This window comes from Falsiroseomonas oleicola (genome assembly GCF_019029495.1).
Lineage (GTDB): Bacteria > Pseudomonadota > Alphaproteobacteria > Acetobacterales > Acetobacteraceae > Falsiroseomonas > Falsiroseomonas oleicola.
Genome location: NZ_JAERQM010000004.1, coordinates 462,479 through 561,974, shown reverse-complemented (window position 1 = coordinate 561,974; position 99,496 = coordinate 462,479). Strand labels below are relative to the sequence as shown.

Here is a 99,496-nt window from a genome sequence, read left to right as displayed (position 1 = left end):
TGGTGTCCGGAAACGGCAGGGTTCAGGTGTCGCAGCCGAATCCTATTGCCGTTCAACGGCTTGCACCATGTCCGCCAACCCTGATGAATTTTCCGGGCTAGCAGGCCAATCGCTGAGGTGAGCCAGTTGAAGGCTCGCGACGGGTCCACCGTTTGCTTCGTCTGCTTCTGCTACCAATGAACCCAGGTAGCGAGTGCACTGCGACGCATACTGCACGGAATGAGTCGCCAGGAGACCCGTAAGAAGCGTTACCGCCGAGCGGTGGCAATCGCTCAAACCGCAGCTCCATGTGAATTCGAAAAGGTGATCGCCCGTATCGGTGGGTACGATAGTGCGCCCCATCACGTCGATCTCGAAACGCCTACCATCAAGGAGCGTCACCCATTCAACACTGCGCTCAGGGGATACGGCCAGATTACTCATTGGCTGCCTCCGGCAATTTGGTTGCAATCTCCTTCGCCAGCTGCTCGCCCAGCTGATCCGCCTTCCGGCGGAGATGCCGCACCGCATAGCGCGCGCCCATAGCCGAGTTCTTACTCCAGCCCTGAAGGATGTTTCTTGCTTGCATCTCCTGTTCGACCGGCATCCGCTTTTCAGGCGACTGGCGGTCAATCAACTCGCTGAAGCGATCATTCCAATGTCTGCGGACCGAATGAGGGGTGAGGTTTTTGGACACACCGGGGATGGAGACTCTGATGGTTTCGAAGACACGGTTGACTGCGCGGCAGCTGAGCTGGGTTCCATTCTCCGCCGTGAACAGGAAACCGCGACGCCGAGCTGCCTGAGGTAGCCCCGCCCAGTGCTCAGCAATGAAGCGATCGAAGAGTTCTGCGGCCTGTGCGCTGATCGGGACCTCTCGCAGCAGGGTTTTTGATTTGCTGATGAACAACCGGCGTGATGCGAACGTGACATGCTTGACCTGGACCGTGACGATCTCCTCCCGTCGCCCGCCGGTCGAAAGGTAGAGGTGCCACATCAACTGGTTGCGGGCCCGAATGAATTTGGACTTGAATGGGTTCTGAGGCGCCTCAGGCAGTAGCGCCGCAGACACGAGGTCAACGACGTTTTGCGGGACCCCTTCCAGTGCCTCGTCGGGATTAGACTCTGACTTCAGGCCTTTCCGCCGCTGCCGGAGCTGTGCGACGACCTTCCTTCCAGTCTCCTGGAGACTCTGGATCTCGGGTCGGTTGCGGTCGCTGTAGCTAAGACGATGCTCAAGGAGCCATTCGACGTAGTCGGCGACGTACCCGATGCGGGCCGCCACCTCCGCGGCAGAGGCGCTGCGCGCCTGTACGTCACGCTTGGCTGGGCGTGGCCGAAACTGCTCAAGCCCAACAACCTTCCTGGATGGCTTCGCGGCCTCAGACGCCAGATGGTTCGCCCTGACTTGAGCTCCAACGTCCAAAGTCAGGTGATCAGCGATGGCTTCGGCGTCGGCAGGCGTAATGAACGCCCCGTGGCGGATATCGGCGTCGAGGTCGCGCGCCTTCGCGCTGGCCCAAGCACGGGCCATCCCAATGGCCTTGAGCGCATGGAACCGGGTGCTTGCCGCCTTGCCGGTCTTCATATAGCGACAGGTGATGAAGACTGCGGGATAGAAAGCTGGTCCACCCCCCTCGTCAATCAGGAGGACCTGCTCGCTACCTGATCGCCCGAGGAAGCGACGAGCCTGGAAGGGCAAAGGGCTTCGCCCCCCGACCCATGGCATCAATGCCACGTCGCCAGAGGCTAGAACTGGAGCTCCAAAGTTCGACATCAGTTGACACCGTCAAAAATATACCAGTCTATCACACTATACGAAGATTACGAAATCGCAAGCGTGAATCGCACTGATGTGGCTGGCTCAGATTTGGATTATTACGGGGCGTGGGCTTAGCTCTGGCTTAATGGGCGCTCCATCGTGATCCGTCTGTGGGTCGGGTCGCGCTCGCTCCGGGCATGACAAGGGCCGTGTTGCGGAGGTCAGTGGTCGAGACCACAGCGCGTGTTTTCGCAGCGTGCGGTTCGTGCAGGGGCTGGCCGTCAAGCTGCCTATCGCGACATCAGGCTGTCGCAGAAGGTGGTGCGGAAGCTTCTGCGGTCCGGCACGACGGCATTCAGCGATGAATGGCCAGCGGTCGATGCCAGAGTTCGGCAGGTGGCAAGCCGCGCTGAAACGTCTGCCGGAACAAGATGCCGGGCCTGCCAGCCGAGGCTGACGCTGAGGCGGCTGTCCGAGGCGCAGAGCTTTGGCTAGGCGGACGGCTCAAACGTCGTGCGGCGGGATGCGGGGATATGGTTGCATTCCCGCACCGGGACAGCAGTCAAAGGCCCTTTGTGCTCAGATCCGCGCCGGGCGCTGCCTGGCCGCTCGGTGGGAGCCCCGAGGAACTACTGACCGCCAGCACCACAGTGTCGGCGAACAGCCGGACGTGTTGGGCGGGCCCAGCCGACCACATCAATGCGCGTCCGCCTCATGCGCAACAGCGGCAACGGTGATTCCGGCGACGGGAGCTTGCAGTTCAGGAACTGCGCCTACACCGAGCAGCGAGCCGTCGCCGCGCCGTGGTCGTGCTCCCCGCAGCCGTAGGCGGAGGGGAGCACGACCACGGCTTGCATCAGGGCGAACAACTGGCGGAACTGATCAGGCCAGTTCAACGGCCATCTTGCGTGCAGGATCAAGGGTTTGGCCTGCACAACGGAAAGTTTCCGATTTCGGCTACGTCTCTACATAGCCGTTTTCACCGCAACCGTCGGTTTCCGCTTAGAAGCCGCATAAAGCTCTGTAAATACGTGATAAATCGCGGGGAAGTTTCCGGATTCCCATAGGGTCCCACTACTCCACCGTCACGCTCTTCGCCAGGTTGCGCGGCTGGTCCACATCCGTACCCTTCAGCACGGCCACGTGATAGGCCAGCACCTGCACCGGGATGGCGTGCAGGATCGGCGCGGCGAAGGGGTGCACCGTCGGAAGCACGATCACCCTTTCGGCAAAGCGCCTCAGCGCCTTGGCGCCCACTGCATCGGTGAAGGCCATGATCCGCCCACCCCGCGCCGCCGCTTCCTGAAGGTTCGAGGCCGTCTTCTCGAATAGCGGGCCGGAGGGACACAGCGCGATCACCGGCACGTCCTTGTCGATCAGCGCGATGGGGCCGTGCTTCATCTCCCCGGCCGCATAACCCTCCGCATGGATGTAGGAGAGTTCCTTCAGCTTCAGCGCGCCTTCCATGGCGATGGGCATCATCGCGCCACGGCCCAGGAACAGCACGTCCCGCGCCTGCGCCACCTCCGCCGCCATGGCGCGGATTTCCGCGTCCTGTTCCAGGATCAAGGCGGCATGGCCCGGCACCTCGGTCAGGGTATTGGCCAGCAGCCGCGCCGTCGCCTCATCCAATGTGCCGCGCGCCCGGCCGAAACCGATCGCCAGGCAGGCCAGCAAGGCGAGCTGCGCGGTGAAGGCCTTGGTCGAGGCGACGCCGATCTCCGGCCCCGCGACGGTCAACAGCGCGCCGTCACTCTCCCGCGCCATGCTGCTTTCCGGCACGTTCACCACGGACAGCACCTTCTGGCCGCCCTGTTGCAGCAGCCGCAGCGCCGCCATGGTGTCCGCCGTCTCGCCGGACTGGGAGACGAGGATGGCGCCGCCACCCTCGGAGAAGGGCGGTTCGCGGTAGCGCAATTCGCTGGCGACATCGGCATCCACCGGAATGCGGGCCAGTTGCTCGATCCAGTAGCGGCCGACCTGCGCCGCCAGGAAGGCACTGCCGCAGGCGGACATGGTCAGGCGCGGCACCACCGCCGGGTCGAAGGGCAACGGCGGCAGGGCCACGGCGCGGGTGCCGGGGTCGAGATACTGCTGCAAGGTGTCACCCAGCACCGCCGGATGCTCATGCAGCTCCTTTTCCATGAAATGCCGAAAATTGCCCTTTCCGACGGCGGCGCCGGAGATGGCGGTCAGCCGCACCTGGCGCTGCACCGGACGATCCTCGGAATCGAAGAAATCCGCGCCGGTGTCGGAGACGACCGCCCAGTCGCCCTCCTCCAGATAGGCGATGCGCCGCGTCATCGGCGCGAGCGCCAGGGCGTCGGAGCCCACGAACATCTCGTTGTCGCCAAAGCCGATGGCCAAAGGCGCGCCCTGCCGGGCCGCGATCAGCTTGCGCGGATGCCCGGCGAACATCATGGCCAGCGCGAAGGCGCCATGCACACGCTTGAGGGCGCGCGAGGCCGCCTGCTCCGGCGTCGCGCCCTGTTGCAGATGCCAGTCGACCAGCCGGGCAAACGTCTCGGTATCGGTCTCGGTCTCGAAATCCTGGCCCTGCGCCTCCAGCTCCAGGCGCAGTTCGGCGTGGTTCTCGATGATGCCGTTATGCACCACGCTGACCCGCGCCGTGCCATGCGGATGCGCGTTGCGCTCCACCGGGGCGCCATGCGTCGCCCAGCGGGTGTGGCCGATGCCGGTGGTGCCGGGCAGCGGCATCTGGTCCAGCACGATGGCCAGGTTGGCCAGCTTGCCCTCGGCCCGGCGGCGCTCGATATGGCCATTCACCAGCGTCGCCACGCCGGCGCTGTCATAGCCGCGATATTCCAGGCGGCGCAGCGCCTCCAGCAGCCTTGGCGCGGCGTCTTCCCGCCCGACGACTCCGACGATCCCGCACATCAGGCCTTCCCTCCCTTGCCGCGAAAGCCGCGTCCCGGCTTGTTGGCCTGGCGGCCACGCGCGATGGCCAGGGCATCGTCCGGCACATCCTCGGTAATCACGCTGCCGGCCGCGACCAGCGCCCGCGCGCCGACCCGCACCGGCGCGACAAGGGCGGAGTCGGAGCCGATGAAGGCCCCGGCGCCGATCTCGGTCCGATGCTTGTTCACGCCATCATAATTGCAGGTGATGGTACCCGCGCCGATATTCGCGCCCGCGCCGATGGTGGCATCGCCCAGATAGCTGAGGTGGTTGGCCTTGGCCCCCTCCCCCAGCACGGTGGCCTTCAGCTCCACGAAATTGCCGACATGGGCGGCGCGTTCCACCAGCGTGCCGGGCCGCAGCCGGGCGAAGGGGCCAATCACCGCGCCGTTGCGCACGATGCAGCCTTCCAGATGGCTGAAGGCGCGGATCTCGACCTCATCCTCCACCACCACGCCGGGGCCGAAGACGACATTCGGGCCGATGGTGACGTCCTGGCCGAGCTGGGTGTCGAAGGCGAAGGTCACGCTGTCCGGCTGGATCAGCGTCGCGCCCCCTGCCATCGCCGCCGCCCGCAGCCGCGCCTGGACGGAGGCCTCCGCCGCCGCAAGCTCCGCACGGCTGTTGATGCCGCGAAGCTCGGCTTCCGGCGCCTCGATGGCGACCACGCGCTGGCCATCCTGGCGGGCCAGGGCGACCGCATCGGTCAGGTAGTATTCGCCCTTGGCGTTGTCGTTGCGGATCGCCCGCAGCCAGCCGAACAGTTTTGACGCGGGTGCGCAGATCACGCCGGCATTGCAGAGGCCGACCTCGCGCTCCGCCGGCGTCGCATCCGCCCATTCGACCACGCGCTGCACATCGCCGGTCGCGTCCGTCAGCACCCGGCCATAGCGGCCCGGATCGACCGGCCGCATCGCCACCAGCGCCAGACCTGCCTCGCCACGCGCCGCGGCCAGGCGGCGCAGCGTCTCCGGCGTGATGAGCGGATTGTCGGCGTAGAGCACCGCCACATCGCCCGCGAAATCCTCCAGCAGCGCGGCCGCCTGCAGGGCCGCATGGCCGGTGCCCAGCCGGTCCACCTGCACCACCACCGGATGCGGCGCGGCGATGCGCTCCAGCTCCGGCATATCGGGGCCGATGACCACCACGGCGCGGTCGAAGACCTCGGTGGCGGCGGCGAGGATGTGCCGCAGCATCGGCCGGGCGGCGATCGGGTGCAGGGCCTTGGGCTGGCGGGACCGCATGCGGGTACCGAGGCCTGCGGCAAGAATCACGGCGGCTGTGCTCATGCCCCCGGGTAGTCCGAGCGCCCGTCGCGCCGCAAGGTGCCATCGGTCAACTCGCATTGCCGCAGGTAACGAGGCCGGCTTGCCGCGCAGGCCGGCCCGGCTTATCGGGGGCCATGCAACCGATCGCCGTCTTCGACCTCGATGGCACGCTGGTGGACAGCGCGCCCGATCTCCACGCCGCGCTGGACCGCCTGATGGCGCAGCGCGACCTGCCCGGCTTCACCCGGCCGGAGGTCGTGGCGATGATCGGCGATGGCGCCAAGGCCCTGGTGGAAAAGGCCCTGGCCGCGCGTGGCCAGGCCTTCGACCCGGCGGCGCTGGACTCCTTCCTGGTCGATTACGGCGCGCATGCCGTGGTGGAGACCGCGCCCTTCGAGGGCATCCGCCAGGTCGTGGAGAGCCTCGCCGCCGATGGCTGGCGGCTGGCGGTCTGCACCAACAAGCCGGTCGTGCCCGCCGTGACGCTGCTGCGGGAACTCGGGCTGGAATCGGCCTTCGCCACCATCGGCGGCGGCGACACCTATCCCACCCGCAAGCCCGATCCGGGCCATCTGCTCGGCACCCTGCGCGATGCCGGCGGCACGCCCGAAAGCGCGGTGATGATCGGCGACCACCATAACGACATGGCCGCCGCCCAGGGCGCCGGGGTGCGGGCGATCTTCGCCGGCTGGGGCTATGGCCCGCGCGCCATGGCCGGCACAGCGCCGATCGCGGAACGCCCCTCCGACCTTCCTGCGCTACTGGCTGCGCTGCGCCACGGTTGAGGATTCCGCCGTCAGCAGCACGGCGGTCGCACTTCCGAACCAGCGGCTTTCCATCTCGATCCGCACCGGAATCGGCGGCGCGCCGGCATAGGGCGCCGCGATCCAGGCCGTGCCGCGCTGCGGCGCCGCCGCCTGGTCCCGCCGCTGGTCGCGCATGAAGCCGGAAACCAGTCGTCCCTCGAAGCCGCAGCGCAGCGCCTGGCCGTGCCAGGCGGCGCGCCAGGGGCGAATCACCTCCTGCCCCCCATTCCGGCTGATGAAGTCGCTGCGCCGCCTTCCGTCGAAGACCGGCGCCTGCCCCTCGCAGCTTCCCGTGGTGGCCACGGCGCGGGAAAGGAGCGCCATGGCGGAGAGCGAGTCGATGGTGCCCAGGCGGTCAGCCTCCGGCACCGCCTCCCTTTCCTCGTCATTGGGCGGCACCAGCGCCTGGATGACCGGATTGCCGCCCTCCCACCCCAGGTCGATCAGCCGCGGGCGTCCGCGCCAGACGCCTTCCGCGCGGAAACTGCTGGGCCGCGCCGCATCCCCCCGCCAGGTGCCGACGGCGCGGGAGGTCTGCTCGCCGGGCACGAAGGCGGCGGCGATGCCGCGGGTGCGCAGCCGCGTTTCCACGCGATAGCCCTGCGGCGAGATGTCGAAGATGGCTTCGAGCTGCAGGATCGTCATGCCCGCCGCATAGACATCATAGGTCGCGCGGATCGGCTGTGCCTGCGCCGGGGCGGCCAGCGGGGCCAGGGCCAGAAGGCCGGCCAGGATCACGGGGCTTGCTTGCATGGCGGTGGATATCGTGTGGCACGCGCCACTTCCAAGACATCCCTCGCTTGACACTCCACCTGCCCCGATCTAATTCCGCGCTCCCGGGATGGGCGCGTAGCTCAGCGGTAGAGCATTCGCTTCACACGCGAAGGGTCACAGGTTCAATCCCTGTCGCGCCCACCATCCCGGGCTCTCCTCCAGTCGATTTCGCACGATGCGCCGGAGGAGCCTTCGCCCCTCCGACACCTCATGTCTGTCCGACTGGCTCAGTTCGCCGGTGCGGCCGGCGGCGGGCCGCCGCGCTCACCCGGGCCGCGATGCTCGCCCGGGCCACGGTGCTGGTGCTGGCCATGGCGCGGACCGCGATGGCGCGGGCGCACTTCCTCCCGCGTCAGCGCGCCGTCGCTGTTCACGTCGCGGGCGCGGAACATCGCCTCGGCGAAGGGCCGGATTTCCTCCAGCGTCACCTTGCCATCGGCATTCGCATCCAGCGCCCGGAACATGGTGGCACCGTGCTGCTGCGCGCCGCGACGCTGGCCGCGGTTGCCCATGCGGGCCTGGGCATAGGCCTGCATCTCCTCCACCGTCACGCCGCCATCGCGGTCGGCATCGACCTCCTGGAAGCGGGCCTGCAGCCAGGCCCAGCCCTCGTCGCGGCTGACGCGGCCGTCATTGTTCGCATCGGCCCGGGCGAAGGCCTCCCCCATCGCGAAGCCGCGGGCGGGCGGGCCGCCCGGGCCAGCGCCGGGGGCCGGCTGGGCGAGCGCCGGCAGCGCGACCGCTGCGAGGGTCATGGCGGCACCGGCGAACAGGGCGATCCTCATCGACGTCATCTTGCTTCTCCTCGTGGCCGAACCAATCGCCGGCCGCAGGAGGAAGATGGGCACCCCATGCAACAGGGGCGTGTCGAAGCACGCCACTTCGCGTGAGGAAGCGTAACGCGCCGTAGCAGGAGTTGATCAGCCGCGCGGCGGTGTCCCCGCCTCGCCCAGGTCCCACCAGATGCCGGCGAAACTGGCGATGCCTTCCCGCGCCGCGGAGATCAGCATGTGCTCATCCGGCCCATGCTGCTTGCAGCCATTGTAGCTGTGCGGAATCCAGACCAGCGGCACGCCGAGATGATCGACGAAGACATCGCCGGGCAGCCCGCCCGAGCTCGCCGGGATGATCTGCACCCGCTTGCCGAGGGTCCGCGCCATGGAGTCCTGCGTCCATCCCACCCAGGGGTGGTCCGGCGCGGTCCGGCTGGCGGGCATGCGGATGCCGGGGTTCACGATCTGCACATCCGCCAGCCCATGGGCATCCAGATGCGCGCGCAGGGCCGGTTCGAAGACCGTCGGCGCGGTGTCCACCGTGTAGCGGATCTGGCAAAAGGCCGTGGCTTCCGGCGCCACGGCATTCACCGGGTTCTCCGGACGGCCGGACAGCATGGCCAGCACGATGAAGCTGTTCCAGCCATAGATCTTCTCGGCCGAGGTCAGGCCGGGCTCGCCCCAATGCGCGTCGATCGTCGCCGCGCCGTCGCCGCCGCCCACCGGGCAGCCTTCCAGCACCTTCTTCACCGGCGCCGGCACGCCACCCGCCGGCAGCCAGCCGCGCACCAGGATCTTGCCGTCATGATCCATGATGGTGGCCAGCGCATGCGACAGGCGGATCGCGGGGTCGGTCGTCAGCCCGCCCCAATGGCCGGAATGCACGCCACCCTCGCGCAGCTTCACCCGCAGTTCGAAATGGAAGGTGCCGCGCGTGCCGGTGGCGATGGTCGGCACACCGGGCTCCACCCGCGGCCCGTCGGAGGCGATCAGCGCATCCGCCGCCAGTTCCTGCGCATGGCCGGCGATGAATTCGCGCAGGCCCTTGGAGCCACGCTCCTCCGCCGTCTCGATCACCAGCTTCACATTGGCGCCGAGCTTGCCGCCGCGCTCCGCCAGCACCGCCTCCAGCGCCGCCAGGTTCAGGGCGTGCTGGCCCTTGTTGTCGGCGGTGCCGCGGCCGTACCAGCGGCCATCCTCCCGCGTCAGCTTCCAGGGCGAGAGGCCGGCGCGCCACTGGTCCTCCAGCCCGCGCACCGTGTCGCCATGGCCGTAGAGAAGCACGGTCGGGCGGGCCGGGTCCTCGATCCGCTGGGCGGTCAGGATGGGGCCGAAGCCGGGCAGCGGGTTGGGCGAGATGGTGACCGCGAAGCCCATCCGCTCCAGCCAGGGGCGCATCGCGGTGTCGAGATAGGCCACCAGCCCCGGGGCGCCGGACTCCTCCTGCGAGGTGGAGGGGATGGCGACGAGCTCCGCCAGCAGTCCCTCGAACCCACCCTCATCGAAGAAGGTCAAGGCGCGTCCAACCGCGCCGTCCCGTGTCGCCATCAGCCCAGCTTCCCTATCCAAAGGCGGCGCAAGATGGCGGAGCAGCCGGGCTCTGTCCAACCGCCTATCGTGTTGTCGCCGGTGCCGCGCCGACCGGACCGGCGCCGGGTGTGGCGCCGCCGAGCAGCGCGGCGGCGACCAACGGCAGAAGCGCCGGAAGAATCGCGGCGAGACCGGCCGCCGATGCGGCCACCGGAGCCGGCGCAAGCGCCGGCAATGGCGCAGGCTCGGCGCCGGGGGCCAGGGAACGCGGCGCCACTGCGACCGCCTCCCCTGCGCCCACCGTCTGGCGCTGCAGGGTCTGGCCCGGCAGGGCACCGGGGGCCGCGCAGAACAGCAAGGCCAGAAGCAGGGCGCGGCGCATCCTTACCTCCTCAGCGCCCGAGCATGTGGCGCGCGATGATGACCCGCATGATCTCGTTGGTGCCTTCCAGGATCCGGTGCACGCGCAGGTCCCGCACGATCTTCTCGACGCCGTATTCCGCGAGGTAGCCATAGCCGCCGAGCAGTTGCAGCGCCTCATCCGCCACGCGCGATCCGGTATCGGTGGCGAAGCGCTTGGCCATGGCGCAGAAGGCGGGGGCGTCCGCCGCGCCGGCATCCAGCTTGGCGCAGGCGCGCCACAGCAGCGTGCGCGCGGCCTCCAGCTCCGTCGCCATGTCGGCCAGGCGGAACTGCGTCGCCTGGAATTTCGCCACGGCCTGGCCGAAGGCGTGGCGTTCCTTCACATGCGCGATGGCGATATCGAGCGCCCGCTGCGCGCCGCCCAGGCTGCAGGCGCCGATATTCAGCCGCCCGCCATCCAGCCCGCCCATGGCGATGCGAAAGCCCTCACCCTCCGCGCCCAGCAGCGCCTCCGCCGGCACATGGGCGCCCGCGAAAATCACCTGGCGGGTGGGCTGGGCATTCCAGCCCATCTTCTTCTCATTCGGGCCGAAGGACAGGCCCTCGATCCCCTTCGGCACCAGCAGGGCCGAAACGCCACCCGCACCCGGCCCGCCGGTCCGCACCATGGTGAGATAGAGGTCGGAGGTGCCGGCGCCGCTGATGAACTGTTTTGTTCCTTCCAGCACATAGCCGGCATTGTCGCGTGTCGCGCGCGTGGCCAGCGCCGCCGCGTCGCTGCCGGCATCGGGCTCGGTCAGGCAATAGCTGGCGATGGCCTGCATCGGGATGAGGCGCGGCAGCCAGGCCTCCCGCTGCGCCGGCGTGCCGTGGCGATCGACCATCCAGGCGACCATGTTGTGGATGGACAGGAAGGCGGAGATGGTCGGGCAGCCGGTTGCCAGCGCCTCGAACACCACCGCCGCATCCAGCCGCGTCAGCCCGGCGCCGCCGCTTTCCTCCCGCACGTAGAGCGCCGCCATGCCGAGCGCCGCGGCCTCCCGCAGCACATCGACCGGGAAATGCCGCTGCTGGTCCCAGTCCAGGGCGTTCGGCGCCAGCCTGTCGCGGGCGAAGGCGAGCGCCGTGTCGCGCAGGGCGCGCGTTGCCTCGGGCAGTTCAAAGACCGCCGTTTCATCGGCCATGTGATATCCTCCCCGCCGCGACTATAGGCCCGCGCTGATCTCCTGCCAGCGCTGCCGCACCCGCGCCAGGTTGCGCGCCTTGACCGGCCCGAAGCCCTTGATCCCTTCCGCCGCCTCCGCCCATTCACAGGCGGCCGCGTGGTTGTCGGCCGAGAGGCGCGGCAGCAGCGCCAGGATGGTGTCGCGATACTCTGCGAACAGCGCCCGCTCCATCCGCCGCTCCTCGCTGCGTCCGAAGGGATCGAGGGGCGTGAAGCGCAGCGCCTTGCCGTGCCGCAGCAGCCCCATGGCGCGCAGCATCCAGGGACCGAAGCGGCGCTTGCGCGGCAGGCCGGTATTGGGGTCCTCGGCCGAGAGCAAAGGCGGCGCCAGGTTCATCTCGATGCGGGGCGTGCCGACGAAGGTGGAGGCCAGGGTGGCGCGCCATTCCGGCAGGCTGTGCAGGCGCGCGACCTCATATTCGTCCTTGAAGGCCATCAGCCGGTGCAACTGTCGCGCCACCGCGCCGGCAAGCCGCGTCTCGCCCGGCAGCACCGCGCTCTCCGCCGCCCGCACCTGCGCCACCACATTCGCATAGCGCCGGGCATAGGCGGCATTCTGGTAGTCGGTGAGATCGGCCACGCAGCGCGCGATCATCCCATCCAGCGTTTCCACGACCGGCGCATGCGCATTGCGCGTTTCCAAAGCCGCCTGCCGGCCCAGCGTGAAGGCGCTGAGGTTCCGCTCCACCTGCGCGCCATTCAGCGTGATCGCCTGGCGCAGCGCGGCCTCACTGACCGGCACCAGGCCGCGCTGGAAGGCCAGACCCAGCAGCCAGACATTGAGGAAGATGGCATCGCCAAGTTCCGCCACGACCTCGGAGGCCGCGGGCAGTGCCGTCATGTCGCGGCAGACCGCGGCGAGGTTGGCCAGCATCGCCTCCGGCGCATAGCGCGTCGCGGTGTCGCGCACGAATTGCGCGGTGGGCGACAGGTCGGCATTGACCACGGCGGCCGTCCGCCCCGGCCCCAGCATCGGCCGCGCACTGCGCCCATGCGCCACCACCATGTCGGAGGCCAGCAGCAGATCCGCCTGGCCAGCACCGATCCGCGGCGCCGGAATGCTCTCCTCCGTCGTGCCGACCTCACCGATGCGCAGTTGCACGAAGACGCCGCCGCCCTTCTGCGCGAAGCCGAGCGTATCGACGGAGCGCGAGGGCCGGCCATCCAGATGCGCGGCCATGGCGAGGATGGCGCCCAGCGCCGTCACCCCCTGCCCGCCGACGCCCGCCACCAGCACGTTCCAGGCCACGCCATCGACCAGCGCCGGCAGCACCGGGTCCGGCAGCGCGCCCGCCGGCGCCGCCACCGGCTTCGGCCGCGCCAGCTCCGCACCGACCAGGGTGACGAAGGAGGGGCAGAAGGCCTGGACGCAGGACAGGTCCTGGTTGCAGGCGGATTGGTCGATGCGGCGCTTGCGGCCCCAGGGCGTCGCCAGCGGCTCCACCGCGATGCAGTTGGAAACCCGCGAACATTCGCCGCAGTCCTCGCAGACCCGCGGATTGATGACGGCGCGACGCTCGGCCAGCGCCGCCGTGCCGCGCTTGCGCTTGCGGCGGCGCTCGGTGGCGCATTCCTGGTCGTAGATCAGCGCGGTGACGCCGGGCTGTTCGCGCAGGCTGCGCTGCACGGCGTCCAGCTCGCTGCGATGATGGAAGCCGATGCCGGCGGGCAGCATGGGGTCGCCGCGATGCCGGTCGGGGTCGTCGGCAACGATCTCGATCCGCTCCACACCCTCCGCGCGCAGCTGGGCGGCGATGCGGGGCACGGTGAACTCGCCCTCCACATGCTGGCCGCCGGTCATAGCGACGGCGGAATTCACCAGCACCTTGAAGGTGATGTTCGCCTTCGCCGCGACCACCGCGCGCAAGGCGAGGCTGCCGGAATGCGCCCAGGTGCCGTCGCCGATATTCGCGAAGATGTGCGGCGTGTCGGTGAAGCCCATCTGGCCGAGCCAGGGCACGCCCTCCCCGCCCATCTGGGTGAAGGGCAGGCTTTCGCGCTCCGGCATCTTGGTGACCAGCCAGTGGCAGCCGATGCCGGCCAGGCCCTGCGAGCCCTCCGGCAGGCGGGTCGAGGTATTGTGCGGGCAGCCGGGGCAGAAGAAGGGATCGCGGGCGGAAAGCGGTTCCGTCGCCTGGCGGTCCAGCGCCTCCAATTCCCGCAGCCGGGCCGCCATCGCCTCCGTCCGCAGATCCTCCGGCAGGATCGGCGCCAGGGCACGGAGGATCTGGGCGCTGTCAAGCTCGGCCAAATCCGACAGCAGCGGCGCGCCCTGCTCGTCGCGCTTGCCGAGGATGCGGGGCGGCTGCGCCACGCCATACAGCGCATCACGAAGCTGGGTTTCCAGGAAGGCGCGGCGGTCCTCGATGACCAGGATCTGCTCCAGCCCCCGGGCGAAGGCGCGCGCGCCCTCGGCATCCAGCGGCCAGGCGAGGCCCACCTTCCAGATCCGCAGCCCGTGCCGCCGCGCCATCTCCGGGGTGATGCCGCATTCCGCCAGCACCTGGCGCAGCGTGGCGAAGGCCTTGCCGCGCACCGCGATGCCAAGCCGCGCCTGCGGGCTGTCCATGACGATGCGGTCGAGGCCATTGGCGCGGGCAAAGGCCAGCGCCGCCGGCAGCTTGTACTGCCGCAGCCGCCTTTCCTGCATCAGCGCCGGATCGGGCAGGCGGATGGAGAGGCCATCCGCCGGCCGCAGGAAGTCGCCCGGTTCCTGCGTCGCGTAGCGGGCGAGGTCGATGCGCAGGGTCTGGCTGGCATCCATGGTCTCGGCGACGCATTTCAGCCCGGTCCAGAGGCCGGCATAGCGGGACAGGGCGATGCCCTTCAGCCCGAATTCCAGCACCTCCGCCACCTCGCCGGGGTCGAGCAGGGGGATTTCCAGGTCCTGGAAGGTGAATTCGCAGCCCGAGGTGACCGTGGAGGATTTGGCGGAAGGATCGTCGCCGGACAGCGCCAGTACCCCGCCGCGCGGCGCGGTGCCGGCGGAATTGGCGTGGCGCATCACATCACCGCTGCGGTCGAGCCCCGGCCCCTTGCCGTACCAGATGCCGAAGACGCCGTCATAGCGCGCGCCCGCCGCCAGCCCGACCTGCTGCGTGCCCCAAACGGCAGTCGCCGCCAGATCCTCATTCAGCCCGGGCTGGAAGACGGTATGCGCCTGCTTCAGCCGCGCCGCCTGCCGCCCGAGTTCCAGGTCGTAGCCGCCCAGCGGGGAGCCACGATAGCCGCTGATGAAGCCGGCGGTGTTCCAGCCCATGGCGAGGTCGATCTCGCGCCGCAGCATCGGCAGCCGGACCAGCGCCTGGATGCCGGTGAGCAGCACCGGCTCCCCGGCCAGGTTCCAGCGGTCTTCCAGCGTCACTTCGGGACGTTGCAGGCTGCCCATCCGCATTTCCCCATCAGGTTCCAGACCGTGGAAAGGATGGACCGATTGCACAAGGGAGCATTTTTCGAATTCTGTTGTGCAGCGCCGAAGAAACAGCAGAAGCTGCCGCCATGGACGCCATCGACAAACGAATCCTCCGCGCCCTGTCCCGCAAGGGCCGGCTGACCAATGCCGAGCTGGCGGAGGAGGTGGGGCTCTCCGCCTCCCCCTGCTGGACCCGGGTGCGACGGTTGGAACAGGCCGGGGTGATCCGCGGCTATGCCGCCATCCTGGACCAGGCGGCGCTCGGCCTGCCGGACACGGTGTTCATCGAGGTGATGATGGAACGCCATGACGAGGACAGCCTGCGCCGCTTCGAGGAGGCGGTGCAGGCGATTCCGGAGGTGCTGGAATGCCACCTCGTCACCGGCGAATACGACTTCATGATCAAGGCGGCGGTCGGCGGCACCGTGGGCTATGAGCGGTTGCTGCGCGACCGCCTGTACCGCCTGCCCGGCATCCGCCACACCCGCAGCAGCTTCACGCTGCGCTGCCTGAAGCAGGAGCTGTCGCCGATGCCTTGATGGGCAACATCAAGTCGGCGGACCGGTCACTTGACCGGTCCGAGCGGCCGCCCGGCGTCTGATGGCAGCCCAGAAAATCAATGCTGCCCGGCATCCTTGGCGTCGAAATGCTGCTTCAGCAGCATCAGCCCGAACAGTACCCCGAAGGCGAACAGCGCCAGGCCGAAATAGGACAGGCTGGCTTCCTGCGCCGCCGCGGCCGCGGCCAGGCCGGTGAGCGAGATGAGGGCGGAGAGAATCATGAAGTAGATCACGGCTTGGAGTCCTTCCTGGGAAGATCGTCGAACAGGATGCGGGCGGCGGCACCATCCAGATCCTCGTATTGGCGGCTGCGCAGCGTCCAGAGGAACAGCGCCAGCCCCAAAAGGCCGAGGAGGAGGGCGATGGGTACGAGCACGACGAGGGCGTTCATCAGACCGGCTCCTTCCCCGCGCGCAGGGCGTTGCAGATGACGATGATGGAGCTGCTCGCCATCACCAGCGCCGCGATCAGCGGGGTGACGAAACCAAGCACGGCGGCCGGCACCGCCACCACGTTATAGATCAAGCTGAAGGCGATATTCTGCCGCGCCAGCCGCTGCGCCCGGCGCGCGACGCGAATGGCATAGGGCAGCGCGCCCAGGCCCTCGCCACGCAGCACCAGGTCGGAGGCCGCCTGGGCGATGTCGGTGCCATTGGCGGGGCTGACCGAGACATGCGCCATGGCCAGCGCCGCCGCGTCATTGATGCCGTCGCCCACCATCAGCGGGCGGGCACCGGCGCCGCGCAGCGCCTCGATCCGCGCCGCCTTGTCGGCCGGCGTCGCCCGGGCCTGCCAGGGGCCGATGCCGGTCACCTCGGCGGCGTCCTCCACCGTGGCGGGGGCGTCGCCGGAGAGCAGCTCCGTCCGCAGGCCCAGGGCCTGGATCGCGGCGACGACGCGGCCCGAATCCTCGCGCAGTTGGTCCTGAAAGCGGAAGGCGATGGGCGGCTGGCCGGGCAGGCTGAGCCAGAGGCTCATCCCGGAATCCGGCGCCTCCACCACGCCGCAGAAGGCGGCGCTGCCGAGGCGGACATCGCCGCGCCGCAGGCCGCTGCCGGGCACTTCCACCACCTGATCCAGCGCCGGCGCCTCCGGACAGGCACGGACCACGGCCTGGGCCAGCGGATGGCGGCTGCTGCGCGCCAGGGAGGCGGCGAGCCGCAGCATCGCCGGGTCCAGCGTCGCATCGGGCAGCAGGTCCGGATGGCCCTCCGACAGGGTGCCGGTCTTGTCCAGCACCGCATGGTCGGCACTCGCCAGCCGTTCCAGCGCGGTGGGCGAGGCAACCAGCACGCCGCGCCGGAACAGGGCGCCCACGGCCGCGACCTGCACCGCCGGCACAGCGATGGCGAGGCCGCAGGGGCAGGTGACGATCAGCGCCGCGACCGCCGGCACCAGCGCCGCCTGCCAGCTGACGCCCACCCCCAGCCACCAGCCGAGGAAGGTGGCGAAGGCGACCGTGTGGATGATCGGCACGTAGAAGCGCGCGGCGCGATCGGCGATGGAGACGAAGCGCCCCCTGCCCTGCTCCGCGCGTTCCAGAAGCCGACCGAGGGCGGCGAGCGAACCGTCCTTCAGCGCCGCCGTCACCCGCATCCGGAAGCCGGCGCCCATATTCACGGAACCGGCGGCCAGGATCTCCCCGGCCGGAAGTCGGCGCGGCACGGATTCGCCCGTGGTGGCGCCGAGATCGAGCACCACCTCCTCCACCGCCACGCCATCCAGCCGCAGCCGGTCGCCGCTGGCGACCAGAAGCCAGTCCCCGGCATGGATGCTCTCCGCCGGCACGGATCGGGTGGTGCCATCGGCGCAGAGCAGCGCGACCGTGCCGTCCTGCAAGGCCAGCAACTCCGCCACCGCCTGCCGCGCCCGGCGCCGCATGCCGCGATCCAGCACCCGCCCCGCCAGCAGCAGGGCCAGCAGCGCCGTGGCACCGTCGAACCAGGTATAGGGGCCGTTCCGGAACGCCTCGCTGAGGCTCATCAGCGTGGTGGCGATGACGCCCAGCGACACCGCGAGGTCCATATTGCCACGCCTGGCGCGCAGCGAATCCCAGGCCGAGCGGTAGAAGGGCATGCCGGCGACCAGCACGGTGGGCAGGCCGATCAGCGCCGCCAGCCAGTGCATCAGCGCCCGCGTCTGCTCCCCCATATCGCCGCCGACCCAGACGGCGATGGAGACCAGCATGACGTTCATCGAGCCGAAGGCGGCGATGCCGAGTGCGCGCAGCAGCGCCTGCCCCTCCGCATCCTCCGTCGCCCGCAGGCAGGCCGGCGACCAGGGCGCAACGCGAAAGCCCAGCCGCGCCACCAGCGCCACCAGGTCCCGCGCGCGTTCGGCCGGGCCGCGCCAGACCACCGTCAGGCGCCGCGCGCTGAGACTGGCCCGCGCGCGCAACACATCCGGCTCCGCCGCCAGCGCCTGTTCCACCAGCCAGACGCAGGCACCGCAGGTCAGGCCGCTGACCATCAGCTCCAGCCGCTGCGTGCCATCGGCCTGGGCGACGGCCAGCGTCGCCGCATCGAAGGCGGGCGGTGCCTCCGGCGGGCGCAGCGTGCCCGCGGCGGTGTCCTGGCGACGATAGAAGGCGTCGAGCCCCAGGCCGCGCACCAGGGCATGCGCCCCGTTGCAGCCGGCGCAGCAGAAGGCGCCCTGGCCGGGTGCCAGCGGCGTGCCGCAATGCGCGCAATGCGCCCGGGACAGGCCGATCGGCGCCGGCTGAAACCGTTCCCGGATCGCCGGTTCGCTGCTCATGGCGCGATCAGCCGCTGGCGGATGTCGAACGTCTCGCCGCCCTCGGCCCGCAGCAGCAGGCGGGCTTCCCATTGGCCCGGCAGCGCGGGTGCGGCCGGGGCCTCGAAGCGACCCGCGCTACGCTGCTGGAAGGTCAGCGGTTCCTCGATTCCCTGCAGCGGCCGCAGCAGCACCCCCTCCAGCGCACCCGCCACCGGCACGCCGGCGCGATCGAGGACGATGACCTTCACCATCCCCTGGGTCAGCGCCACCTCCGCCTGCCACCCCAGCGCCTGCTGCCGCGCCGCTTCCGCCAGCACCTGGTTGTAGGTACGGCCACGATCGAAGGACTTGCCGACGGTGACGCCGGTGAAGGTGGTCAGTGCAGCCCAGACCAGGCCGAAATTGACCACGACGACCAGCAGCATGCCGCCGACAAAGACCCAGGGGATCCAGCGGCCGCGCCGCGGATCGTAATTCATCGTCGTCTCGTTCATGGCCTTGGCCCCAGGAAGACGCTGTGGCTGGAGGCGACGACATGGCCGCGCGCATCCAGCAGGCGGAAGGTGACATCCATGCTCTCCCGCGCCGGCAGGCCCTCGGGCCGCGTGACCAGCACGCGCCATTGGGTGATGCCATCCGGGCGGGTGGTGACACCGAAGCGGTTGTCGCCCATCGCCACACCCTCCTGCACCGCCACCTGCAGGGGCTGGGGGGCGAGGAGTTCGAGCGTCAGGGTCGAGACGTCGCGATCCTTGTTGGCGATCTTCAGCGTATAGCCATTGCGCACGGCGCCATCGGAGAGCGTGACGAACAGCGGCGCACGGTCGCGCAGCACGGACAGGGTGACCGTCTCGCGCAGCAGGAAGGCGCCGAGCATCACCGCCATCACCGCGGCCAGCATCGCCGCATAGAGCATGGTGCGCGGCCGGACGAAACGCGGCACGCGGCGCGCGGCCATGCCGGTGGAACAGCGCGCGGGGCTCGGCGGAATCGCCTTCGCCGCCGCGGTGCTGGCCGCGAGATTGGCCAGCGTCTCGAAGGCCACCAGCCCCCGGGGGCGATCCAGGCGCGTCATGATGTCGTCGCAGGCATCGATGCAGAGGCCGCAGCCGATGCATTCCAACTGCTGCCCGTCGCGGATGTCGATGCCGGTGGGGCAGACATTGACGCAGGCGCGGCAATCGACGCAGTCGCCGGCCCCCGTATCCTTCGCCTTGCCGCGAGGTTCCCCGCGCCAGTCGCGATAGGTCACGACAAGGGAGTTCTCATCCAGCATCGCGGCCTGGAAGCGCGGCCAGGGGCACATATAGGTGCAGACCTGCTCCCGCGCCCAGCCGGCCAGCAGATAGGTGGTGCCGGAGAACAGGGCGAAGAAGAAATAGACCTCCAGCGAGGCGCGGCCGGTCAGCAATTCCCAGGTCACTGTCGGGGCGTCGTTGAAATACATGATCCAGGCGCCACCGGTCGCCGCCGCGATCAGCAGCCAGGCGACATGCGTGCTGGCCTTCTTGCGGAACTTCTCCAGCGACCAGGGCGCCTTGTCGAGGCGCATGCGTTCATTCCGATCGCCCTGGATCAGCCGCTCGACCCACATGAACAGGTCGGTCCAGACCGTTTGCGGGCAGGCGAAGCCGCACCAGACGCGGCCGAACAGGCTGGTCGCCACGAACAGCCCGATGGCGGCGAGCACCAGCAGGCCCGTCAGGAAATACACCTCCTGCGGCCAGATCTCGATGAAGAAGAAGAACAGGCGGCCGTTGCCGATATCGACCAGCACGGCCTGGTCCGGCGCGCCCGGGCCACGGTCCCACCGCAGCCAGGGCACGAGGTAGTAGGCCGCGAGACACAGGATGAGCACCACCCACTTGGCGCGCCGCACCGGACCGCTGACCGCCTTGGGATAGACCTGCTGGCGGCTGGCATAGAGCGACGGCGTAGCCGCCGGGGCTTCGCTTGTGGGACGCAGCCGGTCCTTGGGCTGGATGGTGCTCATGACACGTGATCCGCCTTTCAGTTCTCGCCGCCGCCAAGGGCATGGACATAGACGGCGAGCATGTTGATGACGGCCGCATCCAGCCGGGGACCCCAGGCCGGCATCACGCCGCTGCGGCTATAGGCGATGGACCGCACGATGGACGGCTTGTCGCCGCCATAGAGCCAGATGCGGTCCGACAGGCGCGGCGCGCCGACATCGCGATTGCCCTCGCCGGCTTCGCCATGGCAGGCGGCGCAGTTCTCGGTGAAGAGAGTCGCGCCGCGCTCCGCCGCCGCCGCATCCGTCGCGCGCCCGGTCAGGGACAGGACGAATTCGGCGGTGTCGTTCACCTGCGGCAGCGTCAGCACGCCATCGGCCAGGAAGCGCGGCATCATGCTGATGCGTTCGGAGTCGCTTTCGCCGGCGCGGATGCCATGCGCGATGGTCTCGCGGATCGCGTCGTGGCTGCCGCCCCAGATCCAGTCGTCATCGGCGAGCGAAGGAAAGCCGCCCACCGCGCCCTGGCCACCGGCGCCGTGGCAGCCGGCGCAGTTGTTGGCGAAGGCGATGCGGCCACCGGCGATGGCGAAGTTGCGCAGTTCCGGATCGTCCGCGATCTGCTGCGGCGTCGCGCTGCGGATGCGCGCCATCATCGGCTCGCGCCGCGCCTCCGCCTCCCGCACCGTATCCACCACCGCTTCGCGCGCGATCCAGCCGGACAGGCCGGTGGCGCCCTGGAAGGGGAAGGCCGGATAGATCACCACCCAGACGGCGGCGAAGGCGATGCAGGCGTAGAAGGTATAGAGCCACCACCTCGGCAGCGGCGTGTTCAGCTCCTGGATCCCGTCCCACACATGGCCGGTGGTCTCGGTGCCGGTGAGGCTGTCCTTCTCGATCTTGGTCGGCATGATGGGACTCCTCAGCGCTGGCGGTCGGAGGGATTTTCGCGGAAGGGAATCTGCCCCTGCCGCTCGAAATCCTGCTTCCGGCCAGGCGCCAGGACGCGCAGCAGGATTCCGATGAAAAGAACGAAGAACCAGACCACCCAGAGGGTGGAGAAGATCGGCTGCAGGGCGACGAGGTCCATGATGCTGTTCCTCACTGCTGCCGGACTTGCTCGGGCGTCACGTCGCTGAAGCGGACGAGCGTGCCGAGCATCTGCAGATAGGCGACCAGCGCATCCATCTCCGTCACCACGGCCGCATTGCCGTCGAAGGTGCCCTGGCGGGCGCGGGCGTAGCGGCTGCTGAAGCCGGAGCCATCCAGGTCGGGCCTGGCCTGCGCCTCAAGGTCGGCGCGGGCATTGGCGATCATCTCCGGCGTATAGGGCACGCCCACGGCCGCCTGCGCCCGCAGATGATCGGCGATGTCGCGGGTGTTCAGCGGACGATCGAGGAAGGCATAGGGCGGCATCACACTCTCCGGCACCACCGCGCGCGGGCTGCGCAGATGCGCGGCGTGCCAGTCATCCGAATAGCGGCCGCCGACGCGCGCCAGGTCGGGCCCGGTGCGCTTCGAGCCCCATTGGAACGGGTGGTCGTACATGCTCTCCGCAGCCAGGGAGTAGTTGCCGTAGCGCTCCAGCTCGTCGCGGAAGGGGCGCACCATCTGGCTGTGGCAGAGGTAGCAGCCCTCCCGCACATAGATGTTGCGGCCCGCCAGTTCGAGCGGGGTGTAGGGGCGGATGCCCTCCACACGCTCGATGGTGCTTTCCACCGTGAACAGCGGCACGATCTGGGCCAACCCGCCGATGGACACCGTGATGAGCGTCAGCACGCCCATCAGCAGCAGATTCTTCTCGATGAGTCCGTGATTGAACCAACGCATGACAGGACTCCTCACTCGGCGGGGGCGTGGGTGTAGGTGGCGACGGGCTCGGGCACCGGCGCGGTCTCGGTCAGCTCGTCGCTCGTCACCGTCTTCCACAGGTTGAAGACCATGATGAGCGCGCCGGTCAGGTACATCACGCCGCCCAGCATGCGGATGACGTAGTAGGGGTGCATCGCCGCAACGCTTTCGATGAAGGCGTATTGCAGGAAGCCCAGCTCGTCATAGGCGCGCCACATCAGGCCCTGGAGGATGCCGGAGACCCACATCGCGGTGATGTAGAGAACGATGCCGAGCGTCGCGATCCAGAAGTGCCAGGACACCAGCTTCTGGCTGTACAGCGCCTTCTTGTTCCACAGCTTCGGGAACAGCCAGTACAGCGCGCCGAAGGTGATGAAGCCGACCCAGCCCATGGCGCCGGAATGCACATGGCCGATGGTCCAGTCGGTGTAGTGCGACAGGGCGTTGACCGCCTTGATCGACATCACCGGACCTTCGAAGGTGGACATGCCGTAGAAACCGACGGCTGTGACGGAGAAGCGCAGGCCGGGATCGGTGCGCAGCTTGTCCCAGGCACCGGACAGCGTCATCAGGCCGTTGATCATGCCACCCCAGGACGGCATCCACAGCATGACGGAAAACACCATGCCCAGCGTCTGCGCCCAGTCAGGCAGCGCGGTGTAGTGCAGGTGGTGCGGGCCGGCCCAGATATAGAGGAAGATCAGCGACCAGAAGTGCACGATCGACAGGCGGTAGGAATAGACCGGCCGGTCGGCCTGCTTCGGGATGAAGTAGTACATCATGCCGAGGAAGCCGGCGGTCAGGAAGAAGCCCACCGCGTTGTGGCCATACCACCACTGGATCATCGCATCCTGCACGCCAGCCGCCAGGCCGTAGCTCTTGCCGTGCCCAAGCGTGATCGGCAGCGCCAGGTTGTTGACGATGTGCAGCATGGCAACGGTGACGATGAAGGCGAGGTAGAACCAGTTCGCCACATAGATGTGGGGCTCTTCCCGCTTCACGATCGTGCCGCCGAAGGCGATCAGGTAATGCACCCAGACCACGGTCAGCCAGATGTCCACGAACCACTCGGGTTCGGCATATTCCTTGCCCTGGGTCACGCCGAAGACGTAGCCGAGCGCGGCGGCGACGATGAAGAACTGGTAGCCCCAGAACAGGAACCAGGCCATCGGCTCGCCGCCGAACAGGCGGGCGCGGCAGGTGCGCTGCACGACATAAAGGCTGGTGCAGATCAGCGCATTGCCGCCGAAGGCGAAGATCACCGCGGAGGTATGGACCGGGCGCAGCCGACCGAAGGTCGTCCATTCCAGATCCAGGTTCAGCAGCGGCCAGGCGAGCTGAGAGGCGATCAGCACGCCCATCAGGAAGCCGACCACGCCCCAGAAGACGGTCGCGATTGCGAAGGCCCGTATCGGTGCCTCCACATAAGGCTCGTACCGCGTCACCGCGGCCGATCCTACTGGACTGGCGGCGTAGCCTGCTGCTGCCATGACAAAACTCTCCCCTCCGCACACCGGGGTCGCAATCTGGGCGGTGTGGTGGCGGCAGAAGACGTGATTCGGGACGCCACGTCCTTGATGCGGATCAATGGCGCGACGACGTCGGGTCGCTACCCTGGCCGCAGGGATGACAACCAGGAAAGCCGAGGCCAGCCAGATGGACGAGACCGCCGCATCAATGGCCCAAGCGCCATCGACACCCGCCATCGCCCCGGCAGCACCGGACAGGCCCTGGGCCTGGCTGGCCGCCGGCTGGCACGACCTGATGGCCATGCCGCATATCGGCTTCCTCTACGGTGGCGCCGTGGTGGTTGCCGGCTGGGTGCTGAGCGCGCTGCTGTTGAATATCGGCGTCGCCTGGGCGGTGCTTCCCGCCACCGCCGGCTTCTTCCTGGTGGCGCCGCTGATCGCCGCCGGACTTTATGAGGCCAGCCGGCGGCGCGAACGGGGCGAGCCGGTGTCGCTGGCGCTCTGCCTGCAGGGCTTCCGCCGCAACGGCCCGCAACTGGCCTTCATGGGCGTGGCGCTGCTGCTGCTGCATCTGTTCTGGGTGCGCGTGGCCGGGCTGCTCTTCGCCGTCTTCTTCGGGCTCGGATTCTCCCCGGCCATCGAGACGCTGCCCATGGCGCTGCTGCGGTCGGAAATGCTGCTGCCCTTCCTGATCATCGGCACCGGATTCGGCTTCGTCCTGGCCAGCGTCGCCTTCGCCATCTCCGCCGTCGCCATCCCGATGCTGGTCGATCGCGACATCTCGGCGATGGAGGCGATCGTCGTCTCGGTGCGGGTGACCTTGCTGAACTGGCGCGCCATGGCGCTCTGGGCCGGGTTGATCGTGGTCTTCACCGCCATGGCCCTGGTGCCGTTCTTCCTGGGCCTCGCTTTGGTCATGCCGCTGATCGGGCACGCCACATGGCATGCCTATCGCGATCTGGTGCGCTGATCAGAACAGGTTGATGTCGCTGGCGTGGATCTGCGACGGCGTCAGGCCGAGCATCAGCACGCTGCCCAGACCGATGGACAGCATGACCCCGCCATCGACCCCACGCATCGCCGCCAGGGCGGCGGCGGAGGAGGCATAGCTCGCGGCCGGCAGCAGCAGCCGGTCCTCGCCGGGTGTGAAATCCAGGATGACGTCGGCGCCCGCATTGACGTCCATCATGAAGCGGTCCGCCCCGCTGCCGCCGCCCAGCGTGTCATCGCCCAGCCCACCCCGCAGCGTATCCGCCCCAGCGCCGCCGAGCAGCAGATTGGGCAGCGCATTGCCGGTGACCTGGTTGGCCAGCTCATTGCCCTGGCCCATCAGCGCCGTGCCGAGCAGGACCAGATTCTCCACATTCGGCGGCAGGAGATAGCCCCCGCCGGCGAGCTGCGCCCAGACGGTGTCCGTGCCGCCATTGATCTCCTCGAGGATGACGTCGCCGCGGGAGTCGATGATGTAGAGATCATGGCCGGTGCCGCCGAACAGCCAGGAGTTCAGCCGGTCTCCCGCCGCCGCATCCAGCGTATCGGCCCCCTCTCCGCCCCGCAGCACGGATCCCGATCCGGGGCCGGCCCGCAGCAGGTCGTTGCCGGCCCCGCCCTGAAGGTCATCCGCGCCGAACCCGCCTTCCAGCGTGTCGTCGCCGCTGCCGCCATCCAGGCGGTCATCGCCATCGCCGCCGCGCAGAAGATCCGCGCCATCGCCGCCCATCAGCGTGTCGTTGCCGGCGCCACCCTCCAGCGTATCGGCACCGGCGCCGCCTGACAGCAGGTCGGCGCCCGCATCGCCCTGGAGCAGGTCATTGCCATCGCCGCCCGCGAGGCGGTCATTGCCATTGCCGCCCAGCAGCACGTCCGCACCCGAATGGCCGAACAGCCAGTCCGTGCCCTCGCCGCCGATCAGCGTATCGGCGCCGCCATCGCCGTACAGCACGTCATCGCCCGCCCCGCCATCGATCCAGTCGTCCTGATCGCCACCCCGAGCGGTGTCGGCACCGTCGCCGCCCAGGATGGTATCCGCCCCCGCATCGCCGTGCAGCGAGTCGGCGCCGGCCCCGCCATCCAGGAAGTCATTGCCGGCGCCGCCGATCAGGACGTTGCGTCCCTCATTGCCGTAGAGCGAATCGTTGCCCGCCAGGCCGGTCAGGGCGTGGTCCCCGCTGCCAGCCCGCAGCCGCAGGCGCTCGATCTCCGCGGGCATGGTCATGGACCAGCCCAGGACCAGCTCGTCGATGCCGCCGCCCGGGAGTTCCAGCCAGGTCTCATTCTGGTTGCGCAGCATGTAGACATCGTTGCCCGCGCCGCCGATCAGCCGGTTCGCGCCGGTGCCGCCGCCATCCAGCGTATCGGCGCCATCCCCGCCCACCAGCCGGTCGACCCCCGCGCCGCCCTGCAGCCAGTCATCGCCCGCATCGCCGAACAGGCTGTCGGCGCCGTCGCCGCCGCGGAGGATGTCGTTACCATTGCCGCCGCGCATGGTGTCGGCGCCCCCGCCGCCTTCCAGCGTGTCGTTGCCATCGCCACCGGTCAGGCTGTCGGCGCCGGCACCGGCGCGCATCAGGTCGTTGCCCGCATGGCCGAACATGGCGGTGGGCGCCGCGCCGCCGGTCAGCGTGTCGCCGAAGATGGTGCCGTCCTGGATGATGAAGGGCGACATCGGGCCGGGCTGGAGGATGGTGACGGGAACCAGGTGGCTGGAGATGTTCAGGCCGTCATCGGCCTCGATCATCACCTCGCGTACCGTGCCGCCCTCACGGATCAGGTCGACGCCGGGGCGGAGCCACAATTCATTGCCGATCATCTCGAACCGGGCCGAATCGGGCCAGGCGACGCGGTAAGTGATCGGCCCGCTGCTGTCGGGGTCGGTGGCCGTCAGGGTGCCGATGGGCGCGCCCACATCATTGGCCAGGACCGTGCCGCCGGACAGGAAGCGGACATCCTGCGGCGGCGTGTCGTCCAGATCGAGCAGCCGGACCGTGAAATGGCCCCCGGAGGCGATCCAGCCGGCCGATGTCCTGATGCTCACCGAAAAGCTGAAGCTGGCATTCGCCGGATAGGCCTCGGCATCCAGGGCCTGGAGCGGCGTGATGGTCATCAGCCGCCGGTCGGCATGGAAGGTCGCGGTGAACAGATTCGCATCGGTGCCATAGAGGCCGACCGAGAACACGCCCTCCGGGAACGTCAGATAGGCGACCCAGTCGCCACGTCGCGCATTCTCGTAGATCGTATCCGGTACCGTGCCGCTGAACGACACAGACATGCCTTGGCCCCATCCTGGTGCGGCGGGCAGATAAACACCGGGCTGGTTGAGATGCCGTCAACGCGCCGGCGGATTGGCCATCATCACGCCACCAATCGCACCGCCATGCCTGCCAGCAGCGCCGCATTCACCACGAACAGCAGCCCGCCCACCGCCCGGGTCATCGGCCCGGACCGCCGCAGGAACAGCCGGCCCAGCAGCGCCACGCCGATCAGCGCCGGAATCGTGCCGAGGGTGAAGGCCAGCATGGCCAGCGCCCCCGCCAGGGCACTGCCCGTCGCCGCCGCGGCCGCCAGCGCGGCATAGAGCAGGCCGCAGGGCAGCGCCGAGAGCAGCAGGCCGAGCCCGAAGCCATTCCAGCCCCCCGGCCGTGCCAGAAGCCGGCCGATCGCGCGCTGGAAGGGACCCTCGCTGTCGGCGCTCAATGCCGGGGCGCCGCGCCGCCAGAAGGCCAGCCTGCCCCGCCATGACGCGGGCAGGCGCCCGACGGCCTGGCGCAGCATCAGCACCGCCGCCAGCAGCAGCAGGGCCGCGAGCACCTGTCGCAACCCGGTCACCTGGCTGACCAGCCCCGCGCTCGCCCCGGCCACCGCGCCCAGCGTGGCGTAACCGACCAGGCGCCCCGCGTGATAGGGCAGCAGCGCAGCCCCCGACAGCCGCGCCAGCATCCCATCTCCGCTGGCGCCCACGGCCGCGCCGGACTGCGCGATGACGAAGGGGGCGCACATGCCGGCGCAATGCGTCACCCCGCCCGCCAGCCCGGTCAGAAGCATGGCGACGAGCACCGAGGCCAGGGCGCCGGCGCCCAGCGCGGTCAGGTCATGGAGACAATTGGCAAGCATGGGCGCCATGCTACCCGCCCTTCCCTGCCGGATCCTTGCGCCAGGTCAATTGCCCGGAAGGGTCAAAGGCTGGTCCGCACGGACCACAATTCCGGAAAGAACCGCCGGTCCAGCGCCGTCTGAAGGTAGCTGACCCCGGCACTGCCGCCAGTGCCCTTGCGATGGCCGATGATCCGCTCGACGGTCTTGAGGTGCCGGAAGCGCCAAGTCTGGAAGGCATCTTCCATGTCCACCAGTTCCTCCGCCAGCTCGTACAGGTCGAAATAGGCGGAAGCATCGCGATAGACCGTGGCCCAGACGGCCTCGACCGCCGGGTTCGCCACATGGGCCTCCCGCACATCGCGCATCACCACCTGTTCCGGCACCGGCAGACCGCGGCGGTGCAGCAGGCGCAGCGCCTCGTCATACAGGCTGGGGGCCTCGAAGGCGGCGCTGAGCAGGCCGTGCACCTCCGGCACATGGGCATGCGGGCGCATCATGAAGGCGTTGCGGCTGCCGAGGCGGTATTCCACCAGCCGGTACTGCCAGGACTGGAAGCCGGAGGATGAGCCGAGGCTTTCCCGGAAGGCCAGGTAGTCATGCGGCGTCAGCGTGGTCAGCACATCCCAGGCCTCGACGAGCTGGCGCTGGATGCGGCTGATGCGCGCCATCGCCTTGAAGGCCGGCGCGAGATCGTCGGCCCGGATGCGGTCCATCGCCAGGTCCAGCTCATGGCCCATCAGCTTCAGCCACAGCTCCTGGACCTGATGGATGATGATGAACAGCATCTCGTCATGCTGGCCGCTGCGTGGCATCTGCGCCGACAGCAGGCGGTCCAGGCCCAGATAGTCGCCGTAACTCATCCGGCGGCTGAAATCCGTCTCCGCACCCTCGACCATCCACAGACCTCCATCGGGTAAGGTCCAGTCTAGACGCGGCCCCGGCCGATGCCACATGGAAGCCTGCATGCTCGACCTCCGATCGCATTTTTCCCGCTTTCTCGGCGCCGATCCGCGACGGCTGCACTTTGCCGCGCATAGCCATCACCCCTGGCCTGATGTGACGCGGGCGGCACAGTTGCAGGCCTGGGATGTGGCAGCGCGCCTGCAGGACGGGAAATGGGAGGAGGTGCTGGGACCGGTCCTCGACCGGTGCCGCCGGCAGGTGGCGCATCACCTCGGCCTGCCGGACCCGGCCACGCTGGTCTTCGCCGCCAACACCCATGATTTCCTGCTGCGCATCCTCTCCGCCCTGCCGACCGGGCACACGCCGCGCATCCTGACCACCGATGGCGAGTTCCACAGCCTGTCCCGCCAGCTCGCGCGGCTGGAGGAGGAAGGCCTGGTCGCCGTCACGCGGATCGCCAGCGAGCCCGGCGAAACCTGCCTGGACCGGCTGCTGGAGGCCGCACCGCAGGGCTTCGACCTGATCTGGGTCAGCCAGGTCTTCTTCGCCTCCGGCTTCGCGATGGAGGGTCTGGAAGCCCTGGCGGCGGCGGCCGGCGAGGCGGTGTTCGTGATCGACGGCTACCACGCCTTCATGGCCCGCCCGGTCGATCTGGGGCCGCTGGCCGGCCGCGCCTTCTACACTGCGGGCGGCTACAAATACGCCATGGCCGGCGAGGGCGCCTGCTTCCTGCACTGCCCGCCCGGCTGGCTGCCGCGGCCGCGCGCCACCGGCTGGTACGCCGCCTTCGGCGCGCTGGAACAGGCCGGCGGCGGGGTTGGCTATGCGGCGGATGGCTGGCGCTTCATGGGCGCAACCTTCGACCCCTCCGGCCTGTTCCGGCTGGATGCGGCGCTGGGCTGGGTCGCGGAGATGGGGCTGACCACCGCCGCCATCCGCGACCACGCCCATGCCCTGCAGGCCCGCTTCGTCCATGGACTGGAAGGCACGGGCCTCGATGCCCGCCGGCTGGTGGTGCCGCTGGCCGAGTCGCGCCGTGGCAACTTCCTCACCTTCGACCTGCCGGACGCCGAGACCTGGCAGCAGCGCCTTGCCGCGGCCGGCATCGTCACCGACCGTCGCGGCAACCGGCTGCGCTTCGGCTTCGGCATCTACCAGACCGAAGCGGAGGTGGATGCGCTGCTACTCCGCCTGCGCCGGCTGGCCCCCTAGGCGCCCGGCGGCGAAGGCGCTACGCGGCATCCATGACCCCTCTCCCCCTCGCGCTGACCATGGGCGAACCGGCCGGCATCGGCGGCGAGACCACCGCCAAGGCCTGGCGCGCCCTGCGGGAGTCAGGTCCCGCCTTCTTCCTGATCGGCGACCCGGCGCAATGCCCGGACGTCCCCACCACCATGATCGAGGCGCCGGAACAGGCCGCCGCCGCCTTCGCCACCGCCTTGCCGATCCTGCCGCGCCCCCTCGCCGCCCCCCTGCGGCTCGGTCATCCCGACCCCGCCAACGCCCCCGCCGTCATCGGCGCCATCGAGCAGGCGGTGCAGTTGGCCCTGGCGGGCCGTGTGGGCGCCGTGGTCACCAACCCGATCCAGAAGGCGGTGCTGACCGCCGCCGGCTTCCGGCACCCCGGCCATACCGAATTCCTGGGCGAGCTGGCCGGCGATGGCGGCCCGCCGGTGATGATGCTGGCCTGCCCCGGCCTGCGCGTGGTGCCGGTGACCATCCATGTCGCGCTGGCCGAGGCACTGCGCAGCCTGACGACGGCGATGATCGTGGAGCAGGGCAGGATCGTCGCCGCCGCGCTGCGCCGGGATTTCGGCCTGGCCCAGCCCCGCCTCGTCATCGCCGGCCTCAACCCCCATGCCGGGGAGGCCGGCACCATGGGGCGGGAGGATATCGAGATCGTGGCGCCCGCCATCGCGGCCCTGCGCGCGGCCGGCATCGCCGCCCGCGGCCCCCTGCCCGCCGATACGATGTTCACGCCCCGGGCGCGCGCCGGCTACGACGCCGCGCTGTGCATGTATCACGACCAGGCGCTGATCCCGATCAAGACGCTCGACATGGATGGCGGCGTCAATGTGACGCTCGGGCTGCGCATCATCCGCACCAGCCCGGACCACGGCACCGCGCTCGATATCGCCGGCCAGGGCCTGGCCGATCCCGGCAGCCTGATCGCCGCGCTGCGGCTGGCCGGGGAAATGGCCGCAAGCCGCGCAAGGGAATCCGCGCCATGAACACGATCCTGCTCTCGATCAATGTGGACCACGTCGCGACGCTGCGGAATGCGCGTGGCGGCCAGTTCCCCGATCCGGTCGCCGCCGCGCATCTCTGCCTGGAAGCGGGGGCGGAGGGCATCACCATCCATCTGCGGGAGGATCGCCGGCATATCCGCGACCGCGACGTGGAGCGGATGAAGGCGGAAGTCCCGACCAAGCTGAACCTGGAAATGGCCGCGACGGAGGAGATGGTGGCGATCGCCACGCGGCTGCGGCCTGAGGCCTGCTGCCTGGTGCCGGAGAAGCGCCAGGAACTGACCACCGAGGGCGGCCTGGATATCCTGCGCGCCGGGCCCGACCTGGCCGAGGCGGTGAAGCGCCTGAACGGCGCCGGCATCCGCACCTCCATCTTCATCGAGGCCGATCCGGCGCAGATCGAGGCCGCGGCGCGGATCGGCGCGAACTGCGTGGAGCTGCACACCGGCACCTATGCCGATGCCGCCCCGGCCGACCGCCCGGCGCATCTGGCGCGGCTGGCCCGAGGTGCGGCGGCGGTCGAGGCGGCGGGCCTGCTCTGCCATGCCGGCCATGGGCTGGACTATGACTGCATCGGCGGCATCGCGGCCCTGCCGCAGGTCTCGGAAGTCTCGATCGGCCATTTCCTCATCAGCCAGAGCGTCTTCGAGGGCCTGCCCTCGGCGGTGCGGCGGATGCGGTCGCTGATCGATCAGGCGCGCGGCGGGATCTAGGCTGTCGCAGAATGCATGGCACAGGGTTTGCTGCCAGCCTTCCCAGGTGGCCCGCGCCGAACTGACGGCCGGGCCGGCAATGCAGGATGCGAGACGCCCATGGCCATCCCAGCCAAGGCTCGACAGACGATCCCCCTCTGGTCCCTTCGGACGGGGGCGGCGGGATGCGACAGCGCGCCCCGCAGCGCGCGGATCATTCCGCTGCCGGCCGGCGCCGCGCGGCAGCGCCGCGTGCTGACCTATCCGGCGGCCATCGCGGTGCCGCCCCGCAGCGAGGAGGCGCCGCAGGCGCCGGAACGGCCGCTCGCGCCGCTCACCCTGCTGGCGCTGACCGCGCCCAGCGCGGTGCTGGGCTGCGGCATGCTGCTGGTGCAACTTCTCGCCTGAGAGCGAGGCTCAGGCCGAGACATTCCACTTCTGCCCCAGCTCGGCAAAGAAGCCGCTGGCCAGGCGGATGGTCACCCAGGTGTTCAGGAAGTTGAGGAAGACCGGGTCCTGCAAGGGCGCCATGAAGGCCATCGGGATCGGGTTGCGCGGCTGGTCGCTGAACAGCGCCACCAGGTCGGGATATTCGCGGGTGAGGAAGGCGGCCTCGATCACCGTGGACATGGTGGCATCCACCCGCCCGCCCAGCAGTTCCTGCCAGTCCCGCGCCGGGCTTTCCACGCGGCGCAGCGTCGCGGCCGGCAGCGCCTGTTGCACGAACTGCTCCATGGTGGTGCCGAGATTGGTCGCCACCGTCACGCCCCGCTGGTTCAGCGCCTCCCAATTCGCGAAGCGGGCGGCGTTGCGGCGGGTGGTCAGCGGGATGAAGCCGGTGCGGCCCCAGGGCAGGGTGAAGCTGCCCGCCATGGCGCGGGCGACGGACATCGAGGTGCCGGTGAAGATCACGTCGTACTGGTCGGCCTGCAGCCCGTTGATGAGGGTGCGCCACTCGGTCGCGACGAATTCCGCCCGCACCCCCATGTCCTTCGCCAGCTGTTCCGCCGCCTCGATCTGGTGGCCGCGATAGCTGCGGGTGGCGGGGTCGCGGAAGCTCATCGGGTTGAAGTCGCCCGTGGTGCCGATGCGGATGCGCCCGGCGGACTGGATGGCCTGGAGCCGCCCGCCACCGGCGGGCTGGGCCGAGGCCTGGGCGGGCAGCAGCAGGGCGGCGGCCGCGGCGGCGGCGGGGATATGGCGACGATGCATGGGAAGGCTCCTGTTCGGCTCGGGTCGAGTGTGGGCCGGCCCGGCAAATCCGCAACGGTGCGGCACCGAATCACCCCGCCGATATCGCATGGCGGCGCGAAGCATGGGAGACAGCGGCATGGCCAAGCCCCTTCTCCGCCTTCTTCCCCTGTCGCTGTTGCTGGCCGGCTGCGGCGGCAATTGGGGCTGGCATGTGGTCAATCCGGCGGACAGCCGGGGCCAGGCCAATCTGCTGTTCATGGTGGAGGGGCTCTGGGCCACCGTCTCGCTTTCGCTGGCCGCCATCCTGCTTTCGGTCACGCTGGGCACCGCGGTGGCGCTGCTGGGCTTCGCGCGGTCGCGCGCCCTGCGGCTGGCCAACCGTGCCTGGGTGGAGCTGTTCCGCGCGGTGCCGATCCTGGTGCTGATCCTCTGGGTCTTCTACGGCCTGCCGGTGGTGCTCGGCATCCGGCTGGATGTCTTCACCGCCGCGCTGATCGCCATCGCCCTGTGCGATTCGGCCTTCGAGGCGGAAATCCTGCGCGGCGGCATCCAGAGCATCGAGCAGGGGCAGCGGGAGGGCGCCCATGCGCTCGGCCTGTCGCGCTGGCAGGCCATGCGCTTCGTCATCCTGCCGCAGGCGCTGCGGCGGATCATCCCGCCGGTCGCCAACCAGTTCGTCTATGTGGTGAAGATGAGCAGCCTGGCCAGCGTCATCGGCTACCAGGACCTGACGCGCCGCGCGAATGAGCTGGTGGTCTCGGTCTTCCGGCCGCTCGAGATCTATACCGTGCTGATCCTGGAATACCTGGTGCTGATCCTGCTGATCTCCGCCGGCACGCGCTGGCTGGAACGGCGGCTGGGCGCCGACCAGACGCGGCCGCGTGACGGTTGACGCGCGCCTCCGGCGCGACTGTTGACGCCGGGCGCCCCAGCCGCCAGCGTCCCCTGCATGACCCAAGCGCAGACCGACAGCGTGAACCCCACCCCGGATGAGCAGGCCGCGCGCCACGCTGCCATCCATGCGGCGACCCTGACGCTCGACACCCATGTCGACATCCCCTGGCCGAACACGCCCGACCCGGCGACGCCCACCGCGCGACGGGTGGACTATCCGAAGATGCAGGCTGGCGGGCTGAAATCCGTGGTCTTCATCGCCTATGTCCCGCAGGGCCGGCTGACCGCGGAAGGCCACGCCGCGGCCGGCGCGCGGGCCGAGGCGATGCTGCGCGCCATCGCCGCCACCGCTGGCGAGACGCCGATGCGCCGCCGGCTCTGCACCACGCCGGATGAGCTGGAAGCCTGCGCGGCCGATGGGTCGCTCGCCATCCTGCTCGGTGTCGAGAATGGCTATGCGATGGGCGAGGATCTGTCGCGCCTGGCCCTGTGGCGCCAGCTTGGCGCCATCTACCTGACCGTCACGCATGATGGCCACAACGCCCTGTCGGATGCGGCGCGGCCGCGCGCCGACCTGGGCGATGGGCCGAGCCTGCATGGGGGGCTTTCCGCGCTCGGCCGGCAGGCGATCGCGGAGATGAACCGCGTCGGGCTGATCGTTGATGTCTCGCATGTCGCGCGCAGCGCCATGCTCCAGGCCGCCGAACTGTCCCGCACCCCGGTCGTCGCCACCCATGCCTGTTGCCGTTCCCTGCGGGATCATCCGCGCAACCTGGATGATGAACAGCTCGACGCGCTGCGCGATGTCGGCGGTCTGGTCCAGATCACCGCCGTGCCGGCCTTCCTGGTCAATCCGGGCCCTGACGGCGCCTTCCGGGCCAGCATCGCCGACTATGCCGACCATGTGGACTACGCGGTGCGGCGCATCGGCATCGACCATGTCGGCCTGTCCTCCGACTTCGATGGCGGCGGCGGCGTGGAAGGCTGGCAGGACGCCTCGACCACCGGGGCGCTCAGCGCCGAATTGCTGCGCCGTGGCTATGGGGCGCGGGAGCTGGATCTGCTCTGGTCCGGCAATTTCCGGCGGGTCTGGCGCGCCACCCTGCGGGCCGCGGGTTGAGAGGGTCATCCGCACAATAGCCGCTGCAGTCGTTTCGTACCTGCCGTCTCATTTTTTCTGACAGTCCGGGCTTCACGACAATGCCGGCCGCAGCTCAGTTGGGCGTTCCCAAGACTGGCAGATTCCGGCACATTAGATCGACTACCGGCGCAGTTTGAGACGCCCCAGGATACGACCAGACACGCATGTCGCCCCCTTCCCTGTTTCGCCGCCAAGCGGTTGACGAGGCTGCCGCGCCCGACCGGTATGACGAGGCGCTGCGCGTCATGCGGCCCTGGACCTGGATCGTGGGGGGCGCGCTGCTCGCCCTGGTTCTCATCGGAATCGTCTGGTCATCCCTGGTCGATGTGCCCGTGAAGGTGGCGGGGCGCGGCATCCTGCTTCCGCCTGGCGGCGTCGTCGACATCGTGGCCGATACGGATGGCCGGGTGGAGAACCTGCTGGTCCGCCCTGGCGACCGGGTCGAGGCCGGCCGGCCGATCGCCCATGTCGACCAGTCGGAGGTCCGGCTTCAGCTCTCCCTCGCCGAGGGCCAGGCCGCCGACGCCGCCCGGCACCGCCGCGAGCTGATGGAATTCCACCGCCGGGAGGAAGCCGCCGCCGATGCCTTCCGCGTCGCCCGCGATGCCGCCCTGACCCAGAACCTCCGCCTGCTGGAAGAGCGGCTGAACATGATGATCCAGCGGGAGGACGTGCTGCGTGGCCTCTCGCAGCAGAACCTGGTCAACCGCGACCGCGCCCTGTTCGCACGGGTCGAGGTGTTCCAGGTGCGGGAGCAGATCGCCGCCGCCCGCAATGAGCGCGAACAGCTCGTGCTCGACCAGGCGCTGAAGCGGACGCAGCGGGAACGGGAGACGATGGAGGCTGAGCGCCGCGCCGATGAAACCGGCCGCCAGGCCCAGGCGCTGCGCGACCGGCTGGAACGGCTGGGCGTGGTGCTGGCGCCCTATTCCGGCACGGTCGTCGAATCCAAGGTCAATGAAGGCCAGGTGGTGCAGCGCGGCACCGCCTTGCTGACCATCGAGCGGGACCCGGCCAGCGGTCCCGGCGGCCCCGTCGCCATCATCTATGTCACCGCGCAGGACGGGAAGCGGCTGGCCGAGGGGCTGCGGGTCGAGGTCTCCCCCTCCTCCACGCGGCGGGAGGAGCATGGCTTCGTCTATGGCCGGGTGCTGCGCGTGGCGCATGTGCCGGCCTCCTCCGCCGGCCTGCTGCGCACCCTGCAGAACGACCAACTCGTCCGCAGCTTCACCACCGGCCTGGGCACCCCCTTCGAGGTGGAGGTGGCGCTGGAGCGGGACCCCGCCACCCGCAGCGGCCTGCGCTGGTCCACCGGGTCCGGCCCCGACTTCGCCGTGGAATCCGGCACCCTGGCGGAGGCGGAGTTCACCGTCCGCTCCGTCCGCCTGATCGGCCTCGCCTTCCCTGCCCTGCGCGGCTGGCTGACCCGCACCGCCGAGGCGGCGACACCCGTGACAGCCCCGGCGCCATGAACGCCGGCGCCGCCGCGCCCATGGCGGCCCGGTCCGGACGCCGGGTCCGCACGCCCACCATCCTGCAGATGGAGGCGGTGGAATGCGGTGCCGCCGCGCTGGCGATCATCCTCGGCCATTACGGCCGCTGGGTGCCGCTGGAGGAGTTGCGGGTTGCCTGCGGCGTCTCCCGCGACGGCAGCCGGGCCAGCCATGTCGCGGCGGCCGGCCGGCAATACGGCATGCAGGTGCAGGCCTTCCGGATGGAGCCGAGCCACCTTCCCGGCATGCGGCTGCCGCTGATCGCCCATTGGGGCATGAACCATTTCGTGGTGATCGAGGGCATCGGCCCGCGCCACGCCTTCATCAACGACCCGGCCAGCGGCCCGCGCCGCATCCCGATCGCGGAGCTGGACCGCAACTTCACCGGCGTCGCCCTGGTGCTGGAACCCGGGCCGGAGTTCCGCAAGGGCGGGGAGAAGCCGCGCGCGCTGGGCGGCATCCTGCGTCGGCTGCGCGGCAACGAAGCCAGCTTCGGCTTCCTCTTCGGGGTCAGCCTGCTGCTGATGGTGCCGGCCCTGCTGGTGCCGGCCTTCGCCCAGGTCTTCGTCGACGACGTGCTGGTCGGACGCTTCGATTCCTGGCTTCAGCCGCTTCTGTGGGGCATGGCGGGCGTGGCGGCGGCGATGGCGGTCATCACCTGGCTGCAGCTCGACCTGTTGCTGCGGCTGGAAACGCGGCTTTCCGTCGCCGGCTCGGCGCAGTTCCTGGAACGGCTGACCCAGTTGCCGGTGGCCTTCTTCGCCCAACGGCATCCGGGCGATGTCGCCGGCCGGGTCATCCTGAACGACCGCATCGCGCGGCTGGTCTCCGGCGATGTCGGGCGCGGGCTGCTCGGGCTGATCACCGCCTTTGCCTATGCGGCGGTGATGGTGCTGTACGATCCGCTGCTGACCGGGGTGGTGGTGTTGGCGGCACTCATCAACCTGGCCGCCCTGGCCTGGCTCGGCCGGTCGCTGAGCGACGACAACCAGCGCCTGCTGTCCCGCACCATGCGCTCCGACGGTCTGGCGCGGCAGGGGCTTCAGATGATGGAGACCTACCGCGCCTCCGGCAGCGAGAGCCTGTTGCTGGCGCAGCTCGCCGGCACCCGGGCGGGTGTCGCCAATATCACCCAGCGGCTGGCCCTGCGCCGCGGCATGCTGGAGGGGCTGCCCGCCTTCATCGCCATATTGGCCGCCTCCGCCGTGCTGGTGCTGGGCGGCGGGCGGATCATGGAAGGGGCCATGACGGTGGGCCAGCTCGTCGCCTTCCAGGCCCTGGCCATGGGCTTCATGGGGCCGGTCGCGCAGCTTGTGGGCGTCGCCACGCAGATGCAGGACGCCAAGGCGAACCTGACCCTGCTGGAAGACACCATGCACCACCCGCTGGCGCCGGAATTCGCCGCCGCGCCGGCCCGCAGCGCCGCCGCCCGCTTCGCCGGCCATGTCGAGCTGCGCGATGTGGTCTTCGGCCATAGCCGGCTGGAACCGCCTTTGCTCGACGGCATCTCCCTGACGCTGGAGCCGGGCCGGCGGCTGGGCATCGTCGGCGGCTCCGGCTCCGGCAAATCCACCTTGGCGTTGCTGGTCGCCGGTCTCTACCGCCCCTGGTCGGGCGAGATCCTCATCGATGGCCGCAGGCTGGAGAGCATCCCGCGTGCGGAACTGCGGCGGGAAGTCGCGGTGGTGGACCAGCAGGGCTACCTGTTCGACGGCACCATCCGCGACAACATCGCCATGTGGGACCCGACCCTGGCGGATGAGCGCCTGGTGGAATGCGCCCAGGATGCCGCCATCCATGACGAGGTGCTGGCGCGCCGCGGCGGCTATGCCGGGGTGGTGGCGGAGGAAGGGCGCAACTGGTCCGGCGGGCAGCGCGCCCGGCTGGAACTGGCCCGGGCCATCGCCACCGACCCCGCCATCCTGATGCTGGACGAGGCGACGGCGGCCCTCGACAACCGGTCGGAGGCCACGCTGATGCGCAACCTGCGCCGGCGCGGCTGCACCATGATCATCATCGCCCATCGCCTGGCCCTGGTGCGGGATTGCGACGAGGTGATCGTGATGGAGCGCGGGCGCATCATCCAGCGCGGCCATCCGGACGACCTGGCGCGCGACGAGGGTCCCTTCCGCACCATGCTCGCCAGCGGCTGACCATGCCCGACGACCAGACCGCGACGCCGCCCGCAGCGACCGGCGCAACCCCGGTGGCGCCCGAGCCGCCGCCCAGCTTTCCCCTGCCCGCGCATGCCCCGCTGGTGCTGGACGATCCGGTGGATCGCTGGCTGGTCGCCAGCGGCAGCGTCACCCTCTTCGCCAGCCGCCCGGCCCGGGCGCCGGCGACCGAGGGGCCGCGCCGCTACCTGGGCACGGTGCCGGCGGGCGGCCTGGTCTGCGGCCTGGGCATCGACGATATCGGTGCCCAGCTGATCGCCGTGGGCACCGCGGATACAAGGCTGAGCCCGCTGCCGCCCGCCGCCCCGGACGAGACTCCGGAAGACCAGACCCGGCTGGCCATCGCCGTCACCGCCTGGTGCCGCGCCCTGGCGGAAGGCCTGGCACGGCCGATGGCGCCGCGCCCGCGGGCCGATATCGCCATTTCCGACATCATCGGGCCGGTACGCACGGCTTCCGGCGCGACCATCGCCGCGCGTGGCAATCCCATCTGGGTGCGGCTGCCGCCCGGCTCCTGGCTGCTGCTGGGCCTGGAGCCGGTGGAAGGCCTGGTGCCCCTGCCGCCGGAGGCCTGGCTGACCGGCAGCGGCGGCGTCGTGGAGCCGGTGCCCGTGGCCAAGGCCATGGCGGATGCGGACTGGGTCGCCGGGCTCGCCCGCTTCAATGCGGCCTGTCTCGCGGCGCTGTCCTCCGCCCTGGCGCTGGATGCCGCCGACGAGCTGAACCGCCTGCGCCTGCGGACGGAACGGGACGAGGAGGCCGGCGCGGAACAGCGTTCCGCCTTCGCCGCCATCCTGGGCAATGCGCCGGAGGCCCAGGCCGGCGCGGATGCCGACCCGCTGATGCCCATCTTCCGCATCGTCGCGGCGCATATGGGCGTGCGGGCGAAGCGGCCGATCCGGGTGCGGCGCGCCGATATCGATGCCGTGCCGACGCTGGAGGAACTGGCCCGCGCCTCCGGCCTTCGCCTGCGGCCGGCACATCTGCCGGAGAACTGGTGGCTGGAAGACCATGGGCCGCTGTTCAGCACGCTAGGCAGCCATGCCACGGTGGCGCTGCTGCCGGATGGGCGCGGCTACCGGCTGTTCAGCGCCGACAAGCCGAAGGGCATCCGCCTCGACGCGACGCTGGCCAAGGGCATCGGCCGGGACGCCCTGACCCCGATCGTCCCCCTGCCCCGCAAGGCGCTCGGCCTGCTCGACCTGCTGGGCAGCGGCATGCGCGGCAGTGGCGGCGATGTCACCGCCATCTTCGTCACCATGCTGGTCGGCGCCGCGCTGGGCCAGGCGGTGCCGATGGCCACCGGGGTCGCCTTCTCCCTGCTCATCCCCGGCGGGCATATGGGCGAGCTGGCGCAGCTCGGCATGGCGCTGGTGCTGGTCGCGGCGGTGAGCTGGATGGTGAAGCTGGGCAGCGAGATCGCGCGGGAGCGCATCGAGGCCCAGGCCGGACCGGCGCTGCATGCGGCGATCTGGGACCGTGTGATGCGCCTGCCGCTCGCCACGCTGAATCGCCAGACCGTGGGCGAGACCTCCGGCCGGGCGGTGTCCGCCATATCGCTGGCCGTTCAGCTGCGGGCCTTCGGCTTCGTCATCGTCAGCGCGGTGGCGACCATCCTGTCGTCGATGCTGCTGATGGTGCTGTCGCAGCCTTTGGCCGCGGCCGTCGCGGTCGGCATGCTGGTGCTGCAACTCGCCGCCGCCAATCTGGCGGGCTGGCTTCAGGCGCGCGCCTTCGCGACCGGCGAGGCGCTGTCGGGCCTGGCCGATGCCATGGTCTTCCAGATCGTCTCCGGCCTGGTGAAGCTGCGCCTCGCGGGTGCCGAGGCGCGGGCGCAGACGGTCTGGGCCGGGCGCTTCGCGGAGATGCGCCGGCGGCTGGCCGCGGCGCGGCGTATCAGCAATGGCTATGATGCCTTCGCCGCCGGCTTCGCGGTGCTGTCCACCGCCGCCGCCTTCCTCATCATCGCGCTGATGCAGCGGGTGGAGGTGGGGGAGCCGCCGCCGAGCCTGTCCTCCGTCATGACCTTCATCGCCGCCTATGGGCTGATGGCGGCCTCCGGCACCCAGCTTGCCAAGACCATGTTCGCGCTGTGGTTCCTGATGCCGACCCGCAAATTCGCCCAGCCCCTGCTGGATGCCCTGCCGGAGCCGGATACGGGCAAGGTGGATCCGGGCCGGCTGAGCGGCGCGGTGGAGCTTTCCAACCTCGCCTTCCGCTATGGCCCGACCGAGGCCTGGGTCTTCGCCGGGCTGACGCTGCGGATCGAGCCGGGCGAGTTCATCGCCATCGTCGGCCGCTCCGGCGCCGGGAAATCCACCCTGGTGCGGCTGCTGCTGGGCATGGAGGAGCCGAGCAACGGCGCCATCTACATGGATGGCCACGACATCCGCGGCCTGGACCTGGCGGTGCTGCGCCAGCAGGTGGCGACGGTGCTCCAGGCCGGGCGCATCTCGCCCGGCAGCCTGCGGGATGCGGTGCGCGGCCTGTCCCGGGTTCCGGACGAGGATATCTGGCAGGCGCTGGAACAGGCCGCCCTGGCGGCGGATGTCCGCGCCATGCCGATGGGGCTGGAGACCATGCTGACCGATGCCAGCCGTGTTCTGTCCGGCGGCCAGGTGCAGCGCCTGCTGCTGGCCCGCGCCCTGTTGCAGAAGCCGGCCATCCTGATCCTGGACGAGGCGACCAGCGCGCTGGACAATGTGACCCAGCGGGCGACGATGCGGGCGATCCGCACCATGCCGGCGACGCGCATCGTCATCGCCCATCGCCTGTCCACCATCCGCCATGCCGACCGGATCATCGTGCTGGATGGCGGCCGGATCGTGGAAAGCGGCAGCTTCGAACAGCTTCTGGCGCGCAAGGGCGGCTATTTCGCCCGCCAATATGCCGAGGAAGCGCGCTGGCAGGCGGCGAGCCATACGGCGCCCGCCAGCGGAAAGTCCTGACGCGCCAAGCTTATACCAACGGCCCTATCGCGTGACCGCTCAGGCCCCCCTCAAGCGCCGGGCGGAAACCTCCGGTTTCCTTGGCTTCGCCGCACTTGCGGCGGCGCCCATGCGGGCTCTCGGACCGGTCAAGAGACCGGTCCGCCGGTATTATTCCTCCACGTCCAGCGCGTAGCCGGCGGAGCGGACGGTGCGGATGATGTCGACCTCGTCATCGCCATTCACCGCCTTGCGCAGGCGGCGGATATGCACGTCCACCGTGCGCGGCTCGACATGGATGTCGCGACCCCAGACGGCGTCCAGCAACTGTTCGCGGGTGAAGACCCGGCCGGGGTGCTGGAGGAAGAATTCCAGCAGCCGGTATTCGGTGGGGCCGAGATGCAGCGACCGGCTGCCGCGCGTCACGCGATGCGCGTCCTGGTCCATCACCAGGTCCTTGTAGGTCAGCCGCCCCTTCACCGGCACGGCGCCGGAACGCCGCAGCAGGGCGCGGATGCGCGCCAGCAGCGCATCCATCACGAAGGGCTTGCTGATATAGTCATCCGCGCCCGTATCCAGCGCCCGCACCGCATCCTGGTCCTCGGTGCGGGCGGTGACCATGATGATGGGCAGGTCGCGGGTATTGGGGCGGCGGCGGATCTGCCGGCACACCTCCAGCCCCGAAAGCGCCGGCAGCATCCAGTCGAGCAGGATGAGGTCGGGCTTGCCCTCCGCCACCCGCATCAGGGCTTCCTGGCCATCGCTGGCCTCCTCCACCCGGAAGCCCTGCTTCTCCAGATTGTAGCGCAGCAAAGTCAGCAGCGGCGCCTCGTCCTCCACCACCAGGATGGTCGGCTTCGCGAGGCTGCCAATGGCTTCCGCCATGATATCGGTCCTCACTTACCTATTCGGGCGGCCGCACGACGGCATAGGCGGAGCTGTCCGCCTTGGGCCGGTCGTCGGGCAGGCTGTCACCGCGCACGGCGTAGTGCACCGTCTCGGCGATGTTGGTCGCGTGGTCGCCGATGCGCTCCAGGTTCTTGGCGATGAACAGCAGATGCGTCGCGGCGGTGATGTTGCGCGGATCCTCCATCATGAAGGTCAGCATCTCGCGGAAGATGCCGTTATAGACATCGTCCACCGGCTCATCATTGCCCCAGACGCGTGCCGCGGCCTCGGCATCGTCATTGACCAGCGCGTCGATCGCGCCCTTCAGGTTTTCCTGCACCAGGCGGGTCATGCGCAGGAAGCCGTTCAGGCTGCCCAGCGTCGGCTGCTGCGCCACGATGATGCTGCGCTTGGCGGCATTGCGGGCATAGTCGCCGATGCGTTCCAGATCGTGGCTGACCTTCATCGCCGCGACGATCAGCCGCAGGTCGATGGCCATCGGCTGGCGGGTGGCGAGGATGCGGATGCAGAAGGCCTCGATCTCGCGCTCCAACTGGTCGAGCGCCGCGTCGCGGCCGATCACCTCGGCCGCCAGCGTGGCGTCGCGGCGGGTCAGCGCCACCGTGGCGTCGTTCACCTGGCGCTCCGCCAGGCCGCCCATGCGCGCCAGCATGTCGCGCAGGCGGCGAAGCTGTTCGTCATAGGAGCGCACGATGTGGTCGGATTGGGTTTCCATGGGCATTTTCGTGGTCCTCAGCCGAAGCGGCCGGTGATGTATTCCTGCGTGCGCTTTTCGCGCGGCGCGGTGAAAAGCTGCGCGGCCGGCGCCACTTCCACCAATTCGCCGAGATAGAAGAACGCCACCTGGTCGGCGCAGCGCGCCGCCTGCTGCATGTTGTGCGTCACGATGCAGATGGTGAAGTCGCGCTTCAACTCGTCGATCAGCTCCTCGATCTTCAGCGTGCTGATCGGGTCGAGCGCGCTGGTCGGCTCGTCGAACAGCATCACCTCCGGGCGCACGGCGATGGAGCGCGCGATGCAGAGCCGCTGCTGCTGGCCGCCCGAGAGGCCCATGGCGGAGGCATTCAGCCGGTCCTTCACCTCGCCCCAGATGGCGGCGCGGGTCAGCGCCCATTCGACGCGATCGTCCATCTCGGACTTCGGCAGCTTCTCGTGCAGTTTGATGCCGAAGGCGATGTTGTCGTAGATCGTCATCGGGAAGGGCGTGGGCTTCTGGAAGACCATGCCGATCTTGGAACGCAGCTCGTTCAGATCGACCGAGTCGTCGATCATGTTGCGGCCGTCCATCAGCACCTCACCCTGGGCGCGCTGACCCGGATACAGGCTGTACATCCGGTTCAGCACGCGCAGCAGCGTGGACTTGCCGCAGCCGGAGGGGCCGATCATGCCCGTCACCTGCCGGTCGGGCAGGTCCAGGTTGATGCCTTTCAGCGCCTTGTTCGCACCGTAGAAGAAATCCAGGTTCCGCACGGAGATGCGCGCCGTGGTGTTCAGCGCCTCCGCCGACCGGGCCTGCATGCCGCCGAAGCCGGAGGCTGAGCTGGTAGAGTTGGTCTGTTCGGTCGTCGAGCCCATCGGATCGTCCTCATCTTACGGCCCTGTGGGCCGCCCTTCCTGGCTCAGTGGCGCCCGCGGATCACGAAGCGGGCAATGATGTTGATGGCGAGAACACCCAGCGTCACGATCAGCGCGCCGGACCAGGCGATCTGGATCAGGTCCGGGAAGCCCGAATTGGCCTGCTGGTAGATGGCTATCGGCAGGCTGGCCATGGCGCTCGACAGGTCGAGGCTGGTGACGTTGTTGCCGAAGCTGGTCAGCAGCAGCGGCGCCGTCTCACCGGCGATGCGCGCCACCGCCAGCAGGATTCCGGTCAGGATTCCGGATGCCGCGGCCTTGTAGCAGACCAGCGTGATCATCTTCCACTTCGGCGCGCCGAGGCCGATCACGGCCTCCCGCAGCGTGTTGGGGATGAGCTGGAGCATGTCCTCCGTCGTGCGGACCACGACGGGGATGACGATGATGGCCAGCGCCAGGGCACCGGCGATGCCGGAGAAGCCGCCCATCGGCAGCACTACCAGCTGATAGATGAACAGGCCGATCAGGATCGAGGGCGCCGAGAGCAGCACGTCGGAGACGAAGCGCACCGCATTGCCGAAGGCGGAGCCCCGCGCATATTCGGCCAGGTAGGTGCCCACCAGCAAACCGATCGGCGTGCCGATGACGGTGCCGATCGCGGTCTGGATCAGGCTGCCGATGATGGCGTGCCGAAGCCCGCCGGGGGCCGAGGTATCCTCGCCATAGCTCGTCGGCTTGAACTCGGCGATCAGCGTGTTCAGGCTCAGCGATTCCAGGCCACGCCACAGCAGCGTGCCCATGATCGAGGCCAGGAAGAACAGGCCGGCCACCGTGGCAATGAGGCAGAGCCACTTGATGGTCGAGTCGACCATCTTCCGGCGTCGGCCGAGCGAGCGCGCCGCGCTCTCGTTCCGCGCCTTCAGGAGGGGGGACATGGTCGTGGTGCTCATGGCATCAGGCCTTCAGGCGGGAGCGGAGCAGGTAGCGGGAGGAGGCCAGCACCAGGAAGGAGATGACGAACAGCAGGAAGCCGAGCGCGAACAGCGCCGACTGCTTCATGCTGCCCGAAAGACTCTCCGGGAACTCCATCGCGATGACGGAGGCAATGGTGGTGGAGGGGTCGAAGATGCTCTGCGGCATGCGGTTGGCGTTGCCGATGACGAAGGTCACCGCCATGGTCTCGCCCAGCGCGCGTCCCAGCCCCAGCATGATGCCACCGACCACGGAAATGCGTGTGTAGGGCAGCACCACGCCCTTCACCACTTCCCACCGCGTCGCGCCGAGGCCGTAGGCGCTTTCCTTGTAGACCGGCGGCACCTGCAGGAAGACGTCGCGCATCGTCGCGGCGATGAAGGGCAGGATCATGATGGCCAGGACCAGCGCCGCGGTGAACAGCGAGGTGCCGGCGAAGGAGCGGCTTTCGAAGATGAAGCCGATCAGCGGAATGGTCTCGAGATACTCGCCGAGGCCGAGCTGGATATAGACCTGCACGAAGGGCACGACCACGAACAGGCCCCACATGCCATAGATGATGGAGGGTACCGCGGCCAGCAGCTCGATCGCCGTCCCCACCGGGCGCCGCAACCATTCCGGCGCAAGCTCGGTCAGGAAAAACGAAATGCCGAAGGCGACCGGGACAGCGAATATGATGGCCAGCACGGCGCTGACAATGGTGCCGAAGATGGACACCAGCGCGCCGTATTCCTCGCGGTGGTCTTCCACAGGGTTCCAGGCGTCACTGGTGATGAAGGCCGGACCGTAATGCAGGAAGGCCGGCAGGCCGCCGATCAGCAGCGTCAGGATGATGCCACCCAGGGTGAGCAGCACCAGCACGCCGGCACCACGGCACAGCCCTTCGAACAGCTTGTCGCCGAAACTGCCGGTTCGCCGCTTGGCGCCGCCGGCGGGAATGGCCGAGTCCTCGGCCGTGATGGTCTGCTGCAAGGCGGGGGTCCCGGCGATGGAGGTTGTCAGCAACACAAGCAGCCAGAGCCGGGCGCCACCAGCGCCCGGCCCCGGCCATTCAAGCCAGCCTGATCAGCCAACCGGCCACAGCGCCTGGCCGTTCGGACCCTTCACATTCGCCGTCCAGGCCGCACGAACCAGCTCATGCGCGCTGGCGGGCAGCGGGATGTATTCCAGGCGAGTCGCCGCCTCGGCCCCGTTCTTGAAGGCCCAGTCGAAGAAGCGCATCGCGTTCTGGTTGCCCGCGACCTTCTCGGCCGGCGGGTCCATCGGCAGCAGGATGTAGGTGGGGGAGGTGATCGGCCACACCGTCGCACCGTTCAGGTCGATGGTGTCGGCGGCGAAGTTCGGCACGTTCCAGTTCGCGGCCGCCGCGGTGGCGTTGAAGGCCGGCGGCTGCGCTCGGACGAAGTTGCCGGACTTGTTGCGGATCTGCGTCGTCGGCATGCGGTTCACCACCGCATAGGCGTTCTCGATGTAGCCAATGGTGCCGGGGCTGTTGCGGATGATGTTGGACACACCCTCATTGCCACGCGCGCCATTGCCGACCGGCCAGCGAACGGAGGTGCCGGCACCCGGGCCGTTCTTCCACTCCTCGCTGATGCGGGACAGGTAGGTCGTCCACACCCAGGTCGTGCCCGAGCCATCGGCGCGGTAGGCGACGCTCAGCGGCATGTTCGGGATCGTCACGTCGCGGTTCAGCTCGACGATCTTCGGGTCGCGCCAGCGGGTGATCTTGCCCAGGAAGATGTCGGCGATCACTTCCGGCGTCAGCTTCAGCGCCTGGTCGGCGACGCCCGGCAGGTTGGCGGACAGAACGACCGAACCCATCACCGTCGGGAACTGCAGCAGCTTGCGCTCGGTGAGCTGTTCGGTGGTCAGCGGGGCGTCGGAGGCGCCGAAATCGACCGTGCGCGCGGTGATCTGGTTGATGCCGCCGCCGGAGCCGATCGACTGGTAGTTGAGCTGGGCAACGCCGGCATCACGTGCCTGGACAGACCAGCGCTCATAGAGGGGGCGGGGGAACGTCGCGCCGGCGCCGGTCACGGTCGGAACCGTCTGCGCCATCGCGCCGCGGGCATTGAGAAGCCCGGCGCCGAGTGCCGCGCCAGTGCCGAGCAGAAGGGTGCGCCTGTTCACTGTGTCATTCTCCGGTCCTGTTATGAGGGGCCAAGCATGGAAAGGTGCCCCGCCGGGCGGCTTCTAGGCGCCGGAGGCGACGTGACGATTGCAGTTTTGTGAAGGTTCCGTGACATGGAAACCCACAACAAGGCTTGGTTATCCGGTCGTCCGGCCCATCAGGCGCGGATATCGAGGCTGGTGCGGTTCCCTCCCGCTTCCGTCCGGCCATAGTCCAGCCGCTGCGCCATGCGGCGCACCAAGGCGAGGCCAAGGCCGCCCACCGCCTCCCCTTCCAGGCTTGGCACCGCCGCAGGGGCGTGGCGCGGGTCGAAGGGGGCGGCCGCATCTTCCAGCGCCAGGGACAGCACGCCGTCGCGCCAGACGACCTCCAGCCGCGCCGGGGTGGGCCCGGCCGGCCAGGTGGCGTGCTCGATCAGATTAGCCAGAAGCTCCTCGGTCACCAGCCGCAGCCGCAGCGCCTGGGCCGGTGGGACGTCCTGCGACTCGGCCCAGGCTTCAACCGCCTCCTGCGCCGCCGCGAGTCCGGCCAGCGAAACCGGCACCTCCAGCCGCAAGACCATCAGCCCAGCCGGGCGACGGCCTCGGCCTCGGTGGGCACCAGGGGCAGCACCTCCTCCAGCGCCATGGCTTCCAGCACCTCGGCCACCATGGGCTGGGCGCCGAACAGCACCACCTTGCCGCCGCGCCGCGACACCACCCGGGCCGAGGACAGCAGCAGGCGGATGCCGAGGGAGGACAGGAAGGCCAGTTCGGTCAGGTCCAGCACCGCGCTGCGGCCGGAAGCGGCGACCGCGGCGGTGAAGCCGGTTTCCACCTGCCCCACCGTCGTCGCATCCAGCCGCCCGACCAGGATGACCTTGTTGGCTGCCGGGCTGATCTCAACAACTTCAAAACGCACTGGCCGTCTCCGCGAAAATGGGGCGCGGTTGTCTAGACGGCCGCGGCCGGGTGCTGCGTGACCGTTTTCTGACAGTCGCCGTCGGTGAGAGCCGCCGCCCGCTACCAGACCAGCCGCAGGCCGAGGGTCAGCACATGGTCCGTGCCACGCTCGCTCCGCGCGCCGTCATAGTCCACCATCACGGCGAAGCGGTCGCCGCGGAAGGCGGTCAGGCCGATGCCGCCGGTCAGCACATCGCGCCCGCCACGCGGCGACTCGACCCGGAAGGCCGCGCCACCCAGGCGATGCGTGCCGGCATCCAGCCCGTCCTGCAATTCCCGCGCATAGCCCAGGCGCAACTCGGGTTGCAGCCGCAGGCCGTCGCCCAGGGTGAAGCCCCGGCTGGCGCGCAGCCCGATGCCGGCGCGCAGTGCATCGGCGGTCTGGCCATCGACACTGAGATCCAGCGCACCCGCCCCGGTCTCGGTGAAGCCGCCACGGCTGATGCGGTCCCAGCGCAGGAAGGCGCGGGGTTCCAGGTCGATGCCCTGGAGCGTCGTGGTGAAGCCGAAGCCGGCCTCCGCCGTCAGATCGGTGCCGTCGCTGTCCCCATTGGCGCGGCGCGCCAGGCTGCCGAAGGCGATGTCCCGCCGCGAGTCGTAGCGGCTGAGGCCGGTGCCGAGGGTGGCATCGAGGAAGGGCTTCATCGCCGCCTGGCTGGGCGGCATGTAAACGCCGTAGAGGCTGGCCTGGTAGGTATCCAGCCGCACCTCCCCGGTGCTCTCGTCACCATCGACCGTGCCGCGCAGGAAGCCCAGCGCGATGCCGGCGGTCAGGCCGGGGGCGAGGCGGCGATCGGCGCCCACCAGCGCGCCGCCGGATTGCCGCTCATAGCCCGGCGCATTGCCGTCGCCGCGGACACTGCCCGTGGCGCCCAGCGCGCGGCCCCAGAGCGACCAGCCGGCGAAGGCGCCGTCCCCCGCCCCATCGCCGCCACCATCCCCGGCCGGGACGCCGTCCCATTCCGGGGCGATGCCGGCACCCGGCGCGGCCGTCATCTGCACGCTGCGCGCCGTGTCCAGCGCCACGCGCGGGGCAAGCGCCGCCTGGGCGGTGGTCAGCGCCGGATCGCCGGCACGGATGGCGGCCAGGCGGTGGCCGATGCCGGCGCCGAGGATGCGCCGGTGTTCCAGCGTCGCCGCCAGCGCCTGCGCATGCACCACGCCCGAAATCTGGTCCAGCGCCGCGGGAATGGCCGCGCCCGGCAGGGTATAGAGCGCGCCGAAGACATCCGCCGCATCGCCGGTCATCCGCACCCCCGCCGCGGGGCGGATCGCGTCGACGGCCGTGCCCGCGGCCACCTGATTGCCGCGCTGGCCGATGCCGAGCGGGGCCAGATTGCCGTAGCTGGACGGGGTGGCCACCAGGTCCAGGCTGTTCGGGCCATACAGCGCATCGAAGCGCGCGCCGGCCGGCAGGCCGGAGGCCGGCTGCTCCAGCCCCGCGAAGCTGCCGAGCAGCCCGCCTTCCGCCTGGATCACGCGGAAGGTCTGGCCGAGGGCGGGCGTGAAGTCGTTATTGGCCGCGCCGGTGATGCCGCGCAGCACCGGCTGCAAGCTGCCGCCGGCCGTCAGCGTATTGCCGGCACCCGTGACCAGCACGCGGTCATGCGAACCCGCGCCGCTGCCGGTGCCCGTGCCGTCGATCTCCAGCCGCGTCACCGCGCCGGCATTGAGCGTGACCGGGGCGGTGAAGGTCAGCGTGCCGGGGGAGGCGCCGGGGCTGAGGATGCCGGAGATGGTCGTCGCCCCGCCGATGATGCCGCCGCCGGTGAGCGTGCCGTCCGGACCCACCAGGACGGGGCCACGAAACAGGCCATCCACCACCACCGTGCCGGATTGCGCATCCACGCCACCGGCATTGGCGGCCTCGCCGGAGAACGTCAGCCGGCCGCCACCGATCAACTGGAACTGCCCGTCGCCGGTGATGGTGCCGAGCAGCACGACCGGGCCCTGGGAGGTGTCGATGATGCCATTGGTGCCCTCCACCACCACATTCTGCGCCAGCGCCGTGGCGCCGGTCGGGCGGAAGGTGCCGCCGCGGAAGGTCACGGTGGCGCCCTGGATGGCGCGGTCGGATTCGGTGAAGGCGGGCTGGCTGCCATCAATCACCTGCTCACCGGACAGGCCGCCGATGGGCACGACGGCGTAGCGGATGGTGCCGCCGCCATACATCGAATCGCCATCGGCCGCGCCGTAGAAGGCGACGGTGGTGAAGGTCGCGGAGTCGTTGATGAGCGCGACGAAGGTCAACGATTGGTTGTAGCGGGCCTCCCCGGGGTTATCGCTTTCGGCCTGCGCGCTGCCGACCAGGATGGGCGTGCCACCATCGAAGGAGATGTAGAGCGCGCTGGGGAAGCAGCAGGTCGCCCAGCCTTCCAGTTCCAGGGCGAAGGCGTTGACCGGGCTGTCGAAGGTGAAGACCAGCCCGCTGCCCTGCGAATCCTCCGAGGTGGCGCTCATCCGGATGCCGTCACCGCTGGCGAAGCTGCCGCCCGGCCCGCTGATGGAGGAGAAGCGGCTGCTGCTGACGCTGCGCGTATCGCCATTGCCGGAGGCGATGCTGTAGCCGCTGCGTGCCCAGCTCGTGACGCGACTGGTCAGGCCGGACAGGAGATCGATATTGAGCGTCCCGCCCGCCTCGGCGACGCGCTGGTCGAAGCGCTCACGCCCCTCGAAGATGCTGTCGAAGAAGGTGGCCGTCTCCGCCGCGGTCGGGGTTGGCAGGCCGGCCAGCAGCGCCACGGCGGAGGCCGAGAGAAGCAGCCCCGCCGCCCCCCGGACGAGGCGGGTGGTGAGGTGATGAATCGGGCGCATCTGCGGCCTTCCTGGCTGTTGGGCAGCCCGGAACTACCTCGTTTCGCTGAACGTCCGGTTAAGCGCGCGCCATCCGGATCAGCAGCTCCGCATGCAGCACCTTTTCGGGCAATGCGGCCCTGGCCTGGAGTCGCGCGGGCGCTGCTTCCCGCCGCATCTCGCCCAACCGGACGACGAGATCGGCGCGCACGCCAAACACCGCATCCGTGTCGAGATAGGGATCGTCCTCCAGGAACAGCTCCGTCACCAGCGGCCGGAAGCCGGGTGCCTCGGCGATGACGTGCAGATGCGCCGGCCGCCAGGCATCCCGCGCCAGGCCGCGCAGCATGTCCCCGGCCGGGCCGTCATAGGGCACGGTATAGGGCTGCGGACGCGTGGTGGTGAAGGCGAAGCTGCCATCTGCCGCGCAGCTCAGCATGCCGTGGTAGTTCTTCGCCGGCTGGTCCGCATCCTGCGCCGCGTAGAAGCCGTTATCGGCGTTCTGCCACATGTCGAGCGTGGCGCCGGCCACCCCCCCCTGCCCGCCTGCCGCATCCAGCACCCGGCCGGTGACCACCATCACCTGCCCGGGCTGGCCCTTCCACAGGTCGCCGCCATCGGCCAGCGGCGGCGCGCCGCGCTGGTGGAACGGGCCGAGATTGGAACAGCTCGTCGCCCCCGCCGGCGTGTTCACCATGTCCACCAAAGCGGAGACGCCGAACAGGTCGCTGAACAGGATGAACTCGTTGCGTTCCGGCGTGGTGATCTCCCCGGCCCGGGTCAGGGCCTGCAATCCGGCCGTCCATTCGGCATGGGTCAGCCCGGTCTCCCGCACGAAGCCGTGCAGGTGCCTGGCCAGGCTGCACAGAACCTCGCGCAGCCGGGGGTCCTCGGCCTTGGCGGCATAGGCGGCGAAGGTCTGTGTCAGGGTCTCGGGGGTCACGTCGCGCATGATGGTCGCCTCAATCCGCGGTGGCGCCGGAGGTGCGGATGACCTCGGCCCAGGTGGTGGCCTCGCGCCGCACGAAGCTCGCCGCCGCCTCGCCGGACAGGCCGGGATCGGTCAGTGACAGCGCGGCAAGTCGCGCCTTCAGGTCGGGCGCGGCCATGGCCTTCGGCACCTCCGCCAGCAGCAGGCGCAGCGCCTCCGCCGGCATGCGGGCGGGGGCGAACATGCCGAACCAGGTGGTGGCGGCGAAGCCGGGATAGCCCTGTTCGGCGACGGTCGGCACATCGGGCAGGTTCGGGTCGCGCTCGGCCCCTGCCACGGCGATGGCGCGCACGCGGCCTTCCCGGATCAGCGGCAAGGCCGGCGGCAGGCTGGTGCTGCCGATCGGCGCCTGGTTGCCGACCACGGCCGTTGCGGCCTGGGCGGGGCCGAAGGCCACCGGCGTCGCCTCCACCCTGGCGAGCGTGCGAAACAGCAGCTCCGCCCCCAGATGCGGCGTGGTGCCGGTGCCGGAATGGGCATAGCCGATGCCGGGATTGGCGCGGATATGCGCGATCAGCTCCGCCAGGCTGGTGGCGGGGATGGAGGGATGCACGAACAGGGCATTGGGCGCCGTCGCCACCACGGCGATGGTGGCGAAATCCTCCAGCGTGTAGCCGGCATTGCGATACAGGCTGGGATTCACGCAGAAGGCGGTGGAGTGCATCAGCAGCGTGTGGCCGTCGCTGGAGGCCTTCACCGCCTGGGTGCCGAGATTGCCACCCGCCCCGGCGCGATTCTCCACCACGGCGGCATGGCCGGTGTTCTCGGTGAATTTCTGGGCCAAAGCGCGGGCCACCACATCGGTGGAACTGCCTGGCGGAAAGGCCACCAGGATGCGCAGCGGCCGTTCCGGCCAGGCGGCCAGCGCCAGCCGCGGCGTGGCCAGCAGAACGCCCGCGCCGGCCAGCATGGCGCGGCGCCCCATCTTCGTGTTTTTCATTGGTGTTTCCTCCCTGTCGGCAGCCCGCTTTCAGAAGGCGGGATCATCCTCGATGCTGTTGCGCAGCACGCCCACACCCTCGACCTCGATCTCCACGACCATGCCGGGGGCCAGGAACAGCGGCGGCTTGCGGGCATAGCCGACGCCGGAAGGCGTGCCGGTGGCGATCACGTCGCCCGGTTCCAGCGTCATCACCTCCGACAGGATCGCGATGCAGCGGGCGACGGAGAAGATCATGTCGCCCGTGGTGCTGTCCTGCACCGTCTGGCCACCGACACGGGCGGTGATGCGCAGCGGCGCGGCACCGGGCGGCAGCTCATCGGCCGTGACGATCTCCGGCCCGAAGGCGCCGGTCCGGTCGAAATTCTTGCCCATGGTCCATTGCGTGGACTTGCGCTGGTAGTCGCGGACGGAGCCGTCATTGAACAGCGAATAGCCGGCGACATGGTCCAGCGCCTGCGCCTCCGGCACGTTACGCGCCGTCTTGCCGATGATGATGGCCAGCTCCGCCTCGTAATCCAGCTTCTCCGAGGCGCCCTTGGGGCGCAGCATCGGCTGGTTGGGGCCGGTCAGGCTGGTCTGCACCCGCAGGAAGACGGCCGGATAGTCGGGGATGGGGTTGCCACCCTCCTTCGCATGCAGCGCGTAGTTCAGCCCGATGCAGACCACCTTGCCCGGCCTGGCGATCGGCATGGCCAGAGTCAGCACGGCCAGCGCCTTGTGGGTGGAGGCCGGCGCGGCCTTCGCCGCCGCATCCAGCCGCGCCAGCGTGTCGCCGCCGGCCTGGATCAGCGCCAGCGCATCGTCGGGAAAGCCCGGCAGCGCGGCGACGGGCACGACCTGGTCCCCGATCCGCACCCCGGCGGCGATCCGGCCCTCATCCTGAAAGCTCAGCAGACGCATTTTCTATTCCCGACAAAACTGGCGTGAAGCGGATTTTGTCGATAAAACTCGCCGCATGCAAGAGATGCCTGAAAACACCCTCGCCACCCTGGTGCAGCGCCGCCTGCGCGCCGACCTGCTGCGCGGCGTGCTGCCGCCCGGGGCGAAGCTGAAGGTGCAGGCGCTGGCCGCCAGCTACGGTACCGGCCCCAGCCCGGTGCGGGAGGCGCTGGCCTCCCTGACCAGCGAGGGCCTTGTGGAACGGCTGGACCAGCGCGGCTTCCGCGCCGCCCCCGCCAGCGTGGCCGATTTCGACGAGCTGGTGCGCGCCCGCTGCTGGCTGGAGGAGGTGGTGCTGCGCGAAAGCCTCGCCGCCGGCGACCAGGGGTGGGAGGAGGCGCTGGTGCTCGCCCAGTGGCGGCTCGGCCGGCTGAAGCGGGCGGATGCGGGGTGGGAGGAAGCCCACGCCGCCTTCCACCAGGCGCTGCTCGCCGGCTGCCCCTCCCCCACCTTGTGTGGCATGGCGGAGGCCTTGCGGGAGAAGGCGGAGCGTTTCCGGGCGCTGGCGCGCCGCGTCGCCTATCCCGGCCGGGACGTGGCGGCGGAGCACGCAGCGATCGCGGAGGCGGCGCTGGCGCGGGATGTGGCGCGCGCCGTCCCGCTGCTGCAGGCCCATTACCGCAGCACCGCCAGCTTCGTGCGGGCGGCGCTGGCGGAAGCTTGAGTCGCTAATTCAGGAAGGGATTTCGCCCCCGCGCCGGCGCCTGGGCAGGGCCGTAATGGCGGGCGAGATAGTCCACGATGGTGTCGCGGAACTCACCCTCCAGCGGGTTCATGCCGTGGCGTTCCGTCATCCAGTCCATCAGCCCGTCCCATTGCGGGCGGGTGAAGCGGCTGCGGCGGATCAGCGCGGTGTTGTGGCAGGCGGTGCAGTAGCCGAAGACCTCCGACCGGCCCTCGCCTTCCGTCAGCACCGTCTCCTCCTCCGCGCGCTGTTGCAGGGCCAGCGCCTCATCCGCCTGGCTGGCGCCCTGGCCGAGCGCCAGCGTCGGCACGAGGATCGCGAGCCAGGCCAGGGCCGTGAGCCGCAGCCTCATCCGACGAGGATCGCCGCGCGGCTGATCGCATTGCCGCCATAGCCCTGGGGATTCCAGTTGGCCGGCAGATGCGGCTGCATGCGGCCCTGGCTGTCGGTGGCGCGGTACCAGACCTCGTAATAGCCATCCGCCGGCAGGCTGACGCGCCCGGTCCAGCGTTGCCAGGCATGGGCATTGGCCGGAGCGGCCACCTGCATCTCGGTCCAGGTCGCGCCGAAATCGACGCTGGCATGCACCGCTTGCACCGTCAGGTCCCCGGCCCAGGCGGCGCCGCGCAGATCCAGCGCGCGCGTCCCGGCCGCCAACCGCGACCCATGCGCGTGGGAGGAGAGGATGGAGCGCACCGGCATGCTCTCCAGATCCGCGAAATCGGCACCATTGTTGCTGCTGCCTGGCACGATCGGCCGCACCGGCACGCGGTAGCTGGTGCCGCCCATGCCCGGCCCGTCATGCGGCTTGTCGCGCACCCAGATCCGGTTGAGCCACTTCTGGCTGAGGCTGCCCGGCCAGCCCGGCGTCACCAGGCGCAGCGGCGCGCCGTGCAGATGCGGAATCGCCTCCCCATTCAGGCGGAAGGCCAGCAGCGTGTCCTCCTCCATCGCCTTGGCGATCCGCATGCCGCGTGCGATGGCCGGCCGGCCCGGCTCGCCCGACAGATGCGGGTCGGCGCCGTAATGGCCGGTGGCGACGGCGGAGGGTTTCAGCCCGGCCGCCTGGAGCACGTCCCGCAGCCGCACGCCGGTCCATTCGCCATTGCTGATGGCGCCATTGCCCCATTGGTTGCCGCGGGTCTGGGGGGCGTAGAAGCTGCGGCCATTGCCGCCGCATTCCAGCTGCAACTGCCGGGTGATGACGGGGAAGCGCGACTCCAGCTCCGCCACCGTCAGTTCCAGCTTGGTGTTCACCTCCCCATCCACGGTCAGCTTCCAGCCGCGCGGGTCGGCGGGCACGTCCGGCAGGCCGCCATTGTTGCGGATGAACATGTTCCGGGCGGAGGTCACCGGCTCATCGAGCAAAGTCTCGGGCGTCTCGGCATTCAGCGGGCGCTCGCCTTGCAGGATCAGCGGACCCTTGCCCTCCATGCGCAGGATTTCGGGGCCCGTGCCCTGGGCGGCGGCCGGCCGGCTGAACAGCGCCGGCAAGGTGCCGCCGGGCATGGTACCGGCGAAGGGGATCGCAGCCCCGACCGCGCCCCCCATGGCCGCCAGGGCCGCGCCCTTCAGCGCGCCGCGCCGGCCGAAGGCCAGCGCATCGGCACGTTCCGGATCGTCGCGATACAGTTCCTGCACGGAACGCTCGATCTTGCGCGTCATGGCTGCTTCCTCCGTTGTCGTTGGTGGAAGAATTGACCACGCCCCCCATCGGCACAAGGGACGATCGCGATCAGCCGATCAACAAGCCGCTGCGGCCCAGGGGGTTGGCGGCATAGCCCTGCGGATTCCAGTTCGTCGCATGCAGCGGCTGTGTCCGGCCTTCGCTGTCCGTGGCGCGATACCAGATCTCGTAATAGCCATCCGCCGGCAGGTCGACCTGGCCCGTCCAGCGCTGCCAGGCATGGCGGTTGGCCGGTTCGGCGAAGTCCATGTCCTGCCAGCTCGCGCCAAAATCCCGGCTGACCTCCATCCGCCGCACCGTCAGGTCACCGGCCCAGGCGGCGCCGCGCAGATCCAGCGTGCGCGTCCCCGCCGGCAGCCTTGCCCCATGGGCATGGGAGGACAGGATGGAGCGCACGGGCATGCTCTCCAGCTCCACGAAATCCGCGCCGTCATGCGCCTGACCCGGCTCGATCGGCCGCGCCGGGATGCGGTAGCTGGTGCCTCCCATCCCTGGCCCGTCATGCGGCCGATCGCGGACCCAGATGCGGGTCAACCACTTCTGGCTTAGGCTGCCGGGCCAGCCCGGCACCACCAGCCGCAGCGGCGCGCCATGCAGATGCGGGATGGGTTCGCCATTCAGCCGGAAGGCCAGCAGCGTCGTCTCATCCATCGCCTTGGCGATACGCATGCCGCGAGAGATCGCGGGCTGGCTCGATCCCGACAGATGCGGATCGGCGCCGTAGTGGCCGGTATAGGCGGCGCTGTCCTTCAGCCCGGCCGCCAGCAGCACATCCCGCAGCCGCACCCCTGTCCATGCGCCATTGCTGATCGCCCCCTGGCGCCAGGGATTGCCCCGCGCGGCGGGCATGTGGAAGGCGCGGCCATTGCCGCCGCATTCCAACTGCAATTGCAGGGTCACCACCCGGAAACGCGCGGCAAGCTCCGCCACCGTCAGCCGCAGCGGTGCCTGCACCTCCCCATCCACGGTGAAGGACCAGGCATCGGGATCGGCGGGCTCCGGCGGGATGCCGCCATTGTTGCGGACGAACATCGCCGCGGCGGAGGTGACCGCCTCATCCAGCAGCGCCTCCGGCGTCTCGGCGCAGAGCGGTGCGCTATCATGCACCGCCAGCGCCTGCTTGCCCGGCCAGTCCAGCGGATGGCTGCCGGGCACGGCGACGGGGCGTTCCAGCAGCGCCGGCACCAGCCCTTCCGGCAGATGCGCCGCGAAGGGGATGGATGCTCCGAGCGCCGCCTGCCAGCGCGCCAACCCCGTTGGCACCATCCCCTTTGGCGTCAAGCGGCGTTACTCCGCGGCCATCGGCAGGCCGGGCGCGGACTTCCAGCCATACTGGCTGTCGAGGCCCAGCGCGCGGACGATGGCGAGGCCCTTGGCCAGATGGTCCGGCTTCAGCCCGGTCAGCGGCCGGCGCAGATCGCCCGCCGGCAGCCCCACCGCCTTCATCAGCGACTTCACCGCCACCGGGTTGATGGCCGAATAGGTGAAGTGCAGCAGCGGCAGCAGCCGCAGATAGGTGTCCCGGAACACCACCGACTGCGCCGGGTCCTTCCAGGGCGTCGACAGCAGCGCGAGGCCGGCCGGGTCGATATTGCCGGTCATGTTCGCGGTGCCATGGCCGCCGAGCGACATGGTGGGCACCACCAGGCCGAGATTGGGGCTGTCGCAGCACATGATGGTCGCATCCGGCAGCGCCGCGCAGACCTGCGCCACCTGGCCGACGCGGGTGGTGCTTTCCTTCAGCACCACGATGTTCGGGTGCTTCATCAGCCGCAGCAGATGGTCCCAATGCAGGTCGGACTTCACCCGCGGCGGGTTGTTATAGATGCCGATCGGCAATTCCACCGCATCGGCGCATTCGGCGAAGAAGGCCTCGATGTCATCCTCCGGCGCGCAGATATAGGCGGGCGCGGCCAGGATCGCGCCATCGGCACCGGCCGCCTTGGCGTGCTTCAGATAGGCGATGGTCGCCGCCGTGCTGGTGCCGGTGCAGCCGTAGAACATCTTCATGTTGCCCGGCTTCATCGCGGCGGTCTTCTCGACGATCTCGCGCCGTTCCTCCGGCGTCAGCATGGAGACCTCCCCGGTCGAGCCCATGATGAGCACGGCGGAGGTGCCCTGCGCCGCCTGCCAGTTCAGCAGGGTGCGGAAGCCGCCGAAATCGACGCTGCCATCGGCATTGAAGGGGGTGATGAGGGCAACGAAGGACCCCTCGATCCGCATCTTGGTCATCGGCCGTTCTCCAGCAGGATGACAGGCAGCCTACAACAGGATTTCGCGCTGCGGTATCGGGCTGTGATGCGGAAGGTGGCGCGGCAAAAGCTTCCGCCATTTGGGACCTGCCCCTTCCGGAACGGCAGCGCACGCGCAATTGTAGCGACAAATCATCGCCCAAGGATCGTCCCATGCCGACACGCCGCAGCCTGATCCAAGCCTCCTCCCTGCTCGGCCTGGCGCCCCTCGCCGCGCCGGCGCTGGCGCAGGCACCCTGGCCGTCGCGGCCGATCACCATCGTGGTGCCCTTCCCGCCCGGCGGTTCGAACGACCTGCTGGCGCGGCCGGTGGCGCTGAAGCTGCAACAGGCGCTGGGCGGCCACCCCGTGGTGGTGGAGAATCGCGGCGGCGCCGGCGGCACGGTGGGCGCCATGGTGGTGGCCCGCGCGCCGGCCGATGGCCACACGCTGATGTGGGGCCATGTCGGCACGCTGGCGGTAAATCCCTGGATCTATCCGAACAACCCCTATGACGTGCTGCGCGACTTCGCGCCCGTCGCCCTGGTCGCCACCCTGCCCTCCATCCTGACCATCCATCCCTCGGTCCAGGCGCGCACGGCGGCGGAATTCATCGCGCTGGCCAAGGCCAATCCGGGCAGCCTGGAATATGGCAGCGCCGGCAATGGCGCGGCGTCCCACATCACCATGGCCGCCTTCTGCGACGCGGCAGGCATCGAGCTGGTGCATGTGCCCTATCGCGGCAATGGCCCGATGCTGGCGGACCTGATGGCCGGGCGGTTGAAGGCGAGCTTCGCGGGCGCCCCGGTGGTGCTGCCCTCGATCCGCGATGGCCGCCTGCTGGGCCTGGGGATGAGCGCGCTGACCCCTTCCGACGCGCTGCCCGGCATTCCCGCCATCGCGGCCAACGCATTGCCGGGCTTCGAGGTGGTGCAGTGGCACGGGCTGGTGGCCCCCGCCGCGACGCCGCCGGAGGTTGTGGCCCGCATCAATACCGCGGTGAACGGGCTGCTGGGCGATGCCGACCTGAAGGCGCGGCTGGTGACGGAGGGCGCCGATGCCGCGCCCCGCACGCCCGAGGCCTTTCGGGCATTGATCGCCAGCGAGCTGGAGCGTTTCCGGGTGCTGATCGGCCGCGCCGGCATCAAGGCGGATTGAGCGCTTGCTGACCCTTACCGTCGCCTGCGCGCCCTATGACCGCGTGCGCGCCCTGTTCGATGGGCGCGTGCGGATCCCGGGCGTGCGGCTGGTGCATGTGCCGATCCATTCGGAGCAGAGCTTTCCGCGCGCCTTTTCCCGCGCGGAATTCGATGTGACGGAGCTGTCGCTCTCCTCCCACCTGTTGCAGGTCTCGCGCGGCGAGGCCGCCTATGCGGCGATCCCCGCCTTCGTCTCCCGCGCCTTCCGCCATGGCTGCATCTATCTCCGCGCCGATGCGGGCATCGCCACGGCGAAGGACCTGGAAGGAAGGCGCGTCGGCATTCCGGAATACCAGATGACGCTCGGCCTCTGGCTGCGCGGCATTCTGGGCGACGACCACGGCGTCGATGTGAACGGCATCGCCTGGCGCACGGCGGGCACCAATGCGGCCGGGCGCAAGGAACGCCTGAAGCTGGAACTGCCGCCGGAGATGGATGTGCGGCCGCTGGGCGAGGGCGCGACGCTGAACGCCGCGCTGCTGGCCGGCGAGATCGACGCCATCCTGTCGCCCACCGAGCCCCTGGCCTTCGCGGCCGGCGACCCCCGCGTGGTGCGCCTGTTCCCCGATCCGCGCGCCGCCGCCCAGGCCTGGCACCGCCGCACCGGCTTCCACCCGATCATGCACCTGATGGGTATCCGGCGTGAGGTTCTGGACCGCGACCCGTCCCTGGCACCGCGCCTGTATGACGCCTTCGCCGAGGCGAAGCGCCTGGCGCTGGCGGATATCGAGGCCGATCTGCGCCATTCCTCTCTGACGCAGATGCTGCCCTTCCATGCGGAGGAATGGGCCGCCACCAAGGCGCTGCTCGGCCCCGACCCCTGGACCTACGGCATCGCCGCCAACCGGAAGGAGCTGGAGGCGATCTGCCGCTGGTCCCACACCCAGCACCTGTCGCGCCGGAAGCTGGAGGTGGCGGAGGTGTTTGCCGAGGGCGTGGGGGGAAGCTGAGCTACCGCGCCTCGATCCCCGCCGCCCGCACGATCGGGGCAAAGCCCGCGATCTCCGACCGCACGAAGGCCGTGTAGCTTTCCGGCGTGCTTTCAGGCGGAGGCGCGCCGGTCAGGTCCTCGAATCGGGTCAGGATGGAGGGGTCGGTCAGCACTTCGCGGATCGCGGTGGCGAGCCGTGCCACGATCGGCGCCGGCAGGCCGGCCGGGCCGGAAATGCCGAACCAGGCGGAATTCACCACATCCACCCCACTCTCCTTCAGCGTCGGCAGATCCGGAAAGCGCCCGGAGCGGGTGGCGGAAGACACCGCGATGGCGCGCACGCTGCCATTGACGATGTGCTGCGCGGCGGAGGGCAGGCTGTCCATCATCGCCGGAACCACGCCCGCGATGGTGTCCGTCATCGCCGGGCCGGCCCCGCGATAGGGCACCGCCGTCACCCGGATGCCCAGCGCCATGCCGAGCCGGACCCCGGTCAGGTGGCTGGAACTGCCGATGCCGGAGACGGCGAAGTCGATCTCCCCGGCGCGCCGGACATGGGCGATGAACTGTTCCAGGTTCTGGGCCGGATGGTTCTTCGTCACCACGAGCACCGAGGGGCTGGCGACGACCAGCGCCACATGGGTGAAGTCCCGCATCGGGTCATAGGACAGGTTGGGATAGAGGCTGGGCGAGACGCCATGCGAACCGCTGTTCGACATCAGCAGCGTCAGCCCATCCGGCTCCGACTGCGCCACCATGGCGGCGCCGATGGTGGCGCCGGCGCCGGGCCGGTTTTCCACCACCATGGGCTGGCCGAGCTTCGGCCCCAACCGTTCCGCGACCAGCCTGGCCATCACATCGGTGGTCCCACCCGGCGCATAGGGCACCACGAGGCGAACGGGGCGCGAGGGCCAGGCGGCTGTCTGGGCCAGGGCAGGTGCGGCGAGGGCCAGGAACGGCAGGCCGAGCGCGGCGCGGCGCGGGATCAGGGTCATCTTGCTTCCTCCGGATTTGGGCCAACGCGGCCCTTGCCCGGCTATGTGCCCTTGATCCCCCCTTATGCCAAGCCGGGATGCAACCGGTGTCTCAGATGCGGCCGAGCAGCAGCAGGATCACGACGATAACCAGCACGGTGCCGAGCAGCCCCATGCTGCCATGGCCATAGCCATAGCCATAGCCGCCGAAACGTCCGCTGACGCCGCCGAGGAGAACCAGGATAAGCACGATGATGAGGATGGTGCCGAGCATGGTGATGCGCCTTCTTGTTATCTTCAAGCGCCAGGCGAAGGCCCGGGCCGGTCGGCTGGGTGATATGGCGGGCGATCAGGCGCCCGCCCGCCTCAGCGCGTCTCGATCGTCAGGCTGCGCCCACCGACGTTCATCTCGACACCGCTGCGATTCTGCTCCTGGTACGCCCAGTAGCCGAGGGCGCCGACCGCGATCAGCAGCACGCCGATGACGGGGTAAAGCAGGTTGCGACTCATCTTCGGCAATTCCGTCTCTGTCTCCCGCCGATTGTCATCGTCGCGGTTGAGAACAGATCGCCCCATGCGCCTGGGAGTTCAGGGCATCACGACGTCGTGATACCCCATTGATGCCCCATTGATGCGGGGCAGGCGCCGAAAAGCGTGGCCTCAGGCGGAAAGCCGCTCCAGCGCCGCCGCATCCACCTCGAAATTCGCATAGACGTTCTGGACGTCGTCATGGTCGTCGAGGATGTCGAGCAGCTTCAGCACCTCCCGCGCCTTCTCCTCGTCCAGGTCGATGGTGGTGCTGGGCCACCATTCCAGCTTGCCGGCCTCGGCGGTGCCGAATTTCTGCTCCAGCGCATCGCGCACGGCGGCGAAATCCTCGACGGCGCAGGAGATTTCGTGGCCGTCCTCGCTGCTGTCCACGTCGCCGGCCCCGGCCTCGATGGCGGCTTCCAGCATGGTGTCGGCATCGGCGGCGGAGGCCGGGTAGCGCAGCACGCCCTTGCGCTCGAACTGGAAGGCCACCGAATTGGTCTCACCGAGCGCGCCGCCATTCTTCGCGAAGATGGAGCGCAGGTCACCGCCGGTGCGGTTGCGGTTGTCGGTCAGCGCCTCGACGATCACGGCGATGCCATAGGGGCCGTAGCCCTCATAGCGCATCTCCACATAATCCTCGCCCACCCCGGCGGTGGCGGCGCGCTTGATGGCACGGTCGATGGTGTCGCGCGTCATGTTCGCCACCAGCGCCGCCTTCACCGCGGCGCGCAGGCGCGGGTTCATCGCCGGGTCGGGCAGGCCCTGCTTCGCGCTGACCGTGATCTCCCGGATCATCTTGCCGAAGGCCGCGGCCTTCTTGGCCCCCTGCGCCGCCTTGCGGTGCATGATGTTCTTCGCGTGCGAATGGCCCGCCATGGCCTCGGTCTCCGTCATCGGGCGGGGCGGGGTTGGGTCCCGGCCACCGGCGCTGGTCTCGGCGCTGCTATAACGGCCGGGGATGGGCGGCGGCAAATGCGGCCCCCGATGCGGCGTGCCGGATGGGGGCAACGCGCCGCGTTTCAATACCGGGTTCATCAATGCGGTGCACAATCCCCGCATGGCCCGGCAAGCGTATACCGCTAACACCCCCACCGACACGGTCCAGCGGCTGCTGCTGTGGCTCAGCCTCGGCGCGCTTCTGCTCACCCTGGCGGGGGTGGGCGTCAACCAGATGCTGCTCGACCGGCTGCTGCACAACGCCGCCCAGGCCTGGAGCGCGCAGCTCGCCCAGGACCTGTTGCGGGCGCATCCCACGCTGCCCGCGGCGCTGCGCGGCGCGCCCGCGACCGCCGATGACGTGGCGCGGCTGCGGGCGGTGCCCTTGCCGCCCGAATTCGCCCGAATCGAGCTGGTCGGCAGTGACGGTGCGCTGGTCACCGATAGCGGCAGTGCCGGCGGCCCGGGGCGCGGCGCGGCGCGGGTGACAGTGGCGGTGACGGATGCCGAGGGTGAGGCCGGCCATCTGGTGGCCGCGCTGCGGGAGACCGGGCGGCGCGCGCAGCTTCGCGAGGCCTTCCGCACCGCCCAGCTCAGCATCGCGCTCTTCGGCGCCATCACCCTCGGCCTGCTGGTCTGGCTCGGCCAGCGCGGCCGGCGCGCCGAGGCGGCCGCCGCCCGCGCCCGCCATCTGCTGCGGCACGATGCACTGACCGGCCTCGCCACCCATGCCGAGCTGCGGGACCGCCTGGCCCTGACGCTGACGGCGGCACGCGCGGCGCATCAACAGGTCGGCGTGCTGGTGCTGAACCTGCGCGGCTTCCGCGACTTCAACGCGCTGCATGGCCGCGCCAACGGCGATGCCGTGCTGGCAGCACTCGCCCGGCGGCTGCGCAGCCTGGTGCGGCGGGACGACACGGTGGCGCGGCTTTCCGCCGACCGATTCGCCGTGGTGCAGACCGCGATCGCCGGGGAAGAGGATGCGCTGAGCCTCGCGGAACGCCTGGCCAATGCCCTGGCGGAGCCCCTCCCCCTGCCCGGCGGCCCCGGCCAGGCGCTGTCGGTGGAACTCGGCCTGGCGATCGCGCCGCAGGATGGGGTGGAGGCGGAGCTGCTGCTGACCCGCGCCGAGGCGGCGCTTTCCGCCGCCCGCAACCAGCCGGGGCCGACGATCCGCGGTTTCGAGCCGGCGATGGATGAGGCGGTGCGCTGGCGGCGGGAGACGGAGGCCGACCTGCGCCAGGCCATCGCCGAGGAAGCCCTGGTCCTGCACTACCAGCCACAACGCCGCCTGCGCGACCAGAAGCTTGTCGGATTCGAGGCGCTGCTGCGCTGGCCGCATCCGACTCGCGGCATGATCCCGCCGGTCGAATTCATCCCGCTGGCGGAGGAGACCGGGCTGATCGTACCGATCGGCGCCTGGGTGATCCGCGCCGCCTGCGCCGAGGCGGCGCAATGGCCGGAGGATCTGCGCATCGCGGTGAACCTCTCCCCCGCCCAGTTCCGGCATGGCGACCTGGTCTGCACCGTGGCCGATGCCCTGGCCCGCACCGGCCTGCCGGCGCATCGGCTGGAGCTGGAGATCACGGAAAGCCTTTTGCAGGAGGATCCGGAGGATGTGGTGAGGCTGCTGCGCGACCTGCGCGGCCTTGGCGTTTCCATCGCGATGGATGATTTCGGCACCGGCTGGTCCAGCCTGGCGCATCTCTGGCGCTTCCCCTTCGGCAAGCTGAAGATCGACCGCGCCTTCATCACGGAGCTTGAGCGCGACCCGAAGCTTTCCGCCATCGTCGCCACCATCGTCGGGCTTGGCCGCATCCTGGACATGACCGTGGTGGCGGAGGGTGTGGAGACGGAGGAACAGGCGCGCATCCTGACGGCGGAAGGCTGCGAGCAGGGCCAGGGCTGGCTGTTCGGCCGGCCGATGCCAGCCGAGGCGGCGCGCCGGCTGATCGCGGAGGATCAGGACAAGCTGTCACGCAGCGCGGCGTGACGGCGGGCGTTGCGCCGGACTATCTCCGCCGCATGCTGATCCGCCCCGCTGCCGAATCGCCCCATCTGCCCGAGGTCGCCGCCTGGCTGCATGCCCAATGGTGGGCCATGGACGGCCATGCGCTGGCCGAGACCGAGGCCTTCCTGCGCGCCGCCACCGGCCCCGCGGCGCCCTGCGTGCTGATCGCGGAGCGGGATGGCCAGCCGCTCGGTACCGCGACGCTGGATCGGGAGGATCTGCCGAGCCGGCCGGAGCTTTCCCCCTGGCTCGCCTCCGTGCTGGTTGCGCCGGCGCATCGGCGCCAGGGCGTGGCGACGGCGCTGGTGGCGGAGGTGCGGCGCCGGGCCGCCGCGCTGGGTCATGCGCGGCTGTGGCTGTTCACCCCGGACCAGGCACCCTTCTACGCGGCGCGGGGCTGGGTTCCGGAAGGGGAAGAGACATGGCGCGACCGCCCTGTGCGGCTGATGTCCTGCCGCCCCTGAGCATCGGCTCCCGGCCCTCCGCCAGCGCGTCCAGAAAACCCTTCGCCTCTGCCCGCATCGCCGCCACCTTCTCCGGCGCCATTTTTGTCAGCGTCCGCAGCGGCATGGCCATGCGCGGGTTCTTCGCAAAACGCGGCGCATGGCGCGCCATGAAATCCCAGTAGAGGAAGTTGAAGGGACAGGCGCCCGGGCCGGTCGGCCGCTTCACGTCATAGGCGCAGCCCCGGCAGTGGTTCGACATGCGGTTGATATAGGCGCCGCTCGCCGCATAGGGCTTGGAGGCCATGATGCCGCCATCGGCATGCAACGCCATGCCATGGGTATTGGGCAGTTCCACCCATTCATAGGCGTCGGCATAGACCACCATGTACCAGTCATTCACCTCCGCCGGGTCGAGCCCGGCCAGAAGGGCGAAGTTGCCGGTCACCATCAGCCGCTGGATGTGATGGGCATAGGCGAGGTCGCGCGTCTGCCCGATCGCGGCCCGCATGCAGGCCATCGCCGTCTCGCCGGACCAGTAGAGCCAGGGCAGTTTCCGATGCGCCTCCAGCGCATTGGTGTCGCGGTAGTCCGGCATCTTCAGCCAGTAGAGACCGCGCACATATTCGCGCCAGCCGAGGATCTGCCGCACGAATCCCTCCACGGCATTCAGCGGCGCATCGCCGCGCTGCCAGGCTTCCTCCGCCGCGCGGCAGGCCCGCATCGGGTCGAGCAGACCGCAATTCATCGCCGCCGAGATCAGCGCGTGGAACAGCATCGCCTCGCCTTCCGCCATGGCGTCCTGGTAGTCGCCGAAGCGCGGCAGGCGATGGGCGATGAAATCCGCCAGCGCCTGCTCCGCCGCCTCCGCCGTCACCGGCCATGCGAATTTTTCGGTCGTCCCGAAATGGTCGGGGAATTCGCGTTCGACCAGGGCGATGACGTCCCGCGTCACCGCATCCGGCGGGAATTGCCGTGGGGCCGGGGGGCGCAGATCGGCGGGCAGCGCCGCGCGATTCTCGGAATCGTAATTCCATTGGCCGCCGGCGGGTTCGTCCGGCGCATGCATCAGCAGGCCGGTCTCCCGCCGCATCTCGCGATAGAAGTATTCCATGCGGAGTTGCTTCCGCCCCGCCGCCCAGGCGCGGAAACGGTCCAGCGTGCAGAGGAAACGTGCGTCGTCACGGATCTCCACCGGCAGTCCGGTGGCTTCCTCCCAGCCCTGCATGTCCTCCAACACGCGGAACTCGCCGGGATGGGTGCAGATGATGCGCCTCGCGCCATGCGCCTTCGCCGCGCGCGCGACCTCCCCCGCCAGGCTCTGCGTATTCCCAGGATCGTCGAGCCGCACATAATCCACGGTGATGCCGCGCGCGCGCAGCAGCTCGGAAAAGTGCCGCATGGCGGACAGGACCAGGGCGATCTTCTGCTTGTGGTGGCGGACATAGGTGCATTCCGCCCGCACCTCCGCCATCAGCACCACGTCGCTTGCGGGGTCGAGTCCCTCCAGCGCCGAAAGCCCCGGCGTGCATTGGTCGCCGAGGACGACGCGCAGGATCATGCGCGCTCGTAGCGCACCGCGCTGCCATCCTCGCCCGTGGTGGCGAAGCCCACCCAGGTGCCGGCGGCGTCGTAGAGGACATCCGCCCCCTCCCCGCCGATCACCACCACGCGGCTGCCGCCGGAGGCCGGGGTGATGCGCAGTTCCGGCGCCACCGCCTCGCCCTTGCGGGGGTCGATCAGCGGCACGCCGGGGCGGAGCGTCGCCATGCGCCACCAGGTCATCGGCGCCGCCTGGGCCGGCAGCCGGGCCTCCCCGCCCGCCGCGCGCAGCAGCACGGCGCCGCCGGTGGCGCGGGCGCTGCATTCGGTGCGGGTGCCGTTCTTGTCGAGCCGGGACTCCAGCGCCTGCAGCCGGTCGCCGCGCCAGGCCTCCAGCGTCTCATGCCGGTAGCGGAAGACGGTGAAGCCCATCAGCTTCACCTCGATCCGCACATCGCTGACCGCCTCCAGCACCCCGGCCTGTTCGCGAAAGCGCACACTGTGGCGGCCGACCTCGCTGCCCGCCCGGATGATCCGGAAGTCCAGCCCCGCCGGTTGCGCCATGGCCGCATCGGCCATCAGCATCGCCGGAATCCCCGCCAGCACCGCGCGCCGCCGCATCACCCGCGCCCCGCGATGGCGCCACGCCCGCCATCGACGCCGATGACCTGGCCGGTGATCCAGCCCGCGGCGTCGGAGAGCAGGAAGTCGGCCAGCGCGGCGCTGTCCTCCGCCTCGCCCAGCCGGGGGATCGGGTGCTGCCTGGCAATGGCTTCGGCCATCTGGGGACTCCGCGTGAGGGGTTCGGCAAGCGCCGTGCGGGTCAGGCTCGGCGCGATGCAGTTGACGCGGATATGTGGCGCCAGTTCGGCGGCGAGCGCCACCGTCACCCCCTCCACCGCCGCCTTGGCCGCGCTGATCGCCACATGGTTCGGAAAGCCCGTGCGCGCGGCGACGGAGGAAAACAGCACCACGGCACCCTTCCCCGCCGCCAGCGCCGGGGCGGCCGCCTGCACCGCCAGCGCCGGCGCCGCGGCATTCAGCCGGAAGGTCTCCAGCAGCTCGGCCTCGGTCAGCCGCGCCAGCGGCTTCAGCAGGATGGAGCCGATGCAGACCGCGAGTCCCGCCAGCGGGCTGCCGGCCGCCGCCACCGCCGCCTGGCGCTGGGCGGCATCCGTCACATCCGCGGCCAGGTGGTCGCAGCCGAGTTCCGCCGCCAGCGCGGCCAGGGGCGCCTCCCGCCGCGCCACCAGGAAGGGGCGCGCGCCGCGGGCCGCCAGGCGCCGCGCCAGCGCCGCCCCGATCCCGCCCGTCGCCCCGAAGACCAGCACCTGACCCGTCATGACCCACATCCAACAAGATTGGCGGCACAGATGGCCCCATCCCCATGAAGGAAAAGGCATCTACGGATGAACGGCGCGGTGGTCGCCAATCCGGCCCCGCCATGCCATGGTGTCCGCATGCGCCAATTGCTGCTGCTGAGGCACGCCAAGTCCTCCTGGGACGACCCGCGCCTTTCCGACCACGCCCGGCCGCTGAATGCGCGCGGGCGGCGCGCGGCGGTGGCCATGGGGGCGGCGATGCGGGAGCTGGGGCTGGCGCCGGATGTGGTGCTGGTCTCCTCAGCCCGCCGCACCCTCCAGACGCTGGAGGCGCTGGGGCCGCTGGAAGGCCCGCCGCTGATCGAGCCGATGGACGACCTCTACCTCGCCGCCTGGCCCAGCCTGATCGACGTGCTGCGCCGGGTGCGGGAGACAGCGCGCAGCGTGCTGGTGATCGGCCACAATCCCGGCCTGCACGACCTGGCGATGGCGCTGTCCGGCCCCACCGCCATGGCCGCCGGCAGTCCGATGACCCGGCGGCTGGCGGAGGGCTATCCCACCGCGACCCTGACCGAATTCGCCCTGGCCCTGCCCTGGGGCCGGGTGGAAGCGGGCGGCGGCCGGCTGCTGCGGGTGCTCTCGCCCGCCGACCTGCCCTCCGCCGATCCCCCTGAAATGACCGCCTGACCCGATGTCCGCCACCCTGCCCCATCTGACGCTGGAAGCCACGCTGGACCCGGCGCTGGCCGCCGGCCTGTTCCGCGACGCCGTGCTGGCCGGGCGGCGCGCCGGGCGCAGCCGGTCCGTCGCCGCCACGCTGACCTGGCTCGACACCGCCAAGGCCGCCCTGGCGGAGCAGGGCCTGGCGTTGGAAGCCTCCAGCCCCCGCAGCCCGCGCCGGCTTCTGCGGGTGCTGCCCGGCGCCGTCTGGCGCCCCGGCAGCCCGCCCGAACTGCTCGCCAGCCTGGCCGCCGATGCCGCGCCCGAGGAAGCCGGCGGCACGCCGCTATTGCCCCTGGCCGCCTTCGTCGGACGGCGGCTGACCGTGCCGCTGGCCGGGGCGGTGGAGGCCAGCCTGCTGCATGGCGCGCTGCGCGCCGGGGCGGCGGAGCAGCCGGTGGCGCGCCTGACCCTCACCGGCCCCGCCGAGGCGGTGCTGGAGACGATCCAGTCCCTGGCCCGCGCTTTGCCCCTGCTGCCGCCGCGCTTCGCCCTGGCGGAGCAGGCGCGCGCCCTGGCGCAAGGCGAGGCACCGCGCCCCCGCCGCCTGGGCGCCCCGCGCCTCGATCCCGATATGGGCGTGGAGGCGGCGCTGAAGCTGCTGATCGGCCATCTGACGGAAGTGCTGCTGTGGCACGCCCCGGTGGCGGAGGCCGGGCAGGACCCTTCGGGCGTGCACCAGATGCGCGTCGCCCTGCGCCGCCTGCGCTCCGCGCTGAAGGCCTTCCGGGCCGCGGCGGATGGGCCGGCGCTGCGTGGTTTCGATGCCGGGCTGAAGGATCTGGCCCGCGGCCTGGGCCCGGCCCGGGATTGGGACGTGTTCCTGGCCGGGCTCGGCGCCGAACTGGCCGAGGCCCTGCCGGAGGAAGCGCGCATCGCCGGATTGCTGGCGGCCGGCCAGGCGCATCGTGCCGCCGCCTATGACGCGCTGCGGGCGCAGCTCGCCGGTGCCGAATTCCGCGTGCTGGTCTGGCAGGCCGTGGCGTTGGACGTGCTCGCGCCCTGGGGCGAGAGCGCCGATGAGGCCGCCGCCGCGCGGCGTGCGGCGCCGCTGGAGGATCTGGCCAGCCACCTGCTGGCCAAGCGCTGGCGCCGGATGCAGGCCGTGGGTGAGGATATTGCGCATTTTCCGGATGCCGAGTTCCACGCCCTGCGGCTGGACGGCAAAAGGCTGCGCTACCTGACGGAGCTGTTCACCCCGCTGTTTGGCCGCAAGCGCGGCCGCCGCTTCCTGGAGCGGCTGGCGGAGATGCAGGAACAGTTCGGCCTGGCGAATGACGCGATCGTGGCGCGCGCCCTGGTTGAGGGCGAGGCGAGGGGCCCGGGGGCCTGGGCGGCCGGTGTCGCGGCCGGCTGGGCGCTGGCCCGGTCGCGCCGCGCGCGGGGCCGCGCGGAGAAGGCCTGGGCCGCCCTGCTGGCGGCGGAACCCTTCTGGAATCAAGGGTGAAGCGGGCCTTTTTCGCCTAAGATTTAATATAAATGAATGGGTTGCGCGGAGCTTGGCGCTTGGGTTACCCGTAGGTGCATGCCGGCGGCCATGCCGGTCCAGAAGCAAAGCATCGCACCCTTCCGTGTTCCGACGCCGCCGTATCTTCCGCCCCGCCCCCACCCCGCGCCGCTGGCGCGCGCCCTTCGTCGCGCTGATCGCCGCGCTGATTGTCGGCGCCCTGTCCGGTATCGGCCTGCCGCCCGACCTGATGGGCTCGGCGCCGCGCGAACAGGACTGGTCGGCGCTGGCCGCCGAGGTGCGGGTGGTGGATGGCGATACGCTGCGCCTGGGCGATCGCACCCTGCGGCTGTCGGGCATTGATGCGCCGGAACGCGGACAGACCTGCTCCGACGGCCAGGGCAATGCCTTCGATTGCGGCGCCGCGGCGGCGGAGGCGCTCTCCCGCCTCGTCAATGGGCGGTCGGTGCTGTGCCGGGTGCATGGGCGCGACCGCTACGGCCGTGGCCTGGGCCGCTGCAGCGCAGCCGGGGTCGAATTGAATGCCGGGCTGGTCGGTGCCGGCTGGGCGCTCGCCTATGGCGAGGATGAGACGGCGATGCTGCTGGTGGAAGCCACCGCGCGGCTGTCCGGGCGCGGCCTCTGGGCTGGCGATTTCACGCGGCCGGACGCCTGGCGCCGCCGCAACTGAGGCGGCCCCGGGGTCGCCCTGGGTGGCCCTGTCACACTCTTCATCCCGCCCCACGTTGCCAAGCAGGCAGAGAGGCTCCTATCTTGCGTTGCACCATAACGGTGGCGCGAGTAAGGCGAGTGCCACCGCCCCCTGCCTGCGAGGAAGCAAGCCATGACCGTCACGGCCAACGGGTCCGTCACCTTTACCCTCGACGGCTCCAACCGCAGTACCAGCCTGCCAATCCTCAAGGGATCGATCGGGCCGGATGTCGTCGACATCCGCAAGCTCTATGCCGACCTCGGCGTCTTCACCTTCGACCCGGGCTATGGCGAGACCGCGAGCTGCGAGAGCCAGATCACCTACATCGATGGCGACGAGGGCGTTCTGCTCTACCGCGGCTATCCGATCGAGCAACTGGCCGAGAATTCCGATTTCATCGAGGTCTGCTACCTGCTGATGAACGGCGATCTGCCGACCGCCGATGAACTGGCGAAGTTCCGCAAGGGTGTGACCTACCACACCATGGTGCATGAGCAGATCCGCAACTTCTTCAACGGGTTCCGCCGCGACGCGCACCCGATGGCGATCATGTGCGGCGTGGTCGGCGCGCTGGCCGCCTTCTACCACGACAACCTGGACATCAACGACGCGCATCAGCGCGAGATCGCCGCCTTCCGCCTGATCGCGAAGGTGCCGACCATCGCCGCCATGGCCTACAAGTACAGCCTCGGCCAGCCCTTCGTGTATCCGCGCAACGACCTGTCCTACGCGGCCAACTTCCTGCACATGCTGAACTCGGTCCCGGCCGAGGAATACAAGGTGTCACCGACGCTCGCCAAGGCGATGGACCAGATCCTGGTCCTGCATGCCGACCATGAGCAGAATGCCAGCACCTCCACCGTGCGACTGGCCGGCTCCACCGGCGCCAACCCCTTCGCCTGCATCGCCGCCGGCATCGCCGCGCTCTGGGGCCCGGCGCATGGCGGCGCGAATGAGGCGGTGCTGAAGATGCTGGCCGAGATCGGCCATGTCGACAACATCCCGGGCTTCATCGAGAAGGTGAAGGACAAGAACTCCGGCGTGAAGCTGATGGGCTTCGGCCACCGCGTGTACAAGAACTTCGACCCGCGCGCGAAGATCATGCAGCAGAGCTGCCACGAGGTGCTGTCCGAGCTCGGCATCAAGGACGAGCCGCTGCTCGACCTCGCCATGGCGCTGGAGAAGGTGGCGCTGGAGGACGAGTATTTCGTCTCCCGCAAGCTGTATCCGAATGTCGACTTCTATTCGGGTATCATCCTGAAGGCGATGGGCATCCCGACCAGCATGTTCACGGTGATCTTCGCCGTGGCGCGCACCGTGGGCTGGGTCAGCCAGTGGAAGGAGATGGTCGAGGATCCGAGCCAGCGCATCGGCCGCCCGCGCCAGATCTACACCGGCCCGACGCAGCGGGACTACGTCACGGTGCCGAAGCGCGGCTGAGGCCAGCGACCTTCCAGGGGTGGCCGGAAAAGGCCACCCATCCGCCTCCCTTCCAGCCCCGCCGGCCCTGCCGCGCGGGGTTTTTTCATGCCGGTTGCGGGCGCCCATCCGGCCACAACCCGGGCCAGCGCGCCCGGCGCGGTCTGCGCGCGAAAAAATCCTTCCGTGCCAAGCCCCCTGCCAGGCCACCGTTGCGCTGCCGCGAAATCCAGGGCGCGGCAATTGCGGCCGCAGGCCAAGCAATTGAATCCCTGTGGAAAAGTCTATTGATGCAGTCGGGTCACAGCTTCGCCATATGGGAGAATATCTCCCGCTCAGCTCTGCCCCTCCGCGAAATTTGGCCCTGGCTGCAACTCGAACGCGTGTTTTCTTAAAAATCCATGCAGTTTCGACTTGATGTCCCCGCGAGTTCAGGGAATCTATCTACGCAGGGTTGATATCCACAGGGGACATAAACCAAATGAGAGAACCACTCCGCCCGGGCTCCGGCAAGGAACTCGATGAACTCGTGCGCAACCGGCTTCGCCTCTGGCCGCAGCGGCCACCCGGAATCACGCGCACCCCGAAACAGCCCGGCACCTGGCTGCGCGGGCGGCCCGGGGAGCTCTCGCTGGTGGCGCAGCCCTTCCTGAAGCTGCCCGGCACCAATACCTACCGGACCATCCCCGACGGCCTTTGGCTGCATTTCAGCCCCGACCCGGCGGACCGCTATGCCGATATCCTCTGCATCGAGGCCTGCGGCTCCATCACCAATCTCCAGGACAAGCGGGCGCGCTTTGCCCCCTCCACCTCCTCGCTCCTGGTGGTCTGCCCGCTGCGCTGGATGCTGGACCGGGTGGGGGCGGAGGATCATACCCCGCGCTGGCGCCTGATCCGCCTGCTGCGGGAAGCCCCGACCGAGCCGCTGGTGCTGCCGGTGCGCGATGTGCGCGTGCTGTATGGGCTGAAGGCGCGCCACTACCTGGGCTTCGCCAAGTCCCAGATGCCGCAGCCGCATGAGTATTTCTGCCCGATGGAGGCGCTGACGGCGGTCGATGGGCATGAGGCGCCCGCCATGCGCTCCCTGATCGGCCGGGCCAGCGCCAGCGCCAATTTCATGACCCCTCCATGACCTTGCATCGCCAGGCACGGGTCGGCGCGGCGCGGTGGGGCGCCGCATCGGCCCGGGCTTGGCGGCCACGGTCGCGGAAAAAGCCACAGGAACTTCACACATACCCCCTGCCCGATCCGCCAAAGCCGCTCTAGATGCGGCAGGACATCCGGTCACGGCGGGGAATCAATGACACTTCACAGGCGCGGTTTCGGTCTGGCCGCGGCGGGTTTCGCCGCCACCGGGATGCTCGGCAGACCCGCTCTGGGTCAGGGGACCTCCTCCGGCGTCTCCGGCCCGCTGGTGCTCTATACCTCCCAGCTGGAGCCCGATGCGGCGCAGACGGTGGAGGCCTTCCGGGCGCGCCATCCGGGCGTCACCGTGGAATGGATCCGCGCCGGCACCGGCCAGATCATGACCCGGCTGCGCGCCGAGATCGCCGCGGGCCAGCCCCGCCCCGACGTGCTGCTGCTGGCCGACAGCCTGACCTTCGAGGGGCTGCGCCGCGAGGGCCGGCTGCGGCCGAGCCCGGAGGTGCAGCTCGGCGGCACGCCGGCGGCGCAGGTGGATGCGGCGCGCGGCTATTTCGCCACCAAGCTCATCACCACCGGCATCGTCCACCACGCCCGCGCACCCTTCGTGCCCAAGGCCTGGACCGACCTTCTGGAGCCCCGCGCGCGGAACCAGGTTGCGATGCCCTCGCCGGCCGTCTCCGGTGCCGCCGCCATCCATCTGACGGCGCTGGCGCAGAATCCGGCGCTCGGCTGGTCCTATGTGGAGCGGCTGGTGGCGCATGGCGTGCAGGCCCGCGGCGGCAATGGCCCGGTGATGCAGGCCGTGGCCGGTGGCGAGCGCGCCTTCGGCATCGCCATCGACTACCTGCCGATCCGTGAAGCCGCCAAGGGCGCACCGGTGCGCTTCGTCTTCCCGGAGGATGGCGTTTCCGCCATCACGGAGCCGGCCGCGATCCTCTCCACCACCCGCAACGCCCCGGCGGCCATTGCCTTCCTCGACTTCCTGCTGTCCCGGCAGGGCCAGGAACTGGCCTCCCGCCAGGGCTTCCTGCCGATCGATCCGGAGGTCGCGCCGCCGGCCGGCTTCCCGGACCCGAAGACCATCCGGATCATGCCGCTGGATGCCGCCCGCGCGGCGGCGGAGCAGCCGGAGTTGCTGCGCCGCTTCGCCGCGCTGGTTGGCGGCTGAGGGCACCGGACGCACCTTGACGCGAGAGGGAGAGGCCGGCCGGGGCCTGGGGCGGGGCATCACGGCCATGGCGCTCGTCTGGCTCCTGCTGATCGGTGCCGTGCCGCTGGCAAGGCTGCTGGCGGAGGCGCTGGCCGGCACCGCTGTGGCGCAGGCCCTGGCGGATGCGGCGATCTGGCGCGCGGCCTGGCGGTCGCTGGCCTTGTCGGTCTCGGCGGCGGCGCTGGCGACGCTGATCGGCGCGGCGCTGGTCTGGGCGCTGCTGCTGCGCGATCTGCCGGGGCGGCGGGTGCTGATCTTCCTGGCGGTGCTGCCCGCGCTGGTGCCCGCGCAGGTGATGGCGCTGGGCTGGATCCAGGCCGGAGGCCCGGCCTCCCCGCTTCTGCTGGCGCTGGGCCTGGCGCCGCCGATCGGCACGCCCAACCCGATCTACTCGCCGTTCGGCATGGCGCTGCTGCTGGCGGTGCAATCCGCGCCGCTGGTGCTGCTGGCCACCGCCGCCCTGCTGCGCCGCGTGCCGGGCGAGGTGGTGCTGGCGGCGCGCGGGCTGGGCGCGACGCCGGAGGCCGCGCTGCGCCGCGCGGTCTGGCCGCTGCTGGCGCCGGGGCTGCTGGCGGGCGCCGGCCTCGCCTATGTCGCGGCGCTGGGCAATTTCGGCGTCGGCGCGCTGATCGGCATTCCGGCGCGGTTTCCGGTGCTGCCGGTGCTGATCTGGCAGCGGCTGTCCTCCGGCGGCACCGCCTCCCTCGCCGAGGCGGCGGCGCTGGCGCTGCTGCTGGCGGCGATGGCGGCGCCGGCGCTGCTGTTGCAGGCGCTGGCGGCGCGGCGGGCGCCGGCCTCCGGGCGGCTTCCCTTCGCTGCGGTGGTGTTGCCGGGCGGGGCCGGGGCGGCGGTTTTCGGCGCGGTCGCGCTGTATCTGTTCGTGGTGCTGGCCGTGCCCATGCTGGCCCTGCTGGCGGCCGCGTTGGTGCCGGCGATGGGGATGGAGCTGAACGCTTCCTCCGCCACGCTGCGGCATTTCGGGGCGGCGGTGGCCGCCGATGCGCAGACCGGGCGGGCCTTCGGCAATTCGCTGCTGCTCTCGGCCGGCGCGGCGCTGCTGCTGGCCGCCGCCGCCCTGCCCATCGCGCTGACGCTGCGCGCCCGGCCGGTGCGGCTGGCCGCGACCTCGACCGACCTGCCCTACGCCCTGCCGGGCGCCTGCACCGGGGTCGCCGCCATCCTGGTCGTGCTGTCGCTGCCGGGCGGCGGGGCGCTGTATGGGACGCTGGGGCTGATCCTGTTCGCCTATCTCACCCGCTTCCAGGCGCTGGCGCTGCGCCCCGCGGCGGCGGCGGCGGCGCGGCTGGACCCGATCCTGGAGGAAGCGGCGCGCGGCATGGGCGCCGGCCCCTGGCGCCGGCTGTGGTCGATCCACCTGCCGCCTCTGGCCCCGGCCCTGGCGGCCGGCGGCATCCTGGTGGCGCTGACGGCGGTGAATGAGGTCACCGTCTCCTCCCTGCTCTACGGGCCAGGGACGCAGACGCTGGGCGTGCTCGTGTTCAGCCTGCAGGAAAGCGGGCAGTCGCCGCTGGCGGCCGCCGTGTCCTGCCTGGCGCTGCTGCTGAGCGCGGCGCTGATGGCGGCGGCGACGCTGGCGGCGCGACGGCTGCCGGCGGGGACGCTGCCCTGGCGGCCTTGATCGTCATGGCGAAGACGCCCTGCCTGCGATATCCTGCCCGCATGAACGAGGTCCTGACCATCCAGCTTCGCGACAGCGCCCTCGCCGATTTCGTGCGGCGGCGGGCGGCGGAGGAACAGCGGACGCCGGAAAGCCTGGTGGAAGACGCGCTGCGCGCGATGGCCGAGGCTGAGCGACTGACGCTGATCGTGGCGCCGGAGCTTGACGGGTGGGAGGGCACCGCCATCCGTGATCAAGATGAGACGGATGAGCAGTTCGCCCGCCGCCAGGAGAGCTTTCGGCTTCTGATGGGGCGGCCCTGACGGACCAGCCGCTGCGCCTCGGGGATTTCGTCTGGACCAGCTTCCCGCTGTCCGAGTCCCCGACACGCCCGGGGCCACGCCACATCGGATACGTCGTTCATGTGGAAGCGGGACGCTCAGGCGGAGCCGCTGCCTTTGTCGCCTATACCACCAGCAGCGGATTGCATTTCAACCCGCCGCTGCCGCTTGGCGTCCACAGCTTCGACGCCGCGCAGGCCCGCGGCCTGGGGCAGGAGCGGGCCTTCCGCCTCGACCTGCGCCGCCTCGCCTTCCTGCCGCTGACGCCTTCCTGGTTTCCCGAATGGAGCCAGCCCGGCCGCGGTATCGTCGGTCGCGCTCCGACGGCATTGCGACGCGCCCTTGATGACAGCTTCGCCACGCTGATCCGGCGAAGCCCCGCGATTATCGAACGGCTCGGGCCCGGCTGGCGCTGATCCGCCTCACACCGCCAGCGAATAAAACATCCGCGCCGCCGTCAGGAACAGGAACAGCGCAAAGGCCCGCTTCAGCAGCAGCGGCGGGATGGTATGCGCCAGGTGCACGCCCCAGGGGGCAGCGATCATGGAACTCGGCACGATCAGCGCAAAGCCGATCAGGTTGACGTAGCCGAGGCTGAGTGGCGGCAGCAGCGGGTCGCCCCAGCCGCCGTAGATGAAGCCGATGGTGGCCGGCACCGCGATGATGATGCCGAAGGCGCTGGCGGTGGCCACCGCGCCGCGGATCGGCGCACCGAACATCGACAGGATCGGCACGCCCACCGTGCCACCGCCGATGCCCATCATGGCGCTGACCGTGCCGATGAAGCCGCCCAGGCCATGGCGCAGCGGGCCGGTCGGGAAACTGTCGCGCAGCTTCCACTCCACGCCGGTGAAGCCCATGTTGAGCGCGACGAGAATGGCGATGACGGCGAAAACCAGCGTCAGCGCCTCCCCCTTCAGCCAGATCGCCAGGAAGGTGCCGAGCAACACGCCGAGGCCGATCGAGGGCGCCAGCGATTTCAGCAGCGGCACATCCATCGTGCCTTTCGCAAAATGCTTGCGCGCCGACTGGATGCTGGTCGGGATGATGGTGGCGAGCGAGGTGCCGACGGCCAGCTTCATCTGCACCGCCTCCGGAATCCCGAACAGCGGAAAGACGTTGAACAGCACGGGCACGATGACGATGCCGCCGCCGACGCCGAGCAGCCCGGCCAGGGTGCCGGAGAACACGCCGGTGATCGCCATGGCGACGGCGAGCCCCGCCAGCCAGTAGGGGTCGGTCATATGCTCCACGGGGACGGCGACTCCTGATGCGGGCGTAGGGAGGGCGTGCCATACACCCGGCCTCCCACCGCGTCATCCCGGGGTCATCCGCTTGCCCATCATCGACGATCCCTGGTTCTGGGCGCTCGCCCTGCCCGCCTTCCTGCTGACCGGGATCAGCAAGGGCGGCTTCGCCTCCGGCGCCGGCAATGTCGCGGTGCCGCTGATGTCGCTGATCGTGCCTGCCCCGCAGGCCGCCGGCATCGCCCTGCCGGTGCTCTGCGCGATGGATATCTCCTCCATCCGCGCCTGGTGGGGGCGGTGGAGCGTCGATCAGCTGCGCATCATCCTGCCGGGCGGATTGCTGGGCATCGCCGCCGGGGCGGCGGTGTTCGGGCTGATGAGCAATGCGGCGGTGAAGCTGATGGTGGGCGGCATAGCGCTCGCCTTCCTGGCGCGCAGCCTGTGGCAGGCGCGCCCCGGCCGCGCCACGCCGGCGCCGGCCACACCCAGCCGGCTGCGCGGCGGCTTCTGGGGCATGGTTTCCGGCCTGACCAGCACGGTGGCCCATGCCGGCGGGCCGCCGCTGGCCGTCTATATGTATCCGCTGCGGCTGGACCGGGCGACGCTCGCGGCGACCACCGTCGTCTTCTTCGCGGTGATGAACTACGTGAAGCTCATCCCCTATGCGCTGCTCGGCCAGCTTTCCGCGACCAACCTGCTCACCAGCCTGCTGCTGCTGCCGATGGCCCCGCTGGGGGTGAAGCTGGGCATCTGGCTGCAATCGCGGATGAGCGACCGGGTCTTCTACCGCATCGTCTATGTGATGCTGGGCGTCACCGGCACGAAGCTGGTCTGGGACGGGTTTTCCGCCATTCTCTGATCAGCCTCCGGCGCGGTAGGCGGCCAGGATCTCCGCCCCGGACGTACCGGCCTTGGCCTCCCAGTCCCGCACCGCCTTGCCGCCGGCCTCCTTCAGCGCGGCCAGCAGGGGCGCGCCGGGGCGGGCGATGGTGACGCCATTTTCGCGCATCCGGGTCTGGTTCGCCGCGTCGCGGGTCTCCAGCAGGGTCCAGAGGCCGGCCTCGGTGCGGGTCGCGGCGCGTTCCAGGGCGGCGCGCTGGCCATCCTCCAGCGCCCGCAGCTTCGCCGGATCGCCGAAGGCGAGGCTGACGGGCATGGCGTAACCGATCTCGGTGAAGTGCGGCAGATGCTCCCACAGCCGCCGGCCGGCGCCGCCATCGCCGGAGGACAGCACGGCATCCAGTGACCCATCGGCCAGCCGTGTCGCCACCGCCTGGAAGCTCAGCAATTCCGCCGCCGCGCCCAGCGCGCGCAGCGTCTCGGTGCCCGTCGCGTCATAGGTCCGCACCTTCAACCCGCGCAGATCGGCCGGGGTGGCGATGGGGCGGCGGGACCAGATGCCGGTGGGCGGCCAGGGCGTGCAATGCAGCAGGGTGACGCCGAGCTTTTCCAGCGCCGCCAGATAGGCCGGGCGGGCGGCGGCCAGCAGCCGCTTGGCTTCCTCCGCCGAGGTGGCCAGGAAGGGCAGCGAGGACAGCAGGAAGACCGGATCGAGCCCGCCCAGCGCGCCGGCAAAGGCATCGCCGATGGCAAACCGCCCCTCCGCCACCGCGCGCGGCATGGCGGCGGAGCGCACGCCGCCCGGCGCGTCGAAGGCCGGCGTGATCTCCAGCGGCTTTGCGGCTTCTGCCAGCCGCACCAGGCCCTCGGCGGGCATGGCGCCGGCCGGATATTCGGTGGCAGCGGTCCAGGCACCGGTCGCCGGCTGGCCGGCGGCTTGTTGGGTCACCGACAGCAGGGGCATGGTGGCGGTCAGGGCGATCAGGTTGCGGCGGCGCATGGGGCGGGACTCCAGGGACGCCATCAGCATAGGACGGGACTCGGGTGATGACGGAACAAAGTCTTGGTGTGCTGGGTGGCATGGGCCCCCTGGCCTCGGCGCAGTTCATGCTGCGGCTGACGCTGCTGACCGATGCGGCGCGCGACCAGGACCATATCCCCGCCGTGCTCTGGTCCGACCCTCGCGTGCCGGACCGCACGGCGGCGCGCATCGCGGGCGGCGAGGACCCCCTGCCCGCCTTGCTGCGCGGCATCCGTGGCCTGGAAGCCGCCGGCTGCGGCGCCATCGCCATCCCCTGCAACACCGCCCATGGCTGGTTCGACGCCATGCAGGCGGCGACCCCCCTGCCGATCCTGCACATCGTCGATGCGGCGGAGGCGGAGCTTTTACGTCTGGGCGTCACCCCCGGCCCGATCGGGTTGATGGGCACCGCCGGCACCCTGGCGATGCGGCTCTATCAGGAAAGGCTGGCGCCGCGTGGCTGGACCTGCCTGGTACCGGATGAGGCGGAGATGACCCGCCTGGTCTCCCCCGGCATCGCCGAGGTGAAGGCCAATCGCGTCGCCGAAGCCTATGCCCCCCTGGCCGAGGCGGCCCAGCTTCTGGTGGCGCGCGGCGCGCGCGCGGTGGTGCTGGGCTGCACCGAAATCCCCCTCGGCATCGCCGCCGGCCCGGCCCTGCCCTTCCCGGTCTGCGACACGATCGACGGGCTGGCACGGGCCGCCATTGGCTGGGCGGGGCGCGCGGCTTCACACCCGATGTGAACGAAGCCAGGCAACTTCGGTTGCGCTGCGGCTTTCAAGAGAGGTCAGCTATCGCACCGCAGCAAAACCGGGGATGCCCTTGGACAATTTCACCCTGGCCACGCGCCGCTTCATCGCCACGCTCTACTGGATACCGGATTGGCTGGTCAGCCTGGCGCTGTTCGCCATCGCCATCGGCCTCGCCCTGCTGGCCAAGCGCTTCATCTTCCGCCTGGCCACCAACATGGTCAGCGAGAAGGATCTGTTCTGGCGCTCCCTGGTGCAGCGGACGGAAGGGCCGATCCGGCTCGCCCTCATCATCATCTGCCTCGGCTTCGCCGTCAGCGTCGCGCCGCTGACCTTCGGCCAGGCCAGCCTGTCCCGGCACCTGCTGCTGGTCTGCTTCATCTTCCTGGTGGGCTGGGTGGCGCGCACCGTGCTGCACATCTGGACCACCATCTACCTCCGCCGCTTCAAGCTGGATTCGGAGGATAACCTCCTCGCCCGCAAGCACACGACCCAGTCCCGCATCCTCCAGCGCGTGGCCGGCTGGCTGATTGTCACGATCACCATCGCGGTGGCGCTGATGACCTTCGAGGGGGTGCGGCAATACGGGGTTTCGCTGCTGGCCTCCGCCGGTGCGGCCGGCCTGGTGCTCGGCCTCGCGCTTCAGCCTTTGCTGAAGAACCTGGTCGCCGGCATTCAGCTCGCCGTGACCCAGCCGATCCGCCTGGAAGATGCGGTGATCGTCGAGGGGGAATGGGGCAATGTGGAGGAGGTGACGGCGACCTATGTCGTCATCCGCCTGTGGGACTGGCGCCGGATGGTGCTGCCGCTGAGCTACTTCCTGGAACACCCCTTCCAGAACTGGACCCGCGAAAGCGCCAGCCTGATCGGCACCGCGATGATCCATGTCGACTACACCGCCCCGGTCGAGGCGATGCGCCGCAAGCTGAACGAGATCGCCGCTGCCTCCCCGCTCTGGGACAAGCGGGTGGTGAACATGCAGGTCACGGAATTGCGGCCGCAGACCATGGAAGTGCGGATGCTGATCAGCTCGACCAATGCCGGCCGCACCTTCGACCTGCGCTGCGAGGTGCGGGAGAAGATGATCGCCTTCCTCCAGCAGGAATATCCGCATGCCCTGCCGCGCAATCGCGCCGAGCTGGAAGGGCACGAGGAACGCCCGATCGCGGTGCGGAGCGAGGTGGCGCGGCGGATACGGGCTGCCTGAGAAAGCGGGATCCGTGTTCGGATCGCCCCTGATTCACCAGCATGGTCCGCCGCTTCAGCGGCCTATTGCGGCATCCCCTCCGGGATCACCGTGGCGACCAGGCTGGAATCCAGCGCCTCGTATTCGTGGTAGCCGATGGTGGCGTAGAGCTCGGCGCGGGTCTGCATGCGGTCCAGCATCTTCATCGTGCCACCGTCGCGGTTGATGGCGGCGTAGAGGTCTTCCATCGCCTTGGCGGCGACGCGCAGATGGCTGACCGGCCAGATCACCATGGCATAGCCCAGCTCCTCGAACTCCTTCGCGGTGAAGAAGGGGGTGCGGCCGAATTCGGTCATGTTCGCCAGCAGCTTCACCCCCGGCATGCGGCGGGCAAACTCGGCGAACATGTCGCGGGTGACCAGGGCTTCGGGGAAGATCGCATCCGCGCCGGCGTCCAGGTAAAGCTGGGCGCGGGCCACGGCGGCATCCATGCCCTCGCTGGCCACGGCGTCGGTCCGGGCGATGATGTACAGGTGCTTCCGCGCCTTGCGGGCGGCGGCGACCTTGGCCGCCATGTCGCGGGCATCGGCCAGCTTCTTGTCGTTCAGATGGCCGCATTTCTTCGGCAGGAGCTGGTCTTCCAGATGCACGGCGCCGGCGCCGGCCTCCTCGAACACCCGCACCATGTGCATGACGTTCAGCGCCTCCCCATAGCCCGTATCGCCATCCACCAGGATCGGCAGGCCGGAGGCGCGGGCGACCTGGCGGATGAAGAAGGCGACCTCGTCCACGGTAATCATGCCGAGGTCGGGCAGGCCCATGGTGGCGGACATGGCGGCGCCGGACATGTAGAGCGATTCGAAGCCGGCCTTCTTCGCCAGCAGCGCGGCGATGCCGAGATGCGCGCCCGGCATCTGCAGGATCTGCGGCCGGTCCAGCAGGGCGCGGAAGCGCACCCCCGCGGGGGCGTCGGGCAGGTCGTCGGCGATCACATAGGGCATGGCAGGCTCCTTCGGTCAGCGCCGCCACGACTAACAGGGTGGTCCGGAGGCGACTAGCCTTCGCCGATATCCTCCGCCCAGACCTCCGGTCTCTCCGCCTGGAAGCGCCGCATCAGCGCGACGCAATCCGGATCGTCCAGCACCGTCACCTCCACCCCGCGCGACCGCAGGAAGTCCTCATTCCCGGCAAAACTGCGGTTTTCCCCGATCACAACTCGTGAAATGCCGAATTGCAGGATGGTGCCGGTGCACATCATGCAGGGGGTCAGGGTGGTGAACAGGATGGTGCCGGCATAGCTCCGCAGGCGTCCCACCTGGCGCAGGCAGTCCATCTCCCCATGCGCGATCGGGTCGCCCTGCTGCACCCGGCGGTTCCGCCCGGCGCCCAGCAGCCGGCCCTCCGCGCCAACGAGTACGGCGCCCACCGGCACCCCGCCCTCGGCAAACCCCGTCCGCGCCTGGTCCAGCGCCAGGGCCATGAACCCCGAAAAATCCATCAGACGGGCCGGAAGAAGATCAGGGTGACCAGCACGAACAGCGGCACCAGGAAGATCATCGCCCAGCCGCAATAGGCGAAGAAGGACGGCATGCGGATGCCGTTCTCCTCGACGATGGCCTTCACCATGAAGTTCGGCGCATTGCCGATATAGGAATTCGCGCCCATGAACACCGCCCCGCAGGAAATCGCCGCCAGCGTCATCGCGCCCTGCCCCATCAGCCAGAGCGGATCGCCGCCCGCCAGTTCGAAGAAGACGATGTAGGTCGGCGCATTGTCCAGGAAGCTCGAAAGCACCCCGGTCAGCCAGAAATACACCCAGGGGATCGGCGCCCCATCCGGGCCGGAGGTCAGCGCCACCAGCCCCGCCGCCGCGCCATCCGCGCCCGCGCGCAGAATGGCCAGCACCGGCGCCATGCAGATGAAGATGGCCGCGAACAGCTTGGCGACTTCCAGGATCGCGCCCCAGGCGAAGCCATTCGCCTCCCGCAGCTCCCGCGTTGTGAAAGCAACGGAGATGCCGGTGATGACCAGGAACAGCAGGATGCCGAGCACGCGCTCCACCTCCATCATCTGGCCCAGCACGCTGACGACGCCGAGCTTCACATAGCCCATGCCGATCACGACAGCGACGGTGGCCACCACCATCCAGACATTCAGCCAGCCCTCGATGCCGACCGCCTGCTTGTCCACCACCGGCGCCACCGGCTTCTCCCGGTTCCAGGCCAGCGTATCGAGCACCCAGTAGATGCCCAGAAGGATCACCGCGCAGGTGGCGAATTCGGCGAACAGGTGCGTGGTCGGCCAGAAGAAGGACACGCCGCGCAGGAAGCCGAGATACAGCGGCGGGTCGCCGACAGGGGAAAGGCTGCCGCCGATATTGGCCACCAGGAAGATGAAGAAGACGAAGGTATGGGTCTTGCGGCGGCGGAAGGCATTGGCGCGCAGCACCGGGCGGATCAGCAGCATCGCCGCGCCGGTGGTGCCCATCAGGCTGGCCAGGATGGTGCCGATGGCCAGCAGCGCGGTGTTCACGCCGGGCGTGCCGACCAGCGACCCCTTCAGCAGCACCCCGCCGCCGGCCGTGTACAGCGCCAGCAGCAGCGTGATGAAGGGGATGTATTCCAGCACCATCACATGGGTCAGCTCGTACCAGGCGGCGCCGGCGCCGAAGGTCGCGGCGAAGGGCAGCAGGAACAGCGCGCCCCAGAGGGCTGCGATCTTGCCGTAGTGGTGGTGCCAGAGATGCGCGGCGACCAGCGGCATCAGCGCGATGGACAGAAGGATGCCGACGAATGGAATGCCCCATGCCAGCGAAAGCTGCGCCCCGGGGACCCCCGCCGCCAGCGCATCCCCCGGCGCCAGCAGTAAACCGCCCGCCATGACCAGGCCGAGCGCACGCATCGCCGTCATCCAAGAACCCCCGTTAAGTCCGTCCCCGGCTGAACCCCTTAATCCCTCCCCGTCCCGGCGTCACGATAGGCGGGGCAAATGGTCCGCTCCGGCAGGATTGCTGTGGCCTGCCCTTTCCGCGAAGGCCCACCCGGCCTACCTTCCGGCCTGACAAAGCGGAGACCCCCTGCATGGAAATGACCGGCGAACGGCGCATCGGCGCCCCCCGCGAGAAGGTCTGGGAGGCATTGAACGACCCGGCCGTGCTCCAGGCCGCGATTCCGGGCTGCGAGAGCGTGGAGCGGATCGGCGACGACCAGTTCCAGGCCAAGGTCTCGATGAAGCTCGGCCCGATGTCGGCCAAGTTCGGCGGCAAGGTGCTGCTGTCCAATATCGTGCCCCCCGCCTCCTACACCATTTCCGGTGAGGGCCAGGGCGGCGCCATGGGCTTCGCCAAGGGCGGTGCCGATGTGGCGCTGGAGGAGCTGGGTCCCTCCGACACGCTGCTGAAGTACAATGTGAAGGCGCAGGTCGGCGGCAAGATGGCGCAGCTCGGCGCGCGGCTGATCGACAGCACCGCCAAGTCCATGGCCGATCAGTTCTTCGACCGCTTCGCCGCCCAGTTGCAGCCCGCCGAGCCGGTGGCGGTCGCCGGCACCGATACCGAATACCTGGCCGAGACCAGCGACGCCGCGCCGATCACCCATCATGGGGCGGAGGGTCTCTCCCCCGGCGGCCCGGTGCAGCGGCCGAACCCGGCGCCGGCCCAGATGCCGCTGCCGCTGCGCCTGCTGACCCAGGACTTCATGGGCTTCCCGGCCCAGGTCTGGATCGGTGGCGCGGCCATGATCGTCGTGCTCGCGCTCATCTTCCTGACGTGAGCCTGCCCGCGGACGTGCCGGCCACGCAGCGCCTGTTGGCGGAAGGCGGCTATGTCGCCGACCGCCAGTTGGCCACCACCGTCCATCTGGCGCTGCGCATGGGCCGGCCGCTGTTCCTGGAAGGCGAGCCCGGCACCGGCAAGACGGAAATCGCCAAGGTCCTGGCCGCCCAATTGCCGCGCCGGCTGGTGCGGCTGCAATGCTATGACGGCATGGATCTGGCCTCCGCCGCCTATGAGTGGAACCACGCCCGGCAGTTGATGGCGATCCGCCTGGCGGAGGCCAGCGGCGAGGCCGGCGACCGCGCGGCGCTGGAGGCCGGCATCTATGACCGCCGCTTCCTGCAGGCCCGCCCGCTGCTGGACGCGCTGGAAGGCGCGCCGGCCGTGCTGCTGATCGATGAGCTGGACCGCGCCGACGAACCCTTCGAGGCGTTTCTTCTCGAGATCCTGGCCGATTTCCAGATCAGCATCCCCGAACTCGGCCCGGTGAAGGCCGCCACCCCCCCGGTGGTCATCATCACCAGCAACCGGACGCGGGAGGTGCATGACGCCATCCGCCGCCGCTGCCTGTATCACTGGGTGGACTACCCCGACGCCGCCCGCGAACGCGCCATCCTGAAGCTGCGCGCCCCGCAGGTGAGCGAGGCGCTCTCGGCCCAGGTGGTGTCCTTCGTCCAGGCGGTGCGCAATGCCGACACCTTCAAGCCGCCCGGCGTCGCCGAGACCATCGACTGGGCCGCCGCCCTCTCGGCCCTTGATGCGCGGGAGCTGGAGCCGGCCTTGGTGGATGAAACCCTGGGCGCCCTGCTGAAATACCAGGACGATATTGCCAAGATCCGGGGCGCCGAGGCGGCGCGGCTGGTGGCCGAGGCGAAGCAGGCGACGGCGGCGTGATCCCCCCCAAGGCGGCGCTCGCCCTGCCGCCGGCGGGTCCGGGCGGCGCGCTGGCGGGCAATCTGCTCGCCTTCGGCCGGCTGCTGCGCCGCGCCGGGGTGCCGGTCGGGCCGACCGAAATGCTGGCCGGCGCCGCGGCGCTGGTCGAGATCGACCTCGGCACGCGCGGCGAGGTGCATGCGGCGCTGCGCGCCACCATGGTCCATCGCCACGAACATTTCTTCATCTTCGACCAGGCCTTCGGGATGTTCTGGCGCGACCCCGAGGCCGCGCGCCATGCCTCCGCCATGGCGATGATGGAGGGGATGCAGGAGCAGCAGAAGCCGCCGCCCGCCGCCCGACGCCTGGCGGAAGCCATGCAGGGCGACCGGCCGAAGCCGCCGAAACCCGCCGAGGAACCGCCCGAGGAACGCGTCGACATGACCTTCACGGTCAGCGAGCGCGAACGCCTCCAAAACATGGATTTCGAGGCGATGTCGGCCGCCGAGCTGGCCGCCGCCAAGCGCGAGATTTCCAGACTCGTGCTGCCGCTGGATGCCCGCCCCACCCGCCGCTTCCGCGCCGATCCCGGCGGCCCCTTCACCGACCTGCGCGCGACCGTGCGGAACAGCCTGCGCACGGGTGGCGAAATCCTGGACATTTCCCGCCGCCGCCGTGTGGTGCGGCCACCGCCGCTGGTGGCGCTGTGTGACATCTCGGGCTCCATGGCCCGCTATGCGCAGATCCTGATCCATTTCCTGCACGCCGTGGCGAATGACCGGGACCGGGTGCACAGCTTCCTGTTCGGCACGCGCCTGACCAATATCACCCGCCCGCTGCGCCATCGCGACGCCGAGGTGGCCTTCGAGGCCGTGGCCAAGGCGGTGCCAGACTGGTCCGGCGGCACCCGCATCGGCGATTCGCTCGATCTGTTCAACCGGCTCTGGTCGCGCCGGGTGCTCGGCCAGGGGGCGGTGGTGCTGCTCATCACCGATGGGCTGGACCGGGAGGGGGCGCGCGGCCTGTCGGAGGCGACGGAACGGCTTCAGAAAAGCTGCCGCCGGCTGATCTGGCTGAACCCGCTGTTGCGTTACGCCGCCTTCCAGCCCAAATCGCAGGGCATCCGGGCGATGCTGCCTTATGTGGACGAGTTCCGCCCGGTCCATAATCTGGCAAGCCTGCGCGAACTGGTCTCCGCTCTGTCGGGACCCCAAGCCGGGCGGATGAGGAGCGCGGCATGAGCGCTGATTCGGAAGACATTCTGGCGACTGCCGCCGCCTGGCGCGCGGCCGGGGAGGATGTGGCCATCGCCACGGTGGTGGAGACCTGGGGGTCCTCCCCGCGCCCCGCCGGGTCGCGGCTGGTGGTCACCGCCTCCGGCCGCATGGAGGGCAGCGTCTCCGGCGGCTGCATCGAGGGGGCCGTCGCCGATGCGGCGCGGCAGACCATGCAGTCCGGCGTCCCGCAATTGCTGGATTTCGGCATTTCGGACGACCGCGCCTGGGAAGTCGGGCTGGCCTGCGGCGGCAAGCTCAAGGTCTTCGTCGAGAAGCTCGGATGACCCCGGACCTTCTCGCCCGCCTCGCCGCCGCCCGCGCGGCGAAGCACCCCGTCGCCCTGCTGACCCGCCTGCCGGATGGCGCGCAGATGCTGCACCCCGGGGATGCGGTGCCGGAGGCGCTGGCCACGGAAGCGGAGGCCGCGCTGCGCGCCGATGCGGCGCGCAATGTGACGCTCGGCGCGGAAAGCTGGTTCATCCAGCCGCAGAACCCGCCGCTGCGGCTGATCGTGGTCGGCGCGGTGCATATCGCGCAGGCGCTGGTGCCGATGGCGGCCCGGCTCGGCTATGCCGTCACCGTCGTCGATCCGCGCCGCGCCTTCGCCACGGAGGAACGGCTGGGGGCGGAGGTCGCCATCTCCGGCGACTGGCCGGATGAGGCGATGACGGCCCTCGCCCCGGATACCCGGACGGCGGTGGTCACCCTGACCCACGACCCCAAGCTGGACGACCCGGCGCTGGAAGTCGCCCTGCGCAGCCCCGCCTTCTACATCGGCTGCCTCGGCAGCCGCCGCACCCATGCCAAGCGGCTCGACCGGCTGCGTGAAGCCGGGCTGGGCGAGGCGGAACTGGCCAAAATCCATGCGCCCGTGGGCCTCGATATCGGCGCGGTGACGGCGCCCGAGATCGCCGTCTCCATCCTCGCCCAGATCGTCGCATCCCGCCGCGGGCCAAAATCGGAAAAGAAATGAACTTCGGACCCACCCCGCTGGAGGAGGCGCGCGGCGCCATCCTCGCCCATACCGTTCGACTGACGGGCAAGGTCCTGAAGAAGGGCACGGTGCTGGACGAGGCGGCGATCGCCGCGCTGCGCGAGGCGGGGCGGCGCGATGTCATCACCGCCCGCCTCGATTCCGGCGATGTGCCGGAGGATGAGGCGGCGGATCGCATCGCCGATGCGCTGATGGCGCCGCTGATCGCCCGTTCCCGCGCCGCCACCGGGCGGGTGAACCTGTTCGCCGAAAGCCCGGGGCTGTTCTCCCTCGACGCCGCGCTGATCGAGCGGATCAATGCGGTGGATGAAAGCGTCACCATCGCCACGCTGCCCAATCACAGCGTGGTCGAGACGAAGGAGATGCTGGCCACCATCAAGATCATCCCCTTCGCGGTGCCCGGCCGGGTGCTGGCGGTGGTGGAGGCGATTGCCCGCGGCCGCCGTGGCGGCCCGGCGCTGGCGGTGCAGCCCTTCCAGCCGCTCAGCGTCGGGCTGGTGCTGACGGAACTGCCCGGCATCAAGGAAAGCGTCATGGAAGGCGCGGTGGAGGCGACCGAGACCCGCATCCGCGCCTTGCTCGGCACCATGCTGCCGGTGGAACGCGTGCGGCATGAGGAAGGGCCGGTGGCGGATGCGCTGACCCGCCTCAAGCGCGCCGGGGCCGAGCTGCTGCTGATCGCCGGCGCCTCCGCCGTGGTCGACCGCCGCGATGTCGGCCCGGCCGCGATCATCCGCGCCGGCGGCACGATCGAGCATTTCGGCATGCCGGTGGACCCGGGCAACCTGATCTGCCTCGGCCGTGTCGGGGACGTGCCGGCCCTGGTGCTGCCCGGCTGCGCCCGCAGCCCGAAGCTGAACGGCTTCGACTGGGTGCTTGCCCGCGTCTTCGCCGGCCGCAAGGTGACGGCGCGGGAGGTGATGGGCATGGGCGTTGGCGGGCTGCTGAAGGAAATCGAGCAGCGCCCCCTGCCCCGCGCCGAGGCACCACGTACCCCGCCGCTGAATTCCGCGCCGCGCCGCGCCCGCAATGTCTGCGCCCTGGTGCTGGCCGCCGGCCGGTCCCGCCGCATGGCACCGCTGAACAAGCTGCTGGTGCCGGACAGCAAGGGCGTGCCGATGATTCTGCGTGTTGTCGACAATGTCCTGGCCTCGCACGCCTCGCCGGTCATCGTCGTGACGGGGCATGAGCGGGAACGTGTGGAGGAGGCGCTGGCTGGCCGCCCGGTGCTGTTCGCCCATGCGGAGAACTACGCCGATGGCCTCTCGGCCTCGCTGAAGGCCGGGCTGGCGGCGGTACCGGCGGAGGCGGAGGGCATCATGGTCTGCCTCGGCGACATGCCGCTGGTGACAGCCGCCATGTTCGACCGGCTGCTATCCGCCTTCGACCCGGAGGAAAGCCGCGCCATCGTGCAGCCCACCTTCCGCGGCAAGCAGGGCAATCCGATGCTCTGGTCGCGTGAATTCCTGCCGCAGATGCTGGCCATCACCGGTGACATCGGCGCCCGCCACCTGGCCGCCCAGCATGCCGACCGCATGGTGGAGGTGGAGATGGCGAGCGACGCGGTGCTGCGCGACTTCGACACGACGGAAAGCCTGAAGGGCCTGCCGGATGCGGCGACACCGCGCCGCTGAGCTCCACAGCGGATCGGCCGGTCGATGTCTGCCGTCTGATCGCGGAAGTGCCCCTGGCCGAACATGCGCGGCGCGCCGATGCCTCGCATGACGACCTGACGCCCGAGCTTTGGAGCTTCCGCAAGCCCTTCGCCCCGCGCGCCAAGATTGCGACGCGATGCGCAGGGGCTGCACCTCGCGCTGCGGCTTGAGAACCAGGGCAGCGCCACCTGGCTGCCCTCCGGCGCGCAGCGCGGCGCGGTCGATCTCGGCCTGCTGCTGCTGAAGCCGGATGGGACGCTGGCCGACCGCAACTGGCGCCGCCACCCACTGCCCAAGGCACGCTGCCGCCGGGCGGGGGCGACTTCTCCTCGCCCTGCCCGCTGGCGCGGCGCTGTCGATGGACCTGGTGGCGGAACATGTGCGCTGGTTCGGGAAGCCGGGGCTCGGCCAGCGTCTCAGCCTGCCGGGATAGCCTCGCCCGGCACCATCGCCGCCCGCACCATGGCGCTGTCCACATACTGCGTCATCCGGGCGATTTGCCCGTCGCGCAGTTCATACAGATGCGCGAAGCTGGCCCGCATCGCCCGACCGGTGGCGCGGTAGGTGCCGGAATAGACGCCGAAGGCGGCGACACGGTCGCCATCCTCCAGGAAGGTATGGACCTCGGCGCGGTAGCCGATCCACGCGCGGCCCAGCCGTCGGAACACGCCGGCCAGGATCGCCTCCGGCCCGACATAGCTGCCGGCATAGGGGAAGCCCTCCGCCTCCGTTCATTCGGCATCCGGCGCGAGGGGCCGCGAGCAGGTTGCGGCCATTCTCCCCCGAACTGCCCTCATAGGTGGCGCGGATCAGGTCGAGGTTGGCGGACATGCTCAGCCCCACGGCATCTCGCCGGTCGCGACCCGGGCACCGATGTCGATCGCCACTTCCATGCCGAGGCCCGGGAAGCGCGCCTTCATCGCCGCATTCAGCGCCGCGCCATTGGCGGCGCGGCCCAGCTCCTCCTCGAAGGCAGTGAGATAGGCCAGGGTATGCGTCACGGCTGAGAGGTCGGTCGGTGCCTGCGGCGTCATGTGGCCCGGCACCACCACGGCCGGCCGGCGCGCCGCGATGCGCTCCAGATTGGCGCGCCAGGCAGCCCGCAGCGCGGGCGTCTGGGTATCGGCGGTCCAGACATGCACGCCGGCGAAGATCAGCACGCCGCCGACCACGGCCCGAAGCTCCGGCACATAAAGATAGCGGCGGTTTTCCATGCCCTCGGCGGCGACGATCTCGACGGTGGCGCCATCCACGGTCAGGGCGCTGCCGGTGAAGGGCGCGGGGATCACCACCTCCGCCAGGCTGGCCGGACCGTTGTCGCGCAGCTGCGGGCTCCAGGTGGCGAGCTTCTTCTCCACATTGCCCTGGATCGCGGCAATGGTCTCGGGCGCGGCGAGGATGCGGGCCTCCGGGAAGGCATCGCGCAGCGGGCGCAGGCCGAAGTAGTAATCGGGATCGCTCTGGCTGATGTAGATGGTGGTCAGGCGGCGACCGCTGGCGCGCACCGCCTCCACGGTCGCGCGGCCATCGGAGAGGGTGAAGCCGCCATCGACGAGCACGGCTTCCGTCGCGCCGGAAATCAGCACCGGGGCGCGGAAGAAGCCGGTCGGGCCGGCCGGCAGGTGGCGCAGGGTCAGGCTGGCGGCCGCGGCGGGCATTGCGGTGGCGGCGAGGGCGGCGGTCATCAGGGTTCTCCTCGTGGTCATGGCCCAGGTCTCCTTCGAAAAATGTCAGGCGGCGGCCAGGCTGCCGAGCAGCGCATCCGCGCCCCCGAACAGCACGCTCGCCGGCAGCAGGCGGCAGGAGGGGCCGGTGCCGACGACCAGCGCCGGCACACCCTCCGCGCCCATCTCCTGCATCAGGGCCTGGCTGGCGGTGATGTGCTGGCCCAGCGCCGCGCGCAGCGCCGCATCGGGCGCGGCGAGGCGGGCGGCGGCGTCCGGCAGGCCGGCCTCCGTCAGGATGCGCGCCAGGAGGGCGGTGTCGGTGATGTCCTCGCCGGCCACGTAGCGTGCGTGCTGGATCGCCCGCAGCGCCGGCCGCATCCGGTCCGGGTCGGTGAGCACAACGGCGGTCAGCGCCAGCGTCGCCGGGCCGGAATCGAACAGCCGGGCGGTGTCGGCCAACACCCTGTGGCGATAGGCCTCGCTGAAGACCTGGCCGGTCAGCCGCGCGATGCGCTGGTCGTTGGACCAGGCATAGGCGGCGAAACGCGGCTCCATGGGCCGCGCGCCCGCGCCGGCGAACAAGCCGGTCGGGGCGAGCTCCAGCGCCAGGCCGGGCAGGCTGGCGAGCTGGTCCAGCACCGGCGCGGCGCCGTAGCACCAGCCGCAGAGCGGGTCGAAGAGGTAGGTGATCGGCGTCCCTGTCGTCATGGCGGTGCTCCTGCCGCCGAGAAATGGCATGCGGGGACTGGTGCGATAAGGCCGACGGATCGGACATATCGTCTGCATTAACTTGACAACTGAGGTCCCGCCCTGCCCCTGTGGCGCGGCATGAACCTCAACCGCCTCGCCTATTTCGCCGCCGTCGTGGACACCGGCTCCTTCACCCGCGCGGCTGCCCGGCTCGGCATCACCAAGGCGGTGGTCAGCCAGCAGGTCCAGCTTCTGGAGCGGGAGACCGGCACCACCCTGCTGGTCCGCACCACCCGCCGCGTGAACCCCACCGAGGCCGGCCGCCTGTTCCATGCCCGCTGCACCCTGCTGCTGCGGGAGGCCGAGGACGCCTATGCCGAGCTCGCCCAGGCGGTCGCGGCGCCCACCGGCACGCTGCGGCTGACGGCGCCGAACGATTATGGCGTGGCGCGGCTGGTGCCGGTGGTCACCGCCTATCTGGCGCGCCACCCGGCGATGCGGGTGGAGCTGACGCTGGGCGATGCGGCGCTGGACCTGGTCTCCGGCGCGCTGGACCTCGCCATCCGCGTCGGCTGGCTGACCGATTCCAGCCTTCAGGCACGGCGCATCGGCGGCTTTCAGCAGCTTCTGGTGGGCAGCCCCACCTTCGCCGAGGCCATCGCGGCCCTGCGGGCGCCGGAGGATGTCGCCCGCCTGCCCTTCATTGCCAATGCCGCGCTGCGCGACCCGCTGCTGTGGCAGTTCTCCCAGGGCGCGCTGGAGCGCCGCGCCGTGCGGCTGGGCGCGTCGCTGTCCATCGACACCACGCCGGGCGCGCTGGCGGCGGTGCGGGCCGGTGCCGGGCTGTCGGTGCTGCCGGACTTCCTGGTGAGCGGACTGCTCGCATCCGGACAGTTGGTGCGGGCGCTGCCGGATTGGCAATTGCCTTCGGGCGGCATCCACGCCGTTCTGCCGGCCGCGCGCTTCCGGCCGGCCAAGGTCACCAGCTTCCTGGCGCTGCTGATGGAGGCCGAGAAGCACGCGGCCGCGCCCGGTTGAGGTTCAGTCGGTGGCGAAGGCCACCAGCTCCGCCGCCAGCCGCTCCGGATCGCTGACGATCAGCCCGTGCGGCGCGCCCCGAAATGCCAGCAGGCGGGCGCCGGGCACCAGCGCCGCGGTGGCCGCGCCGGTCAGCTCGATCGGGCAGGTCGCATCGGCATCGCCCTGGACGACCAGCACCGGCAGGTCCAGCGCGCGGAGCTCGGCGCGAAAATCCGTCTCCGTCAGGCTGCGATGGAATGCCAGCAGCCCCGGCAGGCTGGCCTGGCGGGCCAGCGCGCAGATCCAGCCCAGCATGGCATCCGAGGCTCTGGGGCCGCCAAAGGCCCGCGCATTGCGTTCAAGCCATGCCGGAAAATCCTGCCGCAGCTCCTCCCGCAACGCATCCAGCGCCGCCGCCGGAATACCGTCCGGGTTGTCCGGGCGCTGCACCAGCAGCGGCGTGGTCGGGCCGATCAGCGCCAGCCGGGCGATGCGGTTGCGGCCGTGGCGGGTCAGGTAGCGCACCGCCTCCCCGGCCGCGCCGGACATCGCCACCAGCGTGACCCCGCGTAGATCGAGCGCCGCCAGCACATCGGCGAGGTCATCGGCCAGCGTGTCGTAGTCCCAGCCGCGGCCGGGGTCGTCGGATCGCCCATGGCCCCGCCGGTCATAGGCCACGGCGCGCAGCCCGGCGGCGGCCATGGCGTGCATCTGCTGGAACCAGCTATCGCTCGGCAGCGACCAGCTTGCCAGGAAGACCACGGCCGCGCCCTGGCCGGCCTCGCGGTGGAAAAGCCCGACGCCGTCGCGGGTGCGGATCATGCCGGCACCTGTCGCGCCGGCAGCGCCAGCACCTGCAGTGCGGTGAAGCCCGCGGCCATGGCCGCCTGGGCCATGACGCAAGCTTGGCCGAGGTGGCTCGGCACGAAGCCAAAGGCGCCACCGGCAAGCAGCAGACTGTCCAGCACCCACAGCGCGTTCACCGCGATGATGGCCAGCACCGCACCACGCGAGGGCTGTGTGCTGCGGCCGACCAGCGCGACGAATCCGGCCCAGGGCAGCAGGAAAAAGCCGGCCCCGCGCAGCAACGCCTCCGGCAGGCCGAGCGGGGCGGCCAGCACGCCGGCAACGCCCGCCAGCAACAGGCCGGAGGCGGCGCAGGCGGCGGCATCGCCGAGCAGCGCCCATTTCAGCATCGTCATCGGGGATCTCCTTCGGGTTCCGAGGACCCCACCCAACACCCGCCGGCCGCCGCCGCGCGATAACCTCACAGGTCATGGGAAGCCGGCCGCGGAGCGGCGTAGGATCGCCGGCATGTCCAGCTCCCATCCCCCCATCGGCACCCTGCTGCGCGCATGGCGCCAGCGCCGGCGCCGCAGCCAGCTCGACCTCGCGCTCGATGCCGAAATCTCGACTCGGCATCTCAGCTACGTCGAATCCGGCCGCGCCCGGCCGAGCCGGGAGATGGTGCTGCGCCTCGCCGGCCAGCTCGACGTGCCGCTGCGCGCCCGCAACACCCTGCTGCTCGCCGCAGGCTACGCGCCCGCCTATCGGGAGGATGTGGCGATGGCGGGCGTGCGGGAGGCGGTGCAGCTGATCCTGGACGCGCAGGCGCCGAACCCGGCGCTGGCGGTGGACCGGCATTGGCATCTGGTCGCGGCCAATGCGGTGCTGCCGAAACTGCTCACCGGCATTGCCGAGCCCGCGCTGCTCGCGCCGCCCGCGAATGTGCTGCGGCTCAGCCTGCACCCCGGCGGCCTGGCGCCCCGCATCGGCAACTTTTTCGAATGGCGCGCCCATGTGCTGGAACGGCTGCACCGGCAGGTGGAAGCGAGCGGTGATGCGGTGCTGGCCGATCTGCTGGCCGAACTGCGCGCCCTGCCCGCCCCGGCGCCGGCCGCGCCGACCACGCCGGGGCTGGCGCCCGGCGGCGTGGTGGTGCCGCTGGTGCTGGACAGCCCGGCCGGGCGGCTCACGCTGCTTTCCACCACCGCGGTCTTCGGCACGCCGGTGGAGGTGACGCTGTCGGAACTGGCGATCGAGGCCTTCTACCCGGCGGATGCCGGGACGGCCGAACGCCTGCGCCGGCTCGCCTGAGGCCCCTGGGTCAGCGCGCCAGGGCCTGCGCCGCCTCCATGGTCTTGCGCATGGCGGTGGAGACGCTGCCCACCGCCGCCTCCATCTCGGTGACGCTGCCCAGCACGGCGCTGACCGCGTCGGCGGCATTCTGCGCGCTGCCGGACATGCCCTGGGTGACGCTCGCCTGCTCCTGCACAGCCTCCGCCGCATGGGTCACCTGGTCACGCACCGTTGTGGCCTGTTCGCGGATGCTGATGACGGCCTGCGCCACGCTGGCGGAGCGGGATTGCAGGCTGTCGATTTCCTTGGTGATCTGCTCCGTCGCCTGGGCCGCCTGTACCGCCAGGTTCTTCACCTCGGAGGCGACGACGGAGAAGCCCTTTCCGGCCTCTCCGGCGCGTGCCGCCTCGATGGTGGCGTTCAGGGACAGCAGGTTGATCTGGCTGGCGATGCTGCGGATCAGCGCGACGATGCCGCTCATCGCCTGGGTGGCGCCGGCCAGGCCCTCCGTCTCCGTCGCCACGCGCGCGGCCTGCTGGAAGACGGCATCGGTGGCGGTCTGGGAGGCGACCATATTGCCGGAGATCACCCGGATGGATTCGGCGAGCTGTTCGGCATTCTGCGCGACGGAGGAGACATTGGCCGTCGCGGTGCCGACCGCCTGCCTGGCTGCCACCGACTCCGTATTGGACCGGCCGACCTCCCGGTCCACCTCGACGATATTGTCCCTGAGGTTGCCCAGCAGCTCAATCTGCGCGCTGATGTCGGTGGCGAACTTCACCACCTTCGTCACCCGGCCGTTGTGGTCGAGGATCGGATTGTAGGACCCATCGATCCAGATCGGCCGCCCGGTTTTCGAGATGCGCTTGTACTGCGCGGACATCGGCTTGCCGGAGCGCAGCGCCTCCCAGAAGGCGGCATAGTCGGCGGAGCGGGCGTAGCCGGGTTCGACGAATATCTGATGGTGCTTGCCCCGGATCTCCTCCAGCCCATAGCCCATGGTTGTCAGGAAGTTGTCGTTGGCGGTGACGATCGTGCCGTCCGTTCCGAACTCGATCACGGCCTGGGCACGGCCGATCGCGGCGATCTGCGCGGCGTAGTCCAGGTTCAGCAGCCGATGATGCGCATCCTCCCATTCCACCACGAAGCCGGCACGGCGGTCGCCCTGGCTGATCGGGGTGACCAGCAGGTCGAAGGCGCGCCGGCCGATGCGGATGGTGGCGGAATGCGGCTTGTCGAGCGCCGCCAGCATGCGGCGCTGGTGGTCCGGCGTCTTGTGGAAGACGTCGATATTGCTGCCCAGCAGGGTGGCCATGCTGAAGCGCGGCAATTCGCGCTTCAGCTCCGCCTCCGCCTCCGCCATCAGCGCGGTGACCGCCTGGTTCATGTAGATGATGTTCAGGTCGGGGTCCGCGATCATGATCTTGGCGCGCACGCATTCCAGCGCGGCCAGGCGCTCGATGCTGCGGTCGGGGCGCTGGGGTCGAAGGAACACGGCGAACTCCTGATCTGGGGGCTCAGGATTTTCGCTCACACTGATTTCATTTCGCTTAAATTCCCGACCTTCTGACTAGGCCATGGCGCGACGTCCCCGCCTCATACCGGCGGACCGGTCTCTTGACCGGTCCGAGCGCCCGAATGGGCGCCGCCGCAAGTGCGTCGCGCCAAAGGCGAGACTTTGGCGCGACGAAGCCAAGGAAACCGGGGGTTTCCGCCCGTCACGCCTCTGGCGTGCCTGCGGCACGATTGAGGGACCCTGGAGCGGTCACGCAAAAGGGCCGCTGATATCAACCCTCCAGCGCCGCCTGCACCCAGCGCGCCGTGCCCAGCAGGGCCGGGTCCTCCGCGATGCGCCCCACAAGTTGCACGCCCTGCGGCAGGCCGCCCGGCCCGGTGCCGGCCGGGATGGTGACGTTCGGCCCGTAGAGCAGGGTCCAGAGCAGGTTGAAGGTCGCCTCCCCGGTATGATGCAGCCCCGCCGGCGCCTCCCCGGGTGCGGACGGGGTCAGCACCGCGTCGAAGGCCGCCGTCCAGTCCAGGAAGGCCGCGCGGGCGGCCATGGCGGCGCGGCGCGCCTCGCCCAGCTTCGCCGGCGGGAAGCCGCCGGCCCAGTCCAGCCGGTCGAGCAGCACGGCGGAGATCTGCGGCCGCGCCTCGGCATATTCCCAGGCCAGCCCCTGGCGGGTCTCCATGTTCATCATGAAGGGGTGCAGCTCCGCCGCCAGCAGCAAGGCGGGCGGCAGCGGCGCTTCCACCACCTCGGCGCCGGCCTTGCGCGCGGCCTCCGCCACGCGATGCAGCAGCGCCACCGTCTCCGGCTTCGCGGCCTCCGGCGCCTGGCCCAGGCTGAGCAGCAGGCGCGGCGGGCGGTCGCGCTTCGCCTCGGGGTCCGGATAGTCGCGGCCGGTCATGGCGCCCATGGCCAGCGCGCAATCCGCCAGGCTGCGGGTCATGATGCCAATGGTATCAAGGCTTTCCGAACACACCTTCATCCCGCCCCTGTGGAAGGTTCCGTAGGTCGGCTTGAAGCCCACCACGCCGCAATAGGCCGCCGGCCGCACGATGCTGCCCGCCGTCTGCGTGCCGAAGGCCAGCGGCGCCATGAAATCCGCCACGGCGGCGGCGGAGCCGGAGGAGGAACCACCCGGCGTATGCGCCAAGTTGTGCGGATTGGCGGTGGCGCCGGGATGGCGGGTGGCGAATTCCGTGGTGACGGTCTTGCCCATCACCACGCCGCCCGCCGCCTTGGCCGCGGCGACCGCCGCCGAATCGCCGCGCGGCCGGTGCCCGGCCCAGATCGGGGAGCCATAGCCGGTCGGCGCCTCCGCCGTGTCCAGAACATCCTTCACCGCGAAGGGCAGGCCCTGAAGCGGGCCGGGCTTCGCGCGGGCTGCGGCGCGGCGGGCGGCGGCGGGGTCCAGATGGACGAAGGCGCGCACCACCGGCTCGCGTTCCGCGGCGCGGGCCAGGCAGGCCTCCATCAGGTCGGTGGCGGAAAGCCGGCCGGCGGCGATGGCGCGGGCGGCTTCGGTGGCGGTCAGGCGGTTGGGATCGGTCATGCCACCATCACGCCACGCCCTGCCCGGTTTGCGAAGCCGGTTTGCCCAGAAGACTGGAACATGCGGGATGGCAGGCCGGCGCCGGGATGCCACATTGCGGCGATGCCCACCTCTTCGATCCAGTTGGCCGAGACGCCCGATGGCGGCCTGACCTACGCCGTGCCGCTCGCCCCCGAGGCCCTGCCCGCCGTCACCCCGGATGCGCTGCTCGGCGCCTGGGATGCGGCGCGTGCCCATGCCCATGCCGGGCGCTGGGGCCCGACCCGCACCCTGCTGTTCCGCCGGCCGGATGGCAGCGCCACGGTGCTGTCCATCGCCGATCGCGATGCCCGGTCCTGGGCCGAGGCGGTGGACCGCCGCGCCGACCTCGGCACCCTGCCCGGCCTGGCGCTGTGCCTGCGGCTGCTGGCCCTGGTGGAGGTGATGACGCGCAGCGGCTGGATGGCCGGGCTGTTTGCGGTGACGGCGGAGGGGGTGGAGTTGCATCCCTCCCTGCTGCGCGCCGCCGCGGCCATGCCACTCGATGCCGGGGCGAGGTTCGACGCGGAGCAACTTCGCGGGCTATTGTCGCGCGGCCTGCCCGGCTCCCGCGTCCCGGCCTGACGCGCCGACCCCGAAAGTCCCGACCATGTCCCCGATCCGTCTGCCCGCCTGCACCGCCCTGCTGCTTTTGGGGGCCTGCACCCTGCCTTTGCCGCAGCCGATCAGCGCCCCGCCGCCGGTGCCGGCCGGCCAGCGCGACGCGGCCTATGAGGCCTGCCGGGCGGAGGCGACCCGGGTCGTGCAGTACCGCGAGCGTGGCCAGTTGATGCGCACGGATGAGACCGAATCGAGTCGCGGCGTTTCCGGCACCACCCCCTTCAGCCGGCTGGAGGCCGATCGCGGCGCCTCCCAGATCGACCGC

Annotated in this window: 96 protein-coding genes, 1 tRNA gene and 1 pseudogene (1 of these 98 only partly in view); 40 read left to right on the top strand and 58 right to left on the bottom strand. The window is 70.1% G+C overall.

What is annotated here, in order from left to right:
• Positions 1-42 precede the first annotated feature (42 nt).
• The 4 genes from JJQ90_RS16585 to glmU form a co-directional block, all read right to left on the bottom strand.
• Positions 43-423, bottom strand: a complete 381-nt coding sequence (locus JJQ90_RS16585; RefSeq protein ID WP_216877268.1) for a hypothetical protein — start codon at positions 421-423, stop codon at positions 43-45.
• Positions 416-1,567: a site-specific integrase gene (locus tag JJQ90_RS16580; protein ID WP_216877265.1), complete on the bottom strand. Its 1,152-nt coding sequence runs from the start codon at positions 1,565-1,567 to the stop codon at positions 416-418. The genes JJQ90_RS16585 and JJQ90_RS16580 overlap by 8 nt, the downstream gene beginning before the upstream one ends.
• A 1,248-nt stretch (positions 1,568-2,815) precedes the next feature.
• Positions 2,816-4,639 carry a glutamine--fructose-6-phosphate transaminase (isomerizing) gene (gene glmS, locus JJQ90_RS16575; protein WP_216877263.1) on the bottom strand — a complete coding sequence of 608 codons (1,824 nt, stop codon included), beginning with the start codon at positions 4,637-4,639 and terminating at the stop codon, positions 2,816-2,818.
• Positions 4,639-5,949, bottom strand: coding sequence for a bifunctional UDP-N-acetylglucosamine diphosphorylase/glucosamine-1-phosphate N-acetyltransferase GlmU (gene glmU / locus JJQ90_RS16570; RefSeq protein ID WP_216877261.1), 1,311 nt, complete (start codon positions 5,947-5,949; stop codon positions 4,639-4,641). Before glmU ends, glmS begins: the two co-directional genes overlap by 1 nt.
• Before the next feature lie 113 nt (positions 5,950-6,062).
• Here glmU and JJQ90_RS16565 point away from each other — a divergent pair, with 113 nt between their 5' ends.
• Entirely contained in the window at positions 6,063-6,713 is a 651-nt protein-coding gene (locus tag JJQ90_RS16565; RefSeq protein ID WP_216877259.1) for an HAD family hydrolase, read from the top strand.
• Here the strand turns inward: JJQ90_RS16565 and JJQ90_RS16560 are convergent.
• Positions 6,687-7,487 carry a DUF3108 domain-containing protein gene (locus JJQ90_RS16560; protein WP_216877257.1) on the bottom strand — a complete coding sequence of 267 codons (801 nt, stop codon included), beginning with the start codon at positions 7,485-7,487 and terminating at the stop codon, positions 6,687-6,689. The genes JJQ90_RS16565 and JJQ90_RS16560 overlap by 27 nt on opposite strands.
• Before the next feature lie 90 nt (positions 7,488-7,577).
• Here JJQ90_RS16560 and JJQ90_RS16555 point away from each other — a divergent pair.
• Positions 7,578-7,652, top strand: a tRNA-Val gene (locus tag JJQ90_RS16555).
• Positions 7,653-7,735: 83 nt separating this feature from the next.
• Here JJQ90_RS16555 and JJQ90_RS16550 read toward each other — a convergent pair.
• The 5 genes from JJQ90_RS16550 to JJQ90_RS16530 form a co-directional block, all read right to left on the bottom strand.
• Positions 7,736-8,302 (bottom strand): EF-hand domain-containing protein, encoded by a 567-nt coding sequence (locus JJQ90_RS16550; protein WP_216877255.1) that lies wholly within the window; start codon positions 8,300-8,302, stop codon positions 7,736-7,738.
• 126 nt (positions 8,303-8,428) lie between these two features.
• Positions 8,429-9,829 carry a M20/M25/M40 family metallo-hydrolase gene (locus JJQ90_RS16545; RefSeq protein ID WP_216877253.1) on the bottom strand — a complete coding sequence of 467 codons (1,401 nt, stop codon included), beginning with the start codon at positions 9,827-9,829 and terminating at the stop codon, positions 8,429-8,431.
• Between the two features lie 64 nt (positions 9,830-9,893).
• Complete coding sequence (locus tag JJQ90_RS16540; RefSeq protein WP_216877250.1) at positions 9,894-10,193, bottom strand: hypothetical protein; 300 nt, start codon at positions 10,191-10,193, stop codon at positions 9,894-9,896.
• 10 nt (positions 10,194-10,203) lie between these two features.
• Positions 10,204-11,358 carry an acyl-CoA dehydrogenase family protein gene (locus tag JJQ90_RS16535; RefSeq protein ID WP_216877248.1) on the bottom strand — a complete coding sequence of 385 codons (1,155 nt, stop codon included), beginning with the start codon at positions 11,356-11,358 and terminating at the stop codon, positions 10,204-10,206.
• Between the two features lie 21 nt (positions 11,359-11,379).
• Entirely contained in the window at positions 11,380-14,787 is a 3,408-nt protein-coding gene (locus JJQ90_RS16530) for an indolepyruvate ferredoxin oxidoreductase family protein (protein ID WP_230410723.1), read from the bottom strand.
• 110 nt (positions 14,788-14,897) lie between these two features.
• On the opposite strand from JJQ90_RS16530, the gene JJQ90_RS16525 reads away from it, so the two are divergent.
• Positions 14,898-15,350 carry an Lrp/AsnC family transcriptional regulator gene (locus tag JJQ90_RS16525; protein ID WP_216877246.1) on the top strand — a complete coding sequence of 151 codons (453 nt, stop codon included), beginning with the start codon at positions 14,898-14,900 and terminating at the stop codon, positions 15,348-15,350.
• A 77-nt stretch (positions 15,351-15,427) separates the two neighbouring features.
• Here the strand turns inward: JJQ90_RS16525 and JJQ90_RS16520 are convergent, their stop codons facing one another.
• Genes JJQ90_RS16520 through ccoN form a run of 9 tightly spaced genes read right to left on the bottom strand, consistent with a single transcriptional unit; the run spans position 15,428 to position 23,375 of the window.
• Entirely contained in the window at positions 15,428-15,604 is a 177-nt protein-coding gene (locus JJQ90_RS16520) for a hypothetical protein (protein ID WP_216877244.1), read from the bottom strand.
• The gene (gene ccoS / locus JJQ90_RS16515; protein WP_216877242.1) at positions 15,601-15,762 is read right to left on the bottom strand and encodes a cbb3-type cytochrome oxidase assembly protein CcoS; all 162 of its coding nucleotides are present in this window, start codon (positions 15,760-15,762) and stop codon (positions 15,601-15,603) included. Before ccoS ends, JJQ90_RS16520 begins: the two co-directional genes overlap by 4 nt.
• Positions 15,762-18,125: a heavy metal translocating P-type ATPase gene (locus tag JJQ90_RS16510; RefSeq protein ID WP_216877240.1), complete on the bottom strand. Its 2,364-nt coding sequence runs from the start codon at positions 18,123-18,125 to the stop codon at positions 15,762-15,764. Before JJQ90_RS16510 ends, ccoS begins: the two co-directional genes overlap by 1 nt.
• The gene (locus tag JJQ90_RS16505) at positions 18,122-18,601 is read right to left on the bottom strand and encodes a FixH family protein (RefSeq protein ID WP_216877238.1); all 480 of its coding nucleotides are present in this window, start codon (positions 18,599-18,601) and stop codon (positions 18,122-18,124) included. The genes JJQ90_RS16510 and JJQ90_RS16505 overlap by 4 nt, the downstream gene beginning before the upstream one ends.
• The gene (gene ccoG, locus JJQ90_RS16500) at positions 18,598-20,100 is read right to left on the bottom strand and encodes a cytochrome c oxidase accessory protein CcoG (protein ID WP_216877236.1); all 1,503 of its coding nucleotides are present in this window, start codon (positions 20,098-20,100) and stop codon (positions 18,598-18,600) included. The genes JJQ90_RS16505 and ccoG overlap by 4 nt, the downstream gene beginning before the upstream one ends.
• A gap of 17 nt (positions 20,101-20,117) precedes the next feature.
• A complete protein-coding gene (ccoP, locus tag JJQ90_RS16495; RefSeq protein WP_216877235.1) occupies positions 20,118-20,990 on the bottom strand; it encodes a cytochrome-c oxidase, cbb3-type subunit III in 873 nt (290 codons plus the stop codon).
• Positions 20,991-21,001: 11 nt separating this feature from the next.
• Entirely contained in the window at positions 21,002-21,169 is a 168-nt protein-coding gene (locus tag JJQ90_RS16490; RefSeq protein ID WP_216877233.1) for a cbb3-type cytochrome oxidase subunit 3, read from the bottom strand.
• Between the two features lie 11 nt (positions 21,170-21,180).
• Positions 21,181-21,909, bottom strand: a complete 729-nt coding sequence (ccoO, locus tag JJQ90_RS16485; RefSeq protein ID WP_216877231.1) for a cytochrome-c oxidase, cbb3-type subunit II — start codon at positions 21,907-21,909, stop codon at positions 21,181-21,183.
• Positions 21,910-21,920: 11 nt separating this feature from the next.
• A complete protein-coding gene (ccoN, locus tag JJQ90_RS16480) occupies positions 21,921-23,375 on the bottom strand; it encodes a cytochrome-c oxidase, cbb3-type subunit I (protein ID WP_329959457.1) in 1,455 nt (484 codons plus the stop codon).
• Between the two features lie 181 nt (positions 23,376-23,556).
• Here ccoN and JJQ90_RS16475 point away from each other — a divergent pair, with 181 nt between their 5' ends.
• The gene (locus JJQ90_RS16475; RefSeq protein WP_216877227.1) at positions 23,557-24,369 is read left to right on the top strand and encodes a DUF2189 domain-containing protein; all 813 of its coding nucleotides are present in this window, start codon (positions 23,557-23,559) and stop codon (positions 24,367-24,369) included.
• On the opposite strand, the gene JJQ90_RS16470 is transcribed toward JJQ90_RS16475, so the two are convergent.
• The 3 genes from JJQ90_RS16470 to kynA all read right to left on the bottom strand — a co-directional run bounded on the left by JJQ90_RS16470 (position 24,370) and on the right by kynA (position 28,387).
• A complete protein-coding gene (locus JJQ90_RS16470) occupies positions 24,370-26,667 on the bottom strand; it encodes a hypothetical protein (RefSeq protein ID WP_216877225.1) in 2,298 nt (765 codons plus the stop codon).
• Between the two features lie 83 nt (positions 26,668-26,750).
• On the bottom strand, positions 26,751-27,518 hold the full coding sequence (locus tag JJQ90_RS16465) for a sulfite exporter TauE/SafE family protein (protein ID WP_216877223.1): 768 nt from the start codon (positions 27,516-27,518) through the stop codon (positions 26,751-26,753).
• Between the two features lie 53 nt (positions 27,519-27,571).
• Complete coding sequence (gene kynA, locus JJQ90_RS16460) at positions 27,572-28,387, bottom strand: tryptophan 2,3-dioxygenase (protein WP_230410722.1); 816 nt, start codon at positions 28,385-28,387, stop codon at positions 27,572-27,574.
• 67 nt (positions 28,388-28,454) lie between these two features.
• Between kynA and JJQ90_RS16455 the strand changes: the two genes are divergently transcribed.
• From JJQ90_RS16455 to JJQ90_RS16440, 4 genes are all read left to right on the top strand, one after another.
• The gene (locus tag JJQ90_RS16455; protein WP_216877221.1) at positions 28,455-29,606 is read left to right on the top strand and encodes an aminotransferase class V-fold PLP-dependent enzyme; all 1,152 of its coding nucleotides are present in this window, start codon (positions 28,455-28,457) and stop codon (positions 29,604-29,606) included.
• A 32-nt stretch (positions 29,607-29,638) separates the two neighbouring features.
• Positions 29,639-30,625: a 4-hydroxythreonine-4-phosphate dehydrogenase PdxA gene (gene pdxA, locus JJQ90_RS16450; RefSeq protein WP_216877219.1), complete on the top strand. Its 987-nt coding sequence runs from the start codon at positions 29,639-29,641 to the stop codon at positions 30,623-30,625.
• A complete protein-coding gene (locus JJQ90_RS16445) occupies positions 30,622-31,356 on the top strand; it encodes a pyridoxine 5'-phosphate synthase (protein ID WP_216877217.1) in 735 nt (244 codons plus the stop codon). The genes pdxA and JJQ90_RS16445 overlap by 4 nt, the downstream gene beginning before the upstream one ends.
• Before the next feature lie 99 nt (positions 31,357-31,455).
• On the top strand, positions 31,456-31,743 hold the full coding sequence (locus tag JJQ90_RS16440) for a hypothetical protein (RefSeq protein WP_216877215.1): 288 nt from the start codon (positions 31,456-31,458) through the stop codon (positions 31,741-31,743).
• Positions 31,744-31,752: 9 nt separating this feature from the next.
• Here JJQ90_RS16440 and JJQ90_RS16435 read toward each other — a convergent pair whose 3' ends face one another.
• Positions 31,753-32,547 carry a transporter substrate-binding domain-containing protein gene (locus JJQ90_RS16435; protein WP_216877213.1) on the bottom strand — a complete coding sequence of 265 codons (795 nt, stop codon included), beginning with the start codon at positions 32,545-32,547 and terminating at the stop codon, positions 31,753-31,755.
• A 118-nt stretch (positions 32,548-32,665) separates the two neighbouring features.
• Between JJQ90_RS16435 and JJQ90_RS16430 the strand changes: the two genes are divergently transcribed.
• The 5 genes from JJQ90_RS16430 to JJQ90_RS16410 all read left to right on the top strand — a co-directional run bounded on the left by JJQ90_RS16430 (position 32,666) and on the right by JJQ90_RS16410 (position 41,179).
• Entirely contained in the window at positions 32,666-33,421 is a 756-nt protein-coding gene (locus tag JJQ90_RS16430; RefSeq protein WP_216877211.1) for an amino acid ABC transporter permease, read from the top strand.
• 57 nt (positions 33,422-33,478) lie between these two features.
• Positions 33,479-34,543 carry a dipeptidase gene (locus JJQ90_RS16425; RefSeq protein ID WP_216877209.1) on the top strand — a complete coding sequence of 355 codons (1,065 nt, stop codon included), beginning with the start codon at positions 33,479-33,481 and terminating at the stop codon, positions 34,541-34,543.
• A 185-nt stretch (positions 34,544-34,728) separates the two neighbouring features.
• A complete protein-coding gene (locus JJQ90_RS16420; protein ID WP_216877207.1) occupies positions 34,729-36,036 on the top strand; it encodes an NHLP bacteriocin system secretion protein in 1,308 nt (435 codons plus the stop codon).
• Positions 36,033-38,210, top strand: coding sequence for an NHLP family bacteriocin export ABC transporter peptidase/permease/ATPase subunit (locus tag JJQ90_RS16415; protein ID WP_216877205.1), 2,178 nt, complete (start codon positions 36,033-36,035; stop codon positions 38,208-38,210). The genes JJQ90_RS16420 and JJQ90_RS16415 overlap by 4 nt, the downstream gene beginning before the upstream one ends.
• Positions 38,211-38,212: 2 nt before the next feature.
• The gene (locus JJQ90_RS16410) at positions 38,213-41,179 is read left to right on the top strand and encodes an ATP-binding cassette domain-containing protein (protein WP_216877203.1); all 2,967 of its coding nucleotides are present in this window, start codon (positions 38,213-38,215) and stop codon (positions 41,177-41,179) included.
• A gap of 150 nt (positions 41,180-41,329) precedes the next feature.
• Here the strand turns inward: JJQ90_RS16410 and phoB are convergent, their stop codons facing one another.
• The 12 genes from phoB to JJQ90_RS16350 form a co-directional block, all read right to left on the bottom strand.
• Entirely contained in the window at positions 41,330-42,043 is a 714-nt protein-coding gene (phoB, locus tag JJQ90_RS16405; RefSeq protein ID WP_216877201.1) for a phosphate regulon transcriptional regulator PhoB, read from the bottom strand.
• A gap of 19 nt (positions 42,044-42,062) precedes the next feature.
• Positions 42,063-42,782 (bottom strand): phosphate signaling complex protein PhoU, encoded by a 720-nt coding sequence (gene phoU, locus JJQ90_RS16400; RefSeq protein WP_216877356.1) that lies wholly within the window; start codon positions 42,780-42,782, stop codon positions 42,063-42,065.
• 17 nt (positions 42,783-42,799) lie between these two features.
• Positions 42,800-43,585: a phosphate ABC transporter ATP-binding protein PstB gene (pstB, locus tag JJQ90_RS16395; protein WP_216877355.1), complete on the bottom strand. Its 786-nt coding sequence runs from the start codon at positions 43,583-43,585 to the stop codon at positions 42,800-42,802.
• A 101-nt stretch (positions 43,586-43,686) separates the two neighbouring features.
• Positions 43,687-44,577, bottom strand: coding sequence for a phosphate ABC transporter permease PstA (gene pstA / locus JJQ90_RS16390; RefSeq protein WP_230410721.1), 891 nt, complete (start codon positions 44,575-44,577; stop codon positions 43,687-43,689).
• A gap of 19 nt (positions 44,578-44,596) precedes the next feature.
• Positions 44,597-45,619, bottom strand: coding sequence for a phosphate ABC transporter permease subunit PstC (gene pstC, locus JJQ90_RS16385; RefSeq protein WP_230410720.1), 1,023 nt, complete (start codon positions 45,617-45,619; stop codon positions 44,597-44,599).
• 60 nt (positions 45,620-45,679) lie between these two features.
• Entirely contained in the window at positions 45,680-46,747 is a 1,068-nt protein-coding gene (gene pstS, locus JJQ90_RS16380) for a phosphate ABC transporter substrate-binding protein PstS (RefSeq protein WP_329959456.1), read from the bottom strand.
• Between the two features lie 158 nt (positions 46,748-46,905).
• Entirely contained in the window at positions 46,906-47,310 is a 405-nt protein-coding gene (locus tag JJQ90_RS16375) for an ATP-binding protein (protein WP_216877197.1), read from the bottom strand.
• The gene (locus JJQ90_RS16370) at positions 47,310-47,648 is read right to left on the bottom strand and encodes an STAS domain-containing protein (protein WP_216877195.1); all 339 of its coding nucleotides are present in this window, start codon (positions 47,646-47,648) and stop codon (positions 47,310-47,312) included. Before JJQ90_RS16370 ends, JJQ90_RS16375 begins: the two co-directional genes overlap by 1 nt.
• Before the next feature lie 101 nt (positions 47,649-47,749).
• Positions 47,750-50,503, bottom strand: a complete 2,754-nt coding sequence (locus JJQ90_RS16365) for an autotransporter family protein (protein ID WP_216877193.1) — start codon at positions 50,501-50,503, stop codon at positions 47,750-47,752.
• A gap of 58 nt (positions 50,504-50,561) precedes the next feature.
• Complete coding sequence (locus tag JJQ90_RS16360; RefSeq protein WP_216877186.1) at positions 50,562-51,434, bottom strand: dioxygenase family protein; 873 nt, start codon at positions 51,432-51,434, stop codon at positions 50,562-50,564.
• Between the two features lie 10 nt (positions 51,435-51,444).
• Complete coding sequence (locus JJQ90_RS16355; RefSeq protein WP_216877185.1) at positions 51,445-52,413, bottom strand: Bug family tripartite tricarboxylate transporter substrate binding protein; 969 nt, start codon at positions 52,411-52,413, stop codon at positions 51,445-51,447.
• Positions 52,414-52,443: 30 nt separating this feature from the next.
• Positions 52,444-53,316 carry a fumarylacetoacetate hydrolase family protein gene (locus JJQ90_RS16350; protein WP_216877183.1) on the bottom strand — a complete coding sequence of 291 codons (873 nt, stop codon included), beginning with the start codon at positions 53,314-53,316 and terminating at the stop codon, positions 52,444-52,446.
• Between the two features lie 64 nt (positions 53,317-53,380).
• Here JJQ90_RS16350 and JJQ90_RS16345 point away from each other — a divergent pair, with 64 nt between their 5' ends.
• A complete protein-coding gene (locus JJQ90_RS16345) occupies positions 53,381-54,019 on the top strand; it encodes a GntR family transcriptional regulator (protein ID WP_216877181.1) in 639 nt (212 codons plus the stop codon).
• A gap of 4 nt (positions 54,020-54,023) precedes the next feature.
• On the opposite strand, the gene JJQ90_RS16340 is transcribed toward JJQ90_RS16345, so the two are convergent.
• From JJQ90_RS16340 to JJQ90_RS16325, 4 genes are all read right to left on the bottom strand, one after another.
• On the bottom strand, positions 54,024-54,392 hold the full coding sequence (locus JJQ90_RS16340; RefSeq protein ID WP_216877179.1) for a hypothetical protein: 369 nt from the start codon (positions 54,390-54,392) through the stop codon (positions 54,024-54,026).
• Positions 54,389-55,705, bottom strand: coding sequence for a sulfite oxidase (locus JJQ90_RS16335; RefSeq protein WP_216877177.1), 1,317 nt, complete (start codon positions 55,703-55,705; stop codon positions 54,389-54,391). Before JJQ90_RS16335 ends, JJQ90_RS16340 begins: the two co-directional genes overlap by 4 nt.
• A 70-nt stretch (positions 55,706-55,775) precedes the next feature.
• The gene (locus JJQ90_RS16330) at positions 55,776-57,008 is read right to left on the bottom strand and encodes a sulfite oxidase (RefSeq protein WP_230410719.1); all 1,233 of its coding nucleotides are present in this window, start codon (positions 57,006-57,008) and stop codon (positions 55,776-55,778) included.
• Positions 57,009-57,014: 6 nt separating this feature from the next.
• Complete coding sequence (locus JJQ90_RS16325; RefSeq protein ID WP_216877176.1) at positions 57,015-57,959, bottom strand: dihydrodipicolinate synthase family protein; 945 nt, start codon at positions 57,957-57,959, stop codon at positions 57,015-57,017.
• A gap of 173 nt (positions 57,960-58,132) precedes the next feature.
• On the opposite strand from JJQ90_RS16325, the gene JJQ90_RS16320 reads away from it, so the two are divergent.
• Complete coding sequence (locus JJQ90_RS16320) at positions 58,133-59,116, top strand: Bug family tripartite tricarboxylate transporter substrate binding protein (RefSeq protein ID WP_216877174.1); 984 nt, start codon at positions 58,133-58,135, stop codon at positions 59,114-59,116.
• A 4-nt stretch (positions 59,117-59,120) separates the two neighbouring features.
• Positions 59,121-60,107: a substrate-binding domain-containing protein gene (locus JJQ90_RS16315; RefSeq protein WP_216877172.1), complete on the top strand. Its 987-nt coding sequence runs from the start codon at positions 59,121-59,123 to the stop codon at positions 60,105-60,107.
• Between the two features lies 1 nt (position 60,108).
• On the opposite strand, the gene JJQ90_RS16310 is transcribed toward JJQ90_RS16315, so the two are convergent.
• The 4 genes from JJQ90_RS16310 to JJQ90_RS16295 form a co-directional block, all read right to left on the bottom strand.
• Entirely contained in the window at positions 60,109-61,083 is a 975-nt protein-coding gene (locus tag JJQ90_RS16310) for a Bug family tripartite tricarboxylate transporter substrate binding protein (protein ID WP_216877170.1), read from the bottom strand.
• A 91-nt stretch (positions 61,084-61,174) separates the two neighbouring features.
• On the bottom strand, positions 61,175-61,336 hold the full coding sequence (locus JJQ90_RS16305) for a DUF3309 family protein (RefSeq protein ID WP_216877168.1): 162 nt from the start codon (positions 61,334-61,336) through the stop codon (positions 61,175-61,177).
• Between the two features lie 92 nt (positions 61,337-61,428).
• The gene (locus JJQ90_RS16300; protein WP_216877166.1) at positions 61,429-61,572 is read right to left on the bottom strand and encodes a hypothetical protein; all 144 of its coding nucleotides are present in this window, start codon (positions 61,570-61,572) and stop codon (positions 61,429-61,431) included.
• 150 nt (positions 61,573-61,722) lie between these two features.
• Positions 61,723-62,472, bottom strand: a complete 750-nt coding sequence (locus JJQ90_RS16295) for a YebC/PmpR family DNA-binding transcriptional regulator (RefSeq protein WP_216877164.1) — start codon at positions 62,470-62,472, stop codon at positions 61,723-61,725.
• Between the two features lie 181 nt (positions 62,473-62,653).
• Between JJQ90_RS16295 and JJQ90_RS16290 the strand changes: the two genes are divergently transcribed.
• Positions 62,654-64,525 (top strand): putative bifunctional diguanylate cyclase/phosphodiesterase, encoded by a 1,872-nt coding sequence (locus tag JJQ90_RS16290; protein ID WP_216877162.1) that lies wholly within the window; start codon positions 62,654-62,656, stop codon positions 64,523-64,525.
• Positions 64,522-65,007 carry a GNAT family N-acetyltransferase gene (locus JJQ90_RS16285; protein ID WP_216877160.1) on the top strand — a complete coding sequence of 162 codons (486 nt, stop codon included), beginning with the start codon at positions 64,522-64,524 and terminating at the stop codon, positions 65,005-65,007. Before JJQ90_RS16290 ends, JJQ90_RS16285 begins: the two co-directional genes overlap by 4 nt.
• On the opposite strand, the gene JJQ90_RS16280 is transcribed toward JJQ90_RS16285, so the two are convergent.
• From JJQ90_RS16280 to JJQ90_RS16270, 3 genes are read right to left on the bottom strand one after another with little or no spacing between them, the layout of a single operon-like run.
• Positions 64,904-66,547 (bottom strand): cryptochrome/photolyase family protein, encoded by a 1,644-nt coding sequence (locus JJQ90_RS16280; RefSeq protein ID WP_216877158.1) that lies wholly within the window; start codon positions 66,545-66,547, stop codon positions 64,904-64,906. The genes JJQ90_RS16285 and JJQ90_RS16280 overlap by 104 nt on opposite strands.
• Positions 66,544-67,149, bottom strand: a complete 606-nt coding sequence (locus tag JJQ90_RS16275; protein WP_216877156.1) for a DUF6134 family protein — start codon at positions 67,147-67,149, stop codon at positions 66,544-66,546. The genes JJQ90_RS16280 and JJQ90_RS16275 overlap by 4 nt, the downstream gene beginning before the upstream one ends.
• Positions 67,149-67,871, bottom strand: coding sequence for an SDR family oxidoreductase (locus tag JJQ90_RS16270; protein ID WP_216877154.1), 723 nt, complete (start codon positions 67,869-67,871; stop codon positions 67,149-67,151). Before JJQ90_RS16270 ends, JJQ90_RS16275 begins: the two co-directional genes overlap by 1 nt.
• A 66-nt stretch (positions 67,872-67,937) precedes the next feature.
• On the opposite strand from JJQ90_RS16270, the gene JJQ90_RS16265 reads away from it, so the two are divergent.
• The 9 genes from JJQ90_RS16265 to JJQ90_RS16225 all read left to right on the top strand — a co-directional run bounded on the left by JJQ90_RS16265 (position 67,938) and on the right by JJQ90_RS16225 (position 76,879).
• Positions 67,938-68,537 carry a SixA phosphatase family protein gene (locus tag JJQ90_RS16265; protein WP_230410718.1) on the top strand — a complete coding sequence of 200 codons (600 nt, stop codon included), beginning with the start codon at positions 67,938-67,940 and terminating at the stop codon, positions 68,535-68,537.
• Positions 68,538-68,541: 4 nt separating this feature from the next.
• Entirely contained in the window at positions 68,542-70,017 is a 1,476-nt protein-coding gene (locus tag JJQ90_RS16260) for a CYTH and CHAD domain-containing protein (protein WP_216877152.1), read from the top strand.
• Positions 70,018-70,141: 124 nt separating this feature from the next.
• Positions 70,142-70,708 (top strand): thermonuclease family protein, encoded by a 567-nt coding sequence (locus JJQ90_RS16255; RefSeq protein ID WP_216877150.1) that lies wholly within the window; start codon positions 70,142-70,144, stop codon positions 70,706-70,708.
• 153 nt (positions 70,709-70,861) lie between these two features.
• A complete protein-coding gene (gene gltA / locus JJQ90_RS16250) occupies positions 70,862-72,169 on the top strand; it encodes a citrate synthase (protein ID WP_216877148.1) in 1,308 nt (435 codons plus the stop codon).
• A 460-nt stretch (positions 72,170-72,629) separates the two neighbouring features.
• Entirely contained in the window at positions 72,630-73,280 is a 651-nt protein-coding gene (locus tag JJQ90_RS16245; protein WP_216877147.1) for a hypothetical protein, read from the top strand.
• 168 nt (positions 73,281-73,448) lie between these two features.
• A complete protein-coding gene (locus JJQ90_RS16240; protein WP_216877145.1) occupies positions 73,449-74,462 on the top strand; it encodes an ABC transporter substrate-binding protein in 1,014 nt (337 codons plus the stop codon).
• A gap of 67 nt (positions 74,463-74,529) precedes the next feature.
• Positions 74,530-76,143: an ABC transporter permease gene (locus JJQ90_RS16235; RefSeq protein WP_230410717.1), complete on the top strand. Its 1,614-nt coding sequence runs from the start codon at positions 74,530-74,532 to the stop codon at positions 76,141-76,143.
• A gap of 41 nt (positions 76,144-76,184) precedes the next feature.
• Entirely contained in the window at positions 76,185-76,445 is a 261-nt protein-coding gene (locus tag JJQ90_RS16230) for a hypothetical protein (RefSeq protein WP_216877141.1), read from the top strand.
• A gap of 101 nt (positions 76,446-76,546) precedes the next feature.
• Positions 76,547-76,879, top strand: coding sequence for a hypothetical protein (locus JJQ90_RS16225; RefSeq protein ID WP_216877139.1), 333 nt, complete (start codon positions 76,547-76,549; stop codon positions 76,877-76,879).
• 6 nt (positions 76,880-76,885) lie between these two features.
• Here the strand turns inward: JJQ90_RS16225 and JJQ90_RS16220 are convergent, their stop codons facing one another.
• Positions 76,886-77,707 (bottom strand): sulfite exporter TauE/SafE family protein, encoded by an 822-nt coding sequence (locus tag JJQ90_RS16220; RefSeq protein WP_216877350.1) that lies wholly within the window; start codon positions 77,705-77,707, stop codon positions 76,886-76,888.
• A gap of 91 nt (positions 77,708-77,798) precedes the next feature.
• Here JJQ90_RS16220 and JJQ90_RS16215 point away from each other — a divergent pair, with 91 nt between their 5' ends.
• Positions 77,799-78,569 carry a sulfite exporter TauE/SafE family protein gene (locus JJQ90_RS16215; RefSeq protein WP_216877137.1) on the top strand — a complete coding sequence of 257 codons (771 nt, stop codon included), beginning with the start codon at positions 77,799-77,801 and terminating at the stop codon, positions 78,567-78,569.
• On the opposite strand, the gene JJQ90_RS16210 is transcribed toward JJQ90_RS16215, so the two are convergent.
• Positions 78,570-79,550 carry a TRAP transporter substrate-binding protein gene (locus JJQ90_RS16210; protein WP_216877135.1) on the bottom strand — a complete coding sequence of 327 codons (981 nt, stop codon included), beginning with the start codon at positions 79,548-79,550 and terminating at the stop codon, positions 78,570-78,572.
• 47 nt (positions 79,551-79,597) lie between these two features.
• Between JJQ90_RS16210 and cuyB the strand changes: the two genes are divergently transcribed.
• Positions 79,598-80,314 carry a cysteate racemase gene (gene cuyB / locus JJQ90_RS16205; RefSeq protein WP_216877133.1) on the top strand — a complete coding sequence of 239 codons (717 nt, stop codon included), beginning with the start codon at positions 79,598-79,600 and terminating at the stop codon, positions 80,312-80,314.
• A gap of 73 nt (positions 80,315-80,387) precedes the next feature.
• Positions 80,388-81,527, top strand: a complete 1,140-nt coding sequence (locus JJQ90_RS16200) for a mechanosensitive ion channel family protein (protein WP_230410716.1) — start codon at positions 80,388-80,390, stop codon at positions 81,525-81,527.
• Positions 81,528-81,589: 62 nt separating this feature from the next.
• Here JJQ90_RS16200 and prpB read toward each other — a convergent pair whose 3' ends face one another.
• The 3 genes from prpB to JJQ90_RS16185 are packed head-to-tail and all read right to left on the bottom strand — an operon-like array spanning position 81,590 to position 84,416.
• Positions 81,590-82,507 (bottom strand): methylisocitrate lyase, encoded by a 918-nt coding sequence (gene prpB / locus JJQ90_RS16195; RefSeq protein WP_216877131.1) that lies wholly within the window; start codon positions 82,505-82,507, stop codon positions 81,590-81,592.
• A 53-nt stretch (positions 82,508-82,560) separates the two neighbouring features.
• Positions 82,561-82,986, bottom strand: a complete 426-nt coding sequence (locus JJQ90_RS16190; protein ID WP_230410715.1) for a nucleoside deaminase — start codon at positions 82,984-82,986, stop codon at positions 82,561-82,563.
• Between the two features lie 17 nt (positions 82,987-83,003).
• On the bottom strand, positions 83,004-84,416 hold the full coding sequence (locus JJQ90_RS16185) for a sodium:proton antiporter (protein WP_216877127.1): 1,413 nt from the start codon (positions 84,414-84,416) through the stop codon (positions 83,004-83,006).
• A 170-nt stretch (positions 84,417-84,586) separates the two neighbouring features.
• On the opposite strand from JJQ90_RS16185, the gene JJQ90_RS16180 reads away from it, so the two are divergent.
• Genes JJQ90_RS16180 through JJQ90_RS16155 form a run of 6 tightly spaced genes read left to right on the top strand, consistent with a single transcriptional unit; the run spans position 84,587 to position 90,056 of the window.
• On the top strand, positions 84,587-85,276 hold the full coding sequence (locus JJQ90_RS16180; protein ID WP_216877125.1) for an SRPBCC family protein: 690 nt from the start codon (positions 84,587-84,589) through the stop codon (positions 85,274-85,276).
• Positions 85,273-86,172 (top strand): AAA family ATPase, encoded by a 900-nt coding sequence (locus JJQ90_RS16175; protein ID WP_329959455.1) that lies wholly within the window; start codon positions 85,273-85,275, stop codon positions 86,170-86,172. The genes JJQ90_RS16180 and JJQ90_RS16175 overlap by 4 nt, the downstream gene beginning before the upstream one ends.
• Positions 86,169-87,392 carry a vWA domain-containing protein gene (locus JJQ90_RS16170; protein WP_377099109.1) on the top strand — a complete coding sequence of 408 codons (1,224 nt, stop codon included), beginning with the start codon at positions 86,169-86,171 and terminating at the stop codon, positions 87,390-87,392. The genes JJQ90_RS16175 and JJQ90_RS16170 overlap by 4 nt, the downstream gene beginning before the upstream one ends.
• Entirely contained in the window at positions 87,389-87,712 is a 324-nt protein-coding gene (locus tag JJQ90_RS16165) for an XdhC family protein (RefSeq protein ID WP_216877124.1), read from the top strand. Before JJQ90_RS16170 ends, JJQ90_RS16165 begins: the two co-directional genes overlap by 4 nt.
• Positions 87,709-88,401, top strand: a complete 693-nt coding sequence (locus JJQ90_RS16160; RefSeq protein WP_216877122.1) for an XdhC family protein — start codon at positions 87,709-87,711, stop codon at positions 88,399-88,401. The genes JJQ90_RS16165 and JJQ90_RS16160 overlap by 4 nt, the downstream gene beginning before the upstream one ends.
• Complete coding sequence (locus tag JJQ90_RS16155; protein WP_216877120.1) at positions 88,398-90,056, top strand: NTP transferase domain-containing protein; 1,659 nt, start codon at positions 88,398-88,400, stop codon at positions 90,054-90,056. The genes JJQ90_RS16160 and JJQ90_RS16155 overlap by 4 nt, the downstream gene beginning before the upstream one ends.
• Positions 90,057-90,493: 437 nt before the next feature.
• Here the strand turns inward: JJQ90_RS16155 and JJQ90_RS16150 are convergent.
• The 3 genes and pseudogenes from JJQ90_RS16150 to JJQ90_RS16140 all read right to left on the bottom strand — a co-directional run.
• Positions 90,494-90,778: pseudogene (locus tag JJQ90_RS16150) on the bottom strand (nuclear transport factor 2 family protein); the annotation flags it as partial.
• A 132-nt stretch (positions 90,779-90,910) separates the two neighbouring features.
• Entirely contained in the window at positions 90,911-91,762 is an 852-nt protein-coding gene (locus JJQ90_RS16145) for an MBL fold metallo-hydrolase (protein WP_230410714.1), read from the bottom strand.
• 45 nt (positions 91,763-91,807) lie between these two features.
• Positions 91,808-92,452: a DsbA family protein gene (locus JJQ90_RS16140; RefSeq protein WP_216877116.1), complete on the bottom strand. Its 645-nt coding sequence runs from the start codon at positions 92,450-92,452 to the stop codon at positions 91,808-91,810.
• Positions 92,453-92,572: 120 nt separating this feature from the next.
• Here JJQ90_RS16140 and JJQ90_RS16135 point away from each other — a divergent pair, with 120 nt between their 5' ends.
• Positions 92,573-93,472: a LysR family transcriptional regulator gene (locus tag JJQ90_RS16135; RefSeq protein ID WP_216877114.1), complete on the top strand. Its 900-nt coding sequence runs from the start codon at positions 92,573-92,575 to the stop codon at positions 93,470-93,472.
• A gap of 3 nt (positions 93,473-93,475) precedes the next feature.
• On the opposite strand, the gene JJQ90_RS16130 is transcribed toward JJQ90_RS16135, so the two are convergent.
• Positions 93,476-94,276 carry an alpha/beta fold hydrolase gene (locus JJQ90_RS16130; protein ID WP_216877113.1) on the bottom strand — a complete coding sequence of 267 codons (801 nt, stop codon included), beginning with the start codon at positions 94,274-94,276 and terminating at the stop codon, positions 93,476-93,478.
• Positions 94,273-94,656: a hypothetical protein gene (locus JJQ90_RS16125; protein WP_216877112.1), complete on the bottom strand. Its 384-nt coding sequence runs from the start codon at positions 94,654-94,656 to the stop codon at positions 94,273-94,275. Before JJQ90_RS16125 ends, JJQ90_RS16130 begins: the two co-directional genes overlap by 4 nt.
• Positions 94,657-94,768: 112 nt before the next feature.
• Between JJQ90_RS16125 and JJQ90_RS16120 the strand changes: the two genes are divergently transcribed.
• Positions 94,769-95,551: a helix-turn-helix domain-containing protein gene (locus JJQ90_RS16120; RefSeq protein ID WP_216877111.1), complete on the top strand. Its 783-nt coding sequence runs from the start codon at positions 94,769-94,771 to the stop codon at positions 95,549-95,551.
• A gap of 10 nt (positions 95,552-95,561) precedes the next feature.
• Here the strand turns inward: JJQ90_RS16120 and JJQ90_RS16115 are convergent, their stop codons facing one another.
• A complete protein-coding gene (locus JJQ90_RS16115) occupies positions 95,562-97,028 on the bottom strand; it encodes a methyl-accepting chemotaxis protein (protein WP_329959454.1) in 1,467 nt (488 codons plus the stop codon).
• Positions 97,029-97,320: 292 nt separating this feature from the next.
• Positions 97,321-98,592, bottom strand: coding sequence for an amidase (locus JJQ90_RS16110; protein ID WP_216877110.1), 1,272 nt, complete (start codon positions 98,590-98,592; stop codon positions 97,321-97,323).
• A 102-nt stretch (positions 98,593-98,694) separates the two neighbouring features.
• Between JJQ90_RS16110 and JJQ90_RS16105 the strand changes: the two genes are divergently transcribed.
• Positions 98,695-99,195, top strand: coding sequence for a hypothetical protein (locus JJQ90_RS16105; RefSeq protein ID WP_230410713.1), 501 nt, complete (start codon positions 98,695-98,697; stop codon positions 99,193-99,195).
• Between the two features lie 25 nt (positions 99,196-99,220).
• On the top strand, positions 99,221-99,496 hold the 5' portion of the coding sequence (locus tag JJQ90_RS16100; RefSeq protein ID WP_216877109.1) for a hypothetical protein. The gene runs 78 nt beyond the window's last position; the window shows 276 of its 354 coding nt (coding positions 1-276); the start codon lies at positions 99,221-99,223; the stop codon falls past the right edge of the window.

Excerpts from the sequence above, each read along its gene's own strand:
- JJQ90_RS16410 (WP_216877203.1), top strand. The coding sequence starts at position 38,213 with ATGCCCGACGACCAGACCGCGACGCCGCCCGCAGCGACCGGCGCAACC.
- JJQ90_RS16365 (WP_216877193.1), bottom strand. The coding sequence starts at position 50,503 with ATGCGCCCGATTCATCACCTCACCACCCGCCTCGTCCGGGGGGCGGCG.
- JJQ90_RS16510 (WP_216877240.1), bottom strand. The coding sequence starts at position 18,125 with ATGAGCAGCGAACCGGCGATCCGGGAACGGTTTCAGCCGGCGCCGATC.
- JJQ90_RS16375 (WP_216877197.1), bottom strand. The coding sequence starts at position 47,310 with ATGGTCTTGCGGCTGGAGGTGCCGGTTTCGCTGGCCGGACTCGCGGCG.
- JJQ90_RS16580 (WP_216877265.1), bottom strand. The coding sequence starts at position 1,567 with ATGAAGACCGGCAAGGCGGCAAGCACCCGGTTCCATGCGCTCAAGGCC.
- JJQ90_RS16165 (WP_216877124.1), top strand. The coding sequence starts at position 87,389 with ATGAGCGCTGATTCGGAAGACATTCTGGCGACTGCCGCCGCCTGGCGC.
- JJQ90_RS16445 (WP_216877217.1), top strand. The coding sequence starts at position 30,622 with ATGAACACGATCCTGCTCTCGATCAATGTGGACCACGTCGCGACGCTG.
- JJQ90_RS16430 (WP_216877211.1), top strand. The coding sequence starts at position 32,666 with ATGGCCAAGCCCCTTCTCCGCCTTCTTCCCCTGTCGCTGTTGCTGGCC.
- JJQ90_RS16160 (WP_216877122.1), top strand. The coding sequence starts at position 87,709 with ATGACCCCGGACCTTCTCGCCCGCCTCGCCGCCGCCCGCGCGGCGAAG.
- JJQ90_RS16145 (WP_230410714.1), bottom strand. The coding sequence starts at position 91,762 with ATGACCGCCGCCCTCGCCGCCACCGCAATGCCCGCCGCGGCCGCCAGC.
- prpB (WP_216877131.1), bottom strand. The coding sequence starts at position 82,507 with ATGCCCTATGTGATCGCCGACGACCTGCCCGACGCCCCCGCGGGGGTG.
- JJQ90_RS16320 (WP_216877174.1), top strand. The coding sequence starts at position 58,133 with ATGCCGACACGCCGCAGCCTGATCCAAGCCTCCTCCCTGCTCGGCCTG.
- JJQ90_RS16505 (WP_216877238.1), bottom strand. The coding sequence starts at position 18,601 with ATGAACGAGACGACGATGAATTACGATCCGCGGCGCGGCCGCTGGATC.
- JJQ90_RS16125 (WP_216877112.1), bottom strand. The coding sequence starts at position 94,656 with ATGACGATGCTGAAATGGGCGCTGCTCGGCGATGCCGCCGCCTGCGCC.
- JJQ90_RS16560 (WP_216877257.1), bottom strand. The coding sequence starts at position 7,487 with ATGCAAGCAAGCCCCGTGATCCTGGCCGGCCTTCTGGCCCTGGCCCCG.
- JJQ90_RS16585 (WP_216877268.1), bottom strand. The coding sequence starts at position 423 with ATGAGTAATCTGGCCGTATCCCCTGAGCGCAGTGTTGAATGGGTGACG.
- JJQ90_RS16420 (WP_216877207.1), top strand. The coding sequence starts at position 34,729 with ATGTCGCCCCCTTCCCTGTTTCGCCGCCAAGCGGTTGACGAGGCTGCC.
- JJQ90_RS16130 (WP_216877113.1), bottom strand. The coding sequence starts at position 94,276 with ATGATCCGCACCCGCGACGGCGTCGGGCTTTTCCACCGCGAGGCCGGC.
- ccoG (WP_216877236.1), bottom strand. The coding sequence starts at position 20,100 with ATGAGCACCATCCAGCCCAAGGACCGGCTGCGTCCCACAAGCGAAGCC.
- JJQ90_RS16425 (WP_216877209.1), top strand. The coding sequence starts at position 33,479 with ATGACCCAAGCGCAGACCGACAGCGTGAACCCCACCCCGGATGAGCAG.
- JJQ90_RS16230 (WP_216877141.1), top strand. The coding sequence starts at position 76,185 with ATGAACGAGGTCCTGACCATCCAGCTTCGCGACAGCGCCCTCGCCGAT.
- JJQ90_RS16210 (WP_216877135.1), bottom strand. The coding sequence starts at position 79,550 with ATGCGCCGCCGCAACCTGATCGCCCTGACCGCCACCATGCCCCTGCTG.
- JJQ90_RS16310 (WP_216877170.1), bottom strand. The coding sequence starts at position 61,083 with ATGACCCTGATCCCGCGCCGCGCCGCGCTCGGCCTGCCGTTCCTGGCC.
- JJQ90_RS16550 (WP_216877255.1), bottom strand. The coding sequence starts at position 8,302 with ATGACGTCGATGAGGATCGCCCTGTTCGCCGGTGCCGCCATGACCCTC.
- JJQ90_RS16185 (WP_216877127.1), bottom strand. The coding sequence starts at position 84,416 with ATGACGGCGATGCGTGCGCTCGGCCTGGTCATGGCGGGCGGTTTACTG.
- JJQ90_RS16155 (WP_216877120.1), top strand. The coding sequence starts at position 88,398 with ATGAACTTCGGACCCACCCCGCTGGAGGAGGCGCGCGGCGCCATCCTC.
- JJQ90_RS16465 (WP_216877223.1), bottom strand. The coding sequence starts at position 27,518 with ATGGCGCCCATGCTTGCCAATTGTCTCCATGACCTGACCGCGCTGGGC.
- JJQ90_RS16335 (WP_216877177.1), bottom strand. The coding sequence starts at position 55,705 with ATGACGCGCAAGATCGAGCGTTCCGTGCAGGAACTGTATCGCGACGAT.
- ccoP (WP_216877235.1), bottom strand. The coding sequence starts at position 20,990 with ATGCCGACCAAGATCGAGAAGGACAGCCTCACCGGCACCGAGACCACC.
- glmU (WP_216877261.1), bottom strand. The coding sequence starts at position 5,949 with ATGAGCACAGCCGCCGTGATTCTTGCCGCAGGCCTCGGTACCCGCATG.
- glmS (WP_216877263.1), bottom strand. The coding sequence starts at position 4,639 with ATGTGCGGGATCGTCGGAGTCGTCGGGCGGGAAGACGCCGCGCCAAGG.
- JJQ90_RS16530 (WP_230410723.1), bottom strand. The coding sequence starts at position 14,787 with ATGGGCAGCCTGCAACGTCCCGAAGTGACGCTGGAAGACCGCTGGAAC.
- pdxA (WP_216877219.1), top strand. The coding sequence starts at position 29,639 with ATGACCCCTCTCCCCCTCGCGCTGACCATGGGCGAACCGGCCGGCATC.
- JJQ90_RS16535 (WP_216877248.1), bottom strand. The coding sequence starts at position 11,358 with ATGGCCGATGAAACGGCGGTCTTTGAACTGCCCGAGGCAACGCGCGCC.
- pstA (WP_230410721.1), bottom strand. The coding sequence starts at position 44,577 with ATGTCCCCCCTCCTGAAGGCGCGGAACGAGAGCGCGGCGCGCTCGCTC.
- JJQ90_RS16110 (WP_216877110.1), bottom strand. The coding sequence starts at position 98,592 with ATGACCGATCCCAACCGCCTGACCGCCACCGAAGCCGCCCGCGCCATC.
- JJQ90_RS16220 (WP_216877350.1), bottom strand. The coding sequence starts at position 77,707 with ATGACCGACCCCTACTGGCTGGCGGGGCTCGCCGTCGCCATGGCGATC.
- JJQ90_RS16565 (WP_216877259.1), top strand. The coding sequence starts at position 6,063 with ATGCAACCGATCGCCGTCTTCGACCTCGATGGCACGCTGGTGGACAGC.
- cuyB (WP_216877133.1), top strand. The coding sequence starts at position 79,598 with ATGACGGAACAAAGTCTTGGTGTGCTGGGTGGCATGGGCCCCCTGGCC.
- JJQ90_RS16300 (WP_216877166.1), bottom strand. The coding sequence starts at position 61,572 with ATGAGTCGCAACCTGCTTTACCCCGTCATCGGCGTGCTGCTGATCGCG.
- JJQ90_RS16295 (WP_216877164.1), bottom strand. The coding sequence starts at position 62,472 with ATGGCGGGCCATTCGCACGCGAAGAACATCATGCACCGCAAGGCGGCG.
- JJQ90_RS16345 (WP_216877181.1), top strand. The coding sequence starts at position 53,381 with ATGCCTGAAAACACCCTCGCCACCCTGGTGCAGCGCCGCCTGCGCGCC.
- JJQ90_RS16260 (WP_216877152.1), top strand. The coding sequence starts at position 68,542 with ATGTCCGCCACCCTGCCCCATCTGACGCTGGAAGCCACGCTGGACCCG.
- gltA (WP_216877148.1), top strand. The coding sequence starts at position 70,862 with ATGACCGTCACGGCCAACGGGTCCGTCACCTTTACCCTCGACGGCTCC.
- JJQ90_RS16120 (WP_216877111.1), top strand. The coding sequence starts at position 94,769 with ATGTCCAGCTCCCATCCCCCCATCGGCACCCTGCTGCGCGCATGGCGC.
- JJQ90_RS16245 (WP_216877147.1), top strand. The coding sequence starts at position 72,630 with ATGAGAGAACCACTCCGCCCGGGCTCCGGCAAGGAACTCGATGAACTC.
- JJQ90_RS16545 (WP_216877253.1), bottom strand. The coding sequence starts at position 9,829 with ATGGCGACACGGGACGGCGCGGTTGGACGCGCCTTGACCTTCTTCGAT.
- JJQ90_RS16270 (WP_216877154.1), bottom strand. The coding sequence starts at position 67,871 with ATGACGGGTCAGGTGCTGGTCTTCGGGGCGACGGGCGGGATCGGGGCG.
- JJQ90_RS16135 (WP_216877114.1), top strand. The coding sequence starts at position 92,573 with ATGAACCTCAACCGCCTCGCCTATTTCGCCGCCGTCGTGGACACCGGC.
- JJQ90_RS16280 (WP_216877158.1), bottom strand. The coding sequence starts at position 66,547 with ATGATCCTGCGCGTCGTCCTCGGCGACCAATGCACGCCGGGGCTTTCG.
- JJQ90_RS16200 (WP_230410716.1), top strand. The coding sequence starts at position 80,388 with ATGCCCTTGGACAATTTCACCCTGGCCACGCGCCGCTTCATCGCCACG.
- JJQ90_RS16440 (WP_216877215.1), top strand. The coding sequence starts at position 31,456 with ATGGCCATCCCAGCCAAGGCTCGACAGACGATCCCCCTCTGGTCCCTT.
- JJQ90_RS16540 (WP_216877250.1), bottom strand. The coding sequence starts at position 10,193 with ATGCGCCGCGCCCTGCTTCTGGCCTTGCTGTTCTGCGCGGCCCCCGGT.
- JJQ90_RS16475 (WP_216877227.1), top strand. The coding sequence starts at position 23,557 with ATGACAACCAGGAAAGCCGAGGCCAGCCAGATGGACGAGACCGCCGCA.
- JJQ90_RS16180 (WP_216877125.1), top strand. The coding sequence starts at position 84,587 with ATGGAAATGACCGGCGAACGGCGCATCGGCGCCCCCCGCGAGAAGGTC.
- JJQ90_RS16350 (WP_216877183.1), bottom strand. The coding sequence starts at position 53,316 with ATGCGTCTGCTGAGCTTTCAGGATGAGGGCCGGATCGCCGCCGGGGTG.
- JJQ90_RS16415 (WP_216877205.1), top strand. The coding sequence starts at position 36,033 with ATGAACGCCGGCGCCGCCGCGCCCATGGCGGCCCGGTCCGGACGCCGG.
- ccoO (WP_216877231.1), bottom strand. The coding sequence starts at position 21,909 with ATGCGTTGGTTCAATCACGGACTCATCGAGAAGAATCTGCTGCTGATG.
- JJQ90_RS16290 (WP_216877162.1), top strand. The coding sequence starts at position 62,654 with ATGGCCCGGCAAGCGTATACCGCTAACACCCCCACCGACACGGTCCAG.
- JJQ90_RS16305 (WP_216877168.1), bottom strand. The coding sequence starts at position 61,336 with ATGCTCGGCACCATCCTCATCATCGTGCTTATCCTGGTTCTCCTCGGC.
- JJQ90_RS16190 (WP_230410715.1), bottom strand. The coding sequence starts at position 82,986 with ATGGCCCTGGCGCTGGACCAGGCGCGGACGGGGTTTGCCGAGGGCGGG.
- JJQ90_RS16140 (WP_216877116.1), bottom strand. The coding sequence starts at position 92,452 with ATGACGACAGGGACGCCGATCACCTACCTCTTCGACCCGCTCTGCGGC.
- JJQ90_RS16275 (WP_216877156.1), bottom strand. The coding sequence starts at position 67,149 with ATGCGGCGGCGCGCGGTGCTGGCGGGGATTCCGGCGATGCTGATGGCC.
- JJQ90_RS16325 (WP_216877176.1), bottom strand. The coding sequence starts at position 57,959 with ATGACCAAGATGCGGATCGAGGGGTCCTTCGTTGCCCTCATCACCCCC.
- JJQ90_RS16105 (WP_230410713.1), top strand. The coding sequence starts at position 98,695 with ATGCCCACCTCTTCGATCCAGTTGGCCGAGACGCCCGATGGCGGCCTG.
- pstB (WP_216877355.1), bottom strand. The coding sequence starts at position 43,585 with ATGCAGGCCCGGTCGGCGGAGGCGCTGAACACCACGGCGCGCATCTCC.
- JJQ90_RS16455 (WP_216877221.1), top strand. The coding sequence starts at position 28,455 with ATGCTCGACCTCCGATCGCATTTTTCCCGCTTTCTCGGCGCCGATCCG.
- JJQ90_RS16435 (WP_216877213.1), bottom strand. The coding sequence starts at position 32,547 with ATGCATCGTCGCCATATCCCCGCCGCCGCCGCGGCCGCCGCCCTGCTG.
- phoU (WP_216877356.1), bottom strand. The coding sequence starts at position 42,782 with ATGGAAACCCAATCCGACCACATCGTGCGCTCCTATGACGAACAGCTT.
- ccoS (WP_216877242.1), bottom strand. The coding sequence starts at position 15,762 with ATGAACGCCCTCGTCGTGCTCGTACCCATCGCCCTCCTCCTCGGCCTT.
- kynA (WP_230410722.1), bottom strand. The coding sequence starts at position 28,387 with ATGGTCGAGGGTGCGGAGACGGATTTCAGCCGCCGGATGAGTTACGGC.
- JJQ90_RS16265 (WP_230410718.1), top strand. The coding sequence starts at position 67,938 with ATGAACGGCGCGGTGGTCGCCAATCCGGCCCCGCCATGCCATGGTGTC.
- phoB (WP_216877201.1), bottom strand. The coding sequence starts at position 42,043 with ATGGCGGAAGCCATTGGCAGCCTCGCGAAGCCGACCATCCTGGTGGTG.
- JJQ90_RS16235 (WP_230410717.1), top strand. The coding sequence starts at position 74,530 with ATGGCGCTCGTCTGGCTCCTGCTGATCGGTGCCGTGCCGCTGGCAAGG.
- JJQ90_RS16355 (WP_216877185.1), bottom strand. The coding sequence starts at position 52,413 with ATGAAAAACACGAAGATGGGGCGCCGCGCCATGCTGGCCGGCGCGGGC.
- JJQ90_RS16240 (WP_216877145.1), top strand. The coding sequence starts at position 73,449 with ATGACACTTCACAGGCGCGGTTTCGGTCTGGCCGCGGCGGGTTTCGCC.
- JJQ90_RS16525 (WP_216877246.1), top strand. The coding sequence starts at position 14,898 with ATGGACGCCATCGACAAACGAATCCTCCGCGCCCTGTCCCGCAAGGGC.
- JJQ90_RS16340 (WP_216877179.1), bottom strand. The coding sequence starts at position 54,392 with ATGAGGCTGCGGCTCACGGCCCTGGCCTGGCTCGCGATCCTCGTGCCG.
- JJQ90_RS16470 (WP_216877225.1), bottom strand. The coding sequence starts at position 26,667 with ATGTCTGTGTCGTTCAGCGGCACGGTACCGGATACGATCTACGAGAAT.
- JJQ90_RS16360 (WP_216877186.1), bottom strand. The coding sequence starts at position 51,434 with ATGCGCGACGTGACCCCCGAGACCCTGACACAGACCTTCGCCGCCTAT.
- JJQ90_RS16490 (WP_216877233.1), bottom strand. The coding sequence starts at position 21,169 with ATGGACCTCGTCGCCCTGCAGCCGATCTTCTCCACCCTCTGGGTGGTC.